Below are 113,187 nucleotides of genomic sequence, written 5' to 3' on the forward strand. Positions count from 1 at the left end.
TCCTGCCTTTCCTCGAAAGTGAGCTTGGTGAAAGGCCGCTTCCAGTCCTGCACGAGACCGCTGGAGCCGGCGATTTCGTCGGCGAGAAGACCGACGGCGAGCGCATATTTGTCGGCATTGTTGTAGGCCTTGATGACCGAGAAATTCTTGACCATCAGGAAGGCTGGCCCGCCGCGGCCGTCCGGCACTTTCAGCGTCGCCTTGTCGGAGCCGTTCTTGAACGGCTTGCCGTTGGCCCTGGCAACGCCGAGCGCCTGCCATTGCGACAGCGTCTTAGACCCGCCAGGAAGCTTGCCGGCCGGCAAGGTGACCTCATAGCCCCAGGTCTTGCCGGCCTGCCAGCCATTCTTCTTCAACAGGTTGGCCGCCGTCGCCAGCGCATCGGGGATCGAATTCCAGATGTCGCGCTTTCCGTTGCCGTCCATGTCGACGGCATAGTGCAGATAGCTGGTCGGGATGAACTGGGTGTGGCCCATGGCGCCGGCCCAGGATCCGCTCAGATGGCTTTCGTCGATATCGCCGGTCTGCAGGATCTTCAGCGCGGCGATCAACTGGGTGCGGGCGAATTTTGCCCGCTTCGGATCGGCATAGGCCAGGGTCGCCAGCGAGCGCACGACGTTGCGCATGATGTCGTCGCGCTTGAGGATTTCGCCATAGTTCGATTCCATCGACCAGATGGCGAGCAGGATGTAGCGGTCGACGCCGAACCTGGCCTCGATCCTGTCCAGCCACGGCTTCCATTTCTTGGCCATTTGCTGGCCGACGGCGACAGACTGGTCATGGACGCGGTTGTCGAAATAGTCCCAGGCAGGCGCGGTGAATTCAGGCTGCGTACGCGCCTTTTCCAGCACCACCGGGTCGATATCCCTGATGTCCCTGAAGGCCTGGTCGTAGAGGGCACCGGAAACGCCGCTCTGCACGGCTGTGGCGCGGAAGCCGGCGACCCACTGCCGGAAACCGGCATCGGCGAAAGCCGGGCCGGGCATCAGCAGGGCGAGCGAGAGGCTGGCTGCCGCGATGACGCTGGTAAAACGCTTTGCGGCACTGCGAACGGACATCTTTTCCCCTTTCTCTGTCTCAGGAAAGACCATTCATCGCCGAACCAGGTTAGGAATTAGTTTACCATAGGTGCTGCCGGGAACGAAAAGACGCCTCAAAGCTTTACCGGGGCATGTTCCCCTCAGTTGCTCGGTAGTCCTCAATTCCGGCGTGAAAATGTCTTGAAACGGGGATTGCGGAGCAGGCCATCAAATGGATAATTGACAGCATGAAGAGAGTTCGCAAGGCAGTCTTCCCGGTCGCCGGTCTCGGCACACGGTTTCTCCCGGCCACCAAGGCCATCCCCAAGGAAATGCTGACCGTCGTCGACCGGCCAGTGATCCAATATGTGGTGGATGAGGCGCGCGAGGCCGGTATCGAGCATTTCATCTTCGTCACCGGCCGCAACAAGGCCGTCATCGAGGACCATTTCGACGTCCAGTTCGAGCTCTACGACACGCTGGCCCAGCGCGGCAAGGACGACCAGCTCGCCCGTCTGCAGCGCCTGCAGCCGGCGCCGGGGCAGACCAGCTTCACCCGCCAGCAGGTGCCGCTGGGCCTTGGCCATGCCGTCTGGTGCGCGCGCGAGCTGGTCGGCGACGAACCGTTCGCCCTTTTGTTGCCCGACATGATCATGCAGTCAGAACAGAGCTGCATGAAGGACATGGTCGAGCTCTACCAGGAAACCGGCAACAACATCATCGCGGTGCAGGAATGCGACCCGGCCGAAGCCCATAAATACGGCATCGTTGGCCGCGGCGAGGACACGCATCACGGCTTCCGCATCACCGAGATGGTGGAAAAGCCGAAGACCGGCACCGCACCGTCCAATCTCTACATCAACGGCCGCTACATCCTGCAGCCCGAGATCTTCAAGATCCTGGAAGGCCAGGAAAAGGGCGCCGGCAACGAGATCCAACTCACCGACGCGATGCTGAAGCTGGAAAAGCAGCAGCCCTTCTATGGCTACCACTATCAGGGCCGTACCTTTGATTGCGGATCGCCGGAAGGCTTCGTCGAGGCCAACGTCGCCTTCGCGCTGTGGCGCAGCGACATGAACGAGAACATGGCCGGCGTCATCCGCACGCTTCTCGACGAGCTGAAACCATCAGAGCGTCGCGGCGCCGCTTTCTAAGGCTATGTCGATATTCAGGTGAGGCCGGCCTGCGAGCGACGGTTTCCTGCGCTTCCGGTGCTGACGTACCCAACGTACGCTCCGCTCCGGTTCTCGGAGTCTATCGCTCTCGACTCGGCCTGACCTGAATCTCGACATCCCCTTCTTGGCGCGGTGCTCAGCGCTGCACTTTCACGCCGAGGAATATGCTGTTTGCGGTGTAGTCGCGGCCCGGCAGGTTGCTGGTCAGCTTTTCGGTCCTCACCCGGGTGGTGAGGCCGGCATAGCGGTTCAGCCACCATGTCAGGCCGGCCTCGGCGCTCAGGGTCCTGTCATGGCCGTCGACGCCGATATAATCGCGCCAATCAAGGCCCAGAGCCGCATTTCCGGTGAGGTTGGCGCGGATCTGCCGCTCGCCCGTCAAGCGGCCTGAATAAAGGATATCGCCGCTTTGCCCGGCGATGGTCGTGGGCTCGACGGTGGTCAGGCCGGTCAGGCCGATCGTCGTGCCGCGTTCCGGAGACCATTTGAGGTCGGCGTTGACGGTCGCACCCGAAATTGCTTCGAGCCGATCGTCGTCGATCGCCTCCCTCAGCCAGCCGGCCGAGAATTCGCCCGACAGCTTCTCGCCCATGTCGAGCTCAAGGCCGGCGCGGCCTCCGACGCGCGTCGAGGAGCGCTCGAAGCCATCGGTGTCGATGCGTTGATCATAGGTCCGGCGACCGACCTCGATTTCGGTGAAGGGGGTGAGTGCCGGAGAAATCTCGTAGCCCGTGCGAAGGGTTGCCGCATAGAGCGTGGAGTCGCGGTCCTTCTGCGACAATGAGGTGCCGTCCGAAAGCTCGGCGTCGCCATAGAAGTCGTGCGTCATCGCGCCGGTCAACGCATAGCGCATCTTGCCGACGCCCTTCTCGATGCCGAGGCTGCCGTCCACGGTCTGCCGCAGCGGCTGCGTGTTGACGCCAGCAATGGCGTCCGGCGAGGAGGCTGATTCCGGCACCGCCTCGTAGCCGAGCTTGGCGATGGCGCGCAGCTCGTTGTCGAGGTCGACGTTGAGCTGGCCTTCTATGCGGCCCTGCTCATCGTGAACCGAATAGCCCGACACGGTTTCGCGGAAAAGGCCATAGCCGTCGATCGTCGCCGAGTTCTCACGCCAGTCGGAGGCGGCGGAAAAGCGCAGCGCCGTCTCGGACAGCAGCGCCGACGTGCCGGCACTGCTCGCATCGCCGTTCGAGGTCGCGGTCAGGCCCTGTTCGATCGTCGGCCGAATGACGAAAGAACCCCATTTGACGCCGGTGGCGGCAAACGGATCGGCCTCGGCCTTCTTGTCCTGGCCTTCGATGGAGGCGGTGCGTTCGGCGCCGCGGTCAAGCTTCTGACTGTCGACGCTGTCGATGGTGAGGGCCCGGCGGTTGGCCGCCTCCTGATCCGCGTCATTGGTGTCGGTATCATCCGTCATAGAGGTGATGGCACCCGTGGTCGCGGCGTCCGTGGCCGCGGTCGTCGACTTTTTCTTCCTCGACTTGCCGGCCGCCTTGTCCTTGGCCTGATCCGCCGCACTTTGTCTGGCAGTCGATGGCCGGCGACGAGGTTTTGGCGGTGCCGCGGTATCGGCGGAGGCATCGTCGGTGGCCGAAGGCGGATCGAACACACTGCCGATCGCGGTCGCGGCGCCGGCGTCCGTGTCATCAGGCACCGCGCCGGCGCTGGCCGGCAGGTAGGTTCGCGCCGGCGCATTATCCTGCGCCGCGTTGACCGGCGCCTGCTGGCCTTGGGCTGCCAGAGCCAGCTGTCTCGCCTTGCGCTGCTGGTCGGACAGGATTGCCGTTTCGGAAACCTCGCCGCGCAGCTCCGTTTCCTGGGCATGGAGCGCCGTCGGGCGAAGCAAGGCAAGCATGCTGGTCGCCAGCAGCAAGGCGCAGGCAGCCTTGCCCTTTCGTCCTCCTGATTTTTCTGGCTGGCCCCCGGACATCGTCACCACTGCTTGCGCGGCGCACGCGCGCCATACTTACCGAACCGTAAATGGGGATGGTTAACGGAGGGTTGAGGCTGGAGGTCGTCAGCGGCCTCAAGTACCGATTTCCAAAGGGTTTCACGCGGCGTGCGTTAAGCCTTTTGCTTGCGTGTTTGTCGTTGTCCCTAGCCACCGTGGGGCCATTTCTGTTGGACAGGCGGGCGGCAACGCGCTAATCGCATCAGCCATGCATGCGGGATCCCTGAATAAGAAGCCTTTGGACAGGCAAGCCTCGATCGCTTCGGCACTGAGAACGGTGGCAACGGAGCAGGCTGGTGTCGCGGCCCTTGCCGAGGCACTCGAGAACGGACTGGCTGGGCCTTTCGCCCAGGCCGTCGAGATGATCTCGAAGATCGAGGGTCGGCTGATCGTCACCGGCGTCGGCAAAAGCGGCCATATTGGTTCGAAGATCGCGGCGACGCTGGCCTCGACCGGCACACCGGCCTTTTTCGTCCATCCCGCCGAAGCCAATCACGGCGATCTCGGTATGATTGCCAGGGACGATGCCATCATCGCCATGTCGTGGTCGGGTGAGAGCAGGGAACTGATGGGCATTGTCGCCTATTCCAGGCGCTTCTCCATTCCGCTTATCGCCATCACTGCCGGAGAGACATCGGCGCTCGCGCGGGCCGCGGACGTGGTGCTGCTGCTGCCCCGCGCGCCTGAGGCCTGTCCACACGGCCTGGCGCCGACGACGTCGACGCTGCTGCAACTGGTGATGGGCGATGCGCTGGCGATCGCCCTGCTCGAAGCACGCGGCTTCACGCCGGACCATTTCCGTACTTTCCATCCTGGTGGCCAGCTCGGCGCCAACCTGACGCAGATCCGCGAGATCATGCATGTCGGCGACAGGCTGCCGCTGGTGGTCACGGGCACCGGCATGCAGGACGCGATCCTGGAACTGTCGCGCAAGGGATTTGGCTGCGTGGCGATCACCGACGCCGACGGCGCGCTGGCCGGCATCATCACCGACGGTGACATAAGGCGTCACATCGGCAGCAATCTGCTGGCGATGACGGTGGATGAGGTGATGACAAAAGGACCGAAAACGGCGTCGCCGGATACGCTCGTGGCAACGGCGCTGCAGACGATCAACAGTTCAGCCATCACCAGTCTGATGGTGGTGGAAGGCAGACGGCCGGTGGGCCTCATCCACCTGCACGATCTCCTGCGTATCGGCGCAGCCTAAGCGTTCAGACCCGCTCCACGGTCAGTTCCAGATCCGTGTCGGCCGCAGCCGTCACCCGCACCTGCGTGCCTGCCGGCAGGTCCGGGCCGGAGACACGCCACAGCGTATCGCCCAGCTTGATGCGGCCACGCCCGTCCCGGATCGGTTCGGCTAGCGTTGCCATCTTGCCGACCATCTGCGCGCCGCGCCGGTTGAGCAGCGGCTGGTCGGTCGGATCATCGTGACCACCGACCAGCTTCTTGCCGACATAGGCCGAGACCAGCGACAGCGCCAGGAAGGCGAGGACCTGGACTTGCCAGGTCCAGAAACCGGCATCCCAGATCAACAGCGACACCGCGCCGATGATCAGGGCGGCGACGCCGATCCACAGCATGAAGATGCCTGGCGCGATGATTTCCATCACCAGCAGGACGAAGCCCAGAACCATCCAGTTCCACGGGCCGAGTTCGGAAATGATGCGGTCCAACATGGGAATCTGCCCCTCAGTTCTCGCTTGGGCGAACCACCGGCGGGCGTGCGGCCTGCCTTTGCGCGCCGGCCGTGCCATCGGTGCGGAAGACTTCCTTGGCGATCTCGCCGATACCGCCAAGCGTGCCGATCAGCGACGAGGCTTCCATCGGCATCAGCACGATCTTGCTGTTGGTGGCCGTGCCGATCTTGCCAAGCGCTTCGGTGTATTTCAGCGCCACGAAGTAGTTCAGCGCCTGCACGTCGCCCTTCGAGATTGCTTCCGACACCACTTGCGTGGCGCGCGCTTCGGCTTCGGCCGAGCGCTCGCGTGCCTCGGCGTCGCGGAAGGCGGCTTCCTTGCGGCCCTCGGCCTCGAGTATCTGCGACTGCTTGAGGCCTTCGGCGGCGAGGATCTGCGCGCGCTTGTTGCGCTCGGCTGTCATCTGGCGGCCCATCGATTCGATAAGATTGGCCGGCGGGTTGATGTCCTTGATCTCGACGCGGGTGATCTTGATGCCCCACGGATGCGCGGCTTCGTCGACAACGCGCAGCAAGCGCTCGTTGATGGCGTCGCGGTTCGACAGCAGCTCGTCGAGGTCCATCGAGCCCATGACGGTACGGATGTTGGTCATTGTCAGGTTGAGGATGGCGTTCTGCAGTCCGGCAACCTGGTAGGCGGCCTGCGCCGCATTGAGGATTTGGTAGAAGGCGATGCCGTCGACCCCGACGATGGCGTTGTCGCGGGTGATGATTTCCTGGCTCGGAACGTCGAGCACCTGCTCCATCATGTTCATCTTGGCGCCGATGCGGTCGACGAAAGGCGTGATGAGATTGAGGCCTGGACTCAGTGTCTTGGTGTAACGGCCAAAACGTTCGACCGTATAGTTATAGCCTTGCGGAATTGTCTTGATGCCTTTGAACAGCACCAGCACGACAAGCGCGACCAGAACAATGACCGCAATATCGAAACCACTGAAATCCATTTGGCTCTCCCTCAGAGGCAGGCCGCGAAAGCCATTCTCGCGCAGCCGGCTTCACCAAAGACTTAAGTGTGTTTCAGGAACGTTACAATCAGGTGATGATGGATTGTTTGTGGGTCTGCTATCGACGGTTGAAGGCAAACAACTCTGCATCCGTGTCGCTCTGCCCGTTGACTGAGGCCGAGACAATCTCGGAAGCGATCTGCGAGAAGGTGATGCCGTTGCCGCCGTAGCCCATGACGGCGTGGATGCGCGGGTTCCTGGGAATGGCGCCGATATAGGGCAGGCCGGTGGTCGTGGTGCCGAACGAACCGGTCCAGGCGAATTCCGGCCTGACGTCGAGATGCGGGAACAGGCGGCCGAGTTTTTCGGCGATGCGTGCAGTCTTGTCGGCGATCAACTCGTCGCGTCGCGCCTCGTCGACGAAATCCTCGTCCTCGCCACCACAGACGACCCTGCCATCGGCCGTCGCGCGCATGTAGAGATATGGGTCCGACGCCTCCCAGATGAACGCTGCCCGCCGCCAGATCTTTCGTGGTTGCGGGCGTGTCGCGATCGCCCATGTCGAGATGATCCGGTGGGCGGCCGCCGGCACGATGTCGACCAGTTCGTAGCCAGTGGCCAAAACAACATGCCGTGCCGTGATTGTGGGGCCATCCCTGGTTGCCACGACCACCTCGTCGGCACTGTCCTCGATCGCCGTCGCTTCGACGGGGGCATAGAAGCGTGCCTTGCGCTGCGAGGCCCTCAGCAGCAGCCCGGCCGTCAGCTTGCGCGGATCGAGCGCGATGTTGCCGTGGCTGAGGATGGCGGCTTCGCGGTCGATGCCGAATTTCTCCGCCAGCGGCGCCGCCGTGAGATAGGTCGCGGCGATGCCTGCCTGTCTTCGAGCATCGGCTTCGTCCCGGAGTTCCGACGGGCCGAGCAGAGTGCCCGCCAGATAGAGCGACGGGTTGCGGCTCGGGCTGCAGTTGATGTCGAGTTCGGCAATGCGGGCAGCGAGGTTGGAAACGGCGAGCCGCGAGCGCCGCCAGGCCTGCTCCGCCGAGGTCTTGCCGATCATCTTCGACAGCATCGAAAGCGGCTGGTCGATTTCGAACTGCACGAGAGCCGTGGTCGCGGACGTCGAGCCTTTCAGCGGGCCGCGCCGGTCGATGCAGATCACCGCATGACCGTGCGCCGTCAGCATCTCGGCCGTCATGGCGCCGCTGATGCCCATGCCGACGATCAGCACGTCAGCCTTGGCGTCACGGGTCAGCGCGGCCGTCGGGACAGCAGGCGCCCGGTAGGCGGACCAGACGGGCCGGCCGCTTCTGAGGTCAAGTTTGCGAGGCATCAAATTCTCCGGAGGTTCTGCTCAACGCCCCGGAGCTTGTGTTGTTCCGGTGTCAGACCCAGCCGGACAGTTCGCGCCGCACCATCGCCTCGATCACCGCCATGCCCTCGGCGCTGTCGTTGAGGCAAGGAATGTGGGCGAAGTTCTTGCCGCCGGCGTGATGGAAGGTCTCGCCCGCCTCGCGGCCGATCTCGTCCAGCGTCTCGATGCAGTCGACCGAAAAGCCCGGATTGACGATGGCGATTGACTTCACCCCGTCCCTGGCCAGTTTCTCCACGGTCTTGTCGGTATAGGGCTGCAGCCATTCCTGCGCGCCGAAGCGCGACTGGAAGGTGATGATCAGTTTGTTGTCATCCCAGCCGAGCCGTTCGCGCAACAGCCGCGTCGTCTTCTGGCAGTGGCAATGATAAGGGTCGCCTTTCTCGAAATAGGGTTTTGGGATGCCGTGAAAGGAGGCAATGACGACCTCCGGTTCGAAATCCAGCGTGGCCAGATGCCGCTCGATCGAACGCGCCAGCGCTTCGATATAGACCGGTTCATCGTAGTACGGCGGCACACTGCGGATGGCCGGTGCGCGGCGCATCTTCATCAGGGCACGAAACAGCTGGTCGTTGGCGGTGGCGGTGGTGGTCGCCGAATACTGCGGATAGAGCGGGAATGAAAGAATGCGGTCGCAGCCCTTTTCGACCAGCCCCTGGGCGACGCTCGCGGTCGAAGGGTTGCCGTAGCGCATCGCCCAGTCGACGACGACATCAGGCAGGTCGCGCAACGCCTCGGCCAGCTTCTCGCCCTGGGCGCGGGTGTAGGTGCGCAAGGGCGACTCGTTCCTCTCCCGGTTCCAGATCCGGGCGTAGTTGGCGCCCGACGCCTTCGGCCGCCTGGTGAGCACCAGCCCATAGAGGATCGGGTACCAGATCGCCCTGTTGAGCTCGATGACGCGTGGATCGGACAGGAATTCCCGCAGATAGCGCCACATCGGCTTGAAATCGGTGCCGTCCGGCGTGCCGAGATTGACCAGCATGACCCCGACCTTGCCAGCCTTGACCGTCGGATGCCCCGCGGGCAGCGGGCCGCCGGCCTTCGCGGCTTTGGGATCGGCAGGGGTGGAAAGGGTCATACATGGTCTCCGGATACGGCGCGAAACTAGCGATGCCACGCCAGTTTTCAATGCAGCGTCTGGCCGCACCTTAGCAGGCAACGAAAAAACCCGCCCGGTTTCCCGGGCGGGCGCGTCGTTGAAGAGGCGAAGCGACCTTACTTTGGCGGGATGGTCAGGGTTGCGCCAAGCGCAAGCCGATGAGGCCTTTGGCCCTTGTTGGCCTCATAGATCAGCTTCCATTTGGTCGCGTCGCCATAGGCCTTCTTTGCCAGATCCCAATAGGTGTCGCCGGCAACGATGACATGGCTGCTTTCGGCCGGCGCGGCCTCTGCTGGCTTTGCCGGTTCGGGGGCTGGCGCGGGCGCCGGTGCCGCTTCCGCAGGCTTGGCCGGTTCCGCGGCCGGTGCGGCCTCAGCGGGCTTTGCTGCTTCGGCAGGCTTGGCCGGCTCGGCCGCCGGCGCCGCCGCGACGGTCGCGGCGATCTCGGTGATGCGGCCATCGAGCTTTGGCGTGTAGGGCCGGTGCGCGCCGAGATAGTCGGCAACCACCTGTTCGAGACCCGGACCGTAGTCATAGGCGTTCTTGGCCTTGTCGGCGAAGATCTTGTAGCCGTCGCCACCCTGGCGGACATAGTTGTTGGTGGCGACGAGGTAGTCCTTGTCCGGATTGATCGGCGTCCAGGCGCCGCCTTCCATGACTTCCACCGATTTGACGCGACCGGCATTAGGCGCAACCGACTTGTCGAAGGAATATTTCAGGCCGGCGACCTGCGGGAAGCGGCCGGCGCCGTCCTCGATCTGGCTGAGGCCGTTCTCGAGGCCGGCCACCAGGTCCTTGCCGGAGATCTGGAAGGTTGCCAGGGTGTTCTGGAACGGCAGCACGGTCAGCACCTCGCCCATGGTGACGGTGCCTTTGTCGATCGAGGCACGCAGGCCGCCGCCATTGGAGATGACGATCTCGACGCCCTGTCCCTTGACGCGGTCGAGGATGGCGTCGGAGACGAGGTTGCCCATCGCGCACTCACGGGTGCGGCAGTTCTCGCGGCTGCCGTCGATGACGTCGGTGGTCTCGGCCACTTCCTTGTTCTTCAACGCCTCGATCGGCGCGCCAAGCTCCTTGATGCGGGCGAGCACAGCCGGGTCGGGAGTGATCGACTTGTCGAGAAAGATCGGGTCGCCGCTGGCCGATTTGACGACGCCGTTGTCGTCGAACACCACCTTGAATTCGCCGAGATATTTGGAATAGGACGCCGCCTGCACGACCGGCACCTTGTAGCCGTCGGGATTGTCGACCATCGTCGGGTAGGGTCCCTCCGCCTTCGGGTCGGTGTTCGACAGCAGCGAGTGGCTGTGGCCGCCGACGACCACGTCGATGCCCGGGATCTTGGCGATGACGTCGCGCTCGCGCTTGTAGCCGATATGGGTCACGGCGATGATCTTGTTGACGCCTTCGCCCTTCAGCTTCTCGACCTCGGCGGTGATCGACTTGACGTCGTCCTCGATGGTGATGTTGGGGCCGGGGGAAGCGAGTTCCGGGGTGTCATTGGTCACCGCGCCGATGATGCCGATCTTCTGGCCACCGACCTCGACGACAACAGACGGCTTGACGCGGTCGCCGAGCTTGGATTGCGCGTTGGCCTTCACATTGGCGCCGAGCACCGGGAACTTGATCATGTCGAGGAACGGCGCCAACGCCGTCTCGCCATCGTCGAATTCATGGTTGCCGAGCGCCATGGCGTCGAACTTCATCTCGTTGAGGAATTCGCCTTCGACCTTGCCTTTGTAGGTCGTGTAGAACAGCGATCCCTGGAAATTGTCGCCGGCGCTGAGCAGCAGCACGTTCTGGCCTTCCAGCTTCTTGCGTTCCTGGGCGATCGCGGTGATCAGCCGGCCCGCGCCGCCAATGCACTCGCCCTTGGTCTCCTCATCGGCCGAGCAGGTCGATTCATATTTGTTGTTGCCTTCGATGCGGCTGTGCCAGTCGTTGATGTGCAGGATGTTCAGCGTGTAGTCGGCAAAGGATGAGCCGGACGACAGAGCGAGCGTCGAGGCGGAGAGGGCGGCAATGGCGGCAAATTTCTTCATCTTCGTCTCCCGGAAGGCTGATCAGAGGCGTTTAACGCTCTTGCTTGACTGGAACATAACAGTCGGCGTTTGGAACCATGTTCCCATCGCGTTCCAGATGACGCAAGCGGAAATCCGGGGACTTTTGCCGGCATAAAAAAGGGACGGCGGCCGATGGCCGCCGTCCCCTTGGGGAAGCGAATACTCGCTGGCTCAGGTGCGCCGTGTCAGCACGAAGTTCTGGCCGCTGGAGCTGGTGCAGTTGAGCTGGCTTGTCGACACCATCAGGCAGTTGAAGCTGACCGCGGTCTGGCGGATCAGCGACGTGCCATTGATCTGCACCGACGTGGCGCCGGTCATGGTGTAGCTGCCATCGGCAAGCTTCTGGCCGGTGTCGGTGGCGACGGTCGTGAAGGTGCCGCTGGCGAAGGTCGAGAGGCCGGTACCCTTGGCGTCGATCCAGGAGCCTTCGACGCCTTTCGGCGAAGCCGCAATCGGCGGTCCATCCGGGCCGCTGGTCGCACAGCCAGCAAGCCCCACTACAGTGGCTGCCGCAACGCTCATCCAAACAATCTTGCGCGCAATGTTCATTTTAAAAAATCCTCTCCTCAGTCCGCATCCCTTCAATCGCCTGATTTCCGGGCGATTGCAAGGCAACGAGGCATGCTGACGGGGCTGCTATCGGACGAGGATGTTGCGGAATTGCCACGGGTCGCTGCGGTCGAGGTCTTCCGGGAACAGGCCGGGCCGGTTATCGAGCGGCGTCCAGTCGGTGTAGTGGCCTTCGACCGGTCCCAAATATTGCGACTGCACTTCCAGGCAGCGCTTGTAGTCCATCTCGTCGGCCTCGACGATGCCGGCTTCAGGGTTTTCCAGTGCCCAGACCATGCCGGCGAGAACCGCCGAGGTGACCTGCATACCGGTGGCGTTCTGATAGGGCGCCAGCTTGCGCGCGTCGGCCAGCGAAAGATGTGAGCCGTACCAGTAGGCATTCTTGTCGTGGCCGTAGAGCAGCACGCCAAGTTCGTCGACACCGTCGACCAATTCGTTCTCGTCGAGCACGTGGTGCACCGGCTGAGGCTTGCCGGCGGCGCCGAACATCTCGTCCAGCGACAGCATCGCGTCATTGCAGGGATGATAGGCATAGTGGCAGGTCGGGCGGTATTGAACCTTGCCCTTCCTGGAGCGCACGGTGAAGAAATCGGCGATCGAGATCGCCTCGTTGTGCGTGACAAGGAGGCCGTATTGCGGCCCTGGCGTCGGGCACCATGAACGCACGCGCGTGTTGGCGCCGGGCTGCTCCAGGTAGATGGCGGCCTTCGAACCGTGCTTGTGCTTCTTGGCGTTCTTCGGCATCCACGTCTCATGCGTGCCCCAGCCGAGCTCGGCAGGCTGCAGGCCCTCGGAAATGAAGCCCTCGACCGACCATGTGTTCCAGAACACAGCCATCGGCTTCGGCTTCTTGGCGCGCTGGGTGTCGCGCTCGGCGATGTGGATGCCCTTGACGCCGGCCTTCTTCATCAGCTTGGCCCAGCCCTCGCGGTCATCCTGCGTAGGCTCAGAAAACTCGAGGCCAAGATCGGTAGCGAGGTTGACCAGCGCCTGCTTGACGAACCACGAGACCATGCCGGGATTGGCGCCGCAGGTGGAGACCGCCGTCGCGCCGCCGGGCTTGTCGTGCTTTTCCTTGATCATCGCTTCGCGCAGCGCATAGTTGGTGCGGCTGGCATTGTCGGCCTGGGCATCGAAATAGAAGCCGAGCCATGGCTCGACGACGGTGTCGATGTAAAGCACGCCGAGCTTGCGGCAGAGCCGCATCAGGTCCACCGAGCCGGTATCGACCGACAGGTTGATGCAAAAGCCCTGGCCACCGCCATTGGTCAGGAGCGGCGTCAAAAGCTTCTTGTAGTTCTTCTCGGTCACCGCGTTCTGGACGAAAGCGATGCCGCGCTCGTCGAGCAGCTTGCGGTCGGTGTCGCGTGGGTCGAGGACCGTCATGCGCGACTTGTCGAACGTGAAATGGCGTTCGATGAGCGGCAGCGTCCCCCGTCCGATCGAGCCGAAGCCGATCATCACCACGGGGCCGGTGATCTCACCATAAACGGGCCAGTTTTCATTCGCCATTTTATCGAGCACTCCTCAAAAAACACTCCGGAACAGCCGCTTGGCCGCGGCGCGACAAACCATAGATCATTGTCACAATAAAGGGAAAAGCAGCGAAACGCCTGGGAACGCCGCTGTGGAAGTGCTCGGCGATGCCACCGGGAGGCCATGGCCTGCCCGATGGCCGATGTTGAGCCGGCGTCGTATCAGCGAGCGCCGCCGGACGCGTTGATGCGTTCGCCGGTCAGCCACGCCGCCTCGTCCGAGGCGAGGAAGGCCACGGTCGGGGCGATGTCGTCCGGCTTGCCGAAGCGCTGGCCAAGGGGCACGCCAGCGATCAGCATATTGCCGAAATCGGTGCCAACCATACCTTCGGTCATTTCGGTATGGGTATAGCCAGGCGCCACGATGTTGACACGGATGTTGCGGGCTCCGAGTTCTCTCGACAGGCTAAGCGTCAGCGTATCGATCGCCGCTTTGCTGGCCGAATAGAGGCTGGTGTTTGGCACCGGGTTCCAGCTCGAGATCGTGCCGATGTTGACGATGCTGCCGCCGGTCTCGGGGAAGTGGCGCATGGCAGCCTTTGTGGTCAGGATCGTGCCCAGTACGTTGGTGTCGAAGAGCCGCCGATAATCCGCCTCGCTGGCTTCCTCGAAAGTGCCAAAGCTGGCGGTCGCGGCGTTGTTGATCAGAATGCTTGGCTTGCCGAATGCGATCTCGGCGGCCTCGAACATCTTCTCGACTTCGGCGGCCTCGGCCACGTCACCCCGAACCGCAGTCGCCTTGCCACCGGCAGCGACGATCTCCTTGACCGTGCGTTCCGCGGCCTCACGGCTGGAGGCGTAGTTAACCACGACGGCGGCGCCTTCCGCCGCCAGCCGTTTGGCGATGCCCGCACCGATGCCTCGCGCGGCGCCGGTGACGATGGCGACCTTGTTGTTGAGCTTGCCCATTTTGGTTCTCCGAATGGATGGATGGATTTGACAATCGCCAATTGGCCATTCCTGGATGGGTCAGGTAGAGTGACTAACGCCATATGACTAATTCCAAGGTGGAATAAATGGACAGGCTCATGGTGATGAACACCTTCATAAGGGTCATCGAAACCGGCTCGTTCTCTGCGGCCGCGCGGCATTTGCGCGTCGGGCAGCCTGCCGTCTCGAAGGCCATCGCGCAGCTCGAGGAACGGCTCGGCGTTCGCCTGCTGTCGCGCACCACCCGAGGTCTCTCGCCGACCGATGCCGGCCTCAGCTTCTATGAAGGCGCCAAGCGCGCGGTCGACGAGGCCGATGAAGCAGAGAACGCGGCGCGTGGCACTGCGGCGGCGCTTACCGGGTTGTTGCGCATCGGTACGTCGGTAACCTTCGGCCGCCTGCATGTCGTTCCGAGGCTGAAAGCCTTCCTGGACGCTCACCCGAGGCTCGACGTCGAGGTGGCGATGGACGACAGGAACGTCGACCTCGTCGAGGAAGGGGTGGATGTCATGCTGCGTCTGGGTGAAAGCTTCGCCCCCGCTCATATCGGGCGCAAGATCGCCACCTGTCGTCGTCTCGTGGTGGCGGCACCCTCCTACCTGGCACGCGAGGGCGAACCCATCGCGCCCGATGAGCTGTCTCGGCACGAGGCGATCCTTTTCGTCCGAGCAGGCACTTCCAATCGCTGGACATTCAGGCGAGGCGCCGAAGAGGTTTCGCTTGCCGGCCAAGGTCGGCTGCGCGTGACTTCCGCCGAAGGGATACGTGAGGCAGTACTTGCCGGCATCGGCTTCACGGTTGGCTCCGAATGGATGTTCGACGCGGAACTGCGCAGCGGTGCGGTTCGGCCGATCCTGGTCGACTGGGCGCTGCCGCCCGTTGAATTGTGGGCGCTGTTTCCGGCCGGACGCAAGGCCAGCGTCAGGGCAAGGGCGTTCGTTGATTTTCTGGCGGGCAGCCTGTAGCCGGCTTCAGCCGGCCATTGTCTTCAATCGTTCGATCAGCCGGTCGCGGTCCGATGTCAGCCCCTTGTAGTCGAGCTGGTCGAGATCGAGCGCTTCGAGCTGCGCGGCAAAGGACAGTGCGAGCGTCGCCCGGTCCGGGTGCCGATCCAGCACGGCGAGCGGGTCGAGGTGGATGCGGATGGTGAACAGGATGTCGCGCGAGGACGGCAGCTTGCGCAACGTCTGACGCTCCACGCGGATGAAGGCGTGCGCCCTGACGTCACCATCGGGGAAGCGTGTCGGCCGGCTGGTGGCGCGGTCGATGCGCTCGACATTGGACAGCGGATGATAGAGCGCATTGTCGGCCTGGATCGACCAGTTGAAGCGCTCGACCGCCTGGCCCTGGAGGCCGTCGAACATGCGGTTGATCAGCTCGGCCGGGCGGGTGCCCGGACCGAAGCCCGGCACCGGCGCGTGGATATCCTGCAGCGGCCGGCCGAACTTCTCGACCAGCAGCCAGGATGACGGAAAGCACAACGAACCGGTAACGAGCCGCCAGCCGTTGTCGCTACGGCGCATCAGGATCAGGTCTTCCTGGACCAACAGCGAGGCGGCGACGAGCGGTGCGCCGTCGAGACCGGAAGGGGTGGTGAAATGGCTCTCCGTGCCCACGATTTCGACGCCTGCGTCGGTGCGCCGATAGGTGTCGGGAAATCTCTCCGGCAGATGCGTGCCGAGCAATTCGAGCACTTCCTGCTGGGCGTCCCGCGTGCCGTCCTCCTCGACGAAAACCCGCTCGGGGATCTCGGCATAGAGCCGGCGCTTCTCGGCGAGATACGGCAGCAGAAGGTCGTCGACCTCGATCCAGTCTGCCGGATCGAGCGGCTTCAGGCCGATGCTGAAGAGTTTCGACGAGCCGTCATAGGGCGTATGGGTGGGCAGCGCCCCGGCCAAGCTCATGCTTCCCTGAAACTATCCAGGACGGCGGTGGTCAGCCTCGCCAGGAATTCGGTGACATCAAAGTCGGCTGCGTTGGCCATGGCGAAGGGATCCGCTGCCAGCCTGGCGTCGAGCACTTCGCGCGGGCATTGCGCGATGATGATGCCGCCGGTTCTCGGTTTCTTTGGTCCGGAGGCGACGAAGAGGCCCTCCGCGTAGCAGGCCTTCAGCCATTCGATATGGGCCGCCTGCAAGCGGTCGATCTCGGTCAGCGGCACCTTGTAGTTCAGCGAAACGACGAACATAGCACTCTCCTGGTCATGCCAGCTTCGCGGGAATCAAGCCGCGCAGCGAATTGCCGACAAAGATCGCCTTGGCCGACTGCAGATCGCCGTAGCTGTAGATCGCTTCGCGGGCGCGGCCTTCATCCAGAAGCTCGGCGCGCAGTACGCCAGGCAGCAAGCCGCAGTCGAGCCGCGGCGTCGCCAGCATGCCATCGCCAAGATCGGCGAATAGGTTGGTGATGGTGCCTTCGCAGATCTCGCCGCGCTCATTGGCCAGCAGCACCTCGTCGGCCTGGGTAATGAGATATTCCGAGCGGGCATGTGTGTAGAGCTGCCGCCGGCTGGTCTTGTGGCGCAGCAGCGTGTCGTGCGAATCGAGCCTTGTGCGCGCCAGCCGCAGCGTCCACACCTTGTCGGCGGCGAGCGGTTCATAGGGCTGTGCCGAGGCGGTCGCTTCGCCGTCGCGCGACAAAGCCAGGCGGGTGCGCAACGCGATGCCGGATCCGCTAACCGCATTGCCCAGCACCTCGCCGATCCTTTGCGGGTCGCAGGCAAAGCCGAGTTCCGCCGCCGAGCCGTAGAGGCGGGCAAGGTGGCGATCGAAGCGCAGGAAGCCCGAGCCGGGTTCCCAGCGCATGGTCTCGATCAGCTGGAAGTCGGCGGTGTTCCCGTCGCGAAGCGCGCTTTCAGCAGACACTCCTGATACTCCTCCTCAGCCGTCGAATCGAAGACGACGCCGCCGCCGACACTGTAGACGGCCTCGCCGCCGGAAAAGAGCGAGATGGTGCGGATCGCCACGGAAAAGCGCATCGTGCCGCCGGGCGCGATCCAGCCGATGGCGCCGCAATAGGCGTCGCGCGGCGTGCCTTCCAGATCGTGCAGGATTTCCATGGCACGGATTTTTGGCGCGCCGGTGATCGAGCCGCACGGAAACAGCGCCGCGAACACCTGGCGGATGCTGAGACCCGGCAGCAGCTTTGCCCTGACGTCGCTCACCATCTGGTGAACTGTCGGATAGGTCTCGATGCGGAACAACGCCGGCACGTCCAGCGTGCCGACCTCGCTGATCAGCGAGATATCGTTGCGCAGGAGATCGACGATCATCCGGTTTTCGGCCTGGTTCTTCTCGTCGTTGCGCAGGAAAATCTTCTGCCGCTCGTCCTCGGCCTTGGTGGCACCGCGCGGTGCGGTGCCCTTCATGGGATGCGTCTCGATCGTGCCCGAGGCGTCGATCTCGAAGAACAGTTCGGGCGAACGCGACAGCACGATGGGATCACCGAGCGAGACCAGCGCGCCATATTTCACCGGCTGGCGTTCGGTCAGCGCGTCGAAGGCGGCCAGCGGGTCGCCCGACCATTGCGCATGAATGGGAAAGGTCAGGTTGCCCTGGTAGCAGTCGCCTTGCCTGATGTGCTGGTGCAGTCGCGAGAACCGCTGCTCGTAATCCTCGAGCGACCATGTCGCCCGCGCGTCGAAGATCGGGCCATTGGTCGCCGCTGCGTTGCGGAGCGGCACCGCCTCTTCGACCGGCGCATCGAAAACCCCAAGGCAAACGAGTGGTGCGCGGCGCCCTTTCGGCAGCAAGGGAACCAGCTTCGGTTCGAGCAGATAACCCGCTTCATAGGAAAAATAGCCGGCCAACCATTTGCCGGCGTCGTGCGCCGCCTGCGCCGCCGCCAGCGCCGGGAGGAAGTCCTTTGCCTCATCCGCCACGATAATGTCGGCCGGCCGGTCGAAGACGAGCTGGCGCGCGCTTTCGTCGTTGCGGAAAATTGCGGCGGGCTGGGACATGGGACTCGGATGCTGCGCTCGATGAAGCCGTCGACCGCTCTATATGGGGGGCCGCTCGCGCGCAATCGAGGGAACGGCACGCCGCCACTCAAAGCCGACCTTCTGGGCCGACCTCCGGGGCCAACCTCCGGGTCGATATTGCGGCCAAAAACAAACGGCGGCGCCTTGGGCACCGCCGTTTGTCATAATCCTGCTTCCGCCAATCAGGTGTTGCTGGCGGTTCCCGCAGTCGGAAACTGCTTGGCAAATTCCGTCTCGTTACCGGCGGCAAGCAGCTTGGCCTGCTCGATCCAGCGTTCGCGCGCGATGCGGCCGTCGAAGTTCATGACATCCTCGATCCGCTTGATATCGGCGGCTGTCCAGGCGGCGATCTGGGCGAAGCTGGTGACGCCTTGTGCCTTGAGCAGCTTCTCGTTGACCGGGCCGATGCCGATCAGCCGGCGCAGATTGTCGGGCTTGCCCGCTGCCGGCTTGGCTGCTGCTGGCTGGGCCGCCGTGGCTTTCGCCGGTGCTGCCGCTTTTGGCGCGGTGCTGGCCTTTAGAGCGCTGGCCTTGGGGGCGCTGGACTTGGCGGCGCCGGGCGCTGCCTTGGCCACCGCGGGCTTCTTTGGCGCCGGTTTGGCTGCTGCCGGCGCCGATTTGGCCGCGGCTGGCGTCGACATCAGGGCAGCCGGAGCCGGGCTCGCGGCCTTTGCCGAGCCGGTTCCTGCAGCTGGCGTTGCCTGCGCTTCGCGCAGCCGGCGCTCAAGGTCGGTGCGGGTCTTGCCGCATGCATCGAGCTCACCGGTCAAGCGGTCGTTGTCGGCGCGCAGCCTGTCGCGCTCGCTGCGCGTGCGGTCGAGGTCGCCGCGCAAGCTGTCGAGTTCACCGCGCAGTCGTCCCCAGAGGAACCAGCCCACCAACACGCCTACCAGGAACGCCAGGAGCATGTAGAAAAAAGTGCCCATTGTCTCTCTCTCCAATCAGGTCCGTCTGCCGTGGCATGGGTTCATGACCTTCGGCGAAAGGACTAGTCGATGGTGGTTCCGCGGTTCGCAGAACAGCCGGCTTCGGTTGGAGCTGTCGGCGATCGGCTTTGCCTGCCATGGCCAACGGCCGTTGTCGCGTTCGCCGAGGCGCCGCGGCCGGCTGAGACTTTCCCTCGCCGATCCGCATGCGCTCCGGCTGAGCTTGGAAGGAAGGCTATCATAGGGCTTGTGGAAAGCTATCGGAAAACTTCTATGGAGAGTACTTCAAGAACGGATATTTGGACCAAGAATAAGCCGTCCCAATATGCATCCCGGCTAGACTGTTTTGCGAGCAGATGAGACCTACGGGCGCGTTCAAGCTTCGAGTGTTTCCAGCTCGTCGATCAGGCCACTGATGACGCCAAGCCCGATCTGCCAGAAGGCGGGATCGGTGGCATCAAGGCCGAAGGGCGCCAGGAGTTCGGAATGATGCTTGGTGCCGCCGGCGCGCAGCATTTCGAAATACTTGTCCTGGAAGCCGCGCTCGGCATTCTGGTAGACCGCGTAGAGCGAGTTCACCAGGCAGTCGCCGAAAGCATAGGCATAGACGTAGAAGGGCGAATGGATGAAGTGCGGGATGTAGGTCCAGAACACCTCGTAGCCTTCGCGCAACTTGATCGCGGGCCCGAGGCTTTCGGCCTGCACTTCGAGCCAGAACTGGCCGAGCCTGTCGGAGGTCAGTTCGCCATTCCTGCGCTCGGCATGCACCTTGCGCTCGAATTCGTAGAAGGCGATCTGGCGCACGACCGTGTTGATCATGTCCTCGACTTTCTGGGCGAGCATGGCCTTGCGCTCTCGCCTGTCGGTGGTCTGGTCGAGCAGCGAGCGGAAGGTCAGCATCTCGCCGAAGACGGATGCCGTCTCGGCCAGCGTCAGTGGCGTCGAGGCCATCAGCGCGCCCTGGCCGCTGGCCAGCACCTGATGTACGCCGTGGCCAAGCTCATGCGCGAGCGTCATCACATCGCGCGGCTTGCCCATGTAGTTGAGCAGGACATAGGGATGCGCCGACGGCACGGTCGGATGCGCGAAGGCGCCGGGCGACTTGCCCGGACGCACCGGCGCGTCGATCCAGTTGCGGTCGAAGAAGGTTCGCGCGATTTCCGCCATGTCGGGCGAAAAGCGCTGATAGGCGGAGAGCACGGTGTTCCTGGCCTCGTCCCAGCCGATGATCGCCTGCGGCGTATCCGGCAACGGTGCATTGCGGTCCCAGTGGTTCATCACCCCCATGCCCAGCCAGCGCGCCTTCATCTGGTAATAGCGGTGCGACAGGCGCGGATAGGCGTCGCGAACGGCGGATGCCAAGGCATCGACCACACCGCGCTCGACGCGGTTGGCGAGATGGCGTGAATCGGCGATGTCCTCGAAGCCGCGCCAGCGGTCGGAAATCTCCTTGTCCTTGGTCAGCGTGTTGGTGATCAGCGTGAAGGTGCGCAAATTCTTGCGGAAGGTCGCTGCCAGCGCCTCGGACGCCTGCCGGCGCACGTCGCCGTCGGCATCCTGCAAGCGGTTCAGCGCCGGCTCGAGCGTCAATTCCTCGCCGTCTATATCGAAGCGAAGGTCGGTCATCGTCTCATCGAACAACCGGTTCCAGGCACCGCGTCCGGTGATCGATTTCTCATGGAAAAGCTGCTCGACGCGGTCTTCGAGCTGGTAGGGCTTGTCCTTGCGCAGATCGAGCACCCAGGGCCGGTAGTGGCCGAACGCGGGATCGTCGGCAAGTGCGCCTTCGATCGCGCCGTCATCGATCAGGTTGAGTTCGAGCGCGAAGAACAGAAGGTGCGCGCTGGCGTCGGTCATCTTCTCCTGGATGTCGCCATAGAGCTTGGCGCGCTGAGGGTCGGCGGTGTTTCCGGCATAGACCAGCCCGGCATAGGAGACGATGCGGCCAATCAGTTCCTCCAGGGCCTCGTAGGCGACAAGCGCCTCGCCTAGCCTGCCGCCGCTGCCACGCTCGGCCTCGGCGGCCAGCGTACCCTTCCAGCGGGTCTCGAAGCTGATCGCGTCGGCTGCGGCCTTGGCGATGTCGCGCTTCAGTTCCGGGGCCTCCATGCCGGCATAGAGATCGGCAAGGTTCCATTCCGGCAGGTCGCCAAGCTCAGCCGCGCCCTGACCGGAGGCCGGCGCCGTTAGCCGCCGAGCAGAATCCATGTGCCCAGAAACCATGTGCATCGCCGATACCTTCCGTGGCCGAGGTTCAAAGGGGAAACGAGAAGCCGGTCAAATCCTAAGGAATTCATTCACCGGGTTTTTTGAAACCTTATTTAGAACCCTGTGCCAAGATGGTCCACAGGGCAGAATTCCTCGGGCGGGCATAGTCGTACCAGTCATGACAGGTTCCATACTCATAGTCGATGACGATCCCGTGCAGCGCCGGCTGCTCGAAGCAGCCGTGACGCGGTTCGGCCATGCGGCAACCGTCGTCGACGGCGGCGCGGCCGCACTCGATGTCCTCGACGGGCCCGGCGCCCGCGAAGTTTCGGTGGTTATCCTCGATCTGGTCATGCCCGGTCTGGACGGCATCGGCGTGCTTAAGGCAATGCGCGAGCGCGACATAAATGTCCCGACGATCGTGCAGACCGCCCAGGGCGGCATCGAGACCGTGGTTTCGGCAATGCGTCACGGCGCCTTCGATTTCGTCGTCAAGCCGGCCTCTCCCGACAGGCTGCAGGCGTCGATCGCCAATGCGCTCAAGGTCGAGGCGGTCGAGGGCGAGGTCAAGCGTACGTCGCGCCGGCGTGGCGGGCTTTTAACCTTCAAAGACATGGTCACGCACAGCCCGGCCATGGACAGGGTGATCCGCCTCGGCCAGAAGGCGGCGGCATCCAACATCCCGATCCTGATCGAGGGCGAGTCCGGCGTCGGCAAGGAACTGGTGGCGCGCGCCATCCAGGGCAGCGGCGACCGCCGCTCGAAACCCTTCGTCACCGTCAATTGCGGCGCCATTCCCGACAATCTTGTCGAATCGATCCTGTTCGGCCATGAGAAGGGCTCGTTCACCGGCGCCACCGAGAAGCACACCGGCAAGTTCGTCGAGGCGCATTCGGGAACGCTGTTTCTCGACGAGATCGGCGACCTGCCGCTCGACGTGCAGGTCAAGCTGCTGCGCGCCGTGCAGGACGGCGAGGTCGACCCGGTCGGCGGACGCTCGACCGTCAGGGTCGACATCAGGCTGATTTCGGCGACGCACCGCAACCTCCTGCAGCAGGTCAAGGACGGCAAGTTTCGGGAGGATCTGTTCTATCGGCTGAACGTCTACCCGATCTTCGTGCCGCCGCTGCGCGACCGCCGCGACGACATCCCCTATCTGGTCAAGCATTTCATGGAGAAGGTGGCGCCAGCCGACCCGCGTCATCGCCTGCAAGGGATTTCTGCTGCGGCCCTTGCCGTGCTGCAGGCCTATGACTGGCCGGGAAACATCCGGCAGCTCGAAAATGCCGTCTTCCGGGCCTCGGTGCTTTGCGAAGGCGATGTGCTGACCACCGAGGACTTCCCGCAGATCCGGGCGCAGGTGGAAGGCACGGTCAATCTCGACGCCGACGGCGTTTCGCCGTCTGCGTCCTTGCCGCTGGACACGGAGCCGGGCGAGGAGGAAGTCTCGTCAGGCGAGGCTGTCTTGGCGATTGAGCCCGATCCGCTGGCCAGGCTGCAGCCTCGCTTCGGCACGTTGCGGGCGCTCGACGAACGCGGCAATGTGCGCGCTCTGGCCGATGTCGAACTCGAGATGATCAAGCTCGCCATCGACCACTATAACGGCCAGATGAGCGAAGTCGCCCGCCGCCTCGGCATCGGCCGCTCGACGCTTTACCGGAAGCTCAAGGAATACGGCATCGACCCGGAGACCGGCCGCGTCGACCGGCTCGCTTCCTAGATGTGTTGAGAATCAGGTGATGCCAGCCTGACCTAAATCTCGACACACCCTGGAGCGCATAATCTCTCCCGAAAACCAGTTTTCACCATCGCTTTGCCGAGCTTCGGTTCGGGATTCATGCTTCGGACGCAAGGTCGGAGCCAGCTTGCAATGCCAGAATCCGCCCTATACCGGGTTTCGGCGGGAATGTGGCGGGCCTATGGACAGGCCTGTTCACGCATTAAGGCTGACGGTAACAGATCGTGTTTCGGGCAAAGGCGGAAACATGATCTAGACCAGCGGTTTACCAAGAAAACCGGTGAACAATTTTTGACGGGATATCGCCACGGTGTTACCGCATTTTGGCTTCAATAAGCGATGATTAACCATTAGGATCGATATTCGGATGTGATAACGACACATCCGTTTGGACAAATCCGGGGACAAACGGCAGCCTGCAGGGCCTTTTGATTTGAACAGAATCGAACGACACACAAACGGGCGGCACCATCACGTGAGCGTCTGGCCGAAATGGCTGGCGGCGTTGATTGTCGCATTTGGTTTTGTTGCCGCGGCTGCAACTGGCGCCAGCGCCGAAACACGTTCGCTGAAGCTCTATCACCTCCATACGCACGAGAAGGCCGAGATCGTCTACAAGCGCAATGGCCGCTACGTTCCGGAGGGTCTGAGGAAGATCAACATCATCCTGCGCGACTGGCGCCGCAACGAGCCGACCAAGATGGATCCGCGCCTGCTGGATCTGGTCTGGGAAGCCTATCGGGAAAGCGGTGCCACGGACTACATCCAGGTCGTCTGCGGCTATCGCTCGCCGTCGACGAACTCGATGCTGCGCAGCCGCAGCAGGGGCGTCGCAGAGAAAAGCCAGCACATGCTCGGCAAGGCGATGGATTTCTACATTCCCGGCGTGCCGCTGAAGAAACTGCGCAACATCGGCCTCAAGATGCAGGGTGGCGGCGTTGGCTACTATCCGACATCCGGTTCGCCGTTCGTCCATATGGATGTCGGCAATGTGCGCCACTGGCCCGGCATCAGCCGCCAGGAACTGGTCAGCCTGTTCCCCAATGGCAAGACGCTGCATGTGCCGAGCGACGGCAGGCCGCTGCCCGGCTTTGAGCAGGCGCTTGCCTCCTACAAGGCGCGCAAGGGTGCGGGCGCGCCGGCCATCGAACTGGCCAGCGCCGGCGGCAGCAGCAAGAAATCAGGTGGGTTCCTGTCGGCTTTCTTTGGCGGCGGCGGCGACGACGAGGCCGACGACAGCGCCGATGTCGAGACCGCTTCGGCGGCACCTCCGCCCAAGGCTAGAAACCTGCAGCCGGCCGCGACAGCCAAGACCAGCAACCTCCCGGGCATCGCCATCGTGGCGCCGGAGAATGCCAAGCGCGCGGAGATTCCGCAGGTGGCCGAGGAGCAGGCTCCGGAGCCGGAAAAGGATACGCCGGAGACGATCATCGCGGCGCTGCCGGCCCGCAGCATTCCGCTGCCTGATTTTGCACCGCGGCCGAAGGCCGATGTCGGTGCCCAGTCGCCTGAGAACGTTCCTTTTGCCATGGCGGATGCGACAGCGACCTCGGATACGACAGCAACCTCGGATGCGGCAACCACCACCGAGCAGGCAGTGGCGACAGCACATGCGCCGGCGAGCGTGCCTTTCGGCATGGCCGATCCGTCGGCCGCTCCGGCCCCGGCCCCCGCACAGGTCGCCGTCAACAACGTACCGTTGCCGACATGGCGCCCCGACAATTCGCTGCCGGCCGCTCTGGCGCCGCCGCCCAGCAAGGACGTGCTGATGGCGCTGGCGGATACGGCTGAGCGCGGCAGCGCCGCGACCGACGCCCTCTCGGCGCTGCCCAGCGCGCGTCCCGACATAGCCAGGCCGGACGAGGTGAAGGCCGTGCTCGACGAGGCCAATGCCCGGGCCGGTGCTGCGGCCGACGCGTACCAGGTAGCTTCCTTGTCCTTGTCCGAGGCGCGTTCGGCCTTCAACGATCCGTCGGGCGCCGATGCCGCGTCGCCGCGTGAGGCTGTCGTTGCCCGCCCGGCCGGCACCGATCCGGCCGCCGCGATCGGCGCTGGCGTCAAGACGACCCGCAAGGAATCGAGAGCCACCGCCCGCGACTTGAAGCCTGGTCCCAAGGCCATGGTGGTTGCCGCCGCGCCGCAGGCCGCCCGCTGGGCGCTGACCAGCGGCGAACATGTCGCCACCGTTTCAAGCGCCACGACAGCACCGGGTTACGCCTACAGCATCGTGCATACGCCGCCGAGCGAGGTCTACACGGCTGGCTTCCAGTCGGGCGACCAGATGGCCGATGCCAACCGCTTCACCGGCAACGCAGTCAAGTTCCTGTCGGTCGCCCGCTTCCAGACCAAGTAAGCGACCAGTCGATCGACAAAGCCGCGTCGGGCAACCCGCGCGGCTTTTTTGTTGCGCGGGCGGGGCCAATGGCGCCGCCGCCATTGGCCGCGATCACGCCGGTCTGACATTGCCGTGAGCTTGGAACTTGCTCAGTCCTTCAAGGGTTTCTCCCCTGTTCGTTCAAACCCGGGGATATCCATGAAGAACATTCTACTGGCATCGGTCATTGCTTTGGCAACTGCTTCAGCGGCCATCGCTCCCACGCAGGCAGAGACCGTTGTCGTGAAGACCCACGACCATATGCACATGATGAGGAAGCACTGCCGGACCAAGGTGGTCACGCATTGGGCTCACCACCGCAAGGTCGTGGAAAAGATCAGGGTCTGCAACTGATCGGCACGAAACTCAATCGGCAGAACCCGGTCGACGCAAGTCGGCCGGGTTTTTCATGCCGAGACAAAAAGCCCTATTTTGCCAGGTTGCTCGCCGCGCGTGCGAGAGCCTCGATCTCGTCCCACTTACCGGCCTTGACCATGTCGTCAGGCGCCACCCAGGAGCCGCCGACGCAGACGACGTTGGGCAGGCTGAGATACTCGGCCGCGTTCTTGCCGGTGATGCCGCCGGTCGGACAGAATTTCACATCGGCGAGCGGCGAGGCGAAGGCCTTCAGCGATGCGATGCCGCCCGACTGCTCGGCCGGGAAGAATTTGAGGAAACGCAGGCCGGCTTCCCGAGCGGCCATGATCTCGCCAGGCGTGATTGCGCCGGGCAGCAGCGGAACGTCGCTGTCGGCCGCTGCCGCCAGAAGCTCGCGTGTGATGCCGGGGCTGACGATGAAGCGCGAGCCCGCGGCCGCCGCCTCTTCGAATTGACGCGCATCGAGAATGGTGCCGGCGCCGACGATGGCGTCCTCGACCTCAGCCGCGACCCGCCGGATCGCTTCCAGTGCATCGGCGGTCCTGAGCGTGATCTCGATCGCCGGCAGGCCGCCATGCGCCAGAGCGCGGGCCAGCGGCACGGCATCATCGACATTGGCGATCTTCAGCACCGGGATGACCGGCTGGCCGTTGAGGAGCGACAGGAGTTTTTCGGTCTTGCTGGGCATCTGTCTCTCCGTATCGTGGAACAATTCAACCGATTAGCAGACGGGTGTTTTTCTGTCCATGAAACGAAGCGTGTCGCGATGTCACGCGCCGTGGGGCGATGATACCGGCCATTGCCATCAAAACGATGACGGGCTGGTGAAGCCGGTGCGCCTTGAATCGGCTGCCATGAGCGTCTAGTTGGCTTGACAATGACATTGTCCACGCCGACTGGCCCCATCCGTGTCGCCGCGCTCTACCGGTTTGCCCGGCTCGACGCCTTCGACGAATTGCGCGCGCCGCTCGCCGCTTTCTGTTGCGGGCGCGGCATCAAGGGTACCTTGCTTCTGGCGCATGAGGGCATCAACGGTACCGTCGCCGGCAGCGAGGCGGCGATCGCCGAACTGATCGATTATCTCGAAGCAATCGAAGGGCTCGCCGGCCTCGAGGTCAAATACAGCAGCGCAGCAGAAACACCGTTCCACCGCATGAAGGTGCGGTTGAAGCGCGAGATCGTCACCATGGGTGTCGGCGACATCGACCCGGCGACGAGCGCCGGCACCTATGTCGCGCCGGCCGACTGGAACGCGCTGATATCCGAGCCCGATACAATCGTTATCGACACGCGCAACGCCTATGAGGTGTCGATCGGCACGTTCAAGGGCGCGGTCGATCCGGCAACGGCAAGCTTTCGCGAGTTCCCGGCCTGGGTGGAAGCAAACAGGGCGGAACTCGAGGGCCGCAAGGTGGCGATGTTCTGCACCGGCGGCATACGCTGCGAAAAGGCGACGGCCTACGTCAAGTCGCTCGGTTTCGAGGATGTCTTCCACCTCAAGGGCGGCATCCTCAAATACCTCGAGGAGGTTCCGGCCGAACAGAGCCTGTGGCAAGGCGAGTGCTTCGTGTTCGACGAACGCGTTTCGGTGTCGCACGGCCTTGCCGAGGGCGACGCCGAACTCTGCCGCGCCTGCCGCCATCCGCTGACGCCGGGCGACCTGACGTCACCGAAGTTCGCCACCGGCGTATCATGTCCGCATTGTTTCGATGCGCGTTCCGATGAGGACCGCCAGCGTTACGCCGAGCGTCAGCGCCAGGTCGAACTTGCGCAAGTGCGGGGCAGGGGCCGGCATATCGGATCCTGATGCGGGCTTCGGCCACTCGCCGCGAGGGATCTGTCCCGAAGGATCCGTCATTGTAATGTCAAAGTGCGGGGCCTACCTCTTCGGCGTCCGAAACCTGCCCGTTCGGCCGGGCAAATCCTGGAGGCATTGAATGTTCGATCCCAAGAAGCTTCTCGACGATCTGCTCGGCTCGCAAATTCCCGGCACCAGCGGCACCGTCCGTGACAAGGCGGGCCAGGCCGTGCAGATGGCCAAGGACAACCCGCTGGCGGCTGGCGCGCTCGCTGCCGTGCTGCTCGGGACTGGTGCTGGCCGCGAGGTGACAGGCGCCGCGGTGAAGCTTGGCGGACTGGCCGCGATCGGCGGCCTCGCCTACAAGGCCTACCAGAACTACAAGGCCGGCAACGCGCCGGCGGAAGCGCCCGCGACCGGCGAACCGGAATTGCTGCCGCCGCCCAAGGACACCGCCTTCCACCCGTCACAGGCGCCGCAAGGCGAGGACGAATTCACGCTGACCTTGGTTCGGGCGATGATCTCGGCGGCCAAGGCCGACGGTCATATCGACGACGACGAACGCCAGAAGATCGCCGGCAAGCTCAGCCTAGCCGGCATAGGCGCCGATGCCGAGAAATTCCTGATGAAGGAGCTGGAGAGCCCGCTTGACCTCGACATGCTGGTAGCCGGCGCCAAGACCGATGCGCAGAAGCTCGAACTCTACACCGCGTCGCGCCTTACCATCGATCCCGACACCCGCGCCGAGCGCGGTTATCTCGATCTGCTTGCCGGCCGGCTTGGCCTGCCGGATGCGCTGGTCGATCACGTCGAGGCGACGGTTTCGGCAGCCAAGGTGCCGGCCAAGGCAGGGACTTCGCCCAATCCGCGCTGGTAGCCCAAATCGGCACATATCGCCTTTCCGGGGTTAACCCTCCATTAACTCAGGAAGCGCATGATTCTACACAGTCGGACCGGTTTTTTCCTCCTCCCAAGCCCGGTTCAGATCAGGGCGGTCGCCAATGACCGCCCTTTTTGTCGGGCCCTGTCCGTTCTTTTGAGCAGGATCTTTTCCGAAAAGCGGATTCCATTTTTCGAGACCGGCCCTGGCGGTTCGGCTTGCCATCGCTGCCGTCATTTGCGATGCCTTCTCTCCTGAGGACAAACCCCGAAAATCAGTCGTGCACACGCAGCGCCGCTGGAGGACAACAGCCATGACCGAGCAAAGAACCGCTATCGTCACCGGTGCCGGCACGGGCATCGGCAAGAGCGTCGCCACGGCGCTGCTCAAGGCCGGCTGGAACACGGTGTTCTGCGGACGCCGCAAATCCGTGCTGGATGCCGCCGTCGCCGAGGCCGGGCCGACCGAGGCCAAGGCATTGGCGGTCGCCTGCGACATCAGCAAGGCCGGCGAGGTCGATGATCTGTTCGAGACGGTGGCGGAGGCCTTCGGCCGCGTCGACCTGCTCTTCAACAATGCCGGCATGGGCTACAAATCGACGCCGATCGACGAGATCCCGGTCGAGGTGTGGAACGACATCGTCGGCGTCAATCTCACCGGTTCGTTCCTGTGCGCCCGCGCCGCCTTCGGCGCCATGCGCAAGCAACGGCCGATGGGTGGCCGCATCATCAACAACGGCTCGGTGTCGGCCTACGCGCCGCGCCCGGGCTCGGTGCCCTACACGGCGACCAAACATGCCATCACCGGCCTGACCAAGACGCTGGCGCTAGACGGCCGGCCCTATGACATCGCCTGCGGCCAGATCGACATCGGCAACGCGCTGACCGACATGGCGCAGCCGATGACGGTCGGCGTGCCGCAGGCCAATGGCTCGATCGCCGCCGAAGCGGTGATGGACGTCCAGCGCGTTGCCGACGCCGTCGTCCACATGGCCAGCCTGCCGCTCGACGCCAATGTGCTGTTCATGACGGTGATGGCCACCAAGATGCCGTTTGTGGGGCGTGGGTGAGCAGCGGACGCTGGCAGGGCCTCCGCCGCTGGCTCATTTGCCCGCCAGCGGCGCGCCGGGCTTGAAAAGCAGAATGGGCCTGATCTCATAGACGGCGGTCGGATTGACACGGCGAAGGTCGCGGGCGATCGCGATGGCCTCGTCCCGCGTGGCGCAGTCGACGACATAGAGGCCGAGCAATTGTTCCTTGGTCTCGGCGAAGGGGCCGTCGATGACCACGCCGTCACCCGGGCCGCGCAGGGTGAAGGCATCCTGCGTCGCTCCCAGACGCGCGGACGGTCCTAGCGTGCCTTCCTCATGAAGCCGGGTGTTGATCTTCAGCAGGTCGGCCATCAGAGCCGCATCTTCCCGCGGCGTCAACGCCTTGATCGCATCTTCCACGTGATAGGCGAGGATTGCGTAGAACATCCGATGTCACTTTCTCCGGTCGGGGATATCGATGGACAGCGCGCGCTGAGCCTCACTTCGCCAGGAACGTTCCGATCCGCTCCAGCGCCCGCAAGATGTTCTCCTCGGAGTTGGCGTAGGAGAGCCTGATGTAGCCTTCGCCGAGAATGCCGAAATCGGGGCCGCCGATCAGCGCCACGCCGGCCTCGTCGAGCAGCGCCGAGGCGAGCTTTTTGGCCTTCCAGCCGGTCTTCGACACGTTGGGGAAGGCATAGAAGGCACCCTTGGGCGTGATGCAGGAGACGTTGGGCAAGCCATTCAGCCCCTCGACCACGATCTTGCGGCGACGGTCGAAGGCGCGCATCATCTTGTCGACATCGTCCTGCGGGCCGTCGATGGCGGCAATGCCGGCAAACTGGCTCGGCGCGTTGACGCAGGACCAGCAATTGACCGCCAGCTTGCGCACCTTGTCGTAGAGATGGGTGCCCTTGTCGCCATTCGGCCAGATCGACCAGCCCATGCGCCAGCCGGTCATCGCCCAGGTCTTCGACCAGCCGTTGAGCACGATCAGCCGGTCGCGGATCTCGGGAAAGCCGAGCAGCGAGCAATGCGTCTCGCCGTCATAGGTCATGACGTCATAGATCTCGTCGGAGAGGATGGCGACCTGCGGATGCTTCTCCAGCCCCTTGACCAGCTTCTCGATCTCGACGCGCGGCGTGACACCGCCGGTCGGATTGGCTGGCGAATTGAGGATCAAGAGCCTGGTCTTCGAGGTGATCAGCGCCAGCGTCTCGTCGGCGGAGAAGGCAAAGCCGTTCTCCTCGCGCATCGGCACCGGGATCGGTGCCGCGCCGGTGAATTCGATCATCGAGCGGTAGATGGGAAAGCCGGGATCGGGATAGAGGATCTCGGCGCCAGGCTCGCCGAACATCAGGATCGCGGCGAACATGGTCGGCTTGCCGCCGGGCAGGATCATCACCGTTTCAGGCGATATCTCGACACCGGTGGTGGTCAGCGTGCGCCGCACCACCGCTTCGCGCGTTGCCAGCAGGCCATTGGCCGGCGTGTAGCCGTGGTGGCCGTCACGCAGCGCCTTGATCGCCGCCTCGACGATGTGCTGCGGCGTCTTGAAGTCGGGCTGGCCGATGCCGAGGTTGACGATGTCGCGGCCTTGGCTCGCAAGTGCTGTCGCCCGCGCGAGCACGGCGAAGGCGTTTTCCTCGCCCAGACGGTCGAAGGCCGAAATCGTGTGGAGCATTTTTCCCGTCCGTGTGGTTCTTACTGTTGGCGTGCGTTTTTGTGAGCCTTGGCCGGCAAAAGTCAAACGGATTGGAGCATTCGGTGTCGGAAAATCTCAAAGATTGGCAACCGCGTCCGCGGCCCGAGCGCATGGCGATCGACGGCCGCACCGTCCGGCTCGAACCACTGAGCGCCGCAAAACATGGCGACGGTCTGTATGAAGCGTCTTCCGTGTCCGACGTCGATGGCCGCTTCGCCTGGCTGCCCGATTATCCGCCGGAGACACGTGCCGCCTTCCAGCCATGGCTGGACAAGGTCGAGGCCAGCGAAGATCCACTGTTCTTCACCGTCATCGACAAGGCCAGCGGCAAGGTCGCCGGACGCCAGACGCTGATGCGCATCGATCCTGCCTATGGCGTCATCGAGATCGGCAACATCTATTGGGGACCGCTCATCTCGCGCAAGCCCGGAGCGACCGAAGCGCAGTTCCTGTTCATGAAATACATCTTCGACGAGCTCGGCTATCGCCGCTACGAATGGAAGTGCAACAACCGCAACGAGCCATCGAAGCGGGCGGCCGAACGGTTCGGCTTCAAGTTCGAGGGCATTTTCCGCCAGCATCTCATCGTCAAGGGTGAAAACCGCGATACGGCATGGTATTCGATCATCGACAAGGAGTGGCCGGCCCTGGGTCAAGCCTATGAAGCGTGGCTCGACCCGGCCAATTTCGATGGCGACGGCCAGCAGAAGCGACGGCTTGAGGATTTTCGCGCCGAATTTGGCGCGTGAACTGAATTCGGCGCGCAACGGGAGTTGCCATTGGCACATACCCATTCCGACGATCACAGCGGACACGATCACGGCGCCGGCCATGTGCATGGCTCGACGGACAAAAAACGCGTCCTGATCGCCGCCTGCCTGACCGGCGGCTTCATGGTCGCCGAGGCGCTCGGCGGCCTTCTTACCGGGTCGCTGGCACTGCTGGCGGACGCCGGCCACATGCTCGCCGATGCGATCGCGCTCGGCCTTGCGTGGTATGCATTTCATCTTGCCGGCCGGCCGGCGACCGGCCGTCTCACCTATGGCTTCGGCCGGGTCAAGACGCTGGTGGCCTACACCAACGGCATCGCCATCTTCGTCATTGCGCTGTGGATCGTCTACGAGGCGTGGGGGCGCCTGCTGGCGCCGACACCGGTGCTCGGCGGACCGATGCTGGTGGTGGCGGTGCTCGGCCTGCTGGTCAATATCGGTTCCTTCCTCGTGCTGCATGGCGGCGACCGCGAAAGCCTGAACATGCGGGGCGCCATCCTGCATGTGCTCGGCGACCTGCTCGGCTCGGCAGCGGCGATCGTTGCCGCGCTGGTGATCCTGGCGACCGGCTGGACACCGATCGATCCGATCCTGTCGGTCCTGGTCTCGCTGCTGATCCTGTCAACGGCATGGTCGCTGATGCGCGCCGCCGCCCATGTCCTGCTCGAGGGCGTGCCGCCGAGCCTCGACCGCGACCTGATCGCCAGGGATATCGAAGCGACGGTCCAGGGGGTGCGTGAAGTGCACCACATGCATGTCTGGTCGCTCGACGGAACGAGCAACATGGCGACGCTGCATGCCTGCCTTACCGAAGGCGTCGATGCCTACCAGGCGGTGAGCACCATCAAGAAGCGGCTTGCCAGCAAGCACGGCATCAGCCATGCCACCGTGGAACCGGAATTCGGACAGTGCGCCGACGATGGCGACGACCACGATCATGATCACGAGCATGGTGCGGCCGCGCTTCACGACCATCATCACCAGGCCTGATCGATTGATATCGATTGGTCCTGCCCCAGGAGTCCCAAAGCCTTGAAAACCAGCTTGATGAAGACCCGCTGCCCGGGTGCAGCATAATGGACCGCGACACCAGGAATGCGGCCATCGCGGCAGCGTGGATCATGCTTCTGTTCGGTATCGCCGCCTTCTATCTGCCGACCGTGATGCTGGCGCTTGGCAGTTTCTCGACCGTGCTGGCCGGTGCCTTTGGCATCATCTTCGTGCTGGCGTTTTTCTCGGTGTTCTGGCTGCGGGCCCGCAACCAGCGCAAAAACCAGGGCAAATAAGGGATTTCGACATGCGTATTCTGATCACTGGCGCCGCGGGCATGGTCGGCCGCAAGCTCATTGCCCGGCTGGCCAAGGACGGCACGCTGCGCGGCCGCAAGGTCGCAGCACTCGACCTGCACGACATCGTGCCGCCGCAGGCCCTAGCCATGGACGGCGTCAGCGTCACGATCCACACCGGCGATCTCGCCGAGACGGGTGCCGCAGAGCGCCTGGTCGCGTCGCGCCCCGATGTCGTCTTTCATCTCGCCGGTATCGTGTCGGGCGAGGCGGAGGCGAATTTCGATCTCGGCTACCGCGTCAATCTCGACGGCACGCGGGCGCTGTTCGATGCCATCCGCCTGGCGGGCTTTGCACCGCGCGTCGTCTTCACCTCGTCGATCGCGGTGTTCGGCGCGCCGTTTCCGGATGTCATCCCGGATGAATTCCATCCGACGCCGCTGACCTCCTACGGCACCCAGAAACAGATGAGCGAAGCGCTGCTCGCCGATTATTCCAGGCGTGGCTTCTTCGACGGCATCGGCATCCGGCTGCCGACCATCTGCGTGCGGCCAGGCAAGCCGAACAAGGCAGCCTCCAGCTTCTTCTCCGGCATCATCCGCGAGCCGTTGAGCGGCCATGAGGCAATCCTGCCAGTGCCGCGCTCGGTCATGCACACCCATGCCAGCCCGCGCTCGGCGGTCAATTTCCTGATCCATGCGGCGGAGATCGACGGCAACGCTGTCGGGCCGCGCCGCAATTTGACGATGCCCGGCGTCGCGGTCACAGTCGGCGAGCAGATCGAGGCACTCGACCGCATCGCCGGATCGAGGGCGGTGAAGTTGATCCGCGAGGAGCCGGACGAGACGATCTGGGCGATCGTCAAGGGCTGGCCGACGCGGTTCGAGGCGCGGCGGTCAAGGGAGCTCGGCTTCAGCGCCGAGAAGAGCTTTGACGAGATTATCCGCGCGCATATCGAGGATGAGCTGGGCGGCGAGATCGCGGGTTAAACCCGGAGCCTCGCCAACCGCAACATCATCCACCCGTCGCCAGGCTCGCCGACAGCAGCAACAGCCCAAACAGGAAGACGAACGCCGCGCCCCCGATCTCGACGATCGAGTGGATGCGGTTGCCCATGCGGCCGTCACCGGCGAAATACACCGCCCAGTTCTTGGCGGTCACTGCCAGCGTCGCCAGGGCCGAAACGGTGATGGCGGTTCCCAGCGACATGGCCAGCACGGACAGCAGGCCACCGAGCCAGAGCCCGTTGAGAAGTGCAAAGCTCAGGACGATCAGCGCGCCGGAACAGGGGCGCATGCCGACAGCCGCCACTGCCGACCAGGCCGTGCGCCAGTCGAAGCGGTCGCCAGACAGCAGCGCCGGATCAGGCGCATGCGAATGGCCGCAGGTGTCGCAGACCTCGCCGGCCGCATGATCGTGATGAGCATGGTCGTGTGCGCCATGATCATGCGCACCGTGCTCGTGATGATCGTGCGAGTGCGCATGGTCGTGATCGTCATGCACGTGCAGGGCGTGCGAATGGGCATGCGCCGAATGGTCATGGTCAGCATGCGAATGCACTGCATGCGAATGACCACCATGCGAGTGGCCGGCATGCGAATGGCCGGCGTGCGAATGACCCGCATGGGAATGACCGGCGTGAGCCGCCGACAGGCTATAGGCGGGGCCTCTGCCAAAAAGGCGCAGGACGGAGGGGCCGAGCTTGCGCCACAGCAGCCAGGCACCGAACAGGGTAACGAAAACAAAGCTCATGATTTCCATGAACCAGGCCGCATCGGTCATCGAGACGGCGGTGCCGCGCAGGACGAAATAGGCGACCGCCATCACCGCGACCGCGGTCAGGCCCTGCAGCAGTGCCGAGACGAAGGACAACAGGATGCCGCGCCGCAGCGCCACTTCATTGGCCACCATGTAGGACGAGATCACCGCCTTGCCGTGACCGGGGCCGGCGGCGTGGAAAATGCCGTAGGCGAAGGACAGGCCGATAAGCACCCACAGCTTGCTGCCGTCCTGGCGCATCGCCTTCATCGCCGTCGCCAGCGCGCGGTAAAATTCCTGCTGCCTCAGATTGATCCACATCAGGATGTGGGCGAACGGGCCGGTGGTGGGCGCCATGCCGTCATTGACGCCGATGCCGAGCGAACTCTGGGCATGGGCGGAATTGGCGAAATGCATCATGACAAAGGTGATGGCCAACAGGCCGAATGCCAAACGCAGGGACGGTTTCGTCACCGGCTTCATCCTTCTGGCTGACAGTTCAGTTCGAGCTTGGTGGCGAAGATCTTGCTCATGTCGGTGCCCGTCGGATCGTTGAAGAAGGCATCGGTCAGGGTCTTCTGGTTTTCGGCGATCGCCTCGTCCGGATCGGGACGGATAACCTTGCTCGTGCAATTCGACGGCAGGCCTTCAACCGTGATGTTGCGGTCCTCGGTGAAATCGATCGCCGTGTAGAAGGTCGGATCGTAGACGCCGATGTCGATCTTGCCGTTGAGCTTGATCGGCTCCTTCGGCTCGGACTCGAACAGGATGATCAGCTGGTCATTGTCGAAATTGGCCATCAGATGCGGCGGCGGCGTCATCGCCACGTCCTTGCCGTCGACAGTGACGAGCTGGAAGTAGTTGAACTCGGCCAGCGAGGCGTGGACGGTGTCGGCAACCTCCTTCAGCTCCTTGTCGTCGAGCTTCAGGTCGGAGTTCTTGTCGAACTCCATCATCACCGTCGAGGAAAACAGATCGTCGAAGCGCCAGAGATGGCGCAGCGCCTTCACACTTTGGTGATCCGGCGAGAGGATCACGTCGAGGCGAGCCTCAGCGAAGACATGGGGATGCACATAAGCCGGTCCGGTGGCGGCAAAGATCGCCGCCAAGGCCGAAGCCAGCATGATTGCGTGCCGTTTCAGGTGCATTCTCGGTCGCGATTCCATCGGCCTCGGAGAGATGTCGAGGAGTTACCAGAAAGGGGGCGAAATTGGGACCGCTGGTGGGTGTCGCCCAAAAGCGGGCAGCGGCTTGGAACGGTCAGGCAGCCTCACGCGTCCTGAACCACTGCACCAAAAAGTCGACGAAAACGCGGACCTTGGCCGGCAGGTAGCGGCGGTGCGGATAGACGGCGAAAATACCGCCGCCCGACAGGATGCGGTCATCGAGCACCGTTACCAGCCGCCCGCTTTCGAGATCGGGCGCGGCGATGAAATCCGGCAGGACGGAAAATCCGAGCCCCGCCAGGGCCGCGGCCCGCGCCGTCATCGGGCTGTTGACCTCGATCGGACCCGACACCGCGACGCTCACCGGATCGCCATTCTCGCCTTTGAACGGCCAGTTGTTCAGTCCACGGCCATTGGTGTCGACGATGCAGGGCATGCGGCCGAGATCTTGCGGCCGGGTCGGCATGCCGTGCTTGGCGATCAGTTCGGGAGAGGCGCACAGCCTTATCGAAAACGGCGCCAGCCGCCTGGCGATCAGCGACGAGTTCTCCAGCCGCGAGATGCGCACCGCGAGATCGAAGCCTTCCTCGACAAGGTCGACGAAACGGTCGTCGAGCTGGATGTCGAGCACGATGTCGGGATATTGCTTGGCGAAGTCGATCAGCGACTGGCCGATCGGCGCATCGGCGAAGGTGCGCGGCGCCGACAGCTTGATCCGGCCACGCACATCGCCGGAGGATTCGCGCACTGCATCGGCCAGGCTGTCGACCTCGCGCACGATCTCGGAGGCGCGCCGGTAATAGGTGTGGCCGGCCTCGGTCATCGAGAACTGCCTGGTGGTGCGGTTGAGCAGCAGCGCGCCGAGCTCGTCCTCCAGCTCGCGCACATATTTCGACAGCAATGCCTTGGAACGGCCGATCTTGCGCGCCGCCGCCGAAAAGCCCTCGGCCTCGACCACATCGATGAAGGCACGCATGCGGGTCAGTGTGTCCATGGTCAGGCCTTTCGTGCGGCGTCGAGAAGTTTCCGGCCGAGCCGTATCAGGGCAATGTCGCTGCCGGAAGGGCCAAGCAGCGACAGGCCGAACGGCGCGCCGGCGACCGAGCCGATGGGCAAGGTGATTTGCGGAAAACCCGATAGGCCGGCCAGGCACAGAAGCCGCAGCGCCTGCTCGCGATAGGCCTGGAACTGCTCCGGCGTGCTGTCCACGTAGGGCGCCGGGCCAGGCACCGTCGGCACGACAAGGAAGCCGTCCTTGCCGAGCAGGGCATTCAGTTCGGCGCTGAAGGTCAGCCGGCGCACCGTCTCGGCCTGTGCCGTGCGGTCGTCGACCGCGCGGCCAAAGCCGAAACGTTCATCGACGCCGGGGCCGAGGTCGCGCTCGCCACTGGTGATCCACGCGCCATGCACCGCCCAGGCTTCCTTGGCCTGGAGCCGGCGAAAGCACCAGTAGAGTTCATCCGGAGACGAAGCGAAGGGCGCCGCCGGGGTCGCAGGCGTGCCGAAAACCTTGCTCGCCAGCGCCTTCATCCCAGCATATTCGGCAAGTGCAGGGCGGGCGACCAGTCCATCCAGCCAGTCCAGCGCCAGCGGGCGTTCCAACGCTTGCTGGTGCGGGTCGCGGCCAAGCAGCAGCTTGCCCACTGTCTCGTAGGTCTCGATATCGTCGGCGAACCAGCCGAACGTGTCGAAGCTCGGCGCCAGCTTCATCGCGCCGTCGAGCGAAATGCGGCCATGCGTGGTGCGCAGCCCAATCAACCCGCAAAAGCTCGCCGGTGCGCGGATCGAGCCGCCGGTGTCGGAGCCGGTGGCGATATCGGCCAGCCTGCCTGCCACAGCCGCAGCCGACCCCGACGACGAGCCGCCGGTGACGCGGTCGGGCGCTGCCGGGTTCACCGGAAACGAAAAATGCGCATTCTGACCGAACAGCGCGAAGGCAAGTTCGTCGGTCTGGGTCTTGCCGACGAAACGCGCGCCGGCATCGAGAATCATCTGCACGGCCGGCGCGGTGCGCGAGGCGGCGTCGCTTTCGGCGAATTTCTGCAAATTGCCGCAACCGGTGCGGTAGCCGGCGACGTCGTAGATGTCCTTGACGGCCAGCCGCAAACCGGCCAGCGGTCCTAGCTCGGCATGTGCCACCGGCATCTGGCGAACGTCGAGAAAGGCGTTGAGGGGGCCGTGCGTGCCTGGCATCGTTCGATATCCGGATACGATTGCACCAACATTGTTCGATGCCAGAAATTTTACAACCTTGGATGCGATTTTTATTGATTGTGAAAGCCGACGCTCTTATATCGCGCTTGCCCAAAGTCGCACGTGCCTGTGGGTGTCCGCCGATCCTCGAATGGTGAGGGAAATCGGTAAGGTAACTGGAGCCAACCCCTCCAGTCGGTTTAGCGGCCAACCGCCAGACCGAGGACACCTTGAAGCAACGACGGTGCGGGCCTTTCTGGTGTTCTGCCGGTTGTCCAAAGACCGGGGTTACTGAAGAGGCACACCTTCATTGCCGGCAGTGCGGACGGGTCTCCCATCCAAGCCAAGGCAGACAAAGCGAACCGAGGCCGGGCAAGGCCAAGGTTCACCGCCGCGAGACGGCGTTTCATGGTTCCGGGGTCTCCACCGGCTGGTTCCATGGATTTCCGTCCCGCCTTTGTCCACCGCGTGTTCGCGAGGCCGACAGCCCGCGTCCCGCAGCCTTATTGCGCGCCGAAAGGCGCTGATGGAGAGACCCCGATGGCTACCCAGCGTATCCTTGACTTCCTCGCCACCCGACGTCCGACCGGCCCCTGCCTCGTCGTCGACCTCGATGTCGTGCGCGACAATTTCCGCGCCTTCGAGAAGGCGCTGCCCGATTCCAAGATCTACTATGCGGTGAAAGCAAACCCGGCGCCGGAAATCCTGCGCCTCCTTGCTGCGATGGGCTCGTCCTTCGACACCGCTTCCGTTGCCGAAGTCGAGATGGCGATGGACGCCGGTGCGCCGGCGGACCGCATCTCCTTCGGCAACACCATCAAGAAGGAGCGTGACATCGCACGCGCCTACCAGCTCGGCATCCGCCTGTTCGCGGTCGATTGCGTCGAAGAGGTCGAGAAGATCGCCCGCGTCGCTCCCGGTGCGCGCGTGTTCTGCCGCGTGCTGACCGATGGCGAGGGCGCCGAGTGGCCGCTGTCGCGCAAGTTCGGCTGCGTGCCGGCGATGGCCGTCAACGTGCTGCGCCATGCCAAGGGACTCGGCCTCGACGCCTATGGCGTGTCGTTCCATGTCGGCTCGCAGCAGACCGACCTGACCGCCTGGGATCGTGCGCTGGCTGACGCCAAGACGGTGTTCGCGACGCTGGCCGAGGAAGGCATCGTGCTTAAGATGGTCAATATGGGCGGCGGCTTCCCGACGCGCTACTTGCGTGACGTGCCGGCGGCCAAGGCCTATGGCCAGGCTATCTTCTCGGCGCTGCGCAAGCATTTCGGCAATGCCATTCCGGAAACCATTATCGAGCCGGGCCGCGGCATGGTCGGCAATGCCGGCGTAATCAAGTCGGAAGTCGTGCTGATCTCGAAGAAGGCCGCCAACGACAATGTGCGCTGGGTGTTCCTCGACATCGGCAAGTTCGGCGGTTTGGCCGAGACGATGGACGAGGCGATCCGCTACCCGATCGTCACCGCGCATGACGGCACGGAGACCGCGCCTTGCGTGCTCGCCGGCCCGACATGCGATTCCGCCGACGTGATGTACGAGAAGACGCCTTATCCGTTGCCCTTGTCGCTGACCATCGGCGACGAGGTGCTGATCGAAGGCACCGGCGCCTACACGACCACCTACTCGGCGGTCGCCTTCAACGGCTTCGAGCCTCTCCGATCCTACGTGATCTGACGGTTCGCAAGAGCCGCTCAGATCATCCCAGGTGGGCGTCTGGCGTCCACCCGGGCTCGCCTGTGGGACAGATCTCCGCTCGCTAGGGATTGCGGAAATGGACATTGCAAATTTCATCGATGAGGGCGTCTGGCCGATCTCCCCCCTTGTGGGGGAGAGTGCCCGCGCCGTTGCCATCGTCGCCGAAACCTCAGCCGACGTTGCAGCGCGCGAAGCGCTGCTAGACGACGCCATGGGTCCGATGCGCAGGAAGAAGTCTTCGGAGAAGCTGCGGCGCGGCCGCCGGCCCTCGGAAGGCCTGGCCTTCGTCGCTCGTGATGCATCCGGCGCCGTCGCCGGCACCGTGCGGCTGTGGGATGTCAGGCTGGGCGAGGGCGGTCCGGCAGCGCTGTTGCTTGGTCCGCTCGCCGTCGAACCGTCGCTCAAGAGTGCCGGCATCGGCTCGGGGCTGATGCGTCATGCCATCGCCGAGGCGGCGCGGCTTGGCCATGCGGCGATCCTGCTGGTCGGCGACGCGCCCTATTACGGACGCTTCGGGTTTTCGGCCGCCAGGACCGGTTCGCTCGCCATGCCCGGCCCTTATGAGCGGCATCGCCTTCTGGCGCTGGAACTGGTCGACGGCGCGCTTGACGGCGTACACGGCACGCTGAAGGCGGCGGGACGTAAGCTGAAGGCGCAGCAGCTGACGTCGGCGGCCTGAGCTGCAAGGGCTGCCCGAAGCGGCCACCCGGCTTCGGCTCAAAACAAAAACGCCGCCCATCGGGCGGCGTTTTGTGCGTCTCACTAGCGGTCAGCCGATCAGCTGGCTGAGCGCCATGGCGACGGTCATGTCGCCTTCGACCTTTATCTTGCCGGTCATGAACGCCATGGTCGGGTTCAGGTCGCCCGATATCAGCGAATCCAGATCGTCGAGCGAGAGCTTGATGGTGCAATCGGCGGGTCCGTCAGCGGTTGAAATGGTTGTGCCGTCGATGACGATGACGCCGTCGGCGCCGGTGTCGAATTTCACCGAACGATCGAATCCGCTGCTCGCCACGCGCGACTTGATCTTCTCTGCAATCTCCTGAACGCTCACGCTGTTCTCCTTGTCTGTTGCATCTGTCGCGCAGCGGCGCTCGAAGCTCCATGCCGCGCTTTCGCGATCACGGTCGCATATAGCTTTGGGTTGACGTTTACGTCAACGCGGATTCCGGTGGCTGGTTCCTATCGCCGCAGCGGATGACGTCCCCGGTGTGACCGTGGCTTAGGCGCAGCGGCGAGCCGGGCTGCTCAATGTTCCTTGAATGCCTTGGTCATTTCCGCTGCCGTCTCGCTTTTCTTGCGGCGCAGCCAGTTGTCGCGGATTTCGTCCTTGCTCAGGAAATTGACCTGATCGATCAGAACCTCATGCACCAGAGTGGCGCCGACACGGGTGTTGACGGTATCTCGGATCGCGGCGCGGAAGGCATCGAGGTCGATCGTCGCCTTATTGGTGAAGTCGATCTGCGGATTGGAATAGAGGTAGGTATAGACCTGGTCCGTGATGAGCGCTTCCGCTGGAATGGACAGCTTCTTTATCTGCTCGGGCTCGACCGTGTAGACAAGCTTGGTCAGGAAATAGCCGCCGATCTGGGAATCGCGTATCAGCGGTACCGAAATGATGTCGGTCTTGACGTAGTCCAGGCCACCCAGCATCGGCTTCGGTGTCTCGCCGACACCGCGCTCGCCGGCTGCCTGGAACGAATAGAACACGGCGCCGAGCGTGGCGGCGCAGATCCAGACGGCGATGGCGATGACCTTGAGCATCAGGCCTTGTCATTTCCTGGCGATGGGAAAGCGGCACTATCTTTTTGGCTGGCCATAGTGTTCGGCATCATGCCTTCATCCAGCCGAACTCGCCGGCGGAATAGGTGCCGTCGGTTTCCGCGCGCTGGATGGCGTGCCGCAGCAGGCTGGCAACCTCGTTGACCGCGCTGAGGTGAGCCAGGATCGCCGCCTCGTTCTTGGCCAGCTTATGGCGCAGCCGGGTCAGGCCTTCGCGGTGCTGTTCGAGGAATTCGGCTTCGCTGCCGCCCCGCATGGCGCGCGTCAGTTCGTAGAGATAGCGGCTCTTGCGGGCGTTCGACGCCTTGAGATCATAATTGGTCGCGTTGCGGATGCCGGCCGTCTCTTCCTCGACCACTTCCTCGATGCGGCCGATGATGGCGGCAAGGTTGCCCGGGCGCGCGAACGGGATCGGCGCTTCCGACGCGGTCGTGCGTGCTGGCAGGTTGGCGGTGAATTCCGAAAAGTCGGCCATGAGAATCCCGGTCTGGTTAGATTGAACTCGGATACGCACTGTCTCAGTGTTTTGGCATGATCCTTCCCAAAACCGACTGCCGGTTTCGGGGGCATTCCTAGATCTTGATGTCTGTCTTGATGGCTATGTCGTCACCGGTGATCGACCGGGCCGCCTTGCGTTGCAATTCGTGGACCAGCGAGGTCGACAGGCTGTTCTGTTGATCGATCTCGGTCTTTTCCGGCCCGCCCGAAACCGGACCGACCGGCACGACGCGCTTGCCTTCGAGATAGTGGTCGGCGAGCATCGACTTGGCGATGCCGATGCCGCCGCGTTCGGCCATCACGTCGGCCACCCGCTCGGCAAGCTGCGATTTCCACATGTCGCCGGCGAGGCCCTTGCCGTAGACGCCTTCGGTGTCCTTGGGCAGCATGTTCTGGATGAAGGTCTGCAGCACCATCGCCTCGAACTTCTTGAACTTCTTGGCCGGGTCGGTCGTCGCGGCCTTGTCGGCGGTGGCCCGCGACAGGATCGAGCCGGCATCGACCGAAGCGGCGGTGTCGACCGAAAACGTCCCGGTAGCACCACCCGCGCGCTTGGTCAGCGCGGCACGGGCGGCCTCGATGTCCGTCGGGTCGACGGCTCGGGCCACATCCATAACGATGTCGCTGGGTGGAGAAATCGCCAAGAAAGTCCGCCTTTTATCGGTTTTCCTTAGCCAGACCATGCCTCAACAAGCTTGTGGCAGGCTTGCGCGGCGGGCATTGGTGGAACGCAGGCATGCTTCTTGGTCCCGTCGCCAACTGCCGACATCGCCAAGCCACCATTCGGACGTCGCGGTTTTGGCCGAAAGCGGAACGTCGGCTTCCTAAATGGCATGGCTAGAAAGCCTACCGTTGTATGCAGCGTAGTGAACCGACCGCAGGGACGCCGAACGGAGCGACGTCCTACTTCACCGTAATGGCCATACCGCTGAGATCGGCGTTGACCTGCATGCCTACCTGCTTGCCGGTGAGCTCGAGTTGGGCGCCCTTGTCGTTGGTCATGACGATCACCTGGGCCCCTTTGCCGAGCGCACCGCCACCGCCCGCCGCCCCATAGACCCCCGTTACATCCCGGACGCGGCGAATGTGGCGAACGGTACCTTGGAAGTAGGTCTTGGAAACCCCGAAGGCGAGGCCGCCTGAGATGCCGCCGACAGAGACGGGATAGCGGCGGCCATGGAAGGTCAGCGTGCCTTCGCCTCCAGAGCCACCCACAAAGAAGGCAGCCTTGTAGACGGAGAAGCGGATCGTCCCGCTGTCGGCATGCGCGGCGCTGGCAAGGCTTACGCCCGCAGTGGCGATGGCGGCAAACGCGACTGAACGAAATGTCGACGAAATCTTCATGATGAGAACTCCTTAAGATCGCCGCTTACCCATCGGGCACGTCAGCGTCGTATCAGAGGTGAACAGTCTGGCCGGTCATTTGTTCCAAGCACGCGGACTGAATCCGGCTGCGAGATGGCCGCCACGATCCCGGTCGCGTAGCCAGGTTCCACTAGGAAGCAGGAAGGCCAGCCCTCGACAGCATTTCAAGGAACCTCGCGTGATGATGATCCTTCACATAGCGTGGCACAAAGCCGGGGCAGACATTACCGAGGTTGAGATGAGGAAGCTGTGACAGGCAATGATGGATGGCCCGTGTCGCTTCTTCGTTGTTTCCGGTTGCCGAAGCGGCGGCGGCCCAATAAAGGGCGCCACGAACGAAGCCCGGCTTTGTCCTGACCACTTTGCGAGCGACTTCGAGCGCGCGCCGGTCGTCTCCGCCGGCGAACAGTGCCACAGCCAGGCCATGGTGACGCCAGAAATCGATGACGTCATACGTGCCGAGCCGGATTGCCTCGTTGGCCTCACGCACTGCTTCACTAACCTGTCCGCGCAATGCAAAGAGCATCGAAATATCGCCGTGGCCACTCGGATAGCTTGGGTTGAGGCTGATCGCATGTTGGCATTCGGCAATCGCCTCGTCGATTCGGCCGGAACTTTCGAGAGCGAATGACAGGATGCAGCGGGCAATTTCGTCGTCGGGCACTGCCCGTACCGCTGCTTCCGCAAGCTCAACCGCACGCTCGATCTGCCCTGGCTCGCGAGGCAGCGCGCCAAACGCCACGCCCATGGAAATTACAATCGAAAGCGTCCGCTGTGCACGGGCGTTGTCGGGGCCCATCGAAACCGCCTTCTCGGCAAGCTCTATCCCGACCAACAGTGAGTCCCGGGTCATCTCAAAATACTTCATCAGAGCTTCGTTCACCAACCTGCGCACTTCAGGGGCGCCCGGCGGGCTCTTGTCGCGAACCTTCCAGTTGGTCAGTTGAAGTTCGAGGATCACAGCCAGCACAACCGACTGTGCGATCCGGTCCTGGAATTCGAGCGCGTTCTCCGAGTGGCCGTCGAACTTCTGGGCCCAGACATTATGGCCGCTGCCAGCATCGACAAGCTGGACGTTCACCCTCAGCCCGTTGCCGGATCGCTGGATGCTGCCGCTGAGCATGTATCGCGCCCGGAGCATTCCGGGCGTTTGGGATTCATCGCCGCTCTTGTCCTTGGACGGAAGCGCGGAGAGCACGACATAGTCGGCCACCTCGGAGAGGGCCGTGGTTATGTCCTGGACGAGCCCCCTGGCGAAAAAGTCGTCGCCTCGCTTTCCGGTCAGGTTGACGAAGTCGGCAACGCTGATGGAGGGGCGCCCGGGGCGCTGGCCGGCCGGAGCACCATTTGCCGGTTGCAGATTTGACGTCGTGTCGGCGGCAGATAGCAGGGATTGCCAAAGCGCCCGCGTCTCAGGGCTGGTTTCAACGCCGAACTCCTTCTTCAGCATGCTCCTGCAAGCCTCATACGTCCTTATCGCCCTGTCGCGCTGGCCACACGCGGCGAGCAATTCCATCTTGAGCCGATAGGACTCCTCCCGCGTCGGTTCCATGGCCAGAACTCGATCCGCCAGGGCGAGTCCGGCCTCTGTGTCCACGAGGCGGGCGAGTTTTTCGAAGGACTCAAGCGCGCGGCCCAGCAGCCTGTCGCGTTCAGCCGCCGCCCAGTCGTCGAAAGCGTTGCTCCCCAGATAAACCCCATCAAGAAATGGTCCGGTGTAGTGCGCCAGAGCCGTCTCGAGTTCCGGCGCGGAACGCGCGGAGAGCCCGGATTCAAACTCCTCGACGTCAACTCGAACCGCATCCGGCCTGAGGCCGATCAACTCCCTCCGGGAATGCACGATATCCACACCCGCCCGTGATAGATCACGGCGTAGAACGCTGAGGGTTTGCCGCAGGCTGTTGCGCGAGTGTTCGCTGTCGCTATCGCCCCATAGCAGATCAGCCAGTCTTTCCCTTGTCGCCGCCATGCCCGGGCAGCGGGCCAGATAGGCAATGATCGCGGGGCCCCGCTTCCCGGTCAACCAGAGTGGACCGACAGTTTCCTTTTCAATCCGGAAGCCGCCGAAGAGTGAGATTTTGCTTGCGGCGACGCTGTCCTCACTTTGCATTTTCTTAAAAGCTTCCCAGCCTGACGAAATCCTAACTCAAAACTAACGCTTCGCAACCGGTAGAACCACGCATTCAAGCGCTCCTGTGACGGCAGATCAATTAAGGCATCGCTTAAGTAGGGGCACCTGAACGAAACACCGGTCGTAGCGGACCGAACCGGGCGCCCTGAAGTGGCTGGAGCCATCGCAAACCGCGACGGGCTTTAGTCCGAGGGATGCGGTGTATGTCCAAGCTTAGGGCCAATTTGCTGCTGCTGTTTGCCGCTGCTCTATGGGGCTTGGGCAATGTCGCGCAAAAGACAGTGCTTGTTCATCTCGACGCGCTGAGTGCCGTCGGCCTGCGTTGCCTGATCGGTGGGCTGCTGGTGCTGCCCTTTGTCTTGACCGAAAGGCGACTGCCTGCCGGGCCGGGCCATTTCTCCAGCCTGGCCAGGGTGGGTGCGCTGTTTGCCATCTCCATCACGCTTCAGCAGCTTTGCTATCTCGGCGCCACTGTCACAAATGCAAGCTTCCTGGTGAGCACCGCAACTGTGATGACACCACTGGCCGCCTGGCTGCTCATCGGCGAACGTCCGACAGCGAGTCTTGCAGCCGCCGCCGGGCTGACCATGGTCGGTGCTCTGCTTTTGTCCGGCGGGTTCGCCAGTCTCAGCAGCGGCGATCTCACCGCCATCCTGTCGGCTGCCTGCTATGCGCTCTGGATGGTCGAGCTCGGCCGGCACATGCAGACCCATGCGCGGCCGTTCACCGCGGCGGCGACACAGTTCCTCGGCGCCGCCGCCTTCGCCCTGCCGCTCGGGGCAATGCAAGGCAACCTTTCACTGGCCGCGGCATTTGCAGCCGGCCCGGAACTGGCGGTCCTCGGCGTGTTCTCCACCGCGATCGCTTTCGGCATACAGATTGCCGCACAGCGCTTTACCTCCGCTAGCCATGCCGCCGTGATCGTCAGTGCCGAAAGCGTCTTCGGGGCTCTAGGCGCGGCGATCTTGCTCGGTGAGCGGAACTCACCCGCAGGCGCACTGGGCGCCGCGATCATTCTCGGTGCGATCCTGTCCGTCGCAATGTCGAACCGAACGCCGCGGGCGCGCGCGCCCCTGCTGACCGGCCCGATTCCGCCCTTCCACGTGGCCCCTGCCTTTGCCGCGGCGCCTGCGGCCTGGGCGGGCCATCGTCCCGCTGCCAATTCAGATCCAATGGAGGAACGTGATGAGCCTAAGCGGTGATGCGAACGTGTTGCCAAGCGGACCGCCACTCAGCACAGGGCCCATGGTCTCGGTCGGCGGCCGGACCTGTCGCGAGGGCACTGTAATGGTGGCGCTGGCAAGCTTTCTGGCGCGAGTGATACGCAGCGGCATTCTGATGCCGACGGTCAGAGCGCTGGCAAAGCGGGCCAGCTCATATTTGAGACTGGCGGGAACGCTTGTCGCCTCGGTGTTTTGGGGGCTGCAGGCACATGCCGCCAATGTTGATGTTGCTGTCGTATTCGCAGTCGATTACTCGTCTTCGATTGATCCGGAGATTGCTGACCTGCAGCGGGAGGGACATGCCGCAGCGCTCACTTCGCCCGAGATCATCGCGGCCATCACCCGAAATTATGTTGGCTGCATCGGCGTGGCCTACTTTGAATGGTCGAGCCCGGGGCACACACGCATGGTGCTGCCATGGACAAGCATCTGCGGGCTGGAAGATGCCAAGGCGGCTGCGTCGGTGATCAACAAGAGAGGCGATACCGGCAATATTCGCAGAGGGCGAAGCGGAACATCCGTTTCCTCGGCCATCGACGTCGGAAGTCTTCTGCTCGACCAGTTTCCTGGAAAGGCGGCCAAGAAAGTAATCGACATCTCTTCCAATGGTGAGAACAACGACGGACTTCCTGTTCAGCCGAGCAGGCTGAACGCCATTGCCAAGGGATACACGATCAACGCGATCGCCATTCCAACGGAAGATGAGAATCCCGACCAACCATTGGCATCCTATTTTGCCAAATTCGTCATTGGCGGATCCCAAGCTTTTGTCATAACGCCGAAGGGGCCAAACGACTACACTATGGCTCTTCGCCGCAAGCTGGTCACTGAAGTTAGCATGAACGTCGACCGGCAATTCCCGCAGCAGGCGGATGGGCGCTCTTCGCAACCCTAATTCCGGACATTGAGAGGATTGGTCTGGCAGATTTGGGCCAACTATCAGCACCCAGGCACTACTCTGCGCTCCGCTTCTGCGCGATCAGGTCGAGGCGCTCGCGGTCGGAGCGTTCGCGCTCGTCGCGGTTGCGCACGTCCTTGTAGGCGCGCTCGACCATGTTGGTGCGTGCGGTTGCCGCGGCGATGAGGCTGGCTTCCTGCCTGGCGCTTTCGAGGCTCGCCTCCTGGCGCCCGACCGCGCTGGCAATGCGGCGATGGTAGAGATCGGGAAACACGCCGGAGAGGGAATCGGCACGGTCGAAATGCCCGACCAAATCCCGGGCTTCGGTCTCGGCGGCGCCGGCCGCGGCAAGGAAGGTGGCGTGGCGGGTTTCGTGCAGCGCCTTCAGCTGCTCCTGCACCTTGACCAGTTTCTTCAGGCGGTCCCTGCGCGTGCTCATGGCTATCGTGCCAATGTCAGGTCGACAAAGCCGGCGACGAACAGCGAGAGCATGGTGCCGACGGCAAAGTAGAAGATGATCATGCCGCCGGCGATGATGAAGGGCTGCGAGATGAAATAGATCGGGATCTGCGGGGTCAGCTTGTTGACGAAGCCGATCGTCAGATTGACGAGAATGGCATAAGCGACAAACGGACTGCCGAGGCGGATGACCAGGAAGAACGTGTCCGATACCGTGTCGGTGACATCGACGAGTGCGGCCTGCGGGTTGAAGAAGATGTTGACCGGCGCCACCGTGTAGGAGGTCACCAGCGCGCGCACTATCTCGTGGTCGAAATCGAAGACGAACAGCATCAACAGGGCCGAGAACGAGATGATGGCGGCAAGCGCTGCCTGCGGTTCCGGCTCCTCGATCGCCGGTCCGCCGGTGCCGCCATAGCCGATCAGCATGGCGATGGCCGAGCCCATGAAGCGCAAGGCTTCCATGTAAAGCCTGGTCATGGCGCCGATCAGCCCGCCGACCAGGAGTTCCGAGATGATCATCGGCACCAGGATCTGCGGTCGCGGATCGACGAAGGGAAAGATGCGGTCCCACAGGAAGGCGAGCAGGCCGCCAGTGGCGGCGACCGCCACGAACAGCCTGACCTGGACCGGGACGCGGGCGCTGGACAGGCCGGGCATCAGCATGAAGCACGCGCCGATGCGGCAGAAGGCGAGGAACGCCGCGATGACGACGCCTTGCGAGAGAACGCTCACGATATGGTCCCGAGCACCCTGATCTCGACGCCCTTGGCGATCTCGACGTGGCTGAGCACCGGCAGCGTGGTGAACAGCCGCTCGATGATCATGCGCACATAGGGGCGGGCGTCGGGCGCGGTGACCAGCACGAAGCGCTCGCCGGCTTCCAGATGTTTCTTGATCGCCTTGGTCGCGTCCTGGCCGAACTCTTCCAGCTGGCGCGGATCGATGTCGAACTCGCGCACCTCGCCCTTGGCGTCGCGCTTGAGGCTCTGGTGAAATGCGAGGTCCCAGCGATTGCCGAGGCGCAGCACCTTGAGCACGCCCCCTTCCGAGAGGTCGCCGCAGATCTGCTGCGCCATGCGGATGCGGACATGCTCGACGATCTGCTCGGTGCGGCGCACATGCGGCGCGATCTCGGCGATAGCCTCGATGATCAGATGCAGATTGCGGATCGAGACCCGTTCGGCGAGCAGCAGCTTCAGCACCGCCTGCAGGCCGGGATAGGAGATGTGCGTGGTGCAGATCTCGTCGGCGAGCTTACGGTATTCCTGGTCCTGCCGCTCGAGCAGCGCCTTCATGTCCTTGTAGGACAGAAGCTGCGGCAGGTTGTTGCGGATGACCTCGGAGAGATGGGTGAGCAGCACCGACATGTTATCGGCGAAGGTGTAGTTCTCGCGCTTCAGGTCTTCGGCGAAGGTTTCGACCACGGAATAGGCGCGCATGCCGAAGGCCGGCTCGCGGATTTCCTCGCCCGGTATTTCGGGAATATCGCGGTTGCCGAGCAGCACCATGATCTCGCCGACGCGCATCTGGTATTCGGCCACCACGGTGCCGTGCACCTTGATCTGGTAGCTCTTCGGCGGGATGGCGAAATCGTCGGCAACCCGCACTTCCGGCACGACGAAGCCGTATTGCGTGGCAAACTTCTTGCGCATCTTGGACATGCGGAAAACCAGTTCCTGATGCGACACCAGCAGCCGCGTCGACAGCTGCTTGCCGATCAGCAGCTCGATCTCGGCGGTGGCGAGCGATGCCTTGACCGAGTTCTTTTCCTCTTCGACCTTGGTCGCCTTCTCCTGGTCCTTGATCGCTTCGGCGGCGGCGACGGCGCGGTTGTGGCGCATCGGAATGATGTAGCCGAGGCCGGCCATGCCAGCGGCCAGCGCAAAGAATGGAAACAGCGGCAGGCCGGGCATCAGGCCGAGCAGCACCAGCAGCGATGCCGCCACATAGAGCGCACGCGGATGGGCGCCGAGCTGGCCGAACACCGCCTGGTTGGTCGAACCGCGCGTGCCGCCCTTGGACACCAGCAAGCCGGCAGCCAATGAGACGATCAGCGCCGGGATCTGGGTGACGAGGCCGTCGCCGACGGACAGCTTGATGAACACGTCGGCGGCTTCGCCCATGCCCATGCCGTGCCTGATATAGCCGATGGCGATGCCGCCGACGATGTTGATGGCGGTGATGATGAGGCCGGCGATGGCGTCGCCGCGGACGAATTTCGAGGCGCCGTCCATCGAACCGAAGAAGGAGGATTCCTCTTCCAGCTCACGGCGGCGCAGTTGCGCTGTCTTGTCGTCGATCATGCCGGCGGAGAGATCGGCGTCGATCGACATCTGCTTGCCGGGGATGGCGTCGAGGGTGAAGCGGGCGCCGACCTCGGCGATACGGGTGGCGCCCTTGGTGATGACGATGAAGTTCACCACGATGAGGATCATGAAGACGATGAGGCCGATGACGAAGTCGCTGGCCATCACCAGCTTGGAGAAGCCGGCGATGACGTAGCCGGCCGCGTGCGTGCCTTCATTGCCATGCGACAGGATCATGCGCGTGGTGGCGATGTTGAGCGACAGCCGCAGCATGGTGGCGATGAGCAGAACGGTCGGGAACGACGAGAAATCGAGCGGTCGCTGGATCCACAGCGCGACCATCAGGATCAGCACCGAAAGCGCGATCGAGAAGGCGAGGCCGATGTCGATGAGAAAGGCCGGGATCGGCAGGAACAGCACGGCCAGGATGATGACGATGCCGATGGCGAAGAAGACGTCGCGGCCGTTCTTGGCCACTGCGCCGGGCTGGATGCTTTCGCTGATCGCCATGTCGTCCCCAAAATGCCAAGCCTGCCCGCGCGGCAGCCTTGTGAGCCTAACCGGCCAAGCTTGCGCGAGGGTGGGAGACTGGCTACTGGGCTCTCGACCGCCGCTTCCAAAAAGGAAATCCCATGCTCCTGATCATCGGCACCATCCGCTTGCCGCCGGAAAAGCTCGGGGAAGCGAAGCCCGCGATGGAGCGCATGGCCTCAGCCAGCCGCGCCGAGCCCGGTTGCCTCGAATATTCCTATGCGCAGGATGTGTTCGATGCCGGGCTCATCCGTGTCACGGAGGTCTGGAGCGACAGGGCAGCGCTCGACGCGCATTTCCGCTCGCGGCACCTTGCGGACTGGCGCGCGAGCTGGCCGGCACTTGGCATCGGCGAGCGCAATCTGGTGCTCTATGAGGCCGGCGATCCCAAGCCGACCTGATCGATCTGTCAGCCAGCGGCAGCCGTTCGCGTTCCAACAGAGCCAGCCGCGGCCGCAGCCGGTCGCCCCATGCCACAATGGCGCCTTGTCTGTCGCCAATGTGGTTGCCATGCCGTGTCGCCGGGCGTATCAGGCGGGCTTTCCACTGCCTCTTCCGATATCGGCGAGCCGCCCCGGTGCTTTCCAGAAACCACAGCGAAGTCTACGCCCGCCGGCTGCGCTCGGTGCTGATCAGATCGGTGCCGCTGCTCGAGGCGCGCGGCATCGCCGTGGTCGTCCTGGCCGGTGTCGTCGGGGTGATGGCAGGCATCCTTGTCACGGCGATGAGCCAGATCGTGCAGGACCTGCACGGGCTGCTGTTCGGCGTTCAGCCCGGTGGCCGGCTTTCCGGCATGTTCTCGCTCGCCAACCCGATGCAGGCGCTGATACCGGCGATCGGCGGCATCCTGCTCGGGCTGACGGTGATCTGGCTCAGACTGCGCAAATTCCGCACGCCGATCGACCCGATCGAAGCCAACGCGCTCTATGGCGGGCGCATGTCGCTCACCGACACCTTCATCATCGCCGGTCAGACGATGATCTCCAGCGGTTTCGGCGCCTCGGTCGGGCTGGAAGCCGGCTACACGCAGGTCGGGTCCGGCCTGGCGTCGCGGCTGGCAGGCATCTTCCGGCTGCGCCGCAACGATGTCCGCATCCTGGTCGGCTGTGGCGCCGCCGGCGCCATCGCCGCCGCCTTCGATGCGCCACTGACGGGCGCCTTCTATGGTTTCGAACTGGTGATCGGCATCTATTCGGTCGCCAATGTCGCGCCTGTCATGACCGCCGCGATCTCAGCCTCGCTGACGGCGGAAGTGTTCGGCGGCGTGCCGTTTCCGCTCGAGCTTTCGGGCCTGCCGGCGCTGACCGCCAGCCAGTACGTGCCGTTCCTGCTGCTCGGCCTGCTCGGCGGTGCGGCCTCGATCGCCATCATGCATCTGGTGACGCTCATCGAACGCGGTTTTGCCAGGCTGTCGATCGATGCGTCGCTGCGCCCCGTCATTGGCGGTGTCATCGTCGGGCTGCTTGGGCTAATCACGCCGCAAGTCCTGTCCAGCGGCCATGGCGCGCTGCATCGCGAATTCGCGATGAACTACGGTCTGGCTGTGGTGGCCAGCGTCTTCGTTTTGAAACTGGCGGCGTCCGCCATCTCGTTGGGCTCGGGCTTTCGCGGCGGGCTGTTCTTCGCCTCGCTGTTCCTCGGTGCACTGCTTGGCAAGGCGTTTGCCGGTGTGATGGCGCTTGTCTCGCCGGCCACCGGCATTGATCCCGCTGTTGCCGCCGTCGTCGGCATGACGTCGCTCGCCGTCGGCGTCGTCGGCGGCCCGCTGACGATGACCTTCCTGGCGCTGGAATCGACCCGCGACCTGACGCTGACCGGTGTCGTGCTGGCGGCTTCGATCATGTCGGCCATCCTGGTGCGCGAGACGTTTGGCTACTCCTTCTCGACATGGCGCTTCCATCTGCGCGGCGAGACCATCCGCAGCGCCCACGACGTCGGCTGGATGCGCAGCCTCACCGTCGGCTCGATGATGCGCAAGGACATCAAGACCATCCATGCCTCGACGACGCTGGCGGCCTTCCGCAGTCAAGTGCCGCTCGGTTCGGCCCAGCGCATCATTGCCGTCGACGCGGGCGATCACTATGTCGGCGTGCTGATCGTGGCCGAGCTGCACAGCGATCCTTCCGATGGCGAGGTGGCGGTGCGCGATCTTGCCAAGTACAAGGACGCGGTGCTGGTGCCGAGCATGAACGTGCAGTCCGCCGCCGAGACCTTCCAGCGCGCCGGCGCTGAAGAGCTCGCCGTGGTCGAGGATTTCGCTGACCGCATCGTGCTGGGACTGTTGACCGAAGGCCATCTGATGCGGCGCTATGCCGAGGAACTCGACAAGGCGCGCAGGGACCTGTCGGGCGAAGGGTAGTGCATGCCGCCCAAAGGTGGGCCCGGTTAGTGCTCGATCGGTCCCTTGGCCATCACGAGCGCCGTGCCCGCGGTCGTCGGGCGCTCGATCATGCGGCGCACGCGCGGCAGTTCGTCGCCGCTGTGCAGCGCCCGCAAGCGGTCGCCGATGATGGCGTCGGCATGGGTGATGCGTCCATTGTGACGCACATATTCGAGCCAGGTCGGCGTATGATAGTGCTCGATCCAGATCGCCGGATTTTCGAGGTCGCGCGCCAGCGTCCAGTTGCGGGCGCCGTCACGGCGGCGGATGCGGCCGCGTTCGGCCATGGTGGCGAGGAACTCCGGCACGTCCTCGTCGCGGATGATGTATTCGATCATGATGGCGATCGGACCGCTGCGCGGCTTCAGGTCGAGCGCAAGGTGCGGCTCCTTGAAGCGGTTGAGCGGATCGAGGTTGAGCACCTGCTGCTGCGGCAGCGGCAGCAAGAAGCCGATGGCGCCGCCGGCCAGCATGGCGATGCTGGCCGCGATCAGCGCGGTTTCGGCGCCATGCGCATCGGCGACGACGCCCCAGATCCAGCTGCCGAGCGCGATGCCGCCGAAGGTCGCGGTCTGATAGACCGACAGCACCCGGCCGACCACCCAGCGCGGTGTCGCCATCTGCACGGTGACGTTGAAATGCGAAAGGGCGATCACCCAGCAGGCACCGCCGACAAGCAGGCCGAGCGACGTCTGCCAGGCGTGATGGCTGACGGCGGCATTGAAGGCACAGGCGGCAAAGCCGGCGAATGCTGAGCGCACCATCGTCTCGCTGGACAGCAGCTGCCGCAGCCTGACGCTGATCAAGGCGCCACCGACCGCGCCGATGCCGAAAGCGCCGAGCATGATGCCGTAGGTCAGGGCATCGCCCTTGACGACATCGCGCGCCACCAGCGGCAAGAGCGCCAGCACCGCGCCGGCGCTGAAGCCGAAAGCCGCGCCCCTGACCAGCACCTTGCCGATGTTGGGCGACATGGCGACATAGCGCAGGCCGGCGCCCATGGCCGCGCCCAGCGACTCACGCGGCAAGGTCGAGACCGGCAGGTCCGGCTTCCAGCGCGCCAGCACGACGATCAGGCCGATATAGCTCACCGCGTTGGCCGCGAAGGCCGCCGCCGCGCCGGCGGCGGCGACGATGATGCCGCCGATCGCCGGGCCGACGCTGCGGGTCAGGTTGAAGCCCATCGAGTTGAGCGCGACGGCGGCCGGCACCTTGTTGCGGGGCACGATGTCGCCGACGGAGGCCTGCCAGGACGGGCTGTTGAGCGCCGTGCCGCTGTCGATCAGGAAGGTGAAGGCCAGCAGCGTCCACGGCGTCATCAGGCCGGCATAGGTGAACAGGGTCAGAAGCACCGAGACTACCAGCATGAAGGTCTGGGCGACCAGCATCACATTGCGCCGGTCGAAACTGTCGGCGATGGCGCCGGCGACGAGCGCAAACAGCATGATCGGCAAGGTGGTCGAAGCCTGGACCAGGGCCACCTGATAGGACGAGGTGGCGATCGTCGTCATCATCCAGGCGGCGCCGACGCCCTGGATCAGGCCACCGAAATTCGAGACGAGACTTGCGGCCCATACGGCGCGGAAAATGCCGTGCCGGAAGGGCGCCAGCGCCGAAACGCTCTCGCTTTCCGGCTTTTCGTCAATCATCGGTGGGTCCCTGCCATGTCGTGCCTGCTCGTCAGACGATCCGTTTGCTCAGATCATTTGCCGAAAGTAGGGCATGGCGGTTGAAAGGGCGAACACCTTTCGAAAAAGATCATGGTCCAACAATGGGATAGAGGCGGTCCACGTCTCCATTCCGCGCCGGTCAAGGATCCCGATGGTTCGGCACGGACCTGCGCGGCTTTCGTCGGCTTGCTCAGAATCCGTTCTGGATGCGCTCGAAGATGACGTTGGTGAAGGCCGATATCTGGCTGCCGATGAAGGGGCCGGTTAGTGCCACCACCAGCATGATGGCGACGATCTTGGGCACGAAGGTCAAGGTGATCTCCTGGACCTGCGTCAGCGCCTGGATAAGGGCGATGCCGATGCCGACCGCCATCGCGACCAGCACCACCGGAGCGGACGCAGTGAGCACCGTCCACACCGCGTACTGGACGATGTCGAGAGCGTCGGCCTCGTTCATCGGACTGGCCCTGCCGGAAGCGTCAGCTCGCGGCCTTGATCGAGACGCCCGGGCCGACCGCGACCTCGGTGCCGTTCTGCAGCACCGCGATCAGGCCGCTGCTGGCGAGGCGCACCGACGCCACCGTGCCCGTCGTCTTGCCGTCGGCGGAGGTTATCGAGCGCCCGATCAGCGCATCGGCCTGCGACAGCGCCGACGACGACATGATCTGGTCGAGCTTGGTGTTGGTCTGCACCGATTGTTCGACCTGCGAGAAGGTGGCGAGCTGGGCGACGTACTGCGTCGAATCCATCGGCTTGGTCGGGTCCTGGTTCTTCATCTCGGCGATCAGAAGCTTCAGGAACGACTGGTAGTCGACCGCTGTCTTCGAGGTCTGCTGGCTGGCCTGGTTGGCGCCAGTCGGTATCGTCGTCGTCATGTCCACGTTCATCAGTATCGTGCTCCCACAGCCAACGGGCGCGCAGCACCCGGAACATAGTCATTGTCGCCAAGCGCGCGGCGTTCGAGCGGATAGAGCGCGCGGATGGCCTTCAGCGCCTCGTAGATATGATCCTCGCCGACCATGCGGTCGATCTGTTTCAGTCCAGCGCAGATCTGGGCGTCCTCGAAGCTTGCCAGCAGCAGCGGCAGCGAACGCCGGAACATGTCGCGCGCCTCGGCCGCGCCGGCCGGATTCATCAGCATGACCTGCAGGATGAAATACAGCTGCTTGAGCGGCGTCGAGGCGTCTTCGGCCTGGATCACATGGCTTTCGAGCAGGAACTGCACGTCGTTCATCAATTCGACGGTGACCTTGCGGTCGACGCGGATAACGGCGCCGTTGATGTAGATCTTCTCGTTCGGCTTCAGCGATATCTTCAACGTGTTGGTCATTGAATGCCGTCCCTGATGATCTGGGACACCTCGATCAGCCCTTCGAAATTGTTGGTGCGGCCCTGGCGAATGTCCTCTGCCTCGCGCAGCAGCCACAGGCCGATGGAGATGAGGTTGGCGCGCAGTTCCTTGGGCAGGGCGTTGTCGCTGGAGCCGAGATCTTCGACGAAGGCGGTCCAGACGCGGTTGGTGAAATGCAGCGCCTCGACCGCTTCCATCGAGCCGAGGCCGGCGGCGGCCGCCGCCGACAGCATGTCGATCGAACGGGTCAGGAGCTCCCGCTCGCGGTCCTTGGCGTCGGCGACGGAGGTGCTCTGGATATCGGCGTAGGAGAATTGGTACATCGGTGGGGCTCTACCGTTCCGTTAAGCGTTGTCAGGTCAGGTAATTCAACAGGCTGAGCTGCTGCAGGCGCGCGGTCAGTGCGAAGGACGTTTCGATGTGCTGTGTCAGGTCTGCAACCCGGGTCGCGGCCTCGGCCGGATCGACGCCTTCCAGATCGAGAATGTGCCGTTCGAAAAGGTCGACCTGCGTTTTCATGCGGTCGTTCGCATCGGAAACCCGCTTCTGGACGATGCCGGTCTCGGACTGAATCTGGCCAATACCGCTCAGCGCTTCGCCGACCAGTGCCGTGGAGCGGCTGACGACCTTGTTCTTCGCGGCCTGGCTGATGTTGCTGGACATCAGGCTGGAGACCATGGCCGCCGCCATGGCGAGCTTCTGGATGCCGTCGCTGTTGGCGCTGGTCGAAGTCGGGGTGGTTTCGTTCAGGGCGATGCGGCTGACGATCTGCTGGTCGGTGGCGTTCGACCAGTTGCCTTGCCAGCCCGCGCCCATGAATTGCGGCACGACGTCGTTGGTGATGAAGTCGTCCATCTGGGTAGCGGTGATGTTGGCCGCTGCAGGGTCATCCTGGGTGAAACCGAAATTGGCAACGAAGGCGGCATCGAAGGCCGCCTTGGCGGGCGAGCCGGCCGCGGTGAAGTCGTTGATCGGCTTGACGTCGGTGTTGGTGCCGGCAAACAGGTACTCGCCATTGACGCTGGTGTTGAGGATCGAGGTCAGCTGCTGGATGGTCGCCTTGCCCGAGGCTTGGGTGAGACTGTTGGAAGAATCGCTCGATGACGCGGTGGTCAGGGCGGACAGAAAGGACTGCGCCGCGGTCGAGAGCTGGCTAAGCGAGGTCTGCGTCGAAGACAAGCGGGAGCCGACGAGGCCGTTGGAGTCGATGATGACGTTGAGACGGTCGAGATCGCGCGAGAAGGTGACGGACTGCGCGGTGCGCGCTCCGAGAGCCAGGCCGACATCGGCGACCCTGCCGGTCGAGGACTCTTTGGTGGCTTTGACAAGCTCCGCCTGCATGCGCATCTGCTGGGAGCGCATGGCGTTGGATATGGCGGCTGACGAGACTGAAGTCATGGATTATCCCACCGCGTTGAGCAAGGCCGTCATCATGTCGTCGACGGTTTTCATCATCCGGGCCGATGCCTGATAGGTGTGTTCGAGGTCGAGCAGCAGGGACATTTCCTGGTCGACATTGACGCCGGTCGCGTTGGACAGCGCCTCGGCGCTGCGCGATGCCAGCGCTTCCTTGGCGTCGGAGGCGGTCGATGCCTGCTGGCGCACGCCCTCGAACCAGCCGATCGAGTTGGCCGCGTAGTCGGAAACGCTGGACGTTGCCGAAACCCCGGCGGCCGGGTCGAAGGCCATCGGCTTGTCGAGCCGGTCGCCATAGGCGACCAGAAGGTCGGAATAGGAGGCGCCGCCGCCGGTGTTGGCGACATAGGCGGCACCATTGGCACCGCCATCGCGCAGCAGCGTCGGATTGCCGCCGGCGCTTGGGTCCATCGCCGCATTGACGCTGATCGATCCGGCAAGGCCGTTGACCAGCGTGCCGGCTGCCGGCACCGCCGGCGCACCGGACCAGGTGAACAGGCCGGCTGCATTGGGCAGCGCAGGCGCGGTTTCGGCAAAAGCCGTGATCAGGCCGCGCGCGGTTTCGTCGAGCTGGCTCTGCATGGTCGAGGCGACACTGTCGCGCAATTGGAGCAGGCCGGCGAGCTTGCCGCTGGCGCTGGTGTTGCCGCCGGCTCCCGCCGAGATCGGCACATTGTCGATATAGACCGCGTTGCCTGCGGCACCGGCGGTGTAGCCGGCCGACGGCGCGAAGCTGACCGTGCGCGGAATGGTTTCGAACAGCGTCGTGCCGTCGCCAGTGGTGACGACCATGTCATTGTCGCCGCGCGTGAAGGTCGAGACCGGGATATAGTCAGATATCTTCTTCAAAAGCGCATCGCGCTGGTCGAGCGCATCGGAGACATCGGTGCCGGAACGGGTTCCGGAAATGACAGCGGTGTTGGCATCCTGGAACTGGCTGAGCAGCGAGTTGAGGTCGTCGACCGCCGTGGCGATCTGGCCGTCGGTCTGGGTGCGGAAATCCTGGATCGCCGTGGAGCCCTCGTTCAGGGATCGCACGACCTGCCTGGCGGCATCGACGACGCTGGCACCGAGATTCTGGTTGGACGGCGAGGTGGCATAGAGCTGCAGCGCCTGCTGCAGATTGCCGATCGCGGTCGAGGGCGAGGACGCATTGTCGACGCCATTGACCGATACCCCCAGCTGATCCATGCCGCTGTAGAGCGCGTTCTGGCCGCTCCAGGCCGACAGCGCGCTGAGGTTCTGGCGGAACAGCAGGTCGTTGGCGGCGCGCCGGATATCAACCGAACGCGCGCCCGGCGCCGTGCTTGTGACGACGGCCTGGCGGCGCGAATAGTCCGGATTGTCGGCGTCGGCGACATTGCGCGAGACGACGCTGGTCTGCCGCGCGGTGTTCATAAGCGCCGATTGGGCGATGCTCAGTGCAGTGGACAACGACATGCGGGTCTTTCACGGGGAGTGCCCGTTTTATCTCTTCAGGTTGACAAGGACGTCCATCAGATCGGAACCGGTCTGGAAGACTTTCGAATTGGCGGTGTAGCTGCGCTGTGCCGCGATCATGTTGGTCAGTTCTTCGGCGATATCGACGTTGGAATTCTCGAGTGCGCCGGAGATGATGGAGCCGGCCTTGCCCTCATTGGCAAAACCGATACGGACCGCGCCGGATTCGGTGCCCTGTGCGTAGACGTTGCCGGGCAGCGCGTTGAGCTGGTCCGGGCTCTGCACGTCGGCCAGCGGGATCTTGTAGAGCGCCTTGGTGGAGCCGTCCTTGTACTGCGCCGAGATGGTGCCGTCCTTGCTGATCTGGATCTTGTCGATGGTGCTCGGTGCGTTGCCGTTCACCTGGGCATCGGAAACGGTGAATCCGGCGCCGAGCTGGGTCAATGCCGACAGGTCCAGCGAAAAGGCGGCGCCATTGGGCACCGTCAGGCTGACGCTGTTGACGGCACCGGTGAGCTTGCCCGTGGTGGTGTCGAAGGTCAGGTTGGCCGAGCCCAATGCGCCGCCGGTGTAAGGGAACGACGTCCCGGCGGTGGCCTTCGACTGATCGAAGACCGCCACCTGCCAGGTGCCGGCGCCGGTGTTGGTGAAATAGACGTCGAGCAGCTTCTTGTTGCCGAGATTGTCGTAGGCGACCATCGAGGATTTCGACGTGTACTGCGCGCCCGCCGCGTTGGTGGTGGGCAGATTGCCGGCGGCGACCGGCGTCGCGCCTGCCGGCAGGTTGCCGCTGTAGGTACCCTGGGTGCTCGGCGTTGCCGTCATCCCCTGGTCGGAGATGAGCACCGGGGTCAGTCCCTCGAAGCCGTTCACCGTTGCCGCCGGCACGCCGTTGGCGTAGCTGTAGGCCATCAGCTGGAAGCCGGCCGCGTTGACCAGCCTGCCCTCCGCATCCGGTACGAAGGCGCCGGCCCGGGTCAGGAAAGGTGTTCCGCTCGGATCTTGAACGACGAAGAAACCGTCGCCGTTGACGGCGAGGTCGGAGACCGAGGTCGTGTATTGAAGCACGCCTGGATCGCTGACCGCCTGCCGGATCGTCGTGGTGACGCCGCCGGAATTGTAGGCGCCGCCCGTGCTCGGCATGACCAGCGACGAAAATTCGGCGGAGGACCGCTTGTAGCCGGTGGTGTCGGAATTGGCGATGTTGTCGGCCGTGGTGGACAGCCGGTTTGCCTGTGCATTCATGCCGGAAACGCCGGTCCGCATCATTCCGTAGAGGCTCATCGAAACGTCTCCCCAATGTGGATGCCGCTGGCTCCAATGCGGATGCCACTGGCTACGAGGCTACGCATCCTGTCTTGCGCGAGGCTGGCGCGGGGCTGCATCAGAAGACGAGCCGGTAGCCAAGGAAGCGCTTGGAATCGATCGGGTCGGTGCCCAGCTTCTCGCGCAGCTTCTTGCGCAATTTGCTGATGTGGCTTTCGACCACGTTCTCCTCGACCTCTTCGTCGAAGATGCCGTAGATGGCGTTGAAAACCTGGGTCTTTGTGACCCGGCGGCCGCGATTGCTGGCCAAATATTCGAGGATGCGTCGCTCGCGGCGCGGCAAGGGCAAAGGCTGGCCGTCGATCTCGGGATCGCGGCCATCCATGAAGATGCGCATGGCGCCAATCTCGGTGTAGGCGACATCTTCCTGGGCGCGGCGGCGGATGGCGGTGATGCGGGCGAGGATCTCGCGGATGTGGACGGGCTTGCGAATGACGTCGTCGACGCCGCTCTCGAACAACCGCAGCGTGTTTTCCAGCGAGTGCTGTTCGCTCAAGGCGATGACCGGTGCGCCGGTGCGGTCGCGGATCTGACGGGGAGAGATCGAGCCTTCGCGGCAGTCGCCGATCAGGAAGGCTCGAACCGACCTCAGGTCGGTATCCGCCGCCGAGCTTACCCACTCGCCGAACTCGCCCGGCGCGAAGCCCGCGCAGGCGACACCCTCACGGTCGAAAAGTGAATTGTATCCCTCTGTTACGAGCTCGCGCTCGTCAACGATTACAATCATCGGCCCGCCTCCGAATCAAATCATTTGCCCCGTGAGAAAAGGCGTATCCGCTGGCGAGAATCCTGAACAACCGTCATTTCTTGTAGCTAGTTTCTTGGGAGTCTGGAATCGCGCCGGTTGCATTAGCCTGCAACCAGATATGCTTTCGGCGGCAAGTTCCGGCCAAGTCAAAGCGACAACCCGGGACGGCGCGAACGGCGTATTGGATGCCGAAGATACGCCTACGGGTTGCAGAAGCCGCGGGCGTTCGCGGTCCATTTTCCAAAGCCGGTGGCGACCATGTTGGCAATGACGCGGCAGACATAGATCTTCTGCGCCGGATCGTTGTCGGGACCGGCATGATAGCGGGCGACTGCCATCGACCAGGTCTCGTGACGGGCATGGAGGCTGGCCAGGAAGCGCGCCGCATAGTCGACGTTCTGACGCGGATCGAGCATGTCCTCGACGCTGCGGAAATGCGACGCGTGGTAGTGATGGTTGATCTGCATGCAGCCCAGATCGATGAGCGTCTTGCCTTCGCGCCGGGCATTGGCGAAGGCGGCAAGGGCCTCGGTCCGGCTTCTCGGAAAGACCGCTTTTCCTTCTATATTCAAAGCGTTGGGCTGAAGGCTGCCCTTGTTTCCGGTCTCCGTCAGGCCCACGGCATAGAGGATGCCGGCGGGCACGCCATAGCGATCGGCGGCACGCAGGATCTCGGGCTCGCAAGGGTTGGTGGCGGCAGCGGCAGCGCCTGCCGCGCTAGATAAACATATCGCCGCCAGCGCGCTCGCGAGAAGGTGAAGTGCCGCGGCCGTAGTCCTGCGCGTCATCATTGCGGTTTCCTGCGGATTGCTGACCCGATTGCTGACCACCCGCTCCACTGTTGCCGCTGCCCGGGTTTCCAGGTTGGAAGGATGATGGATCGCGGCCCGACGCGCTCGGCAAAGGGGCGGTCGCATCGGTGCGGGTTGCAGCAGGAACCGCTACCGAAGGTTGCAGGATCGTAACCTTGTCAACCTCGAAGCCGAGCCCGCGCAGCGATTTGGCGATGGCCTCGCTGTCGGCGGACAAACGACGATAAGCGTCGTGTGTTGCGGGCTTCAATTCAATCGAAAGTTGTTCTCCCGAGAGGCGAAGGTTGGCCGTCAACATGCCGAGTTCGGCGGGGTGAAGTTCGATCTTCAACACATGTGTCGGAACGGCAACAGGGCTGCCCAGCTGGGTGGCCGCGGATGAGGCTGGAAGGGCCTTTTGCGGGCCGCCATCGGCGGCTATGGCGTTGACCACATTGAGGGCTGCCTGGCTGATGGGACTTTGCGGTGGCGCCGGGAAGCTCTGTTGCGACACGACGTCGATGCGTGTGGCGGACAGGGATTGTTTTCCGGCTTCGGGCCGTAACGAGGACTGGACATCCTCGATGCTTTTCATCGCCGGCGCGGCGTGTTTCGATTGCACGCCGGGCACATCGGCGGTTGTGGCGTCCGGCAGCTTCTGGGCCGCTACGACGGTGTCGCGTTTCGGCGCGCCGGAGGCAACGCCGGCAGCGCTCGGCGGCTGGCCATCAAGCTCTGTCAAAGGCCCGTCGACGATCGACACCTGCTCCGGCTTCGACTTGGTTTCGACGATTTCGTTTCCGGCCGTGGACTTCGACCGATAGGTTTTTGGGAGCGGAGCCTGCGCGTTGAGCGCCGGGTCCGGTGGGCTCTCGCCGTTAGCCGTGTCGCGCCCGCTTGCCTTGGTCGATGTCGAGAAATGGCGCAGGTCATGGAACGCGATAAGCAGCGGCAGATGGTCCTGAAGCGGCACGGCATCCGCGTCAGGCGCCGTCTCTTCGGCGTCGGCATCGTCCTTGTGCGACTTCGCTTCCAAATCGTCCTTGGCTTCCAAATCGTCCTCGCCGCTCTTCACGGCCGGCAACTTGGCCGAGACGATCTTTCCGGGATCGGCCGATGTCGGCTCGGCCTTGCTGCCATGCCCGGCAAGGTTGGCGGCGAGCTTGCCCCAGCGCTGCTCGCGCGATCCCGCCTCGGTCGTCGGATGCCGTTCCGGGCGGGCCGGACTGGCCTCGCCATGCAGGATTTTGCCAAAGCCTGCGTTGTCCTTCTTGCCGTTCGCCGCCGGTTGCTCCGATGTTGCGCGCGCGGTGGCAAATCCTGGCAAGGCCGAGCCGAGGCTGGTGGTCATTTGGGGGCGGCTCCAAGCATCTGGTCGATCAGGTCGAGCTGTCGACGTGTTTTGTTCATGGCGGCATCGGTCGGGTCGGTGGGCTCGGGACTGGCCGCGGGCGATGGCGCCGACGCCTGCACGACGGTCGCCGCATCGGCAGGTGCAACCGCAGCCGCCGGCGTCTCCGGAACACTGGCGACCGGTCCGCCGGAGGCGGCAGCGACGGCGGGTTGCTCGGCGATGGCGCCTTCGACGGGGGGTAGCCCGCTGGCGTCGGCGCCTTGCGCCGCGACGGTTTCGGGCGCTGGCGGCCGCTCGGCCGCGACAACTGGCTTTTCCTCGGGGAGGGGGGCGGGCGGGGCGACGACTTCGCCGGCGATGGCCTGGGCGGCGTCAAGCAAGGCGCGGTCGCCTTCCGACAGCTTGCTGCGGTCGATCTTGCCGAGTTTGGCGCGGACGTCTTCGATGGTGCCCGAGGTCACGGTGGAAAGACTGGCGTAAAGCAGGGCGCGCGGATCGTCCTGGTTGGTGTTGCCGTCGCGACCCTGCTCGGCTCGCGCCGAAGCGAAGGCCGACAGGTCGTTCAGACCGTCGATTGCGGCACGGCGGGCGATGCGCAGATAGATCACCTTCTCACGCTCGGGATCCATCATCGAGGTGATGTCGGCCAGCTTGTCCTGGCTGATCGACATGTGCAGAGCGATGACGCCGGAGACGAAGGAGTCGGCGAACTGGCTGGCATAGGGCGAATAGAGGTAGCGCTCGACATACTGGGTCGACGCGCGTGCGAAGCGTGCCGCGTCACCCTGCGCACCCGCAATGCCGACCGAACGGCGCAGTGCTGCTTCCTCGACCAGCGTGCCGGGGCTGAGCAATCTTGCCTCGTCGAGCAAACCAAGCGCCGCAGCCGGCTGGTCGCCGGCAAGCAGCGAGCCTTTGACCAGGGCAAGGAAAGCGCCGAGGTCGGGAGGCAGCGTCATCGGATCGATCGGCTTCAACGCTTCGATCGCCTCGCCGGGCCGGCCATTGAGATAGTCGATAACCCCTTTGGCCACGGCAAGGCTTTGCGGGTCCGTCGTGGCGCGCGACGTGGCGGCCTCGACAGTCACCGGATTGCCGCCGCTCATGCCGTAGACAAGCAGGGCGCGAAAGTTCTTGGGATCCTTGAAATCCTCGGCATCCGCCGTGCGCAGCCGCGCATCCACCATCTCGAGCAGCTTGGCCTGCATCGGCAGGGCGGCATGATCGCCAGCGGCGATGCGGTCCTGGATGAGCTGCAGCGAGCGCACCAGCTGATACGGCTGCAACGAGTCCTGGGCGAAGCCGGCTGACGGATATCCGCCGGCCAGCAGCAACAGGCCAATCAACCGGCTGGTGACGGCCGCCCGCCTCATCCGCCGGCCGCCATCAGGATTTCGATGCGGCGGTTCACAGCTGCCAATGGATTTGCCGGGTCCTTCGGCTGGCGGTCGGCGAAACCGGCGACCTCTGTGATACGGCGTTCATCGACTCCACCGCGCACGAGCATGTAGTAGGCGGAATGCGCGCGCGCCGTCGACAGCCGCCAATTGTCGTAGCTGTCGCTGCGGAATGGCCGTGCATCGGTGTGGCCGTTGATGCTGATGGTGCCCTTCTGGCTGTTGACGATGCGGCCGATCTTTTCCATCGCCAGCACCAGTTCGCGGCGCGGCAGCGCCGAACCGACCTCGAACATGCCGAAGTCGAGTTGGTCGGTGATCGAGATGACGACGCCCTTGTCGGTGGCTTCCACCGAGACGCCGTCATGCAGCTTGTCGCCGGGCTTGAAGGCGTCGGCCAACTGCCGCTTGACGTCGGCCGCGGCCTTGACGGCGGCGGCGGTCGGCGCCTTCTCTCCGGTGTCGGGCTTGGCTTCCTCTTGCGCCTTGGCCTCGGCCTTGGCTGCGTCCGTGACTTTGGTGTCGTCTGGTTTGGTCTCGCCCGGCTTCGCGTCGCCCGGCTTCGCGTCGCTTGGCTTCGTGCCTGTTGGTTTGGTGTTGCCGGCCTTGGCCATTGTCGTGGCGGGGCTCGCGGCTTGCTTGCCGGTCGCGTCCTCTGCCGGGGGTTCGAGCGGTGCGGCCGCGACGGGTGGCACGGCCTTGACCTTGGGCACTTGCGTTTCGGCAACCTTGTCACCGGGCTTGACCGCATCGCCCTCGATTTTGGCACGCTGGGCACTGGCTTCGGCGCCGGGCGCCGCCACCTGCTGCGACCAGAAATCAGGCTCGAAGGGATCGCGATAGGAGGCGCCGCCGGAAGCACCGGTCGCAGGGCCGGCAGCCTGCGCGCCGCCATCGCCCTTCTGGCTGACATTCTGCATGACGCCGGTATCGGTGGCGATTTCCGAAAGCACCGCGTAGGGGTCGGCGAACAGATGCTCGTCGGAGTGTTCCGCCTGTGGGAGTTCCTGCTTCTCCTGTTTGCGGTCCGCGGAGCCATCGCCGTCCTGGCCGGCCTTGTTGGTCGCCTTCTGCGGGTTGTCGGCCGTCGTCCCCATCGCGCGCGGACCGTCGCCGAGATCCTCCAGACCCTTGCGGCTCGAATTGCGGTCGACCAGCTTGACCGGGTTGAAATAGCTGGCGACGGCTGCCTTGGTCTGCTCGTTGGCGGCATTGATCAGCCACATGACCAGGAAGAAGCACATCATCGCCGTCATGAAGTCGGCGAAGGCGATCTTCCAGACGCCGCCATGGTGGGCATCGTCATGGTCGTCGTGACCTCGACGAACGATGATGATCTCCTGGTGTCCGGCATCAGCGACGCTCATGCCAGGACCTCGGAAAGGGTCGTCGACCATTCGGCCATGCGTGTCTCGAACACCGCCTCGTCGATGGCGACCGTGAGATCGAAGCCTGGTGTCTCGGTGAAGTCGAGATTGGCGGCGCGGGGACCGAGCGATGCCTTCAGCGTTTCGAACAGCGAGAGCGGGCCGCGCACGGCGATGCGCACCGCTTCGGCATCGCCGACCGCCTCGCGTATCGCGCCGGCAAGCGCCTCGATCGAGCGTTTCTGCAGATCGTCGCTGACGATACCCCCGATCATGCGGGCGACGGTGGCGGCGACCAGCCCGGTCACGCGCGCCTCCATGGCATCGATGCGCAACGAGACAGCCTTGCCGACATCGTCGCCGAGGCTTTCGAGAAATACCCTTGCTTCCTCGGCATTGGCCTGGCGTTCGGCTTCGAGCGCGGCTTCATGGGCAATCGACAAGCGTGCCTCGAGCGCCGCCTCAGCCTGGGCAACTGCTTCCGCGATCAGCGTGCCGATATCGGCTTGCGGCGCCGGCGCGTCTAGCTTGTGTTCGGGGTCGGCCACGGCCCGGGGCTGGCCGGCACGTTGCGTGCGGCTACCGAAATCAGGCAGAAGGTCGAAAAGGGCTACGGAGGGCATGGTTTAAGCCGCGACTTCCTGAGCGGCCCATTTGCGCAGGATCTGCGCGGTGCGCTCCTCGTTGAGGTCGACCATTCGGGCAAGCCGCTCCTGCGGCGCCGGCCTGATCTTCTGGCGAAGATCATCGAGCGGTGTCGGGCCGGGGCGCGCACCGGGCAAGGCGCCGACGGCAGCGCTTTCGGCGTTTGCGCTTGCTTCGGGTGTCGGCAGCGAGCGCTGGACGTCTTCGTAGCTGGGGCCTGTAAGTGCCGGCGTCGCCTTTGCCGTCAGCGCCGCCGCCATCGGCCTCAGGCCGAAGAAGGCGACCAGGAACACCACGACGATGAAGGCGCCGGCGTTGATCAGCGTGCCGGCATGCTGGCCGATGGTATCGAGCATCCCAGCCTGCGGGATCGCCTCGCCGTCCAGCCCGTCGATGAACTCGACCGCAGAGACGTCGATGACGTCGCCGCGCTTGTCGTCGAAGCCGGTGGCCGAGGTCACCATCTTCTGGATCTCGGCGACGCGCTTGGCAATCTGCTCCGGCGTGGCGTCCTTGCCGAGGATGGTCACCAGGCGTTGCTGGTTGACGACGACGGCGATCGACATCTTGGTGACGGTGTAGCCGTTGGAGACGGTGGCGATCTTCTTCGAGTTGATCTCGTAGTTGGTGATCTCTTCCTTGCGGTCGTTCTGCGAGGAGGATTGCGGACCGTCGGTGGCGGTTGCCTGGGTCTCGGGCAGGTTCTGCTCGACGCTGGCTGGCGTCGAGGCCTGCTTCTGGTTGTTGTTTTCGTTGGCGCGCACCGACTGCACCGAGCGCTCGACGCGTGAATTCGGATCGAAAATGGTTTCTTCCGTCTGGCGGGTGTCGGTGTTGACCTCGGCCTTGACGCTGGCGCGGAAGTTGTCGGGGCCGAGATAGGCCGTCAGCGCACGGCGGATGTTGTCGCCGATCTGCGCCTCGACGGTCTGCTCGACACCGAGCGTGCGGGCGGCGCTGGTGTTGGAAGGATCATCGCCCGCTGCCAGCAGATTGCCGCTGGAATCGAGCACGGTCACCTTGTCGGCCGACAGGCCAGGGACAGCGGCGGCGACGAGATGGCGGATCGACATGGCGCTCTTCTCGGCGTCGATGCCGGCGTAGCGGATGACCACCGATGCCGAAGGCTGCTGTTCGTCGCGGCGGAAATTGGCGCGTTCGGACATGACGATGTGGACGCGCGCCGCCTTGATGCCTGAAATCGACTGGATGGTGCGGGCGATCTCGCCCTCCAGCGCGCGCACGCGGGTGATCTGCTGCATGAAGGAGGTGAGGCCGAGCGAGCCGACATTGTCGAACAGTTCGTAGCCGGCATTGGCGCTGGTCGGCAGGCCCTTTTCGGCAAGCAGCATGCGCGCCTGCGCGGTTGTGCCGGCCGGCACCAGCACCGAGGTTCCGTCGGCGCCCACATCGAAGCCGATGCCGGCTTCGCCCAGCACCAGGCCGATCTGGTTCACGTCGGCGCGGTCGAGCCCGACATAGAGCGTGTCGTAGGCGGGACGGTTGAGATAGACCGAGGCGATGCCGATGACGCCCATCACCAGGACGGCGATGCCAGCCAGCATGGCAAGGCGCTTGACGCCAAAGCCGCGAAGATTCGAGATGATGCTCTGGATCTGTTCCGGCACGGTTCGACGACTCCCAGCATGACTGTCCGCCGGAACAGTAGTCTTCGAAGCTTGTGCGAAAATGAAATCGGGCCGCGCTTGCGGCGCGGCCCGTTAATCGGAGTGCGAAAAGGACGGTGCCGGTGGCGCCCGCGACTAGTTCTTGAACAGCGACAGGATGCTCTGCGAAGCGCTGTTGGCGATCGACAGCGACTGGATGCCGAGTTGCTGCTGAACCTGCAGCGCCTGGAGCCGGGTCGATTCCTTGTTCATGTCGGCATCGACGAGCTGGCCGACACCACGGTCGATGGAGTCCATCAGGCTCTGGGTGAAGGTCTTCTGCAGGTCGATGCTGCTCTTGGCCGAACCGAGGATGGTTGCGGAATCGGTCAACTGCGCCATGACCTTGTCGATCCTGGTCACCATCTGGGTGATGATGTCGTCGGTTACGCCGGCCGCGGTGATGTCGAGGTTGTAGGCGGAGATGTTGTCGACCTTGGGGACGACCGCTCCCGCCGCCGCCTGACCAGCAGTGTTTGCCGCGATGTCCGTTGCTCCGCCAGCGAGCGCGGTCGCATAGGCGTTGTCATACAGGGTCTGGGCGGCTCCCGTGGCATAAATCGAAGTCTGGCGATCGAGGGTGCCGCGATTCTTGACCTCGGTGGCAAGGCCGTAGTCGAAAAGCTTGGTGCCCTCGACATCGATGTCGATCGTTCCGATCGAGACGGCGCCCGACGAGGAGCGATTGAACGAGGACACGATCTGGGAGTCGGCCTGGACGCCATCATTGGGGACGGCAGTCTGCTTGGAGGTTACCGCAAGGAAGTTCGAGCCTGAGAAGGTCGCCGCATCGGCAAAGGACTTCATCTGCGCCTGAAGCGCATTGATCTCGGTCTGGGTTTTCGCCTTGGCGGCATCCGTCTGGCCGACGGTCGAAAGCAGCTTGGTCTTGATCTGGCCGATCGTGGTCAGCACATTGTTCATGCCGGTGTAGGCGGTGTCGACTTTCGAGGCGCCGAGGCCGAGTGCATCCTGCACCGTCGACAGGGCCGAGTTGTCCGAGCGCATCGTGGTGGCGATCGACCAGTAGGCGGCGTTGTCCGAGGCCTGCGAGACCCGATAGCCCGTCGAGATGCGAGCCTGCGTCTGTTCGAGTGACTTGTTGGTGGCGCTGAGGCTTTGAAGTGCGGTTAACGCCGCAGCGTTTGTCATGATGCTCGCCAAGAAAGTCGCTCCTTCTCAAAAACCGACATGCTCAGACATGCCGGACAGGCCTGTTCAACGGGTGGCATCGTGCCGGTCGGACCGATTCGCCAACGGTCGTAAGCTATTGGTTAACCATAACTAGCGCGGCATGGTTAACAGCCTGTTAAAAGCTGGCCTTTGAGAGTTAAGGAACGAGCATTGTGCGAGGCTTGCAAGGGCAAGTCGAGCAAACGCAAATCGGGCCGCGCTTTTGGCGCGGCCCGATGTTTAGTGCGAACTGTGATCAGGCGAAGGCGATTAGCCGCGGAAGAGCGACAGGATCGACTGCGACGAACCGTTGGCGATCGACAGCGCCTGGACGCCGAGCTGCTGCTGGACCTGCAGGGCCTGCAGACGGGTCGATTCCTTGTTCATGTCGGCATCGACGAGCTGGCCGACACCGCGATCGATGGAGTCCATCAGGTCGGAGGTGAAGGTCTTCTGCAGGTCGATACTGCTCTTGGCGGCGCCGAGCGTGGTGGCGGCGTTGGTCATGTCGGCGAGCGCGGAGTCGATGACGGTCATCATCTGCTTGATCTGATCGTCGCCCGCGGCTTTGCCCGTTGCGGTGTCGAAGATCTTCAGGCTGGCGGCCGAGTAAGTGTCGGTGGCCGTTGCGGCGGCGCCCAGGGTCACGGCAACGGCCGTGAGGGTGGCCACACCGGTGGAGCCCGTGCGCTGCGAGTCCAGGATGCCCTTGTTGAGTGTCGCGGTGGTACCAGCTTCATAGAGCTTGATGTTTTCCACCTTGACGTCGATCGTCGAGATCGAAGACGCACCGGCGGCGTCACGGTTGAAGGCCGAAAGGATCTTCACATCGGCCGCCGTCGTGGCTGTTGCGCCGCTGTCTACGGACAGCATGTTGGTGCCTGAGAAGGTGGCGCCGGTGGCAAAGGACTTCATCTGGTCCTGAAGGGCGGCGATTTCGACCTGGGTCTTTTCCTTCGAGGCGTCCGTCTGGCCGTAGGATGCCAGCAGCTTGGCCTTGATCTGGTTGATGGTGGAGATCGCGCTGTTCATGCCGGTGTAGGCGGTGTCGACCTTCGAAGCGCCGAGGCCGAGTGCGTCCGAAACGGTGGACATTGCCTGGTTGTCTGAGCGCATCGTGGTGGCGATCGACCAATAGGCGGCGTTGTCCGAGGCCTGCGAAACGCGGTAACCGGTCGAGATGCGCGCCTGGGTGTCCTGGAGGGATTTGCTGGTGGCGTTAAGGCTCTGCAGGGCCGTCAACGCGGCGGAGTTCGTCATGATGCTGGACATGGTACTCGTACCTTGATTTTACAGGTGTTTTTTTGACATACCGGGCCTCCCGGTATGACGGTGCGGCATCATGCCAATGATCTTCGAAATCGATCACCCGCCATCTGCGAGCGAATATGCGGGCAAGTCCCTACCAAAGGGCTAAACCGGACGGTTAATCGAAAATATATTGCTTGAATTCTGCGCTGGAGACGCGCGATGGCGACCAGCCGCCAGGGATCAGTTGCCAGCGCTCAGTTGAAGGAGCGCACAAGGCTGCCGACAAGCAGATTCCAGCCGTCGATCAGGACGAAGAACAGGATCTTGAACGGCAGCGACACCACCGTCGGCGGCAGCATCATCATGCCCATCGCCATGGTGATGGTGGCGACGATCAGGTCGATGACCAGGAATGGCAGCACGATCAGGAAGCCAATCTCGAAGCCGCGTCGGATTTCCGAGATCATGAAGGCGGGCACCAGGATGCGCAGGTCGACGGTGTCGCGCGAAACGGTCTGGCCGCGCTCGCGGGCGAGATCGGCGAAGAGGTCGAAATCCTTGTCGCGCACATTGCGCAACATGAAGGTGCGGAATGGATCCGAAATCTTGTCGAAGGCTACGGTCTGGGTGATCTGGTTGTCCATCAGCGGTTTGACGCCGGTGTTCCAGGCCTGATCGAAGGTCGGCGCCATGACATAGAAGGTCATGAACAGCGACAGTGAAATGAGAATGAGGTTGGCGGGCGTCGACTGCAGGCCGATACCGGCGCGCAGGATCGAGAAGGCGATGACGAAACGGGTGAAGCTCGTCACCATAATCAGCAAGCCCGGCGCCACCGACAGCACCGTCAGCAGCCCGAACATCTGGATGATGTAGCCGACGGTGGTGCCATCGACCTTGCCGATGCCACCGAGGTCGAGTTGCTGCGCCGCCGCGACGGAGGTGGCGGCGGCGATCATCGCCGTGGCGAGAAGGAACTTTCTCATTCGAGCAGCAATGTCCTGATAAGAATCTGCTTGGCGTGACCCTGGCTGCGGATCGAGGCGCGTTCCTCGAGATCGGCCTTCAGGTGCTGGTAACCGCTGGCACCCTCGATCTGATGCATCTTCAAGGTGCGCACCAGGGCCAGAAGGTCCTGGTGGATGTCATCCGTCATGGACTGGGGCTGCGGCCCGTCATAGACGACGGACGCTTCCATTCTGATCCAGGTATCGGCAGGCGAGGAGATGTTGGTGGTGATCGGCGCCAGCACGACGAGCGTCGGCCCCACGCCTGGCTCACCCGCCGCGGCGGGCTGTGCGGTCTTGCCTTCGTTCTCGGGCGCGACCGGCACCGACGACGGTGCCCCGACGCCCTTGAGATAGCCGCCGGACATCCAGCCCATGCCGATGGCGGCCGCGGTCACAACCAGCAGCATGACGGCCTGGATGGCAAGGGAGGGACCCTTGCGCGGCTGGACCTGTTCGACGTTTGCCACGGTGCCGTGTTCCCCAATCCTAGAACGGAAGGACCTGGTCGAGAATCTGCTGGCCGTAGGCAGGTTGCTGGACCTCGGTGATGCGGCCGCGCCCGCCGTAGGAGATGCGTGCTTCGGCGATGCGTTCGTAGGGAATGGTGTTCTCGGCGCCGATATCGGCCGGCCGCACGATACCGGCGAGGGTCAACACCCTGAGCTCGGCGTTGACGCGCACTTCCTGCGATCCCGTGATCATCAAATTGCCGTTCGGCAGGACATCGGTGACGATGGCCGCGACATTGAGTTCAAGCGTTTCCGAGCGCTTGATCTCGCCGTCGGCCGTCGTGTCCGTGGTGGAGGTGAGAGCGCCGGCGCCCTTGCCGGCGGTGCTCCACTTGTCCCACTGCGCGCTGAGGTCGTAGCCGAGCTTGCGGTTGGCGGTGCGGCTCCTGTCGTTCTGGTTCTTGAAGTTGGCCCTGTCGTTGATCTTGATCTTGACGGTCAGGATGTCGCCCTGCGACAGCGCCCGCGGGTCGGTGAACAGCCGGCTCTGGCGGTCATCCCACAAGGAGAATTTCTTGACCGGCGTGGGCGACGTTTGCGGATAGCGATAGAGGGACGAGGTGTTGCCGCCATCGATGCCGGAGCCGACCGGGGACAAAGCCGGCTCCTTGCCGACCTCCTTCAGGTTGGTTCCGCAACCGGACAGCCCGGCGACCGCGCACACGACGAGCATCTTGCGGATCATGACGGATCTACCCTTCGGGCTGCGCTGGCCATGATGCCGGTGAGCGTCGCCGCCGCCTTCTGGTCCATTTCGTTGAGGATGACGCTCGCCTTGCGTGAATCGAGCTTCATCAGTATGGCCGCCGCCAGGTCGGCGTTGACGATGGCCAGCCGCTCGGCGGCGGCGTCAGGCTTCATGCCGGCATAGATCTGGACGACGCCGTCCTCGGCGCGGGCCAGGAAAACCTCGCGTCGCTTCAGCCAGGTCTCGTATTCGGCCCGCTTCTCCTCCAGCGCCTTCATGCGCTGGTCGATGCCGGCCTGCAGCTGCTTCATCTCTTCCGCCTGCAAGGCATAGCGGCGGTCGCGGGCGGCGTCGGCGATGTTGGAGCAGAAGCGCTCGATCTCACTTTGATCCGGCGCCTTCTCCCGCGTCAATTGCTGCGGTGACTCGGCCGCAGGCGCGCCCGGCAGGACCTGGCGAACCGTTTCTTCGCCGCGCGCCGTGCCGGCGGCTAAGGACATGGCGACAATAGCGGCCGCGAACAGGATTGCGGCGGCGCGGCGTCTTTCGTGGCGTGAGAGGGAGCGCGTCATCGGCATCGCCTATTGCAGAACCAGGTCGGCCTGCAGGGCGCCGGCCGACTTGATGCCCTGCAGAATGGCAATGATTCCGTCCGGCTTGACGCCGAGACGGTTGAGGCCGGAAACGAGCGTTTCGAGATCGGGTCCGTCAAGCACGGCGACGCGGGCATCGGGCCGGCTGGCGTCGATGGCGGTGAACGGCTCGACGGCCGTCTCGCCCCTGGAGAAAGGCTCGGGCTGGACGATGCGCGGCGCTTCGGTGATGCGCACGGTGAGCGTGCCGTGGCTGATGGCAACCCGCGAGATCTTGACGTCGTTGCCGATGACGATGGTGCCGGTGCGCTCGTCGATGACGACGCGGGCCGGGGTGTCGGATTCGACCACCAGGTTTTCGATCTCGGCATAGAAGCGGGCCGCCGAAACACCCTTCGGCCTCCTGATCTGCACGGTGCGGGAATCGCGCTCGGCCGCAACCCGCGCGCCGAAGCGCTGGCTGGTGTAGTCGTTGATGGCGTCGGCGATGCGAATGGCGGTCGAGAAGTCGGGGTTGCGCAATTGCAGGGTCAGCGTCGCCTGATCGTCGAACTCGGCCTGGACCGCGCGCTCGACGATGGCGCCGTTCGGCACACGGCCGGAAGTCGGCACGCCTTGCGTCAGCTGCTCGGCCTGTCCCTTGGCGGTGAAGCCGGAAACGATGACCGAGCCCTGGCCGACGGCATAGATCTCGCCGTCAGCCGCCTTCAAAGGCGTCATGATCAGCGTGCCGCCGGCGAGCGAGGTGGCATCGCCCATCGAGGAGACGTCGATGTCGATGCGGGCGCCGGACTGCACGTAGGGCGGCATGTTGGCGGTGACGATGACGGCGGCGACATTCTTGGCGCGTGCGCTGCCGCCTTCGGTGGCGATGCCGAGATTTTCGAGCATGGCGCGGATCGATTGTTCGGTGAACGGCGAGTTGCGCAGGCTGTCGCCCGACCCGGCAAGCCCGATGACCAGGCCGTAGCCGACCAGCTGGTTGTCGCGGGAACTCTGCAGTTGGGCGATGTCCTTGATGCGCGAGGCGACCTGGCCCGGTGGCAGCGAACTCGGCCCCGACGAAACCCGGAACATGCGGCTGGTGGTGGCCGGATTGTATTCGGGATCGTCGTAGACGCCGCCATTCTTGGCGGCGAGCTCGCGCTTAGCCTTGGGCGTCAGGCCGTCGGCCAGCGCCGGCTGCAGGCCCAGCACGGCGGCCAGGATCAGGGCAAGTCCGCGCATCATGAAGCGCTGACCTGGATGGTCCCATCCGCCATCACCGTGCCGGACAGGATCTTGCCGCTGTCGACGTTGCGGACCTTGACAAGGTCGCCGGCGGAACCCGGCTGCAACGTCACCGCGGTGGCCGAGATCGTCAGTCCGCCGGCGATGAAGAAGACCTGCACGGACGCGCCCTGTTCGACCAGCCAGGCCTCACGGACGGCGGCGGAGGGAATGTAGCGGCCTGGCAGAAGCGTGCGCTTGGCGACCTTGCCGTCGAGTTCCTCGGCCCGCGTGGCGACCGCGTCCGGCTTGTGCTTGCCGGCGACCAGGGTCACGCGCTTGAGTGCGCCTAGCTCGATGGTCTCGCCGGGATAGATGACCCGGTTGGGGATCAATACGACCTCGCCGGCAGGTTGGTTGCTGGCGATCTGAGTGGCCGATTGGCCTGCCGATTGATCTGCCGATTCCTGGGCGAAAGCCGGCATGCAGCCGGTCACCAGCGCAAGGACAAGCGCGGTGCGGCGGAATGCGGAGCAGGAGATCGGCATGGCCATCATCCCTACCTGATGTTCTTGGAAACGACCGAGGCCATGTCGTCGGCGGCCTGGATGACCTTGGAGTTCATTTCATAGGCGCGCTGCGCCGAGATCAGCTCGGTGATTTCCTTGACCGGGTCGACGTTGGAGGCCTCGAGATAGCCCTGCTGGATGGTGGCAAAGCCGGGATCGCCCGGCACGCCGACATTCGCCGGCCCGGAAGCCGTGGTTTCCTGGAACAGATTGTCGCCGAGCGGGGCGAGACCCGCTTCGTTGGCGAAATTGGCGATCTGGATCTGGCCGAGGTTCTGCAGGTCAGCCTGGCCATCGATGCGGGCGAAGACCTGGCCGGTCTTGTTGACGATAACCTCAACGGCGTCGGTGGGAACGGTGATTGCCGGAATGACACTGGCGCCGTCCACCGTTACCAGCTGTCCGGTGGCGTTGGTGTTGAGGGCGCCGGCGCGGCTGTAGAGCGTGCCGCCGTCGGCGCCTTCGATCTGGAACCAGCCCCTGCCGGTCAGCGCCAGGTCGAAACTGTTGCCGGTGCTGGTCAGTTCGCCCTGGGTGTGGACGTTGCGCACGGCCGTCGTCTTGACGCCGAGGCCGATCGAGACGCCCTCCGGCACCAGCGAGGTATTGGAGCGGTTGGGCACGCCCTGCGTGCGGTCGACCTGGTACAGCAGGTCGGAGAATTCGGCGCGTGCGCGCTTGTAGCCGGTGGTGTTGATGTTGGCGATGTTGTTGGCGATGACTTCCAGGTTTGTCTGCTGGGCATTCATGCCAGTGGCGGCGATGGCGAGTGCTTTCATGGCGGAATTCCTCAGATGCCCATTCGACTGACTTCGAGATAGGCGGAAACCACCTTGTCGCGGATGGCGACGGCGGTCTGAAGCGCCTGCTGCGCGCTCATCACGGCGTCGACCACCTGACGGGTGTCGGCGTCGCCCTTGAGCGCCTGCACCGATACCTGCTCGGCATTCTGCATCGTGCTGACGGTCTTGGAGGCCGCCTGGCTCAGCGCCTCGGCGAAGGAGGTGCCGATATTGCCACCGGCCGAGGGGGTCGCGCCGCCCTGGAGCAGGCTTGTCACCGCGTCGTCGCCACCGACCGAGGACTTGAACTGAAGGGCTCCGATACCGCTGATCATTACTGGTTCCTCATCAGGTCGATGGTCATGGAAATCAGGTCGCGCGCCTGCTTGACGACCTGGAGATTGGCTTCGTAGGAACGGTTGGCCTCGGTCATGTCGGCCATTTCGATCAGCACGTTGACGTTGGGCATCTTGACATAACCCTTGTCGTCGGCGGCCTCGTTGCCGGGTTGGAACTCGACGGGAAAGTCACTGGGATCGCGATCGATCGAGTTCACTTCGACCGTCGAGCTGCCAGAGGTCCGGTCGAGCTCGGAGACGAAGCTGATGGTCTTGCGGCGATAGGGATCGGACCCTGGCGTCGTGCCGGTCGACTGGGCGTTGGCCAGGTTTTCCGAAACCACGCGCAAGCGCTCCGACTGGGCGCCGAGGCCGGATGCTGCGACTTTGAGGGCTGAGATCAGCGCGTCCATGGTCAGCTCTTCACCGCCATCATCATCATCGAATGGAACGCCTTGACGATCGCCGTGTTGAGCTCGAAGGAGCGACGCACTTCGCCGGCCTTCATCAACTGATCTTCCAGCACGACCGAGTTCTTGGACGGCATGACAACGCCGTCATCTTCCTGCGGCTTGACGGTGAAGCCGGCATTGGTCGCGGCGTTGCCGAGATGGCCGGCCTGCGTGGCCTGCAGCGACACCGCGGTGCGGTCGAGCACTTTTTCGAACGGCTCGACATCGTTTGCCGTGTAGCCCGGCGTGTTGGCGTTGGCGATGTTGCCGGCAATAGCGGACTGGCGCACGGCAAGCCATTGCGCTTGCTTGGCGGCGAGGTCGAAAAGGGAAACGGGCTCCATGGGAATCTCCGGGCGGGTTCCCGAAGACTAGGCCGCCAGTCTTGCGCGGACCTTGCGGATGACCGGACGCGCGAGACGGGGCGTTACCTGGAGAGTTCGATCACCTGGTCGGTGCTGGTGACCATGACCCATTTGCCGTTGCGCTGCTCGATGGAAGACACTTGGCTGGAGTCGGGCAATATCGAGCCCCGCTGGACCATCCATAGTCCGGCATCGTCCTCGATCATGGCGCGGCCGTTGGCGACATGAACCATGCGGAATTTCGCGGCGTCGGCCGGGAAGGGTTGCTCGTCGGGCGCAGGCGCGGGATTGGCGTCGTCCTGCACCGTTCCCGTGGCAAACAGATCGAGATTGGCCGCAGGAACGTCCTTTACCGTCAGCGGCGCGCTGCGTTCGGCGACCACGCCGCCGCCCGCCCGCCCCGAATTGGTGCCGGTGCCGCCGAACTTGATCGCCTGGACGCCAAACTGTTCCTGGTTGAAGAAGATGTACCAAGGAAACAGGGCGCAGATCAGCCCTAGTGTGAGGCCGAGCGCGGCAACAACGAAATCGCTGCGGCGGTCGGACTGTTTTTTCAGCCTGGGAAACTGTGCCTTTGGCGGCTGTGGCCATTCGGTGCGGGGGAACAGGCCGTCGATCAGCGACTCGCGGCTGGCTTGGGTCATCTCGCCAGCCTCCGCCTGGGGATCCCTGGGCAGAGCGAGCTCAGCAGCCTTGGACCGAACAGGCTCGGCTTTGGCAGCCCTCGGCAGGATTGGCTTGGCGGCCCTGGGCAGGATTGGCTTGGCGGCCCGGGCTAGAACAGCCTCGGCTTTCGCAGCTATGGCGCGGGCAGCCTTTGCCTTGGCAAATCTGGCTTCGTCAGCCCTGGCTTGTTCCGCAGCGTTGGCCTCCGCGATCATCTCGCGCAGGATACGCTCGGTGTACTGGCGTTCAGTCTCCTGCATCGGCATTCAGCTTACCCTTGAGGTGACGGGCGAGATCGGAGAACGGTTCGGCGGACGGACGGTCCTTGGGCGATTGCGTCAGCGCCTCGTAGATCAGCGGCACCTGGCGCACGGCAATATCGAGCTCGGCGTCGACGCCGCCCTGATAGGCGCCCAGCAAACGGATGTCGCGCGTGTCCTCGAAGCGGGCGATCATCGACTTCAGCCTCGTCACCAGCGCGCGCTGTTCGGCGCTCCAGGCCTTGCCGGCAAGACGCGATATGGACGACAGCGGATTGACCGGCGGATAGCGGCCCTGTTCGGCGATCGCACGGTCGAGCACGACATGGCCGTCAAGGATGCCACGCACGGAGTCGGCGACCGGGTCGTTGTGGTCGTCGCCGTCGACCAGCACGGAAATGATGGCGGTGATCGATCCCCTGCCTTCAACCCCGGGGCCTTCGGCGCCCGGTCCGGCGCGCTCGAGCAGCTTGGGCAGTTCGGTGAACACTGAAGCGGGATAGCCGCGGGCGACCGGCGGCTCGCCGGTTCCCGTCGCCACCTCGCGCAAGGCATGGGCGAAGCGGGTGATCGAATCCAGCACCAGAAGCACGCGGTGGCCCTGGTCGCGAAAATGCTCGGCGACGCGCATGGCGGTGTCGGGCGCACGCCGGCGCATCATGGCGCTCTCGTCGCTGGTGGCGACGACGGCGACGGTCTTGTCCATGCTGTCGCCGATCGTATCCTCGAGGAATTCACGGACTTCGCGGCCGCGTTCGCCGATCAGCGCCACGACGACGGTATCGAAGGCGTCGGCGCCGGCAAGCATGGCGAGCAGCGTCGACTTGCCGACGCCGGAGCCGGCGAAGATGCCGAGGCGCTGGCCGAAACAAAGCGGCGTGAAGATGTCGATGACCTTGACGCCGGTCATGAAGGCGGTGCCGACGCGCTGCCGGGCCATGGCGCCGGGCGTGGTCCGGGCGCCGCTCGGCGTGTCGTCACCCCTGACCAGTGAGGGGCCGGCATCGATCGCCCTGGTGAGCGCGTCGATGGTGCGGCCGCGCCACGAGGCATGCGGCGCCACCGCGAGCGGGCCGCGGCGGAACACGGCATCCCCGATGCCGGCATCGGCGCTGCGTTCGAAGGGTGCCACGACGACCTCGTCACGGCTGATCTTGACGATCTCGCCACGGCGTGCGCCGGCATGGCCGCGCTGTTCGACAATGTCGCCCAGCCTGGCGAAGTCGGAAAGGCCGCGCACCTTGTAGTGCGTGGACGTCACTTCGACGACGCGGCCGCCGCGCTTGAGCAGCGCTTCGGTGCCGGCGAAACGTCGCCATACCCGTTCCAGCGCGGCAAGCCGGTCTTCGGGAGCCGGCTGGAGCTGTCTTTCGGGTGCGCGCAGGGATGGCTGGTCGAGCGACATGGACTATTTCGAGCCGAGCGTCTTGATCGCCTCGTCGGTGGAGGAGTCGGTCTGCCGCATCAGGGCCGCGGTGTTTTCGAACGCGCGCTGCACCTGGATCAGCCGGGTGATCTCCAGCACCGGATTGACGTTGGATTCTTCGAGAAAACCCTGGGCGATGCCGGTATCGGAGCGATCGGTGACCGGCTCCGGCGTGCGCGCCGGAATGATCCCGGAATTGCCGTAGCGGACGAAATTCTCGCCGGGATCGAAATTGTAGAGGCCGATGGAGCCGACAAGCTGATCGTTCTGGCGCAGCGAACCGTCGGCCCCGGCCTTGGGCGGACCGTTGCGGGGGTCGAGCTGGATCGGGGTACCGCCGGCGTCGAGCACCGGGTGGCCCTCGATCGACATCAGTTCGCCATTCTCATTCATCGAAAAGCGCCCGTCGCGGGTCATGACGGTGCCGACCGGCGTATCGATGGCGAACCAGGCATCGCCCTGGACGGCGAAATCGAACGGATTTCCGGTCTCGGTCAAGGCGCCGTGCGCGCCGGAAAGATAGGTCTTGCCCGAAGACGCGAAGGATACCGACTTCGGCCCGGTGCCGGAGACGACATCCTCGAATTTCACGCCGGTAGCGCGAAAGCCGACCGTCGAGGCGTTGGCGACGTTGTCGGCGATCGTGTCGAGGCGGCGCTCGAGCGCGATCTGTGAGGAAAGGGCGACGTACAGGCTGTCCCGCATGATGGTCTCAGAACCTCAATTTCTGCATGGCCATCATCAGGTCGGTGGAGATGCCGACCGTGATCGGCTGGGCAAACAGCACGCTGGCCGAGCTGACCGCCGATGAGGTCGGGTTGTTTATCTCGTACATGCTGGTGAAGCGGGTCAGGAACTTGCCGAGCTTCTCGGGATCGGTGAAATCCGAGATGTCGAGTTTCTGCTCGAACAGCTGCGCCTGCTTGTCGATGTTGGCGGTGGCGAAGGAATCGGGCAGCCCGAGCGCGGTGCGCACGACGCTGGCAAGGGCAGTGTCGGCCAGCACGTCGTACCAACTGGTGATGATCGGTGCCTTGCGATCGAAATAGAGCGCCAGCCGTACGCCCTGGTTGGTGTTGCCGGCATCCTCTTCGAGCGTCTGGCGCATGTACTTGTCGACGGTCGGCTGCTGCGCCGAAACGATGGTGGTGGCGCTCGCGCCATTGGCTTCGAAATTGAAAGCCGAGGCGAGTGCTGCGTAGGTCTTGTCCGTCATCTTGTTGGCGACGCTGTCGGGGTCGCGGACGCCGCCCTGCAGAACCCGCTTGATGAGATCCTTGTCCTGCGTCGCCGCGTCGAGGCCGAATGACGCGAGGGCGTAGGTGTAGAGCCGGTTGTTCGACATCAGATCGTCGATCGACTTCACCTTGGTGATGTTGGCGAGATAATATGTCGTCTCGCCCTTCACATAGTCGGAGTTCGGATCGAGGCCGGCGATTGCCGCCTGCGTGGCGTAGTTCTTGGTCACCATCTGCTGCGTCTTGTTGTAGATGGTCGCATCGGCGCCGTTGGCGGCGAAGTTGAAGGCGCTGACGAACTCGGCGTAGCGCTTGTCGGTCAACTTGTTGGCAAAGCTGTTGGGATCGGAGACGCCTTCCTTCAACGCCTTGACCATGAAGGCCTTGGCGTAGTCCATGTTCTCGAGGCCGTAGGCCTTCATGGCATATTTGAACAACCGGTCATTTTTGACGAAATCGTCGATCGATTTCACCTTGGTGATGTTGGCGAGATAATATTTGGTATCGCGGTCAACGACGGGCTGCTGCTCGATCCTGTCGAGCGACTTCGAGATGTCCTTGGTGATGAGCTGGTAGCTGGTAAAGGTATTAAGCAAAGACGTGCCTCCGGCCGAAGCTATGCCGGCACAATACCCCCACTTCCTTGCGCGAAACTGAATCGGATCCGCGGCTTCGATTCAAGCCTCACACAAGGCACGAGGGCTATCCCTTGCTTCGATGTGAAATGCGGAAGGACCTGTTGTGGGCATTCTGATTGGACTGGTGGTAACGCTCGGCTGCGTGCTTGGCGGCTTCATGGCCATGGGCGGCCATCTTCATGTGCTGGTCCAGCCGTGGGAAGCCGTGGTCATCTGTGGCGCCGCGTTCGGCACGTTTCTGGTCGCCAATCCGATGAAGACGGTCAAGGATACCGGCAAGGCCATCCTCGAGGCGTTCAAGCAGGCGGTGCCGAAGGAACAGAACTACCTCGAAACGCTCGGCGTGCTGCACAGCCTGATGCGCGAGCTGCGCTCAAAATCGCGCAGCGAGGTCGAGGCGCATATCGACAATCCGGAGGAATCGGCGATCTTCCAGGCCTTTCCGACCGTGCTCAAGAACCACGATTTGATGAATTTCATCTGCGATTACTGCCGCATCATCATCATCGGCAATGCCCGCTCGCACGAGATCGAGGCGCTGATGGACGAGGAAATCCAGACCATCAAGTCCGACAAGATGAAGGCTTATCACGCGATGGTGGCGGTCGGCGACGGCCTGCCCGCGCTCGGCATCGTCGCCGCCGTGCTTGGCGTGGTCAAGGCGATGGGCGCGCTCGACCAGTCGCCTGAGATCCTCGGCGGCCTGATTGGCGCGGCCCTGGTTGGCACCTTCCTCGGCATCTTCCTTTCCTATGCGGTGGTCGGGCCGGTCGCCACCAAGATCAAGACCGTGCGCGAGAAGAACAACCGCCTCTACATCATCGTCAAGCAGACGCTGCTGGCCTACATGAACGGCGCACTGCCGCAGGTGGCGATCGAGTTTGGCCGCAAGACCATCTCGTCCTATGAGCGGCCAACGATCGACGCCGTCGAGCAGAGCACGATGAACACCGGCACCGCCGAGAAGAAGGCTGCCTGAACGATGCGCCAGAGATCGGTCCCAGCATTGTCATGACAAGCCCGGGAAGCCCCTCGGAAGCCCGCTCGCTGATTATCGAGCGCCTGGTCGGCGACAGCGGCGAGGCCGCCCAGGTCATCGGCACCGGCCGGGGCATGGCCGAGCGCGCCGCGCCGCTGCTGCAGAAGAGCCTGACCAGTGAGCTTGGCGTGCCGGTCACCGTCGATCTCAGGACCGTCGAGATCAGCCGCGTCGCGGAAGCGCGCTCGCATGCCGGCGATACGTTTGCCATGACCATCGTCGCATCAGCCACGTCGTCCGATGCCATGACCGTGGTGATCGATGCGCCGGCGATCGCAATCACGGTTTCTACGCTGTTCGGCGGTGACCCGGAGATGCCGGCATCGCCTATCGAGCGCGATCTGTCGCAGATCGAGGTCGATGTCTCGACCATGGTGTTCCAGCAGGTCGCACAGGCCCTGAACGGATCCGGACGGCGCTCGCTCGATCTGCGCCTGCCCGTGTCGCGGGCGATGTCGGGCACCGAAGCAAAACGGCACGTGCTGCGCGACGGCGCTGCAGTCCGCATCGTCTTTGGCATCTCGACGCCGGCCGATAGCGGCACCGTCACGGTGACGATGCCGCAGCGTATCGTGCTGGCCAGCCGCGATAGCGCCGCCGGTGTCAGCCAGGACGATCACAGCGCCAGCTGGCGCGCGCGCTTTTCGGAAGAAGTGATGCGATCGACGGTGGCACTAGAGGCCACCATGCCGCTTGCACGACTGACACTCGGCGACCTTGCCGATTTCGAAATCGGCAAGGTCATCGAATTCGAGGAAACGGCACAGTCGCAGGCGCGTCTCAGCGCGCGCGGCAAGACCCTGTTCGTATGCGAGTTCGGCAAACTGGGTCAGAATTACACCGTCCGAATCAGGCATCCCTACGATGCCGGGCAGGATTTTATCGACGGGCTGATGCCGGCTGCCGCCGGACGCGCCTGAGCATTTGGAGACGATTCATGGCCCAGACCAAGGCGGAAGCCGACCTCGACCAGCCCGACGAGCAGCTCGACCGCGCCATCGAAGAATTGCGCGGGGTCCTGCATGAAGAGGAACAGCGCCCGGACGCGGCGTTCAGAGCCGCTTCATCAGCCAATTCAAGCGTCATCATGAACATCCCCGTCGATGTCCAGATCATCCTCGGCAGCACCGAGATGCCGGTCTCCGACCTGATGGCGCTGCAGAAAGGTTCGACGGTGGGGCTCAACCGGCGCATCGGCGAACCTGTCGACGTCGTGGTCAACGGCCGCAAGATCGCACGCGGCGAGATCACCGTGCTGGAAAGCGATCCGTCGCGCTTCGGCATCAGGCTGACCGAAATCATCGCCGGCACGAAGGGCGCCTAGACATGGATTGCGGGGCTTGCCGGTGGCAGCGGAGGCGAGAGGCATGACGACGCCGGTGACCTTGACCCGAGCGCAGAAGGCGGCCGCCATACTGGTGGCGATGGGCAAACCGTCGGCCAGCCGTCTCTTGAAATTCTTCAAGCAGGAAGAATTGAAGGCGCTGATCGAGGGCGCCCGGCTGCTGCGGACCATTCCGCAAAGCGATCTAGAGCGCATCGTCGCCGAGTTCGAGGCCGAGTTCACCGAAGGGGCGGGACTGCTCGATTCGGCCGACAGGATGGACACAATCCTCAATGAATCGCTCTCGCCCGAAGAGATGAGCGCGATCATGGGCGACAAGAAATTCGAGGTCGCGCCGGAAGCCCCGCTGCCGATCTGGCCCGAGCTCGAAAAGCTCGAACCGGCGCGGCTTGGCGCCTTCCTGGCCGGCGAACATCCGCAGACCGCGGCCATGGTGCTGTCGAAGCTGGCGCCGCAAGCGGCGGCGAGCGTGCTCCTGACGCTAACCAAGCCGACGCGCGGCGAAATCATCAAGCGCATGGTGACGATGGCTAATGTTCCGGACGCTGCCACCAGGATCGTCGAAAACCGGCTGCGCAGCAGCGTGCTGACGGAAACCTCGACCAAGGACACTTCGGCCGGGCAGGCGCGCGTCGCCAGTGTTCTCAACGAACTGGACAAGCCGCTGCTCGAGGAGGTCATGCAGGACCTGGAGGCCGCCGGCACGCCCGATCTCGACGGCGTCCGCGCTCGCCTGTTCGCCTTCGACGATTTGCCGCTGCTGACCCAGAAAGCGCGGGTGCTGCTGTTCGACGGGCTGTCGACCGAACTGGTCACGCTGGCCTTGCGCGGCACTTCGGCCGCGCTTGCCGAGGCGGCGCTGTCGGCGATCGGCGCGCGGTCGCGGCGCATGATCGAAGCCGAGCTCGGACAAGGGTCGGAGGGCGTTGCCCTTGCCGACATCATGGCAGCGCGCAAGTCGATCGTGTCAACGACGATCCGGCTGTCGCGCGAAGGCGCCTTCGAACTTCCCTCGACCCAGAACGCCGCCTAAGACCGCGACATGGCTGACGCGGTCGACAAGGATTCTAAAACCGAAGAGGCGACGGAAAAGAAGATCCGCGACACCATCGAACAGGGCAAGCTGCCCCATTCGCGGGAGACGGCGCTGCTGGCATCCTTCGTCGCCATACTGGTGTTCACCGTCTTCTACGCCAAGGACGCCATCATCGATCTCGGCATGTTTCTGTCGATGTTCCTGGAGAAGCCGGAAGCCTGGCCGATGGACACCGAGACCGACGTCATCGCACTCTACAAGATCGTCCTCCTGGAGGTGGGCCGCGCCATCGTCAGCCTGCTGGTGCTGTTGAGCGTTGCCGGTGTCGGCGCCTCGGTGTTCCAGAACATGCCGCAATTCGTCGGCGAGCGGATCCGGCCGCAACTCTCGCGCATCTCGATTGCCAAGGGCTGGAACAGGCTGTTCGGCATTCAGGGTTGGGTCGAGTTCCTGAAGTCTCTCGGCAAGGTCGGTTTCGCCATCGTCGTGCTGAGCTTCACGCTGTCGGAAGACCACCGTAAGCTGCTCGCCGGCATGATTACCAATCCGGTTGCGTTCGGCCTCGTCATCCGTGGCATCGCCGTCGACATCCTGGTGGCGATCGTTTTCGTCATGGGGCTGATCGCGGCGGTCGACATCGTCTGGTCGCGCTTCCACTGGAAGCAGGACCTGCGCATGAGCAAGCAGGAGGTCAAGGACGAGTTCAAGCAGTCCGAGGGTGACCCGATCGTCAAGTCGCGGCTGCGCTCGCTGGCGCGCGACCGGGCGCGCAAACGGATGATGACGGCGGTGCCGCGCGCGACGCTGATCATCGCCAACCCGACCCACTTCTCGATTGCGCTGAAATATGTGCGCGACGAAGATTCGGCGCCGATCGTACTGGCCAAGGGGCAGGATCTGGTGGCGCTGAAAATCCGCGAGATCGCGCGGGAACACAACATCCCGATCTTCGAGGACGTGGCGCTCGCCCGCTCCATGTACAAGCAAGTTTCGGTCGATAATGTGATCCCGTCGCAATTCTATCAGGCCGTCGCCGAACTGGTGCGGGTCGTCTACTCGAAAAAGGCTGAGCGCAGACAGATTTCATGAACCGGCAACCGCACGCAAACTCCCGCGAGATCATCGTCGCCAGCGCCATCGAGCAAGTGGTGGGGGAACTCCGGCTGATCGATGTCGCCGACTACATCGCCTTCATCCGGCTGGAGCATTTCGCGTGCCTGTCGGATCTGGTCGATTCGGCGGTGGAGCTGTTTTTCATGCCGGGTACGCTGCGGCTCGGCCATGGCGGCGAGGCGCATGTCGACTGGAGCGGCAGCCCGCGCATCGTGCTCGATCTGGAGCTGAGGCCGCCGGGTGTCACCGTCTATTTCCAGCTGACGCTGAGCGAGCACGGTGCTTCCGTGGTGGTCAACTATGTCTCGTTCGAGAAGCCGGGCGAAGACCCTGAGCACAACACGGCCCTGCTCGAGGCGGTGATCGAACAAGCGCGCATCCGCAGGGTCGAGCCGCTGGCCTTTCGCTGAACATCGGCCGCTTCCGAGCTGCGGCTGAAAGACCCACGAATTTGCCCTATTCGATAAGCCCCAGCCGCAACGCCTTGGCCACCGCCTGGTTGCGGTTGACCGCGTTGAGCTTCTGGGTGGATTGGGTCAGGTACTGGTTGGCGGTGTGCACCGAAAGCTTCAGCAGCCGCGCGATCTCCTCGCTGGTGTTGCCATTGGCGGTCAGCTTCAGGCATTCGAGCTCGCGCTTGGAAATCGCGCGCATGCGGCCGGTATCGCTTGGGCGCATGAGGGCGACAGCGGCAAACAGCGAAAAGCAGCGGGCATGGATCTCGTAGAGCGCGTCCTGCGGCAGGACGATCTCGGACCCCAGGAAGACGACAAGGCCGCATTGCCCACGCTCGGCATGGACGGGGAAGGCGATGCCGCTCGTGCCAGGCGCCAGCGGTGCCATCTGCTCGGTCCAGGCGAGATTGCCGAACGTCTCCGCCATGGCGGCGATGCCGTCGTCGGTCCACCAGCGCGGTTCCGTCGAGTTGCGGGTGTGGCGCACGATTTCCTCGCCATTGGCACCTGAAATGAACTTGGTCGCCACCGCAACGCCGGGATAGTCGGAATCGAGGCAAGGCACGAGCCGTGCCCGTTCGGCCGACGGGCTGACGAAGAACAGGCCGAAGGCCGAGGCGTTGATGTCGACAGCGATCCATCGGCAGCGGCGCACGGCGTCTGGAATGGTGACGGCGTGATGGGTCTCGGAGCCGAGCGAGAAGGCGCCGAACGGGTTGCGCTGCTCGTTGAAAAGGGCTTCGGCAGCCTCCTTGATATCGGCCTGTTTCAAATGATGCCGCTCCTGATCGCCGTGGCGATGGCCATCGCGCGGTTGCTGGCCGCGAATTTCTGGATGGCGTGGGTGATGTAGCTGTTGACGGTGTTGGAGGAGACGCCAAGGATGACGGCGACCTCGTCGGTGGTCTTGCCTTCGGAGACCCAGAACAGGCATTCGCGCTCGCGGTCCGACAGCGGATCCTGCATGGCGGCGGCGGCAATCAGCTGCGGGATGTGCGAGAGCGCGTAGCAGCATTTCAGCTGCGCCCTCATCAGCGCCGGCTGGTCGATGCTACCGGCAGTCGCTGCCGAGAACAGAGCGAACAGGCGCTGCCGGCCGACATTCAGCTTGAGCGAATAGACCTCGGCGTGACCGAGCACATCGAGAAGGCGGGCCTCCTCGCCCGTGATCAACCCGTCCGTCTCGGGCGCCTGCGACGCCACCAGCGGTCTCGGGCGGATGCCGGGCGCAACGGTGAGCGCGCCTTGTGCAAGCCCGGCGATCAGCCGCTTGCCGATCAGTTCGATGGCGTCGAAAATCCAGTTGGACGAAACGATGCGAGCATCGTTGCGGTCCTGGTCGTGGACAATGGCAACCAGCATGTAGCTGTCGGCGCCGATCTCGGCGGTCAGCTGCATGAAAAAGCTTGTGAGATCACCGCGCGACGTCAGGCGCGAGCCCAATGTATCGGATTGAAGAAGCGCGGCGGGACTGCTCATTCTTGTTGCTTTTGGCCGGAATCGTTTCTGCTGTCCGGATGCTGGGTGCCAGCCGCCGAACCTGAATACGCATTACTTTGACGAAGACACACGCTTGGCGCAGGGCTGCGCCAACCAGATCCGAATCCATTCAGGGAACGCGAAGCCGTCCGCGTCTGGTGCCGGAAAACTCCGGAGCAAGAGACTTTGGGTGGTTGCCGCGCCCCCCAAGGACCGGCTGATTCGGGTCTAATCTACCCGCAGTTGAATCTGACATCAAACGCGATTTGACAAAATCGAATCCGATGGACGCGCATGCGACTCAGAGGCGGACTCCCAAGCCCTTTCACCACCCTGGGTCACAGAAACGCCGACACGAAAAAGCCAGACGTTGTTGTTAAGTTGGCATATCGAGGGCCGATCGATTCCGATAGGTTTCCGCTGACCAGCAGGGATGGGCGTCCCTTCGGTCGGGCTGGGCGAGATGGGCAGCGCTTGTTCGCGGCCATCGGCATGGGGGGTGATCATGAAGCGGGTTTTCCTGGCGTTCACGGTGATGCTTGCGATCTTGATCGGTGCGTGGGCGGTAGCCCCCGCACAGGCCGAGCCTGTTGTCACCTATGCGCTCGACAACGGGCTGCAGGTGGTGCTGGTGCCTGACCATCGGGCGCCGAAGGTGGTGATGAACCTGCGTTACCGCGTCGGTTCGATGAATGAACCCGCCGGCCGCTCAGGTTTCGCGCATCTGTTCGAGCACCTGATGTTTTCCGGCACGCCGGCCTGGCCGAACGTGTTCGGCGCCCATGCCGCGCTCGGCAACGAAATCAATGCCTGGACCACCGAGGATGGCACCGTTTTCTATGTCGACGGGCTGTCGTCGTCGCTGCCGATGATCCTGTCGCTGGAAGCCGACCGCATGGCCAATCTCGGCCGCTCGGTAACGCAGGCCAAGCTCGACCTGCAGCGCTCGGTGGTCAAGAACGAGATGCGCCAGAACGTGCTGGACAAGGCCGGCGCATCCGGCTGGGAGGCCTTCTGGTCAGGGCTGTTCCCGAAACCGCATCCCTACAGCCGCATGGTCATCGGCTCGGTAGCCGACCTCGATGCGGCGACACTGGACGACGTGCGCGGTTTCTTCAACACCTATTATTTGCCCAACAATGCGGTGCTGGTGCTGGTAGGCGACCTCAAGGTCGATGACACCAAGGCGCTGATTGCCGACACGTTCGGCCGGGTGCCGCGCGGTGCCGATGTGGCGCGGCCAGCAGTGCCCGAGCCGACGCAGGCGCGACTGAAACTGGTGCTCGAGGACCGTGTGCCGAGCCCCGTCGTCGTGGTCGGCTTCAGCGGCCCGGCGGCGCAATCGCCAGACAATGGCGCGCTCAGCATCGCCGCCGAACTGCTCGGCAATGGCGAATACGGTTTCCTGCGCAATCGCCTCGTCTCGGAACAAGGCGTCGCCACCTATGCCAGTGCAAGCTGGACGGGCGGTTTGCTTGGCGGCCGCTTCACCTTCGAGGCCGGCGCGGCGGCAGGCGTGACGCCCGGAGCGCTCGAAAGCGCGATGAAAGCTGCTTTCGCGGATTTCCAGAAGATGCCGCTTGATGCGGCCGATGTCGAACGCGCGCGCAACGGGATATTGCTGGCCACGCGGCTCGGCAGCGAAGCGCTGAAGGATCGCGCCGGCACGGTTTCCTACAACGCCGACATTCTCGGCGACGCGCAAAGCGCGCTGGTCGACGATCCGCGCGTCAAGAACGCCAGCGTCGCTGATGTCGAAGCAACGATGAAGCGGCTGCTGAGGCCGGAAGATGCAAGCGTGCTGGTGTTGAAGCCGGGTCCGCGCGGCGGCTACCCCGACGCGCTGATCGGATCGTCCGGCACGCCGCAGCCGTTCACGGCGCCGGAGCGGGCAGCGATCGATATTCCGAAGCACCAGGCTGGCGAGGCGCCTTCGGCGGTGTTGCCCGCCATGGAAACGGCGACGCTGTCGAACGGCATCAAGCTCGTCCACTACACCATGCCGGAAGCGCCGATGGTCTATGTGGCGGCCAGCGCCGACGGCGGCTGGAACAGTGTGCCGGAAGGCAAGGAAGGGCTGCTCGAGCTTGCCGCAAGCATGGCAACGCGTGGCGCCGGCGAGCGCGGCTCGGCCGACTTCGCCAAGGCGACCAGCGATATCGGTGCCAGCGTCGGCTACCAGGCCGGATACCTGACCACCGCGATGACGCTCGGCGTGCCGCCGGAAAAACTGGACCAAGGTGTCGGTCTGCTTGCCGGTGCGGTGCTGAAGCCGCGTTTCGACAAAGCCGACTGGAGCGTGCTGATGGCGCAGACCGTCGATTGGCTCAATGGCCGCGAGGCGGACCTGCCGGGCGTTGCCGGCCGCGCGGCCAAGGCGGCGCTTATTCCACAGGTGCCTGACAAGGCTGCGATCGACTGGTCGGCCAAGGCGCTGGCCTCGATCTCGCTCGACGATGCCAGGGCCGCCTTCAAGACGGAGTTCACGCCGAAGGCAGTGACGTTCTACAGCGTCGGTCCGATGCCGGTCGCGACGGTGGCGGCAAGCCTCGAAAAGGCGCGTTCGGCACGTGGGCGGATAACGCCGCCGGCTATGCGGTCGAGCCATCGCCTGGGGCGCATTTCAATGGCGGCCAGAAAGTGCTGCTGGTGCCCGAGCCCGGCGCCAGCCAGTCGGCGCTGTTCGTGGCGCGGCCGGCGCCCGGCACCGACGAGGGCGAGCGCGCGGAATCGACCGCGGTCGCCAATCTGCTCGGCGACGATTTCTCCAGCCGACTGAACTCGGTGATCCGCGAGGAGAAGGGCTATTCCTATGGCGTGTCGAGCTATCTCTTGAGCCCGATGAAAGTCGGGTCCGGGCTGGTGGTGGCAACCACCGTCGAGCGGGCCAACACCGGTCCGGCGATCACCGAGATCCTGAAAGGCTTTGCCGGCCTGACCACCTTGCCGGTGGCGCAGGACGAGGTCGACCGCACGGTCACGGTCTATCGCCGGGCGCTGGCCGGATCGGCGGAGACTTCGGCCGGCCTGTTCGGTTCGCTGATCGGTGCCGTCGGCTCCGGTTCGACGCTGGAGGACCAGCAGAGCCGGATGACGGCGCGCACCCAGCTGACGCTCGGTGCGGTGCAGAAGCAGGCGCTGGCACTGTCTTCGCTCGATCGATCGCTGATCGTGGTGGCGGGCGACCCGGATGTGGTGATGCCGCAGCTTGCCGCGATCGGCCTTAGGAATGTCGAGATCGTCAAGCGCGACGAGGAAGGCGAGCAGACGGCGATGCGGGCGCTTGACCTTCTCGGCGGCAAGCAGCAAGCGCCGCTGTCCGCCTCGCCATGGCGGGTCGGCGACGGCGGCACGACGCGGGCGGTGCATTCCTGTGCTTCGGCCAAGGATTGCGGTGCGCAAATCCACGCCGATTGATCGGTTCAATGCGTGGCCGCCGGCCGCGCGCAAATCTTGGCACTGTTGGTTTCGGGGGAAACGATGAGCGATTCATTTCGAGAAGTTACATCCGTCTCGTGGTTTGGGCGGATCAAGCGCGCGGTCGGTGGTGTCATCTTCGGCCTGCTTTTGATCGTGCTGATGGTGATCGGCCTGTTCTGGAACGAGGGCCGCGCGGTGCAGACGGCACGCTCGCTCGCCGAAGGGGCTGGCGCCGTGGTCTCTGTCAGCGCCGACAGCGTCGACGCCGCCAATGACGGCAGGCTGGTGCATGTCAGCGGGCCGGTGACGGCGGACAGCGGCCTGTCCGATCCGGATTTCGGTATCGCGGCGCAAGGGCTGCGCCTGTCGCGCGACGTCGAGATGTACCAGTGGAAGGAAGAGTCCAAATCCGAGACCACCAAGAAACTTGGCGGCGGCGAAGAGACGGTCACCACGTACAGCTATTCGAAGGTGTGGGACGACAGCCAGATCGACTCCTCGGATTTCAAGAAGCCGGACGGCCACCAGAATCCGCCGATGGCGATCCACAGCCGGACCTTCCAGATTCCGGAAGGCAAGCTCAGTGCTTTCACGCTCGATCAGCCGGTGCTCGATCGCATCGAGGGTGACAAGGACTATTCGCTGTCGGCCAGTCAGTCAGCCGCGATCAAGGCCGCCTATACCGGCGCCAGGCCGCTCAGCATCGTCGACGGCAAGATCTATCTCGGCGTTGACACGACGACGCCGGCGCTGGGCGACTACCGCATCGGCTACGAACTGGCGCCGCTCGGCGTGGTCAGCATCGTGGCACGTCAGGCCGGCAGCCGGTTCGAACCCTACCAGACGGTGGCAGGCGACGAATTGCTGATGGTCGACACCGGCACTGTCCCGGCCGACAAGATGTTTGCCGAAGCCGTTAGCGCAAACACGCTGATCACCTGGCTGCTGCGCGCTGCCGGCCTGCTGTTGCTGACCATCGGCTTTGCCCTGTTCCTCAGCCCGATCGGGGTGATCCTCGACGTCATTCCGTTCCTTGGCAGCATGGCGCGGATGGGCACCGGCATCATCGCCTTCTTCCTGGCGATCCTGGTCGGCACGACGACGATCGCCATCGCATGGTTCTGGTATCGGCCGGTGCTGGCGGCGGGCATCCTGGCCGCCGGCGTCATCGCGGCGGCGGCGGTCTATTATTTCGGCCGCTCACGCAAGGCAGCCGCACCGGCGGTCGTGCCGAGCACCGGCACCGCAACCTGATCGCGAGGACCCGGCAGCAACGCCGCCCGGTCCCTCGCTTTGCTTCTGCAGTCGGTGCCCCAAAATCGCTCACGCCTTTGGGGTGACGGCATTTACCTGCCCTCGAAACCGGTCAGCACGCCGACGGCGTTGACGCCGATCTCCTCGACGGCATAGCCGCCTTCCATGACGAACAGCGTCGGCAGGCCGAGCCTGGCGATGCGGCGGCCGATCTTGGGATAGTCCGACGTCTTCAGCTTGAACTGGCTGATCGGGTCCTTCTCGAAAGTGTCGACGCCGAGCGAGACGACGACGACGTCCGGCGCGTAAGCGGCAAGCTTGGCGCAGGCATCTTCAAGCGAGGCATTCCAGGCGTCCCAGTCGGTGCCGAACGGCATCGGATAGTTGATGTTGAAGCCTTCGCCGGCGCCCGAACCACGTTCATCGGCATGGCCGAGGAAAAAGGGATATTCGACCATCGGATCGCCGTGCAGATTGAGGACCTGCACGTCGGCGCGGTCATAGAAGATCTCCTGCGTGCCGTTGCCATGATGGTAGTCGACATCGAGTATGGACACACGGCTGGCGCCCTGGTCGAGGAACCATTGCGTGGCGACGGCGGCGTTGTTGATGAAGCAATAGCCGCCCATGAATCCGGCTCCCGCATGATGGCCCGGCGGGCGGCAGAGCGCGAAAGCGGATGCCTCGCCGCCCTTGACCAGGCCGGCGGCGGTCAGCGCCACGTCATAGGACGACTTGATCGCGGCCCAGGTGCCTTCGACGAAGGTGGCGCCGGCATCGAAGGAATAATAACCGAGCAGGGCGTCGATGCGCTTTGGCGGCACGTCGCCGCGCAGGCCGCGGGTCGGCCATGTGAAGGGCATCGCCGAGCCCTTGAAACCGGCTTCCACCCATTGCGGCCAGACCGTCGGCAGGAAGTCGATGTAGTCGGCCTTGTGGATACGCCTGGCGGCAGCAAGATCGTGCTCGAGCGGCAGGACGATCGGACCCAGTTTCTCGCTTTCGACCCGCGCCTTGATGAATTCGGCCCGCGAGGGCATTTCGAAACCCGGCACGATCGCAGCGGTGACCAGTTCCATCTGGCCGGCATGGCCAGCATGAAGCGGCGAATAGACAGTCTTCATGAAATTCCTCTCGAAGTGCGAAATCAGTCAAGGTTGAGATAGGGGCTCACCAGAGCGAGCCACATGGTTTCCACATCGTCCTCGATGAGGTTGTATGTCCTGCGATCCCTCTTCAGTCCGACCAGCCGGCAGGCGTGCCCGACCTCCATCATCACAAGGCCGAGCCGTTTGGCGATCTTGTCTTCAAGAACAGGATTCACATGCCGCAGCCAGGCGGCGTAAAGCGCGATGATCTGCTCGTCATATTCGTCCTGGATAGGCCTGAGATCGGCATTGCCTGAAATGGCCTCGATCACCGGCATCAGGGTCGCGTTCTCGAGATAGATACTGGACGTGTCGATAAAGAGCTTGCGCACTTCGCGCCGGAATTCTTCGCGGTTGGTGGGCCGGGGGACCTTGATACGCTTCTCGATCACTTCGGGAAAGGAGGACAGCCAGCGCCGGGCGAGGTCCAGAAGAATGGCTTCCTTGTTGGGGAAGTATTGGTAGACCGACCCGACCGACAGGCCTGCGCGCTGCGCAATGGCGAGCGTCGTCGGCGTCTTGGTTCCTTGCTCCCGCGTCAGGATCAGCGCCGCGTCGAGAATCCTGTCGACCACCTTGCTCGACCGTTGTTGGCGCGGCTGCTTGCGCGGTTCGAGCGCTATCCTGGTTTTGCGGTCGAGACTGCGCTTCACTGCCTGATGTCCCCGTTCCCCGCCCGGTCCCAACACACGGGGAGGGTGCTGTCCACAATACATTCCAAATTCCGCATGTTGACAAACGCGAATAAACAGTCGCATTCTTTATCCACGCTGTCTTCAGGGATAACAAGGGGAATTTCGAAGACAGCACGCTGGCATCGTTTTTTGTCCGTAGCGCCGCTCCAGTGGAGTGGCCGCTCGTGGGCACAGGATTGTCGGTCTCAGTCAGTCGTCAAAAGCGCGGAGTCGCGATGTCTGTCACGGGTGCGGGTCATAATGCTGATCTGATCGTCATCAACGGTCGCGTGCTGACCATGGACCATGACAATCCCGTCACAGAGGCTGTTGCCGTCAAGGACGGCGCCATCATCGCCATCGGCAGCCGCGCCTCCATCGAAGAGCTCAAGGGACCGGCCACCAAGGTCATCGACGCCAAGGGCGGTTCGGTGATCCCGGGCTTCATCGAAGCCCATATGCATCTGTTTTCAGGCGGGGCTGAACTTGCCCACCTCCAGCTCACCGGTATTCACGGGTTTGAGGCGCTGCAAAAGGCAATCCGCGACTATGCGCCGACCCAGCCGGATGCGAAAATGCTGGTCGGGCAGGGTGTCGACTACACGGTGCTCGGCAGCGAGCGGGTGACACGACACCATCTCGACGCCATTTTGCCCGATCGCCCCTTCTGCATGGCGGCGCCCGATCATCACACCATGTGGGCCAACACCAGGGCGCTGGAAACGGCCGGCATCCTGCATGGGCGCACGCTTGGCCCCGGCAACGAGATCGTCATGGGCGATGATGGCCTGGCCGGCGGCGAATTGCGCGAGGGCGAAGCCTTCGGTCCGGTGCTTGACCTTGCCGGCGAAAGCCGGGTGCGGCTGGGCCTGGCCACCGGCGGCGAGCCGGACCCGATGCCGACCGCGGCCGAGCGGGCCGCCGACCGCGATATCATGCGGCGCGGGCTTGCCTGGTGCGCGCGCCATGGCATCACCTCGATCCAGAACATGGACGGCAATCTCTATCAGCTTGAACTGCTGGCCGAGATCGAAGCCGAGGAAGGGCTGCCCTGCCGCGTGCAGATACCGTTCCACTACAAGAATTTCATGACGCTCGACATGCTCGACAAGGCGTCCGACATGGCCAAGCGCTACAACAGTGAGTGGCTGTCATCAGGCATGGTCAAGGTGTTCTACGACGGCGTGCTGGATTCCTGGACAGCGGTCATGGTCGAGCCCTATGCCGACCGTCCGGACTGGGTGGGCGAGCCGCTGTTCACGCCGCAACAATTCATCGACCTGGCTGTCGCCGTCGACAAACGCGGGCTGCAGATCGCCGTGCATTCGATCGGCGACGGCGCCGTGCGCGCGGTGCTCGACGGTTACGAAGCGGCGCAGAAGGCCAACGGCAAGCGCGACAGCCGCCACCGGGTTGAGCACATCGAGGTCACCACCACCGCCGACGTTCCGCGTTTTGCCGAACTCGGCGTCATCGCTTCCATGCAGCCGCCGCACCCGCCTGGCGCCATGGATTTTCCGCTGGAGCCGACCGTATCGCGCATCGGGCCGGCGCGCTGGCCGTTGAGCTATGCCTGGCGGACCTTGAAGGATGCCGGCGCGCGCGTGGTCTTTGCGTCGGACTGGCCGGTGTCGCCGATCGATCCGATCCTGGGCATCCGGGCGGCAGTGTTGCGCAAACCGTGGGCAGAAGGCGACCCGGACCAGAGTTTCTCGCTGCATGAATCCCTCGCCGGCTACACCGTCGAAGGTGCCTATGCCGAATTCGCAGAGCACCGCAAGGGCATGATAAAACCCGGCTATATGGCGGATCTGGTGGTGCTCTCGGCCGATATCGAGGCGACCGCGCCGGAGGCGTTGCACAAGGTGCATCCGGTAACGACGATCTGTGGTGGCAAGATCACCTATCAGGCCTGACTGTGGCATGAGGCTTGCTAGCCAAATTACGAATTGAACTGTGATTCAGTGCCGGGCTTGCCAACATACCGGCCTTGTGTTCACATCGAACAGGGGAACATTCCGCCAGCAAGAGCGGGGTCAACAGTGAGGCGTAGTCGTGCCGGATAAACCGGATCGGAATGCGATTGAAGTTGTCAAAGTAAGCAAAATTTTCGGATCAGGAGAGGGCCAAGTCGCTGCCCTCGATACGGTCTCGGTATCCATCCGCGAAAACGAGTTCTTTACGCTGCTCGGCCCGTCGGGCTGCGGAAAGACGACGTTGCTGCGGCTGATTGCCGGCTTCGACTTTCCAACCGCCGGCGAAATCCTGCTCTACGGCCAGGACATCGCGCCGCTGCCGCCCTTCAAGCGGCCGGTCAACACCGTCTTCCAGTCCTATGCGCTGTTTCCGCACATGACAGTGGCCGAGAATATCGGCTTTGGCCTGGAGATGCTGGGCAAGCCGAAGGCCGAGATCAAGGCGCGCGTCGACGCGATGTTGAAGCTGGTCAAGATGGAAGCGCTCAGCGCGCGCCGCACCAGCCAGATCTCCGGCGGCCAACAGCAGCGTGTGGCGCTGGCCAGGGCGCTCGCACCGCAGCCGAAAGTGCTGCTGCTCGATGAGCCGTTGTCGGCGCTCGACTACAAGCTGCGCAAGGAAATGCAGATCGAGCTGAAGCGGCTACAGCACGAGACCGGGATCACCTTCATCTTCGTCACCCATGACCAGGAGGAAGCGCTGACGATGTCGGACCGCATCGCGGTGATGTCGTCCGGCAGGATCCTGCAGGTCGGCTCGCCGCGCGACATCTACGACCGGCCGTCGGAACGCTTCGTCGCCGATTTCATCGGCGAGTCGAACTTCCTCAAGGCCGAGGTGGTTGGTGTCTCGGCAGGCCGCGCGACGGTAAAACTGTCGTCGGGCACGGAAATCCCGGCCTCGCTGCCGGAGGGCCTGGTTCCCAAGGGCAAGGTTACCATCGTCGTGCGCCCCGAACATGCGCAGTTGAGCGCCGCAAGCCCCAGTGCATCGCTGTCGGGCACGGTCGAGAACATCGTCTATCTCGGTACCGACACGCATTTCCATCTGCGCCTCGCCGATGGTGAGCCCTTCATCGTGCGGCGCCAGAACAGCCGTGGCACCGGCGACGGTATCGTCCAGGGCGGCAAGGTCGGCATCCTGATTGGCGGCGACGCCGCCCAGGTCTTGAAGGACTGACGATGGCGACCGCAGAGGAAGTCGCCAAGGCAGCAGAGCGGCGCGATATCCGCGACCGCTGGCTTTTGTCAGCCCCAGCACTGCTGGTCATTTTTCTCGCCGCGACCGGCCCGTTGCTGATCGTGCTTGTCTATTCGTTCCTGACGCCCGGCGCCTATGGCGACGTGAAGTGGCAGTTTTCATCCGATGCCTGGTTGTCGGTGTTCATGGAACGCGACATTTTCGACGATACGCTTTCTCTCGCGGCAGCGCATGTCACCATCTTCTGGCGCTCGATCAAGCTTGCCGTGGTGACCACGCTCGCCACATTGGCGCTCGGTTTCCCGACCGCCTATTTCATGGCGACACGAAGCGAAAAGACCAGGGATCTCTGGCTCTTCCTGATCACCATTCCGTTCTGGACCAACCTTCTGATCCGCACTTTTGCCGTGCTGCAGATCATCCGCAACGAAGGCATCGTCAACACGATCCTGCTCAAGCTCGGCATCATCTCGGCGCCGATCCAGATCCTCTTCACCGATACGGCGATCCTGATCGGCATGGCCTATGTCTATCTGCCGCTGATGGTGCTGCCGATCTACGCCAGCATGGAGAAGCTCGATTTCCGGCTGGTCGAGGCGGGCTACGATCTCTACGCGACACGCTTCAAGGTGCTGCGGAAGATCATTTTCCCGCTGGTCAAACCCGGCGTCATCGCCGGCTCCATCCTGGTCTTCATTCCAGCACTCGGCGCCTATGTGACACCAAGCGTGCTTGGCGGCGGCAAGAATATGATGCTGTCCAACCTTATCGAATTGCAGTTCGGCCAAGGCCGCAACTGGCCGCTCGGTTCAGCGCTGTCGATCGCCGTCATGATCATCGTGATGGTGGCACTGCTTGCCTATGTGCGCAATGCCGGAACGTCAGGGGTGCGTCATGGCTAGCAATTTCTCCATCAAGCATCAGCCGGGCTTTACCGCGATCGCGGCGACCTGCTTCGTCTTGCTCTACCTGCCCATCATCGTGCTGGTCGTCTATGCCTTCAATGCGGCGAACTCGACATCGGAATGGGGCGGCTTCTCGCTCAAATGGTTCCAGTCGGCGTGGCAGAACACGCAGGTCATCGATGCGACCCTGCGTTCGTTCCAGATCGGCGCCACCGCCGCGGTGTTCTCGACCATCTTCGCCACCATGGCCGCGCTCGCCACGACGCGGACGGCACCCTATCCGGGTCTGACGTTCAAATATGCGGCGATCAACCAGCCGCTGATGGTGCCCGAGATCGTCACCGGCGTGGCGTTGCTGATCTTCTTCTCGCGCATCAAGATCTTCACCGGCTATTCCGGCCTCGGCTACCTGATCGCCGCGCATACGGCGTTCTGCATTCCCTTCGCCTATCTGCCGATCCGGGCGCGGCTGGAGAACATGGATCTGACGCTGGAGCGCGCCGCGGCCGATCTCTACGCGACGCCGTGGAAGACCTTTCGCCGCATCACGCTACCGCTTTTGTGGCCCGGCATGCTGGCCGGACTGATGCTGGCCTTCGTCATCTCGCTCGACGACGTCGTCATCACCGAGTTCGTCAAATCCGGTGGCCAGGACACGCTGCCCACTTACATGCTCGGCCAGATCCGCCGTGGCGTAACACCCGAGATCAACGCGATATCGACCGCTTTCCTGCTGCTCTCGGTCGCGATCGTCACGTTGTTTTTCTTCGTCAGCAGGAAACGAAACTGAAACCAACAATGGGAGTTAGAACGATGAACTGGAAGACAACAGCGACCGCCATGGGGTTGGCGTTGCTCGCTTCGACGGGCCTGGCTCGCGCCGATGGCGAACTGAACATCTACAATTGGGGCAACTACACCAGCCCCGATGTGATCAAGAAGTTCGAGGATAAATACAAGATCAAGGTGACCATCACCGACTACGATTCCAACGACACCGCGCTCGCCAAGATCCGGCAGGGCGGCACCGGCTTCGACATCGCCGTGCCATCGCAGACCTACGTGCCGATCTGGATCAAGGAAGGCCTCCTGCTCGAAACCGATCCGGGCAAGATGGAGAACTTCAAGAACGTGGCGCCGGAATGGGCCAATCCTGAATTCGATCCGGGCCGCAAATATTCGGTGCCGTGGGCGTGGGGAACGATCGGCGTCGTCGTCAACACCGATGCCTACAAGGGGCCGGCCGATACGTGGGGCATCGTCTTCAACACGCCCGACGAGCTGAAGGGCAAGGTCAACGTCGTTCCTGAAATGAACGATGTCATCTTCGCGGCGATCAAATATGTCGGCGGCCAGCAATGCACCGACGACAAGACGGTGCTGAAGAAGGTGCGCGACCTGCTGGTGGCGGCCAAGCCGAACTGGATCGCGATGGAATACAACACCATCGAAAAGATGGTACCCGGCGACTTCAAGGCGACCAGCGACTGGAACGGCTCGGCGCTGCGTCAGCGGCTGGCCAATCCGGCCATCCATTACAACTATCCGAAGGAAGGCTTTGGCCTGTGGAGCGACAATGTGGTCGTTCTTAAGGAGGCCAAGAACGTCGAGAACGCCAAGCTGTTCCAGAACTTCATCATGGATCCGGAAAACGCGGCTGGCCTCTCGGCCTTCCACCGCTACGCCAACGCCATCACCGGCTCGGACAAATACATGCCGGCTGACATGAAGGACGCGCCGGAAGTCGTCATTCCGGCCGACGCCAAGCCGAAAGGCGAATTCCAGAAGATGTGCGCGCCGGAAACGCAGGAACTCTACACGAAGATATGGACCGAACTGCAGAAGTAATCTCTGCATGACGGACCCGGCGGCACACGCCGCCGGGTCTTTTCTTTTCCGGGAATAGCCTTTCATGGACTCCTATCGCAATTCCGATCCGCGGCCGCCGATCATGCAGGGCTCGCCGCCGGCCATGGTGCTGCCCAAGCTCGACTGGGACCGGCCGCCATGGAACCGCTGGGCGTTCCAGCATGTCAGAGAATTCCTGCCGACCGCCGAAGTCTGGCGCGGCAATGGCCATCGCCACCGCTTCGAACGCGCCGAAGTCGATCTCGACGGACAGGCGGTCGAGGACAGCACGGGCCAGCCGACGACGCTCGCCGGATTGCTCGACGAGACCTATACGGACGGCTTCCTGGTGCTGAAGGACGGCAGGATAGCCTATGAGCGCTATTTCAACGGCATGGGCGAGCGGTCGCTGCACCTGTCGCAGTCGATGGCCAAGTCGGTCACCGGCTCGGTTTTCGGCATACTGGTCGGGCGCGGCCTGATCGATCCGGCCAGGCCGGTGACGGACTACCTGCCGGAACTGAGCGTCACCGGCTGGGCGGGAGCCAGTGTCCAGCATGTACTCGACATGACCAGCGGGGTGCGTTTTTCCGAGGAATATACCGACCGCTATTCGGACATCGGCCAGGTCGATGTCGCGACCGGTTGGAAACCGGTGCCGCCGGACAGCGATCCGGCCTTTCGCTGGCCCTCGCATATGTTCGAGCTGATCCTCGGCCTCACGGAAACGATCCGCCCGCATGGCGCGGCCTTCGAATATCGCTCGATCGAGACCGATGTGCTCGCCTTCATCATGGAACGGGTGACAGGCAAGCGTCTGCCGCAACTGGTTTCGGAAGAACTCTGGCAAAAGCTCGGCGCTGATGAAAGCGCCTGTTTCACCGTCGACAGTGCCGGCTATGCGGTCGCCGATGGCGGCTTCAACGCGACGCTGCGCGACTATGGCCGGTTCGGCCAACTGATCCTCGACAATGGCGGCGGCGTGGTGCCGGCCGACTGGATCGAGGCGACGCGCAACGGCAGGCACGGGCCGGACTTCAATCCCAGCCTGCCCGAAGGCAGCTACCGCAACCAGTTCTGGATCGAGGATCCGCGCTCGCGCGCGCTGATGTGCCGGGGCGTGTTCGGCCAGATGATTCACATCGACTGGAACACAAGTATGGTCGTGGTGAAGCTTTCGACCTATCCGGATTTCAGCAATGTCGCCTATTCGGTGGCGACGGTGAAGGCCGTGCACGCCATTGCTGCGGCACTTGCCTGACAGGCTGCTTGGAAACCCACTCCGGCGGCCATCGCCGGAGCACCTTTCGAAACAGCCTCTAAGAAACCCAAAGAAATCCAGAAGGATACGCCATGACCGGCAAGACCGCGTTCGAAACCCGATACGGCTTCCGCCGCAATGAGGTTCTGCTCGCCAACTGGCGCGAAAATCCGTTCAACCGCTGGTCGTTCCAGAATCTTGGCGAACTGGTGCCGACGGCGCCGGTGGCAGCAGTGCCGGGTGGTATCGAGGCGCCGGTGCGGGATATCAGCGGCTTGCTGGGCAACAAGGTCACGATCGCCGGCGCGCCGGAGACGGTGGCTGATTTTCTCGCACGCTCGAACACCGACGCGCTGACGGTGATGAAGGGCGGCACGGTCATCGGCGACTGGTTCGCGCCGCATATGGATTTCGGCGCCCGCCATATCATCTTTTCGATCAGCAAGTCGCTGACCGCCATCGTCGCCGGCATATTGGAAGGCGAGGGCGTGTTCGATCCGGAAGCGCCGGTGACGCATTACATTCCGGAAGCCGCCGGATCAGCCTACGCCGACGCGAGCGTTCGGCATGTGCTCGACATGAGCGTCAGCCTCGACTTCGAAGAGGCCTATCTCGATCCGGAAAGCGCCTTTGCCCGCTATCGCCGCGCCACGCTGTGGAATCCGGGCGGCGGCACGGAAAGCCTGCGCGAATTCATCCTGACCTTGCAGCGGCTTGCCGAGCCGCATGGCCAGACCTTCCGCTACCGCTCGCCCAATTCCGACCTGCTCGGCATCCTGCTCGAACGTGCCTCGGGCCAGCGCTTCACCGACCTGATGCGCGAGAAACTTTGGCTGCCGCTCGGCGCCGTCAACGAAGCCTCGATCGGCGTCGACATGGAAGGCACGGCGCGCACTGCCGGCGGCATTTCGGTGACGCCACGCGACCTGGCGCGTGTCGGCGAGATGATGCGGCAAGGCGGCACGGCCAACGGCCGCCGCGTCGTGCCCGAAGCTTGGGTGCGCGATACGATTGCCACCGGCGGCAGTTCGGAAGCCTGGCAGCGTGGCGCGATGCTGCCGCTGTTCCCCAAGGGCCGCTATCGCAACAAATGGTACCAGACGGGTCTGCCGGGCGGCGCCTATTGCGGCATCGGCATCCACGGCCAGTGGCTCTATGTCGATCCCAGGACCGAAGTGGTGATCGCCAAGATGTCGTCGCAGCCGGTGCCGGTCGATGATCCGCTGGATATCGAGATCGTTGCCTTCTTCGAGGCGATGAGCCGGATGGTCTAATCTCCCTACCCGCCAATTACCGCGCGCTTTCCTGTGGACCCGCCGGGCTGATGAAAATGCGGCGGTTGGCGGACTGAACGTCTGCGCCTATGGTCGCCGCTCTTTTCGACGAGAGCAGGAACGACATGGCATCCGACATCAAGCGTATCGCAGCCATCATCGCGGCCGAGATCACGGCGCGGCCCGAACAGGCCGCGGCGGCGATCGAACTGCTCGACGAGGGCGCAACGGTTCCTTTCGTGGCACGCTACCGCAAGGAGGTGACGGGCGGGCTGGACGACACGCAGTTGCGCCTGCTTTCGGAGCGTCTGGCCTATCTGCGCGAGCTCGACGCGCGCCGCGACACCATCCTTGGTTCCATCCACGAGCAGGGCAAGCTGACCGACGAGCTTGAAGGCAAGATCGTCGCCGCCACCACCAAGGCGGAGCTGGAAGACATCTACCTTCCCTACAAGCCGAAACGGCGGACCAAGGCTGAAATCGCCAGGGAGCGCGGGCTGGGGCCGCTGGCCGAAGCCATCCTGGTCGACCGGTCTCTGGTGCCGGCCGAACTGGCGCTGACCTATGTGACCGATGAGGTGGCGGACGCCAAGGCGGCACTCGAGGGCGCGCGCGACATCCTGTCGGAACAGTTCGCCGAGAATGCCGACCTGGTCGGCAAATTACGGACCTACATGAAGGAACGCGCCTTCATGCGCGCCCGGGTGGTCGACGGCAAGCAGGAGGCCGGCGCGAAATTCTCGGACTATTTCGACCATGTCGAGCGCTGGTCGACCGTGCCAAGCCATCGCGCGCTGGCGATGCTGCGCGGCCGCAATGAAGAGGTGCTGTCGCTCGACATCGAGGTCGATGCCGATGACACGTCGCCGGTGAAGCCGGTCGAGCGCATGATCGCCAACGCCTATGCCATCGGCGGCAGCCTGCCGGGCGACCGTTGGCTGATGGAGGTGGCGGGCTGGACTTGGCGGATAAAACTGTCGCTGCACCTGACGCTCGACCTGATGCGCGACCTGCGCGAGCGGGCGGAAGAGGAAGCGATCCATGTCTTTGCCCGCAACCTGAAGGATCTGCTGCTTGCCGCCCCCGCCGGCTCGCGCGCCACGATGGGGCTCGACCCCGGCATCCGCACCGGCGTCAAGGTGGCGGTGGTCGACGGCACCGGCAAGGTGCTGGCGACGACGACCGTCTATCCGTCTCCACCCCGGAACGATGTGCGCGGCACGCAGGCGGAGCTGGCCAAACTCGTTCGCCTGCACAAGGTCGAGCTGATCTCGATCGGCAATGGCACCGGCAGCCGCGAAACCGAAAAGCTGGTGGCCGACATGCTGTCCGATATGCCGGCGGATGGCGGGCCTAAGCCGCTCAAGGTGATCGTCAGCGAGGCCGGCGCCTCGGTCTATTCGGCTTCAGCGACGGCGGCGGCGGAATTCCCAGGCCTCGACGTGTCGCTGCGTGGTGCGGTGTCGATCGCCAGACGCCTGCAGGATCCGCTGGCCGAACTGGTCAAGATCGAGCCGAAGTCGATCGGCGTCGGCCAGTACCAGCACGATGTCGACCAGTACCGGCTTGGCCGCTCGCTGGAAGCGGTTGTCGAGGATGCGGTCAACGCCGTCGGCGTCGATCTCAACACCGCTTCGGCGCCGCTGCTGGCGCGCGTTTCGGGCCTTGGCGCATCGCTGGCCGACGCTATTGTCGCGCATCGCGATGCGACCGGACCCTTTGCCAGCCGCAAGGATCTGCTCAAGGTGCCCCGCCTCGGACCTCGCGCGTTCGAACAATCCGCCGGCTTCCTGCGCATCGCCAACGGCAGCGAGCCGCTCGATGCCTCGTCGGTGCATCCGGAAGCCTATGGCGTGGCGAAGAAGATCGTCGCCGCCTGCGGCCGCGACGTGCGCTCGCTAATGGGCGACAGCGCTGCGCTGAAGGCACTCGATCCACGCGTCTTCGTCGATGAGCGTTTCGGCTTGCCGACGGTGCGCGACATCCTGGCCGAGCTGGAAAAGCCCGGCCGCGATCCACGCCCCGGCTTCAAGACCGCGACCTTCGCCGACGGCATCGACGATATCAAGGATTTGAAGCCCGGCATGCTGCTGGAAGGCACCGTCACCAATGTCGCGGCCTTCGGCGCCTTCGTCGATATCGGCGTGCATCAGGACGGGCTGGTGCATGTCTCGCAACTCGCCGACCGTTTCATCAAGGACGCGCATGAGGTGGTCAAGGCCGGCGACGTGGTCAAGGTGCGCGTCGTCGATGTCGACATCAAGCGCAAGCGCATCGCCCTTTCGATGCGCAGGGATGGCGGAGAAGGTGGTGCATCGCGCAGCGGGCCGCGCGACACTGGCGGCGGCAGACCAGCGCCGCGTTCGCCTGCGCCGCAGCGCCAGCCGGAACGGCCGGCGCAGCAAGGCGCGTTCGGCGCGGCGTTGGCCGATGCGTTGAAGCGGAAGTAGCGGTTCTTCTCGCTCCGCCAAGGTCGGCGCCGCCCCTCATTGCCCTGCCGGGCATTTCTCCCCGTATAGTGACGGGGAGAAATGGCTGGCCGCATCGCCGTCACTCTTCTTGAAACGCTGGCGATTGGTGAAATCGCCAAAGACAGCCCCCTCTCCCCGTCACTATACGGGGGAGGATGCCGGCAGGCAGGTGAGGGGCGGCGCCACCGCCCGCAAAAGCCGCCAGTACTCAAGGCTTTCCGCTCTATCTTGCTTCCAGCCGATCAAACACCTGCTCCGCGGGGATGCCTGGGCCACTCTCCACACCTTTGCGAATGTCCTCGCGCAACCCGACGTGCATCAGCAGCCAGTCGCGAAAACTGGCGACCGGCGGGTGGTCGCGCTTGTCGTGCGGTACGACGAGATAATAGGCGCTGCGGCTTTGCATCGGCAGGCCGGGCGCGGGCACCAGCTGGCCGCGCTGCAATTCGCCAGCGATGAGGATCAGCGGCAGAAGCGCCACGCCGAGCCCCGCCATGCAGGCTTGGGCGGCGGTGCCGAACTGTTCGAACTGCATGCCCGGTCCGGTCGGCGCGCTCAGGCCCTGGTGTTCGAACCATTCGGTCCAGGCGCCGGGGCGCGTCGTCATGTGCAGCAGCGGCAAGCGGCCGATATCCGCCGGTGCGGCGATGGCGCGGCCGGCGAGGAATTCGGGCGACACGACCGGCGCCACCGTTTCGCGCACCAAGAGCGTCGAGTCTGCCTCCGGCCAGTCCGGCAGGCCGTAGTGGATGGCGGCATCCAATCGTTCGCGGGCGAAGTCGAAGCGGCCGACGCGGGTGACGAAGTTGATAGTGATATCGGGATTTTTTTCGACGAAATCGGGGATCATCGGCATCAGCCAGCGCGTGCCGAAGGTTGGCAAAATAGCAAGGTTCAGCATGCCACTATGCCGATTGCTCATCAATCCAAGGGAGGCGTCACGCAATTGGCCAAGCGCCGACCGCACCGCTTCGGCGTAGATTTCGCCTGCCATCGACAGCCTGACATTGCGGCTGTCGCGTTCGAACAGCCGGCGGCCGAACTGGTCCTCCAACAGCCTGATCTGCCGGCTGACTGCGCCCTGGGTCAGATCGAGTTCCTGGGCGGCGGCGGTGAAACTGCCGAGGCGGGCCACCGCCTCGAAGGCGGCAAGGGCACTTGTGTTAGGTAGAAGGCGGCGCTGGACACTCATGATCGATTACTAACGCTCATTGATCGGCGAAGCAATTTCGTTTGATTTTTTCAGGCCGCGGGTCGATAAGCCGGGCCAAGATTTTGCTTCATGCATGTCGTCATCCCAAAACCGCTGACACTTTTGGGCGACCTGCATCAGTTGGGAGAGAGCCATGGCCGCCGACAAGAATGTATTCGTCTGGGAAGACCCGTTCCTGATCGAGAGCCAGCTTTCGGAAGACGAGCGCATGGTGCGCGATGGTGCCGCTGCCTTTGCCGCCGACAAGCTCGCGCCCCGGATCGAGGACGCCTATCTCAACGAGACGTTCGACACGGCGATCTTTCGCGAAATGGGCGAGGCCGGCCTGCTCGGCATCACCATTCCCGAGGAGTTTGGCGGGCTTGGCGCCAACTACGTGACCTACGGGCTGGTCGCGCGGGAAGTCGAACGTGTCGACTCGGGTTACCGCTCGATGATGAGCGTGCAGTCGTCGCTGGTGATGTATCCGATCTACGCCTATGGCTCGGATGAGCAGCGCAAGAAGTACCTGCCCAAGCTCGCCAGCGGAGAATGGATCGGCTGTTTCGGCCTGACCGAGCCGGATGCCGGCTCCGATCCGGGCGGCATGAAGACTCGCGCCGAGAAGACGGCCAACGGCTACAAGCTCTCCGGCTCGAAGATGTGGATTTCCAACTCGCCGGTCGCCGATGTGTTCGTCGTCTGGGCGAAATCATCGGCGCATGACAACCAGATCCGCGGCTTCGTGCTGGAAAAGGGCATGAAGGGGCTTTCGGCGCCGAAGATCGGCGGCAAGCTGTCGCTGCGGGCTTCGATCACCGGCGAGGTGGTGATGGAAGGCGTCGAGGTCGGCGAGGACGCGCTGCTGCCCAATGTTTCCGGACTGAAAGGCCCGTTCGGCTGCCTCAATCGCGCCCGCTTCGGCATTTCCTGGGGTTCGATGGGGGCCGCCGAAGATTGCTGGCATCGCGCCCGCCAGTACGGTCTCGACCGCAAGCAGTTCGGCAAGCCGCTGGCCGGCATGCAGCTTTACCAGAAGAAACTCGCCGACATGCAGACCGAGATCGCGCTTGGATTGCAGGCGAGCCTGCGCGTCGGACGGTTGCTCGATGAAGGCAAGATGGCGCCGGAAATGATCTCGATCGTCAAGCGCAACAATTGCGGCAAGGCGCTCGACATCGCCCGCCAGGCCCGCGACATGCATGGCGGCAACGGCATCCAGATCGGCTACCACGTCATGCGCCACGCGCAGAACCTGGAGACGGTCAACACCTATGAAGGCACGCATGACGTGCATGCATTGATCCTGGGAAGGGCGCAGACGGGCCTGCAGGCGTTTTTCTAAGCCGGCACACCTGCTTAAATTAGGTGCACCGCAACATCTCTGCTTGGAGAATGGCCGCCATTTGTGTCAGGGTTCAGCGAATTCGTTTGAAACGCTGAATTCCGGGGCCCCATGGCAATTCTGGCAGCTGTCTACCATCTGACCCACTACAAATATGACCGGCCGGTGGTTCTCGGGCCGCAGATCATCAGGCTGCAGCCGGCGCCGCATTCCCGCACCAAGGTGTTGAGCCATTCGCTCAAGGTCGAACCGGCTAACCATTTCGTCAATCTGCAGCAGGACCCCTACGGCAACTTCCTCGCCCGTTTCGTTTTTCCCGAGCCGGTGACGGAACTGAAGATCGAGGTCGATCTCGTCGCCGACATGACGGTCTACAATCCGTTCGATTTCTTCGTCGAGCCGTCGGCCGAGGCGTTTCCGTTCGAGTATCCGGAAGAGATCCGCGACGATCTCGCCATTTACCGCACCCCGGAGCCGGCCGGTCCGCTGCTTTCGGCTTTGCTCGGGACCATCGACCGCAGCGCAAAGAACACCGTCAATTTCCTCGTCGATCTCAATGCCCGGCTGCAGCGCGAAATCGCCTATATCGTGCGCATGGAGACCGGTGTGTTCTCGCCGGAAGAGACGCTGGCCGCGAAAAAAGGCTCGTGCCGCGATTCAAGCTGGCTGCTGGTGCAGATCTTGCGCAATCTCGGCATCGCCGCGCGCTTTGTCTCCGGCTATCTGATCCAGCTCAAGCCGGATCTCGTCGCGCTGGATGGACCGCCTGGAACCGCCGTAGACTTCACCGATCTGCATGCCTGGTGCGAGGTCTATCTTCCCGGCGCCGGCTGGATCGGCTTCGATCCGACCTCCGGCCTGCTCACCGGCGAGAGCCATGTGCCGCTCGCCGCCACGCCGCATTTCCGCAACGCAGCGCCGATTTCCGGCATGGCGAGCTTTGCCAATGTCGACTTCGGCTTCGAGATGCGGGTCGACCGCATCGCCGAACATCCGCGCATCACCAAGCCGTTCTCGGATGAAAGCTGGCAGGCGCTCGATGCACTCGGCAACAAGGTCGATGCAGCACTTGCGGAAGGTGACGTGCGGCTGACGATGGGCGGCGAGCCGACCTTCGTCTCGATCGACGATTTCGAATCCGCGGAGTGGAACACCGCTGCCGTCGGACCGACCAAGCGCGAGAAGGCCGATGCGCTGATCCGACGGTTGCGCGAGCGCTTCGCGCCGGGCGGCTTTCTCCACTACGGCCAAGGCAAATGGTATCCGGGCGAGAGCCTGCCGCGCTGGACCTTCTCGCTCTACTGGCGCGCCGATGGTGAACCGGTTTGGAGCGACCCGTCGCTGATCGCGCGCGAAAAGAGTGAGGCCGATGTCGGGCCGAAACAGGCCGAAGACCTGCTGACGGCGATTGCCGGGGAACTCGGCATCGAAAAATCCATGGTCAGCGAAGCCTATGAGGATCCGGCCGAGTGGCTGCTCAAGGAAGGCAAGCTGCCGGACAATGTCGATCCCTCCAACTCCAAGCTGGAGGATCCGGAAGAGCGCAGCCGCATGGCGAAAGTCTTCGAACGCGGGCTGACCAAGCCGTCCGGCTATGTACTGCCGGTGCAGCGCTGGAACAGCCAGGCGTCGGGACCGCGCTGGCGTTCGGAAAAGTGGAAGACGCGGCGCGGCCGGCTGTTCCTGGTGCCGGGCGATTCTCCGGTCGGCTATCGCTTGCCGCTCGGCACGCTTCCCTATGTGCCGCCGGCGCAGTTCCCCTACATCGTGCCGGTCGATCCCTCGCTGCCGCGCGGCCCATTGCAGGCGCGCGAGGCGATCCTGCCCGTAGCGGCTCCGGCCGAACTCGAAGGCGCCGATGAAATGGCGCGCCGCCAGCAGGCGGTGTCGTTCACCGCGGCAAGCGGTCAACAGGACCGGGTCGAGCAGGAAATCACCGAGATCGGCGGCGCGGTGCGCACCGCACTTTCGGTAGAGCCGCGCGACGGCCGGCTCTGCGTGTTCATGCCGCCGGTCGAGGCGCTCGAAGACTATCTTGAACTGGTGGCGGCTGCCGAGAATGCAGCGCGGACCATCGGTCTGCCGGTGCATATCGAAGGCTATGGCCCGCCGCACGATCCGCGCCTCAACGTCATCCGCGTCGCACCCGATCCCGGCGTCATCGAAGTCAACATCCATCCTGCCGCCAACTGGCAGGATTGCGTGGCGACGACGACAGCGATCTACGAGGAGGCGCGGCAGACCCGGCTTGGCGCCGACAAGTTCATGATCGACGGACGCCACACTGGCACCGGCGGCGGCAATCATGTCGTGGTCGGCGGCGCGACACCCAATGACAGTCCGTTCCTGCGCCGGCCCGATTTGTTGAAGAGCCTGGTGCTGCAGTGGCAGCGGCATCCGTCGCTGTCCTACCTGTTCTCCGGCCTGTTCATCGGCCCGACCAGCCAGGCGCCGCGCTTCGACGAGGCGCGTCATGACTCGCTCTACGAGCTCGAGATCGCGATGGCGCAGGTGCCGCATCCCGACCAGGGCGCGGCACCCTTGCCGTGGCTGGTCGACCGGCTGTTCCGCAACCTGTTGACCGATGTCACGGGCAATACGCATCGCTCGGAAATCTGCATCGACAAGCTGTTTTCGCCGGACGGGCCGACCGGCCGGCTCGGCCTGGTCGAGTTCCGCGGCTTCGAGATGCCGCCCAATGCGCGCATGAGTCTGGCGCAGCAGCTCTTGGTCCGTGCCATTATTGCCCGCGCGTGGAAAAACCCGCTCGACGGCCGCTTCGTGCGCTGGGGCACCTCGTTGCATGATCGTTTCATGCTGCCGCACCATGTCTGGGCGGATTTTCTCGACGTGCTCGACGATCTCAAGCTCAGCGGCTTCGAGTTTCGTCCGGAATGGTTCGATGCCCAGCTCGAATTCCGCTTCCCGTTCTGCGGCGAGGTCCAGCATGCCGGCATCAAGCTGGAGCTGCGGCAGGCGCTCGAGCCTTGGCACGTAATGGGCGAGCAAGGGGCGATCGGCGGCACCGTGCGCTTCGTCGATTCCTCGGTCGAACGGCTGCAGGTCAAGACCGAGGGGCTGAACCCCGAGCGTCATGCGGTGGTCTGCAACGGCCGCATCGTGCCGATGAAGGTCACCGACAACCGCGAGGTGGCGGTGGCGGGCGTCCGCTTCAAGGCGTGGCAGCCGGCTTCGGGACTGCATCCGGCGCTGCCGGTCAACACGCCGCTGGTGTTCGACATCTATGACCGCTGGTCGGGCCGCGCGGTCGGCGGCTGCGTCTACCATGTCGCGCATCCCGGTGGGCGCAACTACGACACCTTCCCGGTCAACGGCAACGAGGCGGAGGCACGGCGGCTCGCCCGCTTCGAACCGCGCGGCCATACGCCGTCCTTCTATGTGCTGCGTGAGGAACAACCGGCGGAAGATTTCCCGATGACGCTTGACCTTCGGCGGCCGGCAAGACTCTGATCAACGATGGCAAAGGGGAATCACAAAAGGGTACGCGGCAAGCCGCAGATCCACAGCCTGCTGGAGCACTACCAGCCGATCGACGGCGTCGTCGACGAGATGGTCGATGCGTCAGGCACTCCCCGTCCGGTCTGGAAGCACTTCATCGAGGCGCTCGACGAACTTGGGGCTGAAAAGCTTGGCCAGCGCTTCGCGCGCGCCGACCAGTATCTGCGCGACGCCGGCGTCTATTACCGCGTCTATGACAAGGCCGGCGCCAATGAGCGCGAATGGCCGCTGGCGCATATTCCCCTGCTTATCGAGGACAGCGAGTGGGCCGCGATCAGCGCCGGCCTGGTGCAGCGCGCCGAACTGTTCGAAGAGACGATTGCGGACATCTACGGGCCGAACCGGCTGGTCGAAAAGGGCATCCTGCCGGCGGGGCTGATCGCCGCCAGCCCGGAATATTTGCGGCCAGTGGTCGGCACCAGGCCGGCTGGCGGGCATTTCCTGCATTTCTGCGCGTTCGAACTCGGCCGCGGGCCCGACGGCCAATGGTGGGTGCTGGGCGACCGCACCCAGGCGCCATCCGGCGCCGGCTTTGCGCTGGAGAACCGCGTCGCCACCACACGCGCGCTGTCCGATATCTACGGCGAGATGCATGTGCACCGCCTTGCCGGCTTCTTCCGCCGTTTTCGCGATGCGTTGATCGGCATGGCCAAGGAAACCGACGGCCGTGTCGCCATCCTGACGCCGGGGCCGCTCAACGAAACCTATTACGAACACGCCTATATCGCCCGCTATCTCGGTATCATGCTGCTCGAAGGCGAGGATCTGACCGTCTCCGGCGGCAGGCTGATGGTGCGCACGGTCTCCGGCCTGATGCCGATCAGCGTGCTGTGGCGGCGGCTCGACGCTGCCTTCGCCGATCCGCTCGAACTGCGCCCGGATTCGCAGATCGGCACGCCAGGCCTTGTCGAGGCGATCCGCCAGGGCGCGGTTGCGACCGTCAACGCGCTTGGCTCCGGCCTGATGGAAACACGCGCGCTGCTCGCCTTCCTGCCCAAGATCTCGCGCGCCTTGCGGGGCGAGGAATTGCTGCTGCCGAGCGTCGCGACGTGGTGGTGCGGGCAGGCGACGGA

The 113,187-nt window shown here is 63.8% G+C and carries 106 protein-coding genes and 1 pseudogene (2 of these 107 only partly in view); 39 read left to right on the plus strand and 68 right to left on the minus strand.

The window, feature by feature from the left end; genetic code table 11:
* A protein-coding gene (locus AC1DYW_RS25310) for a lytic murein transglycosylase (protein ID WP_477228003.1) crosses the window boundary here: on the minus strand, window positions 1–1,058 show its 5' portion. Its footprint begins 163 nt before the window's first position; only the first 1,058 of its 1,221 coding nucleotides appear in the window; it begins with the start codon at window positions 1,056–1,058; its stop codon lies off the left edge, out of view.
* Window positions 1,059–1,267: 209 nt separating this feature from the next.
* Between AC1DYW_RS25310 and galU the strand changes: the two genes are divergently transcribed.
* Window positions 1,268–2,173, plus strand: a complete 906-nt coding sequence (gene galU, locus AC1DYW_RS25315) for a UTP--glucose-1-phosphate uridylyltransferase GalU (RefSeq protein WP_457150800.1) — start codon at window positions 1,268–1,270, stop codon at window positions 2,171–2,173.
* 157 nt (window positions 2,174–2,330) lie between these two features.
* Here galU and AC1DYW_RS25320 read toward each other — a convergent pair whose 3' ends face one another.
* Window positions 2,331–4,124: an outer membrane beta-barrel protein gene (locus AC1DYW_RS25320; protein WP_477228004.1), complete on the minus strand. Its 1,794-nt coding sequence runs from the start codon at window positions 4,122–4,124 to the stop codon at window positions 2,331–2,333.
* Between the two features lie 229 nt (window positions 4,125–4,353).
* Between AC1DYW_RS25320 and AC1DYW_RS25325 the strand changes: the two genes are divergently transcribed.
* A complete protein-coding gene (locus AC1DYW_RS25325) occupies window positions 4,354–5,355 on the plus strand; it encodes a KpsF/GutQ family sugar-phosphate isomerase (RefSeq protein WP_477228005.1) in 1,002 nt (333 codons plus the stop codon).
* 4 nt (window positions 5,356–5,359) lie between these two features.
* Here the strand turns inward: AC1DYW_RS25325 and AC1DYW_RS25330 are convergent, their stop codons facing one another.
* From AC1DYW_RS25330 to AC1DYW_RS25365, 8 genes are all read right to left on the minus strand, one after another.
* Window positions 5,360–5,824 (minus strand): NfeD family protein, encoded by a 465-nt coding sequence (locus AC1DYW_RS25330; protein ID WP_477228006.1) that lies wholly within the window; start codon window positions 5,822–5,824, stop codon window positions 5,360–5,362.
* Window positions 5,825–5,837: 13 nt separating this feature from the next.
* The gene (locus AC1DYW_RS25335) at window positions 5,838–6,788 is read right to left on the minus strand and encodes an SPFH domain-containing protein (RefSeq protein ID WP_477228007.1); all 951 of its coding nucleotides are present in this window, start codon (window positions 6,786–6,788) and stop codon (window positions 5,838–5,840) included.
* 118 nt (window positions 6,789–6,906) lie between these two features.
* Window positions 6,907–8,121: an NAD(P)/FAD-dependent oxidoreductase gene (locus AC1DYW_RS25340; RefSeq protein WP_477228008.1), complete on the minus strand. Its 1,215-nt coding sequence runs from the start codon at window positions 8,119–8,121 to the stop codon at window positions 6,907–6,909.
* Between the two features lie 52 nt (window positions 8,122–8,173).
* Window positions 8,174–9,238 carry a ferrochelatase gene (gene hemH, locus AC1DYW_RS25345; RefSeq protein ID WP_477228009.1) on the minus strand — a complete coding sequence of 355 codons (1,065 nt, stop codon included), beginning with the start codon at window positions 9,236–9,238 and terminating at the stop codon, window positions 8,174–8,176.
* A 137-nt stretch (window positions 9,239–9,375) separates the two neighbouring features.
* Window positions 9,376–11,304 (minus strand): 5'-nucleotidase C-terminal domain-containing protein, encoded by a 1,929-nt coding sequence (locus tag AC1DYW_RS25350; protein WP_477228010.1) that lies wholly within the window; start codon window positions 11,302–11,304, stop codon window positions 9,376–9,378.
* A 192-nt stretch (window positions 11,305–11,496) separates the two neighbouring features.
* Window positions 11,497–11,874, minus strand: a complete 378-nt coding sequence (omp10, locus tag AC1DYW_RS25355; RefSeq protein ID WP_477228011.1) for an outer membrane lipoprotein Omp10 — start codon at window positions 11,872–11,874, stop codon at window positions 11,497–11,499.
* A gap of 87 nt (window positions 11,875–11,961) precedes the next feature.
* Window positions 11,962–13,407 (minus strand): homospermidine synthase, encoded by a 1,446-nt coding sequence (locus AC1DYW_RS25360; protein ID WP_477228012.1) that lies wholly within the window; start codon window positions 13,405–13,407, stop codon window positions 11,962–11,964.
* A gap of 185 nt (window positions 13,408–13,592) precedes the next feature.
* Window positions 13,593–14,339, minus strand: a complete 747-nt coding sequence (locus tag AC1DYW_RS25365) for an SDR family NAD(P)-dependent oxidoreductase (RefSeq protein ID WP_095084564.1) — start codon at window positions 14,337–14,339, stop codon at window positions 13,593–13,595.
* A 107-nt stretch (window positions 14,340–14,446) separates the two neighbouring features.
* Between AC1DYW_RS25365 and AC1DYW_RS25370 the strand changes: the two genes are divergently transcribed.
* Window positions 14,447–15,325, plus strand: coding sequence for a LysR family transcriptional regulator (locus AC1DYW_RS25370; protein ID WP_477228013.1), 879 nt, complete (start codon window positions 14,447–14,449; stop codon window positions 15,323–15,325).
* A 6-nt stretch (window positions 15,326–15,331) separates the two neighbouring features.
* Here AC1DYW_RS25370 and AC1DYW_RS25375 read toward each other — a convergent pair whose 3' ends face one another.
* The 6 genes from AC1DYW_RS25375 to AC1DYW_RS25400 all read right to left on the minus strand — a co-directional run bounded on the left by AC1DYW_RS25375 (window position 15,332) and on the right by AC1DYW_RS25400 (window position 21,473).
* Entirely contained in the window at window positions 15,332–16,264 is a 933-nt protein-coding gene (locus tag AC1DYW_RS25375; protein WP_477228014.1) for a heme-dependent oxidative N-demethylase family protein, read from the minus strand.
* Window positions 16,261–16,548, minus strand: coding sequence for a YciI family protein (locus AC1DYW_RS25380; protein ID WP_477228015.1), 288 nt, complete (start codon window positions 16,546–16,548; stop codon window positions 16,261–16,263). The genes AC1DYW_RS25375 and AC1DYW_RS25380 overlap by 4 nt, the downstream gene beginning before the upstream one ends.
* Window positions 16,549–16,561: 13 nt before the next feature.
* The gene (locus AC1DYW_RS25385; protein ID WP_477228016.1) at window positions 16,562–17,224 is read right to left on the minus strand and encodes an aminotransferase class IV family protein; all 663 of its coding nucleotides are present in this window, start codon (window positions 17,222–17,224) and stop codon (window positions 16,562–16,564) included.
* The gene (locus AC1DYW_RS25390; protein WP_477228017.1) at window positions 17,173–18,318 is read right to left on the minus strand and encodes an aminodeoxychorismate synthase component I; all 1,146 of its coding nucleotides are present in this window, start codon (window positions 18,316–18,318) and stop codon (window positions 17,173–17,175) included. Before AC1DYW_RS25390 ends, AC1DYW_RS25385 begins: the two co-directional genes overlap by 52 nt.
* Window positions 18,319–18,521: 203 nt before the next feature.
* The gene (locus AC1DYW_RS25395) at window positions 18,522–19,265 is read right to left on the minus strand and encodes a proton-conducting membrane transporter (RefSeq protein WP_477228018.1); all 744 of its coding nucleotides are present in this window, start codon (window positions 19,263–19,265) and stop codon (window positions 18,522–18,524) included.
* 375 nt (window positions 19,266–19,640) lie between these two features.
* Entirely contained in the window at window positions 19,641–21,473 is a 1,833-nt protein-coding gene (locus AC1DYW_RS25400; protein ID WP_477228019.1) for a M3 family oligoendopeptidase, read from the minus strand.
* Between the two features lie 178 nt (window positions 21,474–21,651).
* Between AC1DYW_RS25400 and AC1DYW_RS25405 the strand changes: the two genes are divergently transcribed.
* The 3 genes from AC1DYW_RS25405 to AC1DYW_RS25415 all read left to right on the plus strand — a co-directional run bounded on the left by AC1DYW_RS25405 (window position 21,652) and on the right by AC1DYW_RS25415 (window position 25,939).
* A complete protein-coding gene (locus AC1DYW_RS25405) occupies window positions 21,652–23,193 on the plus strand; it encodes a sigma-54-dependent transcriptional regulator (protein WP_477228020.1) in 1,542 nt (513 codons plus the stop codon).
* Between the two features lie 493 nt (window positions 23,194–23,686).
* Window positions 23,687–25,564: a peptidoglycan L,D-endopeptidase MepK gene (locus tag AC1DYW_RS25410; protein WP_477228021.1), complete on the plus strand. Its 1,878-nt coding sequence runs from the start codon at window positions 23,687–23,689 to the stop codon at window positions 25,562–25,564.
* Between the two features lie 180 nt (window positions 25,565–25,744).
* Window positions 25,745–25,939: a hypothetical protein gene (locus AC1DYW_RS25415; RefSeq protein WP_477228022.1), complete on the plus strand. Its 195-nt coding sequence runs from the start codon at window positions 25,745–25,747 to the stop codon at window positions 25,937–25,939.
* A gap of 73 nt (window positions 25,940–26,012) precedes the next feature.
* Here the strand turns inward: AC1DYW_RS25415 and AC1DYW_RS25420 are convergent, their stop codons facing one another.
* Entirely contained in the window at window positions 26,013–26,651 is a 639-nt protein-coding gene (locus tag AC1DYW_RS25420) for a 2-dehydro-3-deoxy-phosphogluconate aldolase (RefSeq protein ID WP_477228023.1), read from the minus strand.
* Between the two features lie 189 nt (window positions 26,652–26,840).
* On the opposite strand from AC1DYW_RS25420, the gene trhO reads away from it, so the two are divergent.
* From trhO to AC1DYW_RS25435, 3 genes are all read left to right on the plus strand, one after another.
* Window positions 26,841–27,770, plus strand: a complete 930-nt coding sequence (trhO, locus tag AC1DYW_RS25425) for an oxygen-dependent tRNA uridine(34) hydroxylase TrhO (protein WP_477228024.1) — start codon at window positions 26,841–26,843, stop codon at window positions 27,768–27,770.
* A gap of 130 nt (window positions 27,771–27,900) precedes the next feature.
* Window positions 27,901–28,638, plus strand: coding sequence for a tellurite resistance TerB family protein (locus tag AC1DYW_RS25430; protein WP_477228025.1), 738 nt, complete (start codon window positions 27,901–27,903; stop codon window positions 28,636–28,638).
* Window positions 28,639–28,954: 316 nt separating this feature from the next.
* A complete protein-coding gene (locus AC1DYW_RS25435) occupies window positions 28,955–29,710 on the plus strand; it encodes an SDR family oxidoreductase (RefSeq protein ID WP_095084551.1) in 756 nt (251 codons plus the stop codon).
* 33 nt (window positions 29,711–29,743) lie between these two features.
* Here AC1DYW_RS25435 and AC1DYW_RS25440 read toward each other — a convergent pair whose 3' ends face one another.
* A complete protein-coding gene (locus AC1DYW_RS25440; protein WP_457151430.1) occupies window positions 29,744–30,118 on the minus strand; it encodes a YciI family protein in 375 nt (124 codons plus the stop codon).
* A 52-nt stretch (window positions 30,119–30,170) separates the two neighbouring features.
* Window positions 30,171–31,355, minus strand: a complete 1,185-nt coding sequence (locus tag AC1DYW_RS25445; RefSeq protein ID WP_477228026.1) for a pyridoxal phosphate-dependent aminotransferase — start codon at window positions 31,353–31,355, stop codon at window positions 30,171–30,173.
* An 83-nt stretch (window positions 31,356–31,438) separates the two neighbouring features.
* Here AC1DYW_RS25445 and AC1DYW_RS25450 point away from each other — a divergent pair, with 83 nt between their 5' ends.
* From AC1DYW_RS25450 to denD, 4 genes are all read left to right on the plus strand, one after another.
* On the plus strand, window positions 31,439–32,125 hold the full coding sequence (locus AC1DYW_RS25450; RefSeq protein WP_477228027.1) for a GNAT family N-acetyltransferase: 687 nt from the start codon (window positions 31,439–31,441) through the stop codon (window positions 32,123–32,125).
* Between the two features lie 30 nt (window positions 32,126–32,155).
* Window positions 32,156–33,136 (plus strand): cation diffusion facilitator family transporter, encoded by a 981-nt coding sequence (locus AC1DYW_RS25455; RefSeq protein ID WP_477228028.1) that lies wholly within the window; start codon window positions 32,156–32,158, stop codon window positions 33,134–33,136.
* A gap of 83 nt (window positions 33,137–33,219) precedes the next feature.
* Complete coding sequence (locus AC1DYW_RS25460) at window positions 33,220–33,432, plus strand: hypothetical protein (protein ID WP_457151440.1); 213 nt, start codon at window positions 33,220–33,222, stop codon at window positions 33,430–33,432.
* Between the two features lie 11 nt (window positions 33,433–33,443).
* Complete coding sequence (gene denD / locus AC1DYW_RS25465) at window positions 33,444–34,421, plus strand: D-erythronate dehydrogenase (RefSeq protein ID WP_477228029.1); 978 nt, start codon at window positions 33,444–33,446, stop codon at window positions 34,419–34,421.
* 25 nt (window positions 34,422–34,446) lie between these two features.
* Here denD and AC1DYW_RS25470 read toward each other — a convergent pair whose 3' ends face one another.
* The 4 genes from AC1DYW_RS25470 to AC1DYW_RS25485 all read right to left on the minus strand — a co-directional run bounded on the left by AC1DYW_RS25470 (window position 34,447) and on the right by AC1DYW_RS25485 (window position 38,549).
* Complete coding sequence (locus tag AC1DYW_RS25470; protein WP_477228030.1) at window positions 34,447–35,673, minus strand: nickel/cobalt transporter; 1,227 nt, start codon at window positions 35,671–35,673, stop codon at window positions 34,447–34,449.
* A complete protein-coding gene (locus AC1DYW_RS25475; protein WP_477228031.1) occupies window positions 35,670–36,338 on the minus strand; it encodes a DUF1007 family protein in 669 nt (222 codons plus the stop codon). Before AC1DYW_RS25475 ends, AC1DYW_RS25470 begins: the two co-directional genes overlap by 4 nt.
* Window positions 36,339–36,450: 112 nt before the next feature.
* Window positions 36,451–37,350, minus strand: coding sequence for a LysR family transcriptional regulator (locus AC1DYW_RS25480; protein ID WP_457154707.1), 900 nt, complete (start codon window positions 37,348–37,350; stop codon window positions 36,451–36,453).
* Window positions 37,351–37,352: 2 nt separating this feature from the next.
* Entirely contained in the window at window positions 37,353–38,549 is a 1,197-nt protein-coding gene (locus tag AC1DYW_RS25485; RefSeq protein ID WP_477228032.1) for an amidase, read from the minus strand.
* A gap of 540 nt (window positions 38,550–39,089) precedes the next feature.
* Between AC1DYW_RS25485 and odc2 the strand changes: the two genes are divergently transcribed.
* Window positions 39,090–40,223 (plus strand): ornithine/lysine decarboxylase, encoded by a 1,134-nt coding sequence (gene odc2 / locus AC1DYW_RS25490; RefSeq protein WP_477228033.1) that lies wholly within the window; start codon window positions 39,090–39,092, stop codon window positions 40,221–40,223.
* A gap of 97 nt (window positions 40,224–40,320) precedes the next feature.
* A complete protein-coding gene (locus AC1DYW_RS25495; RefSeq protein WP_477228034.1) occupies window positions 40,321–40,923 on the plus strand; it encodes a GNAT family N-acetyltransferase in 603 nt (200 codons plus the stop codon).
* Between the two features lie 90 nt (window positions 40,924–41,013).
* On the opposite strand, the gene AC1DYW_RS25500 is transcribed toward AC1DYW_RS25495, so the two are convergent.
* From AC1DYW_RS25500 to AC1DYW_RS25525, 6 genes are all read right to left on the minus strand, one after another.
* The gene (locus AC1DYW_RS25500; protein ID WP_477228035.1) at window positions 41,014–41,298 is read right to left on the minus strand and encodes an SCP2 sterol-binding domain-containing protein; all 285 of its coding nucleotides are present in this window, start codon (window positions 41,296–41,298) and stop codon (window positions 41,014–41,016) included.
* 194 nt (window positions 41,299–41,492) lie between these two features.
* Window positions 41,493–42,008, minus strand: coding sequence for a hypothetical protein (locus AC1DYW_RS25505; protein ID WP_095084540.1), 516 nt, complete (start codon window positions 42,006–42,008; stop codon window positions 41,493–41,495).
* Between the two features lie 67 nt (window positions 42,009–42,075).
* The gene (locus AC1DYW_RS25510) at window positions 42,076–42,501 is read right to left on the minus strand and encodes a hypothetical protein (RefSeq protein ID WP_477228036.1); all 426 of its coding nucleotides are present in this window, start codon (window positions 42,499–42,501) and stop codon (window positions 42,076–42,078) included.
* A 97-nt stretch (window positions 42,502–42,598) separates the two neighbouring features.
* On the minus strand, window positions 42,599–43,207 hold the full coding sequence (locus AC1DYW_RS25515; protein WP_477228037.1) for a rod-binding protein: 609 nt from the start codon (window positions 43,205–43,207) through the stop codon (window positions 42,599–42,601).
* Between the two features lie 220 nt (window positions 43,208–43,427).
* Entirely contained in the window at window positions 43,428–43,868 is a 441-nt protein-coding gene (locus tag AC1DYW_RS25520; RefSeq protein ID WP_477228038.1) for a hypothetical protein, read from the minus strand.
* Window positions 43,869–44,019: 151 nt separating this feature from the next.
* Complete coding sequence (locus AC1DYW_RS25525; RefSeq protein ID WP_477228039.1) at window positions 44,020–45,999, minus strand: BTAD domain-containing putative transcriptional regulator; 1,980 nt, start codon at window positions 45,997–45,999, stop codon at window positions 44,020–44,022.
* 224 nt (window positions 46,000–46,223) lie between these two features.
* Between AC1DYW_RS25525 and AC1DYW_RS25530 the strand changes: the two genes are divergently transcribed.
* The gene (locus AC1DYW_RS25530; RefSeq protein ID WP_477228040.1) at window positions 46,224–47,222 is read left to right on the plus strand and encodes a DMT family transporter; all 999 of its coding nucleotides are present in this window, start codon (window positions 46,224–46,226) and stop codon (window positions 47,220–47,222) included.
* A gap of 136 nt (window positions 47,223–47,358) precedes the next feature.
* On the plus strand, window positions 47,359–48,138 hold the full coding sequence (locus AC1DYW_RS25535) for a DUF1194 domain-containing protein (RefSeq protein ID WP_477228093.1): 780 nt from the start codon (window positions 47,359–47,361) through the stop codon (window positions 48,136–48,138).
* Window positions 48,139–48,196: 58 nt separating this feature from the next.
* Here AC1DYW_RS25535 and AC1DYW_RS25540 read toward each other — a convergent pair whose 3' ends face one another.
* Genes AC1DYW_RS25540 through flhA form a run of 3 tightly spaced genes read right to left on the minus strand, consistent with a single transcriptional unit; the run spans window position 48,197 to window position 51,419 of the window.
* Window positions 48,197–48,580, minus strand: a complete 384-nt coding sequence (locus AC1DYW_RS25540) for a hypothetical protein (protein WP_095084534.1) — start codon at window positions 48,578–48,580, stop codon at window positions 48,197–48,199.
* A gap of 2 nt (window positions 48,581–48,582) precedes the next feature.
* Window positions 48,583–49,335, minus strand: a complete 753-nt coding sequence (gene fliR / locus AC1DYW_RS25545; RefSeq protein WP_477228041.1) for a flagellar biosynthetic protein FliR — start codon at window positions 49,333–49,335, stop codon at window positions 48,583–48,585.
* The gene (flhA, locus tag AC1DYW_RS25550; protein ID WP_184876557.1) at window positions 49,332–51,419 is read right to left on the minus strand and encodes a flagellar biosynthesis protein FlhA; all 2,088 of its coding nucleotides are present in this window, start codon (window positions 51,417–51,419) and stop codon (window positions 49,332–49,334) included. Before flhA ends, fliR begins: the two co-directional genes overlap by 4 nt.
* A gap of 122 nt (window positions 51,420–51,541) precedes the next feature.
* On the opposite strand from flhA, the gene AC1DYW_RS25555 reads away from it, so the two are divergent.
* Window positions 51,542–51,841, plus strand: a complete 300-nt coding sequence (locus AC1DYW_RS25555) for a putative quinol monooxygenase (protein ID WP_477228042.1) — start codon at window positions 51,542–51,544, stop codon at window positions 51,839–51,841.
* 176 nt (window positions 51,842–52,017) lie between these two features.
* Window positions 52,018–53,799: a chloride channel protein gene (locus tag AC1DYW_RS25560; RefSeq protein WP_477228043.1), complete on the plus strand. Its 1,782-nt coding sequence runs from the start codon at window positions 52,018–52,020 to the stop codon at window positions 53,797–53,799.
* A 26-nt stretch (window positions 53,800–53,825) separates the two neighbouring features.
* On the opposite strand, the gene AC1DYW_RS25565 is transcribed toward AC1DYW_RS25560, so the two are convergent.
* From AC1DYW_RS25565 to AC1DYW_RS25715, 31 genes are all read right to left on the minus strand, one after another.
* Entirely contained in the window at window positions 53,826–55,469 is a 1,644-nt protein-coding gene (locus AC1DYW_RS25565) for an MFS transporter (protein ID WP_477228044.1), read from the minus strand.
* A gap of 211 nt (window positions 55,470–55,680) precedes the next feature.
* On the minus strand, window positions 55,681–55,947 hold the full coding sequence (fliQ, locus tag AC1DYW_RS25570; protein WP_095084529.1) for a flagellar biosynthesis protein FliQ: 267 nt from the start codon (window positions 55,945–55,947) through the stop codon (window positions 55,681–55,683).
* 22 nt (window positions 55,948–55,969) lie between these two features.
* A complete protein-coding gene (gene flgD / locus AC1DYW_RS25575) occupies window positions 55,970–56,377 on the minus strand; it encodes a flagellar hook assembly protein FlgD (protein WP_095084528.1) in 408 nt (135 codons plus the stop codon).
* Window positions 56,377–56,820: a flagellar biosynthesis repressor FlbT gene (gene flbT, locus AC1DYW_RS25580; RefSeq protein ID WP_457150816.1), complete on the minus strand. Its 444-nt coding sequence runs from the start codon at window positions 56,818–56,820 to the stop codon at window positions 56,377–56,379. Before flbT ends, flgD begins: the two co-directional genes overlap by 1 nt.
* Window positions 56,817–57,164 carry a flagellar biosynthesis regulator FlaF gene (flaF, locus tag AC1DYW_RS25585; protein ID WP_477228045.1) on the minus strand — a complete coding sequence of 116 codons (348 nt, stop codon included), beginning with the start codon at window positions 57,162–57,164 and terminating at the stop codon, window positions 56,817–56,819. Before flaF ends, flbT begins: the two co-directional genes overlap by 4 nt.
* A gap of 31 nt (window positions 57,165–57,195) precedes the next feature.
* Window positions 57,196–58,239 carry a flagellar hook-associated family protein gene (locus AC1DYW_RS25590; protein ID WP_457150814.1) on the minus strand — a complete coding sequence of 348 codons (1,044 nt, stop codon included), beginning with the start codon at window positions 58,237–58,239 and terminating at the stop codon, window positions 57,196–57,198.
* A 3-nt stretch (window positions 58,240–58,242) separates the two neighbouring features.
* Complete coding sequence (gene flgK, locus AC1DYW_RS25595) at window positions 58,243–59,697, minus strand: flagellar hook-associated protein FlgK (RefSeq protein ID WP_457150813.1); 1,455 nt, start codon at window positions 59,695–59,697, stop codon at window positions 58,243–58,245.
* 27 nt (window positions 59,698–59,724) lie between these two features.
* The gene (locus AC1DYW_RS25600; RefSeq protein ID WP_457150812.1) at window positions 59,725–60,981 is read right to left on the minus strand and encodes a flagellar hook protein FlgE; all 1,257 of its coding nucleotides are present in this window, start codon (window positions 60,979–60,981) and stop codon (window positions 59,725–59,727) included.
* A gap of 100 nt (window positions 60,982–61,081) precedes the next feature.
* Window positions 61,082–61,750 (minus strand): response regulator transcription factor, encoded by a 669-nt coding sequence (locus AC1DYW_RS25605; RefSeq protein ID WP_111547800.1) that lies wholly within the window; start codon window positions 61,748–61,750, stop codon window positions 61,082–61,084.
* A gap of 221 nt (window positions 61,751–61,971) precedes the next feature.
* Window positions 61,972–62,559, minus strand: a complete 588-nt coding sequence (locus tag AC1DYW_RS25610) for a transglycosylase SLT domain-containing protein (protein ID WP_457150823.1) — start codon at window positions 62,557–62,559, stop codon at window positions 61,972–61,974.
* On the minus strand, window positions 62,489–63,913 hold the full coding sequence (gene fliK, locus AC1DYW_RS25615; protein ID WP_477228046.1) for a flagellar hook-length control protein FliK: 1,425 nt from the start codon (window positions 63,911–63,913) through the stop codon (window positions 62,489–62,491). Before fliK ends, AC1DYW_RS25610 begins: the two co-directional genes overlap by 71 nt.
* On the minus strand, window positions 63,910–65,289 hold the full coding sequence (locus AC1DYW_RS25620; RefSeq protein WP_477228047.1) for a chemotaxis protein MotC: 1,380 nt from the start codon (window positions 65,287–65,289) through the stop codon (window positions 63,910–63,912). Before AC1DYW_RS25620 ends, fliK begins: the two co-directional genes overlap by 4 nt.
* The gene (locus AC1DYW_RS25625; RefSeq protein ID WP_477228048.1) at window positions 65,286–66,680 is read right to left on the minus strand and encodes a MotB family protein; all 1,395 of its coding nucleotides are present in this window, start codon (window positions 66,678–66,680) and stop codon (window positions 65,286–65,288) included. The genes AC1DYW_RS25620 and AC1DYW_RS25625 overlap by 4 nt, the downstream gene beginning before the upstream one ends.
* Window positions 66,677–67,303 (minus strand): hypothetical protein, encoded by a 627-nt coding sequence (locus AC1DYW_RS25630; RefSeq protein WP_477228049.1) that lies wholly within the window; start codon window positions 67,301–67,303, stop codon window positions 66,677–66,679. Before AC1DYW_RS25630 ends, AC1DYW_RS25625 begins: the two co-directional genes overlap by 4 nt.
* Window positions 67,304–67,306: 3 nt before the next feature.
* Window positions 67,307–68,953, minus strand: a complete 1,647-nt coding sequence (fliF, locus tag AC1DYW_RS25635; protein ID WP_477228050.1) for a flagellar basal-body MS-ring/collar protein FliF — start codon at window positions 68,951–68,953, stop codon at window positions 67,307–67,309.
* 135 nt (window positions 68,954–69,088) lie between these two features.
* Complete coding sequence (locus AC1DYW_RS25640; protein WP_477228051.1) at window positions 69,089–70,156, minus strand: flagellin N-terminal helical domain-containing protein; 1,068 nt, start codon at window positions 70,154–70,156, stop codon at window positions 69,089–69,091.
* Window positions 70,157–70,435: 279 nt separating this feature from the next.
* A complete protein-coding gene (locus AC1DYW_RS25645) occupies window positions 70,436–71,437 on the minus strand; it encodes a flagellin N-terminal helical domain-containing protein (RefSeq protein WP_095084515.1) in 1,002 nt (333 codons plus the stop codon).
* 233 nt (window positions 71,438–71,670) lie between these two features.
* On the minus strand, window positions 71,671–72,402 hold the full coding sequence (gene fliP / locus AC1DYW_RS25650; RefSeq protein WP_477228052.1) for a flagellar type III secretion system pore protein FliP: 732 nt from the start codon (window positions 72,400–72,402) through the stop codon (window positions 71,671–71,673).
* Window positions 72,399–72,893 carry a flagellar basal body-associated FliL family protein gene (locus AC1DYW_RS25655; protein WP_477228053.1) on the minus strand — a complete coding sequence of 165 codons (495 nt, stop codon included), beginning with the start codon at window positions 72,891–72,893 and terminating at the stop codon, window positions 72,399–72,401. The genes fliP and AC1DYW_RS25655 overlap by 4 nt, the downstream gene beginning before the upstream one ends.
* Before the next feature lie 19 nt (window positions 72,894–72,912).
* Window positions 72,913–73,620, minus strand: a complete 708-nt coding sequence (flgH, locus tag AC1DYW_RS25660; protein WP_477228054.1) for a flagellar basal body L-ring protein FlgH — start codon at window positions 73,618–73,620, stop codon at window positions 72,913–72,915.
* Window positions 73,617–74,201, minus strand: a complete 585-nt coding sequence (locus AC1DYW_RS25665; protein WP_477228055.1) for a MotE family protein — start codon at window positions 74,199–74,201, stop codon at window positions 73,617–73,619. The genes flgH and AC1DYW_RS25665 overlap by 4 nt, the downstream gene beginning before the upstream one ends.
* A gap of 3 nt (window positions 74,202–74,204) precedes the next feature.
* Window positions 74,205–75,446, minus strand: coding sequence for a flagellar basal body P-ring protein FlgI (locus AC1DYW_RS25670; RefSeq protein ID WP_095084511.1), 1,242 nt, complete (start codon window positions 75,444–75,446; stop codon window positions 74,205–74,207).
* On the minus strand, window positions 75,443–75,979 hold the full coding sequence (flgA, locus tag AC1DYW_RS25675) for a flagellar basal body P-ring formation chaperone FlgA (RefSeq protein ID WP_477228056.1): 537 nt from the start codon (window positions 75,977–75,979) through the stop codon (window positions 75,443–75,445). The genes AC1DYW_RS25670 and flgA overlap by 4 nt, the downstream gene beginning before the upstream one ends.
* Window positions 75,980–75,984: 5 nt before the next feature.
* A complete protein-coding gene (flgG, locus tag AC1DYW_RS25680; RefSeq protein ID WP_095084509.1) occupies window positions 75,985–76,773 on the minus strand; it encodes a flagellar basal-body rod protein FlgG in 789 nt (262 codons plus the stop codon).
* 11 nt (window positions 76,774–76,784) lie between these two features.
* Window positions 76,785–77,111 (minus strand): flagellar hook-basal body complex protein FliE, encoded by a 327-nt coding sequence (gene fliE, locus AC1DYW_RS25685; RefSeq protein ID WP_477228057.1) that lies wholly within the window; start codon window positions 77,109–77,111, stop codon window positions 76,785–76,787.
* Complete coding sequence (gene flgC, locus AC1DYW_RS25690) at window positions 77,111–77,527, minus strand: flagellar basal body rod protein FlgC (RefSeq protein WP_095084507.1); 417 nt, start codon at window positions 77,525–77,527, stop codon at window positions 77,111–77,113. Before flgC ends, fliE begins: the two co-directional genes overlap by 1 nt.
* A gap of 2 nt (window positions 77,528–77,529) precedes the next feature.
* Complete coding sequence (gene flgB, locus AC1DYW_RS25695; protein WP_095084506.1) at window positions 77,530–77,910, minus strand: flagellar basal body rod protein FlgB; 381 nt, start codon at window positions 77,908–77,910, stop codon at window positions 77,530–77,532.
* Window positions 77,911–77,993: 83 nt separating this feature from the next.
* On the minus strand, window positions 77,994–78,863 hold the full coding sequence (locus tag AC1DYW_RS25700; RefSeq protein WP_457151599.1) for a hypothetical protein: 870 nt from the start codon (window positions 78,861–78,863) through the stop codon (window positions 77,994–77,996).
* Window positions 78,844–80,262: a flagellar protein export ATPase FliI gene (fliI, locus tag AC1DYW_RS25705; RefSeq protein ID WP_457151600.1), complete on the minus strand. Its 1,419-nt coding sequence runs from the start codon at window positions 80,260–80,262 to the stop codon at window positions 78,844–78,846. The genes AC1DYW_RS25700 and fliI overlap by 20 nt, the downstream gene beginning before the upstream one ends.
* A gap of 3 nt (window positions 80,263–80,265) precedes the next feature.
* Entirely contained in the window at window positions 80,266–80,988 is a 723-nt protein-coding gene (gene flgF / locus AC1DYW_RS25710) for a flagellar basal-body rod protein FlgF (RefSeq protein ID WP_457151601.1), read from the minus strand.
* Between the two features lie 7 nt (window positions 80,989–80,995).
* The gene (locus AC1DYW_RS25715) at window positions 80,996–82,117 is read right to left on the minus strand and encodes a DUF1217 domain-containing protein (RefSeq protein WP_477228058.1); all 1,122 of its coding nucleotides are present in this window, start codon (window positions 82,115–82,117) and stop codon (window positions 80,996–80,998) included.
* A gap of 145 nt (window positions 82,118–82,262) precedes the next feature.
* Between AC1DYW_RS25715 and motA the strand changes: the two genes are divergently transcribed.
* The 6 genes from motA to AC1DYW_RS25745 are packed head-to-tail and all read left to right on the plus strand — an operon-like array spanning window position 82,263 to window position 87,102.
* Window positions 82,263–83,138 (plus strand): flagellar motor stator protein MotA, encoded by an 876-nt coding sequence (gene motA, locus AC1DYW_RS25720; protein WP_095084502.1) that lies wholly within the window; start codon window positions 82,263–82,265, stop codon window positions 83,136–83,138.
* Between the two features lie 32 nt (window positions 83,139–83,170).
* Window positions 83,171–84,118: a FliM/FliN family flagellar motor switch protein gene (locus AC1DYW_RS25725; RefSeq protein WP_477228059.1), complete on the plus strand. Its 948-nt coding sequence runs from the start codon at window positions 83,171–83,173 to the stop codon at window positions 84,116–84,118.
* 17 nt (window positions 84,119–84,135) lie between these two features.
* A complete protein-coding gene (fliN, locus tag AC1DYW_RS25730; protein ID WP_457151604.1) occupies window positions 84,136–84,522 on the plus strand; it encodes a flagellar motor switch protein FliN in 387 nt (128 codons plus the stop codon).
* Window positions 84,523–84,565: 43 nt separating this feature from the next.
* Window positions 84,566–85,576: a flagellar motor switch protein FliG gene (locus AC1DYW_RS25735; protein ID WP_457151605.1), complete on the plus strand. Its 1,011-nt coding sequence runs from the start codon at window positions 84,566–84,568 to the stop codon at window positions 85,574–85,576.
* Between the two features lie 9 nt (window positions 85,577–85,585).
* Window positions 85,586–86,668 carry a flagellar biosynthesis protein FlhB gene (flhB, locus tag AC1DYW_RS25740; RefSeq protein WP_095084498.1) on the plus strand — a complete coding sequence of 361 codons (1,083 nt, stop codon included), beginning with the start codon at window positions 85,586–85,588 and terminating at the stop codon, window positions 86,666–86,668.
* Window positions 86,665–87,102, plus strand: coding sequence for a hypothetical protein (locus AC1DYW_RS25745; protein ID WP_457151606.1), 438 nt, complete (start codon window positions 86,665–86,667; stop codon window positions 87,100–87,102). Before flhB ends, AC1DYW_RS25745 begins: the two co-directional genes overlap by 4 nt.
* A 46-nt stretch (window positions 87,103–87,148) precedes the next feature.
* Here AC1DYW_RS25745 and AC1DYW_RS25750 read toward each other — a convergent pair whose 3' ends face one another.
* Window positions 87,149–87,919, minus strand: a complete 771-nt coding sequence (locus AC1DYW_RS25750; RefSeq protein ID WP_457151607.1) for a helix-turn-helix transcriptional regulator — start codon at window positions 87,917–87,919, stop codon at window positions 87,149–87,151.
* Window positions 87,916–88,626: a helix-turn-helix transcriptional regulator gene (locus tag AC1DYW_RS25755; protein WP_477228060.1), complete on the minus strand. Its 711-nt coding sequence runs from the start codon at window positions 88,624–88,626 to the stop codon at window positions 87,916–87,918. The genes AC1DYW_RS25750 and AC1DYW_RS25755 overlap by 4 nt, the downstream gene beginning before the upstream one ends.
* Window positions 88,627–89,161: 535 nt before the next feature.
* Here AC1DYW_RS25755 and AC1DYW_RS25760 point away from each other — a divergent pair.
* From AC1DYW_RS25760 to AC1DYW_RS25770, 3 genes and pseudogenes are all read left to right on the plus strand, one after another.
* Window positions 89,162–90,229 (plus strand): annotated as a pseudogene (locus tag AC1DYW_RS25760) (M16 family metallopeptidase); the annotation flags it as partial.
* An 815-nt stretch (window positions 90,230–91,044) separates the two neighbouring features.
* The gene (locus tag AC1DYW_RS25765) at window positions 91,045–92,043 is read left to right on the plus strand and encodes a M16 family metallopeptidase (protein WP_477228094.1); all 999 of its coding nucleotides are present in this window, start codon (window positions 91,045–91,047) and stop codon (window positions 92,041–92,043) included.
* Between the two features lie 63 nt (window positions 92,044–92,106).
* Window positions 92,107–93,300 carry a TMEM43 family protein gene (locus AC1DYW_RS25770; protein WP_477228061.1) on the plus strand — a complete coding sequence of 398 codons (1,194 nt, stop codon included), beginning with the start codon at window positions 92,107–92,109 and terminating at the stop codon, window positions 93,298–93,300.
* A 92-nt stretch (window positions 93,301–93,392) separates the two neighbouring features.
* Here the strand turns inward: AC1DYW_RS25770 and AC1DYW_RS25775 are convergent, their stop codons facing one another.
* A complete protein-coding gene (locus AC1DYW_RS25775) occupies window positions 93,393–94,424 on the minus strand; it encodes a histone deacetylase family protein (protein ID WP_457153709.1) in 1,032 nt (343 codons plus the stop codon).
* Window positions 94,425–94,447: 23 nt separating this feature from the next.
* Entirely contained in the window at window positions 94,448–95,206 is a 759-nt protein-coding gene (locus AC1DYW_RS25780; RefSeq protein ID WP_477228062.1) for a TetR/AcrR family transcriptional regulator, read from the minus strand.
* Window positions 95,207–95,358: 152 nt separating this feature from the next.
* On the opposite strand from AC1DYW_RS25780, the gene AC1DYW_RS25785 reads away from it, so the two are divergent.
* The 8 genes from AC1DYW_RS25785 to AC1DYW_RS25820 all read left to right on the plus strand — a co-directional run bounded on the left by AC1DYW_RS25785 (window position 95,359) and on the right by AC1DYW_RS25820 (window position 106,037).
* Window positions 95,359–97,038 carry an amidohydrolase gene (locus tag AC1DYW_RS25785; protein WP_457152090.1) on the plus strand — a complete coding sequence of 560 codons (1,680 nt, stop codon included), beginning with the start codon at window positions 95,359–95,361 and terminating at the stop codon, window positions 97,036–97,038.
* A 139-nt stretch (window positions 97,039–97,177) separates the two neighbouring features.
* The gene (locus AC1DYW_RS25790) at window positions 97,178–98,278 is read left to right on the plus strand and encodes an ABC transporter ATP-binding protein (protein WP_477228063.1); all 1,101 of its coding nucleotides are present in this window, start codon (window positions 97,178–97,180) and stop codon (window positions 98,276–98,278) included.
* Between the two features lie 2 nt (window positions 98,279–98,280).
* Window positions 98,281–99,201, plus strand: a complete 921-nt coding sequence (locus tag AC1DYW_RS25795; RefSeq protein ID WP_457152088.1) for an ABC transporter permease — start codon at window positions 98,281–98,283, stop codon at window positions 99,199–99,201.
* Window positions 99,194–99,994 (plus strand): ABC transporter permease, encoded by an 801-nt coding sequence (locus AC1DYW_RS25800; RefSeq protein WP_477228064.1) that lies wholly within the window; start codon window positions 99,194–99,196, stop codon window positions 99,992–99,994. Before AC1DYW_RS25795 ends, AC1DYW_RS25800 begins: the two co-directional genes overlap by 8 nt.
* Before the next feature lie 23 nt (window positions 99,995–100,017).
* On the plus strand, window positions 100,018–101,052 hold the full coding sequence (locus AC1DYW_RS25805; protein WP_457152086.1) for an ABC transporter substrate-binding protein: 1,035 nt from the start codon (window positions 100,018–100,020) through the stop codon (window positions 101,050–101,052).
* A gap of 64 nt (window positions 101,053–101,116) precedes the next feature.
* Window positions 101,117–102,313, plus strand: a complete 1,197-nt coding sequence (locus AC1DYW_RS25810; protein ID WP_457152085.1) for a serine hydrolase domain-containing protein — start codon at window positions 101,117–101,119, stop codon at window positions 102,311–102,313.
* Between the two features lie 92 nt (window positions 102,314–102,405).
* The gene (locus AC1DYW_RS25815; RefSeq protein WP_477228065.1) at window positions 102,406–103,587 is read left to right on the plus strand and encodes a serine hydrolase domain-containing protein; all 1,182 of its coding nucleotides are present in this window, start codon (window positions 102,406–102,408) and stop codon (window positions 103,585–103,587) included.
* A 125-nt stretch (window positions 103,588–103,712) separates the two neighbouring features.
* Window positions 103,713–106,037, plus strand: coding sequence for a Tex family protein (locus AC1DYW_RS25820; RefSeq protein WP_457152083.1), 2,325 nt, complete (start codon window positions 103,713–103,715; stop codon window positions 106,035–106,037).
* 244 nt (window positions 106,038–106,281) lie between these two features.
* Here the strand turns inward: AC1DYW_RS25820 and AC1DYW_RS25825 are convergent, their stop codons facing one another.
* Window positions 106,282–107,250, minus strand: a complete 969-nt coding sequence (locus AC1DYW_RS25825; RefSeq protein ID WP_457152082.1) for a LysR family transcriptional regulator — start codon at window positions 107,248–107,250, stop codon at window positions 106,282–106,284.
* Between the two features lie 154 nt (window positions 107,251–107,404).
* Here AC1DYW_RS25825 and AC1DYW_RS25830 point away from each other — a divergent pair, with 154 nt between their 5' ends.
* The 3 genes from AC1DYW_RS25830 to AC1DYW_RS25840 form a co-directional block, all read left to right on the plus strand.
* Window positions 107,405–108,595, plus strand: a complete 1,191-nt coding sequence (locus AC1DYW_RS25830; protein WP_457152081.1) for an acyl-CoA dehydrogenase — start codon at window positions 107,405–107,407, stop codon at window positions 108,593–108,595.
* Between the two features lie 111 nt (window positions 108,596–108,706).
* On the plus strand, window positions 108,707–112,066 hold the full coding sequence (locus AC1DYW_RS25835; protein ID WP_477228066.1) for a transglutaminase family protein: 3,360 nt from the start codon (window positions 108,707–108,709) through the stop codon (window positions 112,064–112,066).
* 6 nt (window positions 112,067–112,072) lie between these two features.
* Window positions 112,073–113,187, plus strand: the 5' portion of a protein-coding gene (locus tag AC1DYW_RS25840; protein ID WP_457153363.1) for a circularly permuted type 2 ATP-grasp protein. Its footprint extends 1,297 nt past the window's final position; only the first 1,115 of its 2,412 coding nucleotides appear in the window; its start codon is at window positions 112,073–112,075; the stop codon falls past the right edge of the window.

The organism is Mesorhizobium sp. P2_D5 (genome assembly GCF_056404355.1).

What these genes read in the sequence shown, in the direction of transcription:
- AC1DYW_RS25770 (WP_477228061.1), top strand. Translation starts at nt 92,107, where the DNA reads ATGAGCGATTCATTTCGAGAAGTTACATCCGTCTCGTGGTTTGGGCGG.
- AC1DYW_RS25360 (WP_477228012.1), bottom strand. Translation starts at nt 13,407, where the DNA reads ATGGCGAATGAAAACTGGCCCGTTTATGGTGAGATCACCGGCCCCGTG.
- AC1DYW_RS25625 (WP_477228048.1), bottom strand. Translation starts at nt 66,680, where the DNA reads ATGAGCGTCGCTGATGCCGGACACCAGGAGATCATCATCGTTCGTCGA.
- AC1DYW_RS25725 (WP_477228059.1), top strand. Translation starts at nt 83,171, where the DNA reads ATGACAAGCCCGGGAAGCCCCTCGGAAGCCCGCTCGCTGATTATCGAG.
- odc2 (WP_477228033.1), top strand. Translation starts at nt 39,090, where the DNA reads ATGGCTACCCAGCGTATCCTTGACTTCCTCGCCACCCGACGTCCGACC.
- AC1DYW_RS25785 (WP_457152090.1), top strand. Translation starts at nt 95,359, where the DNA reads ATGTCTGTCACGGGTGCGGGTCATAATGCTGATCTGATCGTCATCAAC.
- AC1DYW_RS25395 (WP_477228018.1), bottom strand. Translation starts at nt 19,265, where the DNA reads ATGGGCACTTTTTTCTACATGCTCCTGGCGTTCCTGGTAGGCGTGTTG.
- AC1DYW_RS25340 (WP_477228008.1), bottom strand. Translation starts at nt 8,121, where the DNA reads ATGCCTCGCAAACTTGACCTCAGAAGCGGCCGGCCCGTCTGGTCCGCC.
- AC1DYW_RS25330 (WP_477228006.1), bottom strand. Translation starts at nt 5,824, where the DNA reads ATGTTGGACCGCATCATTTCCGAACTCGGCCCGTGGAACTGGATGGTT.
- AC1DYW_RS25835 (WP_477228066.1), top strand. Translation starts at nt 108,707, where the DNA reads ATGGCAATTCTGGCAGCTGTCTACCATCTGACCCACTACAAATATGAC.
- AC1DYW_RS25365 (WP_095084564.1), bottom strand. Translation starts at nt 14,339, where the DNA reads ATGGGCAAGCTCAACAACAAGGTCGCCATCGTCACCGGCGCCGCGCGA.
- AC1DYW_RS25380 (WP_477228015.1), bottom strand. Translation starts at nt 16,548, where the DNA reads ATGTTCGTCGTTTCGCTGAACTACAAGGTGCCGCTGACCGAGATCGAC.
- flgD (WP_095084528.1), bottom strand. Translation starts at nt 56,377, where the DNA reads ATGAACGTGGACATGACGACGACGATACCGACTGGCGCCAACCAGGCC.
- AC1DYW_RS25445 (WP_477228026.1), bottom strand. Translation starts at nt 31,355, where the DNA reads ATGCTCCACACGATTTCGGCCTTCGACCGTCTGGGCGAGGAAAACGCC.
- AC1DYW_RS25670 (WP_095084511.1), bottom strand. Translation starts at nt 75,446, where the DNA reads ATGATGCGCGGACTTGCCCTGATCCTGGCCGCCGTGCTGGGCCTGCAG.
- flgC (WP_095084507.1), bottom strand. Translation starts at nt 77,527, where the DNA reads ATGGACGCGCTGATCTCAGCCCTCAAAGTCGCAGCATCCGGCCTCGGC.
- AC1DYW_RS25830 (WP_457152081.1), top strand. Translation starts at nt 107,405, where the DNA reads ATGGCCGCCGACAAGAATGTATTCGTCTGGGAAGACCCGTTCCTGATC.
- AC1DYW_RS25700 (WP_457151599.1), bottom strand. Translation starts at nt 78,863, where the DNA reads ATGCCGATGCAGGAGACTGAACGCCAGTACACCGAGCGTATCCTGCGC.
- AC1DYW_RS25520 (WP_477228038.1), bottom strand. Translation starts at nt 43,868, where the DNA reads ATGAAGATTTCGTCGACATTTCGTTCAGTCGCGTTTGCCGCCATCGCC.
- fliN (WP_457151604.1), top strand. Translation starts at nt 84,136, where the DNA reads ATGGCCCAGACCAAGGCGGAAGCCGACCTCGACCAGCCCGACGAGCAG.
- flgK (WP_457150813.1), bottom strand. Translation starts at nt 59,697, where the DNA reads ATGTCGTTGTCCACTGCACTGAGCATCGCCCAATCGGCGCTTATGAAC.
- AC1DYW_RS25555 (WP_477228042.1), top strand. Translation starts at nt 51,542, where the DNA reads ATGCTCCTGATCATCGGCACCATCCGCTTGCCGCCGGAAAAGCTCGGG.
- AC1DYW_RS25755 (WP_477228060.1), bottom strand. Translation starts at nt 88,626, where the DNA reads ATGAGCAGTCCCGCCGCGCTTCTTCAATCCGATACATTGGGCTCGCGC.
- AC1DYW_RS25590 (WP_457150814.1), bottom strand. Translation starts at nt 58,239, where the DNA reads ATGACTTCAGTCTCGTCAGCCGCCATATCCAACGCCATGCGCTCCCAG.
- AC1DYW_RS25535 (WP_477228093.1), top strand. Translation starts at nt 47,359, where the DNA reads ATGCCGACGGTCAGAGCGCTGGCAAAGCGGGCCAGCTCATATTTGAGA.
- AC1DYW_RS25370 (WP_477228013.1), top strand. Translation starts at nt 14,447, where the DNA reads ATGGACAGGCTCATGGTGATGAACACCTTCATAAGGGTCATCGAAACC.
- flgH (WP_477228054.1), bottom strand. Translation starts at nt 73,620, where the DNA reads ATGATCCGCAAGATGCTCGTCGTGTGCGCGGTCGCCGGGCTGTCCGGT.
- AC1DYW_RS25665 (WP_477228055.1), bottom strand. Translation starts at nt 74,201, where the DNA reads ATGCCGATGACGCGCTCCCTCTCACGCCACGAAAGACGCCGCGCCGCC.
- AC1DYW_RS25505 (WP_095084540.1), bottom strand. Translation starts at nt 42,008, where the DNA reads ATGCTCAAGGTCATCGCCATCGCCGTCTGGATCTGCGCCGCCACGCTC.
- AC1DYW_RS25515 (WP_477228037.1), bottom strand. Translation starts at nt 43,207, where the DNA reads ATGGTCTGGCTAAGGAAAACCGATAAAAGGCGGACTTTCTTGGCGATT.
- AC1DYW_RS25325 (WP_477228005.1), top strand. Translation starts at nt 4,354, where the DNA reads ATGCATGCGGGATCCCTGAATAAGAAGCCTTTGGACAGGCAAGCCTCG.
- fliE (WP_477228057.1), bottom strand. Translation starts at nt 77,111, where the DNA reads ATGATCAGCGGTATCGGAGCCCTTCAGTTCAAGTCCTCGGTCGGTGGC.
- AC1DYW_RS25440 (WP_457151430.1), bottom strand. Translation starts at nt 30,118, where the DNA reads ATGTTCTACGCAATCCTCGCCTATCACGTGGAAGATGCGATCAAGGCG.
- flbT (WP_457150816.1), bottom strand. Translation starts at nt 56,820, where the DNA reads ATGACCAACACGTTGAAGATATCGCTGAAGCCGAACGAGAAGATCTAC.
- AC1DYW_RS25435 (WP_095084551.1), top strand. Translation starts at nt 28,955, where the DNA reads ATGACCGAGCAAAGAACCGCTATCGTCACCGGTGCCGGCACGGGCATC.
- fliI (WP_457151600.1), bottom strand. Translation starts at nt 80,262, where the DNA reads ATGTCGCTCGACCAGCCATCCCTGCGCGCACCCGAAAGACAGCTCCAG.
- flgA (WP_477228056.1), bottom strand. Translation starts at nt 75,979, where the DNA reads ATGGCCATGCCGATCTCCTGCTCCGCATTCCGCCGCACCGCGCTTGTC.
- AC1DYW_RS25735 (WP_457151605.1), top strand. Translation starts at nt 84,566, where the DNA reads ATGACGACGCCGGTGACCTTGACCCGAGCGCAGAAGGCGGCCGCCATA.
- omp10 (WP_477228011.1), bottom strand. Translation starts at nt 11,874, where the DNA reads ATGAACATTGCGCGCAAGATTGTTTGGATGAGCGTTGCGGCAGCCACT.
- AC1DYW_RS25630 (WP_477228049.1), bottom strand. Translation starts at nt 67,303, where the DNA reads ATGCCCTCCGTAGCCCTTTTCGACCTTCTGCCTGATTTCGGTAGCCGC.
- flgG (WP_095084509.1), bottom strand. Translation starts at nt 76,773, where the DNA reads ATGAAAGCACTCGCCATCGCCGCCACTGGCATGAATGCCCAGCAGACA.
- AC1DYW_RS25820 (WP_457152083.1), top strand. Translation starts at nt 103,713, where the DNA reads ATGGCATCCGACATCAAGCGTATCGCAGCCATCATCGCGGCCGAGATC.
- AC1DYW_RS25645 (WP_095084515.1), bottom strand. Translation starts at nt 71,437, where the DNA reads ATGTCCAGCATCATGACGAACTCCGCCGCGTTGACGGCCCTGCAGAGC.
- galU (WP_457150800.1), top strand. Translation starts at nt 1,268, where the DNA reads ATGAAGAGAGTTCGCAAGGCAGTCTTCCCGGTCGCCGGTCTCGGCACA.
- AC1DYW_RS25825 (WP_457152082.1), bottom strand. Translation starts at nt 107,250, where the DNA reads ATGAGTGTCCAGCGCCGCCTTCTACCTAACACAAGTGCCCTTGCCGCC.
- AC1DYW_RS25540 (WP_095084534.1), bottom strand. Translation starts at nt 48,580, where the DNA reads ATGAGCACGCGCAGGGACCGCCTGAAGAAACTGGTCAAGGTGCAGGAG.
- AC1DYW_RS25605 (WP_111547800.1), bottom strand. Translation starts at nt 61,750, where the DNA reads ATGATTGTAATCGTTGACGAGCGCGAGCTCGTAACAGAGGGATACAAT.
- AC1DYW_RS25420 (WP_477228023.1), bottom strand. Translation starts at nt 26,651, where the DNA reads ATGCCCAGCAAGACCGAAAAACTCCTGTCGCTCCTCAACGGCCAGCCG.
- flhB (WP_095084498.1), top strand. Translation starts at nt 85,586, where the DNA reads ATGGCTGACGCGGTCGACAAGGATTCTAAAACCGAAGAGGCGACGGAA.
- AC1DYW_RS25400 (WP_477228019.1), bottom strand. Translation starts at nt 21,473, where the DNA reads ATGGATTCTGCTCGGCGGCTAACGGCGCCGGCCTCCGGTCAGGGCGCG.
- AC1DYW_RS25775 (WP_457153709.1), bottom strand. Translation starts at nt 94,424, where the DNA reads ATGAAGACTGTCTATTCGCCGCTTCATGCTGGCCATGCCGGCCAGATG.
- flhA (WP_184876557.1), bottom strand. Translation starts at nt 51,419, where the DNA reads ATGGCGATCAGCGAAAGCATCCAGCCCGGCGCAGTGGCCAAGAACGGC.
- AC1DYW_RS25525 (WP_477228039.1), bottom strand. Translation starts at nt 45,999, where the DNA reads ATGCAAAGTGAGGACAGCGTCGCCGCAAGCAAAATCTCACTCTTCGGC.
- AC1DYW_RS25485 (WP_477228032.1), bottom strand. Translation starts at nt 38,549, where the DNA reads ATGCCAGGCACGCACGGCCCCCTCAACGCCTTTCTCGACGTTCGCCAG.
- AC1DYW_RS25430 (WP_477228025.1), top strand. Translation starts at nt 27,901, where the DNA reads ATGTTCGATCCCAAGAAGCTTCTCGACGATCTGCTCGGCTCGCAAATT.
- AC1DYW_RS25495 (WP_477228034.1), top strand. Translation starts at nt 40,321, where the DNA reads ATGGACATTGCAAATTTCATCGATGAGGGCGTCTGGCCGATCTCCCCC.
- trhO (WP_477228024.1), top strand. Translation starts at nt 26,841, where the DNA reads ATGACATTGTCCACGCCGACTGGCCCCATCCGTGTCGCCGCGCTCTAC.
- AC1DYW_RS25405 (WP_477228020.1), top strand. Translation starts at nt 21,652, where the DNA reads ATGACAGGTTCCATACTCATAGTCGATGACGATCCCGTGCAGCGCCGG.
- AC1DYW_RS25810 (WP_457152085.1), top strand. Translation starts at nt 101,117, where the DNA reads ATGGACTCCTATCGCAATTCCGATCCGCGGCCGCCGATCATGCAGGGC.
- AC1DYW_RS25480 (WP_457154707.1), bottom strand. Translation starts at nt 37,350, where the DNA reads ATGGACACACTGACCCGCATGCGTGCCTTCATCGATGTGGTCGAGGCC.
- hemH (WP_477228009.1), bottom strand. Translation starts at nt 9,238, where the DNA reads ATGACCCTTTCCACCCCTGCCGATCCCAAAGCCGCGAAGGCCGGCGGC.
- AC1DYW_RS25415 (WP_477228022.1), top strand. Translation starts at nt 25,745, where the DNA reads ATGAAGAACATTCTACTGGCATCGGTCATTGCTTTGGCAACTGCTTCA.
- AC1DYW_RS25620 (WP_477228047.1), bottom strand. Translation starts at nt 65,289, where the DNA reads ATGAGGCGGGCGGCCGTCACCAGCCGGTTGATTGGCCTGTTGCTGCTG.
- AC1DYW_RS25600 (WP_457150812.1), bottom strand. Translation starts at nt 60,981, where the DNA reads ATGAGCCTCTACGGAATGATGCGGACCGGCGTTTCCGGCATGAATGCA.
- AC1DYW_RS25320 (WP_477228004.1), bottom strand. Translation starts at nt 4,124, where the DNA reads ATGTCCGGGGGCCAGCCAGAAAAATCAGGAGGACGAAAGGGCAAGGCT.
- AC1DYW_RS25510 (WP_477228036.1), bottom strand. Translation starts at nt 42,501, where the DNA reads ATGGCCGACTTTTCGGAATTCACCGCCAACCTGCCAGCACGCACGACC.
- AC1DYW_RS25780 (WP_477228062.1), bottom strand. Translation starts at nt 95,206, where the DNA reads ATGCGACTGTTTATTCGCGTTTGTCAACATGCGGAATTTGGAATGTAT.
- AC1DYW_RS25610 (WP_457150823.1), bottom strand. Translation starts at nt 62,559, where the DNA reads ATGACGCGCAGGACTACGGCCGCGGCACTTCACCTTCTCGCGAGCGCG.
- AC1DYW_RS25335 (WP_477228007.1), bottom strand. Translation starts at nt 6,788, where the DNA reads ATGGATTTCAGTGGTTTCGATATTGCGGTCATTGTTCTGGTCGCGCTT.
- AC1DYW_RS25565 (WP_477228044.1), bottom strand. Translation starts at nt 55,469, where the DNA reads ATGATTGACGAAAAGCCGGAAAGCGAGAGCGTTTCGGCGCTGGCGCCC.
- AC1DYW_RS25795 (WP_457152088.1), top strand. Translation starts at nt 98,281, where the DNA reads ATGGCGACCGCAGAGGAAGTCGCCAAGGCAGCAGAGCGGCGCGATATC.
- AC1DYW_RS25390 (WP_477228017.1), bottom strand. Translation starts at nt 18,318, where the DNA reads ATGTCCCAGCCCGCCGCAATTTTCCGCAACGACGAAAGCGCGCGCCAG.
- AC1DYW_RS25475 (WP_477228031.1), bottom strand. Translation starts at nt 36,338, where the DNA reads ATGCACCTGAAACGGCACGCAATCATGCTGGCTTCGGCCTTGGCGGCG.
- fliK (WP_477228046.1), bottom strand. Translation starts at nt 63,913, where the DNA reads ATGACCACCAGCCTCGGCTCGGCCTTGCCAGGATTTGCCACCGCGCGC.
- AC1DYW_RS25800 (WP_477228064.1), top strand. Translation starts at nt 99,194, where the DNA reads ATGGCTAGCAATTTCTCCATCAAGCATCAGCCGGGCTTTACCGCGATC.
- flaF (WP_477228045.1), bottom strand. Translation starts at nt 57,164, where the DNA reads ATGTACCAATTCTCCTACGCCGATATCCAGAGCACCTCCGTCGCCGAC.
- AC1DYW_RS25375 (WP_477228014.1), bottom strand. Translation starts at nt 16,264, where the DNA reads ATGAGCTTGGCCGGGGCGCTGCCCACCCATACGCCCTATGACGGCTCG.
- flgF (WP_457151601.1), bottom strand. Translation starts at nt 80,988, where the DNA reads ATGCGGGACAGCCTGTACGTCGCCCTTTCCTCACAGATCGCGCTCGAG.
- denD (WP_477228029.1), top strand. Translation starts at nt 33,444, where the DNA reads ATGCGTATTCTGATCACTGGCGCCGCGGGCATGGTCGGCCGCAAGCTC.
- AC1DYW_RS25470 (WP_477228030.1), bottom strand. Translation starts at nt 35,673, where the DNA reads ATGAAGCCGGTGACGAAACCGTCCCTGCGTTTGGCATTCGGCCTGTTG.
- AC1DYW_RS25530 (WP_477228040.1), top strand. Translation starts at nt 46,224, where the DNA reads ATGTCCAAGCTTAGGGCCAATTTGCTGCTGCTGTTTGCCGCTGCTCTA.
- flgB (WP_095084506.1), bottom strand. Translation starts at nt 77,910, where the DNA reads ATGGAGCCCGTTTCCCTTTTCGACCTCGCCGCCAAGCAAGCGCAATGG.
- AC1DYW_RS25745 (WP_457151606.1), top strand. Translation starts at nt 86,665, where the DNA reads ATGAACCGGCAACCGCACGCAAACTCCCGCGAGATCATCGTCGCCAGC.
- fliP (WP_477228052.1), bottom strand. Translation starts at nt 72,402, where the DNA reads ATGAGAAAGTTCCTTCTCGCCACGGCGATGATCGCCGCCGCCACCTCC.
- AC1DYW_RS25815 (WP_477228065.1), top strand. Translation starts at nt 102,406, where the DNA reads ATGACCGGCAAGACCGCGTTCGAAACCCGATACGGCTTCCGCCGCAAT.
- AC1DYW_RS25350 (WP_477228010.1), bottom strand. Translation starts at nt 11,304, where the DNA reads ATGAAGAAATTTGCCGCCATTGCCGCCCTCTCCGCCTCGACGCTCGCT.
- AC1DYW_RS25805 (WP_457152086.1), top strand. Translation starts at nt 100,018, where the DNA reads ATGAACTGGAAGACAACAGCGACCGCCATGGGGTTGGCGTTGCTCGCT.
- fliQ (WP_095084529.1), bottom strand. Translation starts at nt 55,947, where the DNA reads ATGAACGAGGCCGACGCTCTCGACATCGTCCAGTACGCGGTGTGGACG.